The sequence below is a fragment of the Paraburkholderia sp. A1RI-2L genome (assembly GCF_048957375.1).
Taxonomy (GTDB): Bacteria; Pseudomonadota; Gammaproteobacteria; order Burkholderiales; family Burkholderiaceae; genus Paraburkholderia.
Genome location: NZ_JARBTA010000002.1, coordinates 1,426,403 through 1,541,745, shown reverse-complemented (window position 1 = coordinate 1,541,745; position 115,343 = coordinate 1,426,403). Strand labels below are relative to the sequence as shown.

Annotated in this window: 93 protein-coding genes and 9 pseudogenes (2 of these 102 running past the window's edge); 48 read left to right on the top strand and 54 right to left on the bottom strand. The window is 64.0% G+C overall.

What is annotated here, in order from left to right; genetic code table 11:
• Positions 1-210: the start of an NnrU family protein gene (locus tag PWP93_RS21875; protein WP_421045913.1), read on the bottom strand. 369 nt of this gene lie to the left of the window's left edge; the window shows 210 of its 579 coding nt (coding positions 1-210); its start codon is at positions 208-210; its stop codon lies off the left edge, out of view.
• Between PWP93_RS21875 and PWP93_RS21870 the strand changes: the two genes are divergently transcribed.
• Complete coding sequence (locus tag PWP93_RS21870; RefSeq protein ID WP_421046172.1) at positions 170-367, top strand: hypothetical protein; 198 nt, start codon at positions 170-172, stop codon at positions 365-367. The genes PWP93_RS21875 and PWP93_RS21870 overlap by 41 nt on opposite strands.
• 96 nt (positions 368-463) lie before the next feature.
• Here the strand turns inward: PWP93_RS21870 and PWP93_RS21865 are convergent, their stop codons facing one another.
• Both PWP93_RS21865 and uvrA read right to left on the bottom strand, forming a co-directional pair.
• Positions 464-694 (bottom strand): H-NS family nucleoid-associated regulatory protein, encoded by a 231-nt coding sequence (locus PWP93_RS21865; RefSeq protein WP_035533873.1) that lies wholly within the window; start codon positions 692-694, stop codon positions 464-466.
• A 333-nt stretch (positions 695-1,027) separates the two neighbouring features.
• Positions 1,028-6,991 carry an excinuclease ABC subunit UvrA gene (uvrA, locus tag PWP93_RS21860; protein WP_421045912.1) on the bottom strand — a complete coding sequence of 1,988 codons (5,964 nt, stop codon included), beginning with the start codon at positions 6,989-6,991 and terminating at the stop codon, positions 1,028-1,030.
• A 421-nt stretch (positions 6,992-7,412) separates the two neighbouring features.
• On the opposite strand from uvrA, the gene PWP93_RS21855 reads away from it, so the two are divergent.
• Positions 7,413-7,688 (top strand): hypothetical protein, encoded by a 276-nt coding sequence (locus PWP93_RS21855; RefSeq protein WP_421045911.1) that lies wholly within the window; start codon positions 7,413-7,415, stop codon positions 7,686-7,688.
• Positions 7,689-7,711: 23 nt separating this feature from the next.
• Here PWP93_RS21855 and PWP93_RS21850 read toward each other — a convergent pair whose 3' ends face one another.
• The 16 genes and pseudogenes from PWP93_RS21850 to PWP93_RS21775 all read right to left on the bottom strand — a co-directional run bounded on the left by PWP93_RS21850 (position 7,712) and on the right by PWP93_RS21775 (position 24,393).
• Positions 7,712-8,551 (bottom strand): hypothetical protein, encoded by an 840-nt coding sequence (locus PWP93_RS21850; RefSeq protein ID WP_421045910.1) that lies wholly within the window; start codon positions 8,549-8,551, stop codon positions 7,712-7,714.
• Positions 8,552-8,648: 97 nt separating this feature from the next.
• Positions 8,649-9,065 carry a hypothetical protein gene (locus PWP93_RS21845; RefSeq protein WP_421045909.1) on the bottom strand — a complete coding sequence of 139 codons (417 nt, stop codon included), beginning with the start codon at positions 9,063-9,065 and terminating at the stop codon, positions 8,649-8,651.
• Between the two features lie 474 nt (positions 9,066-9,539).
• Positions 9,540-12,932, bottom strand: coding sequence for a host specificity protein J (locus PWP93_RS21840; RefSeq protein ID WP_421045908.1), 3,393 nt, complete (start codon positions 12,930-12,932; stop codon positions 9,540-9,542).
• Positions 12,932-13,495: a tail assembly protein gene (locus PWP93_RS21835; protein WP_421045907.1), complete on the bottom strand. Its 564-nt coding sequence runs from the start codon at positions 13,493-13,495 to the stop codon at positions 12,932-12,934. Before PWP93_RS21835 ends, PWP93_RS21840 begins: the two co-directional genes overlap by 1 nt.
• On the bottom strand, positions 13,492-14,241 hold the full coding sequence (locus PWP93_RS21830; protein ID WP_421045906.1) for a C40 family peptidase: 750 nt from the start codon (positions 14,239-14,241) through the stop codon (positions 13,492-13,494). Before PWP93_RS21830 ends, PWP93_RS21835 begins: the two co-directional genes overlap by 4 nt.
• Positions 14,242-14,583: pseudogene (locus PWP93_RS21825) on the bottom strand (phage minor tail protein L); the annotation flags it as partial.
• Positions 14,584-14,694: 111 nt separating this feature from the next.
• Positions 14,695-15,348: pseudogene (locus PWP93_RS21820) on the bottom strand (phage head spike fiber domain-containing protein); the annotation flags it as partial.
• Positions 15,322-15,654, bottom strand: a pseudogene (locus PWP93_RS21815) (phage minor tail protein L); the annotation flags it as partial. The pseudogenes PWP93_RS21815 and PWP93_RS21820, both read right to left, overlap by 27 nt.
• Positions 15,655-15,839: 185 nt before the next feature.
• A pseudogene (locus PWP93_RS21810) lies at positions 15,840-16,595 on the bottom strand (NADH:flavin oxidoreductase/NADH oxidase); the annotation flags it as partial.
• 317 nt (positions 16,596-16,912) lie between these two features.
• On the bottom strand, positions 16,913-17,596 hold the full coding sequence (locus PWP93_RS21805) for a type 1 glutamine amidotransferase domain-containing protein (protein ID WP_421045905.1): 684 nt from the start codon (positions 17,594-17,596) through the stop codon (positions 16,913-16,915).
• A 206-nt stretch (positions 17,597-17,802) separates the two neighbouring features.
• Positions 17,803-18,405 carry a TetR/AcrR family transcriptional regulator gene (locus tag PWP93_RS21800; RefSeq protein ID WP_421045904.1) on the bottom strand — a complete coding sequence of 201 codons (603 nt, stop codon included), beginning with the start codon at positions 18,403-18,405 and terminating at the stop codon, positions 17,803-17,805.
• A gap of 211 nt (positions 18,406-18,616) precedes the next feature.
• On the bottom strand, positions 18,617-18,946 hold the full coding sequence (gene cyoD / locus PWP93_RS21795) for a cytochrome o ubiquinol oxidase subunit IV (protein WP_421026935.1): 330 nt from the start codon (positions 18,944-18,946) through the stop codon (positions 18,617-18,619).
• Positions 18,947-19,558 carry a cytochrome o ubiquinol oxidase subunit III gene (gene cyoC, locus PWP93_RS21790; RefSeq protein WP_421026934.1) on the bottom strand — a complete coding sequence of 204 codons (612 nt, stop codon included), beginning with the start codon at positions 19,556-19,558 and terminating at the stop codon, positions 18,947-18,949.
• Positions 19,558-21,594, bottom strand: coding sequence for a cytochrome o ubiquinol oxidase subunit I (cyoB, locus tag PWP93_RS21785; RefSeq protein ID WP_421045903.1), 2,037 nt, complete (start codon positions 21,592-21,594; stop codon positions 19,558-19,560). The genes cyoC and cyoB overlap by 1 nt, the downstream gene beginning before the upstream one ends.
• 6 nt (positions 21,595-21,600) lie before the next feature.
• Entirely contained in the window at positions 21,601-22,488 is an 888-nt protein-coding gene (gene cyoA, locus PWP93_RS21780) for a ubiquinol oxidase subunit II (RefSeq protein WP_035533912.1), read from the bottom strand.
• Between the two features lie 357 nt (positions 22,489-22,845).
• The gene (locus tag PWP93_RS21775) at positions 22,846-24,393 is read right to left on the bottom strand and encodes an NADH-quinone oxidoreductase subunit M (protein ID WP_421045902.1); all 1,548 of its coding nucleotides are present in this window, start codon (positions 24,391-24,393) and stop codon (positions 22,846-22,848) included.
• Positions 24,394-25,021: 628 nt separating this feature from the next.
• Here PWP93_RS21775 and PWP93_RS21770 point away from each other — a divergent pair.
• Positions 25,022-25,501 carry a hypothetical protein gene (locus tag PWP93_RS21770; RefSeq protein ID WP_421026931.1) on the top strand — a complete coding sequence of 160 codons (480 nt, stop codon included), beginning with the start codon at positions 25,022-25,024 and terminating at the stop codon, positions 25,499-25,501.
• Between the two features lie 48 nt (positions 25,502-25,549).
• On the opposite strand, the gene PWP93_RS21765 is transcribed toward PWP93_RS21770, so the two are convergent.
• The 5 genes and pseudogenes from PWP93_RS21765 to PWP93_RS21745 form a co-directional block, all read right to left on the bottom strand.
• A complete protein-coding gene (locus tag PWP93_RS21765; protein WP_421045901.1) occupies positions 25,550-26,977 on the bottom strand; it encodes a sugar efflux transporter in 1,428 nt (475 codons plus the stop codon).
• Between the two features lie 552 nt (positions 26,978-27,529).
• Complete coding sequence (locus PWP93_RS21760) at positions 27,530-29,206, bottom strand: acid phosphatase (protein ID WP_421046157.1); 1,677 nt, start codon at positions 29,204-29,206, stop codon at positions 27,530-27,532.
• Between the two features lie 184 nt (positions 29,207-29,390).
• Positions 29,391-30,860, bottom strand: coding sequence for a glycosyltransferase family 2 protein (locus tag PWP93_RS21755; protein WP_421046156.1), 1,470 nt, complete (start codon positions 30,858-30,860; stop codon positions 29,391-29,393).
• 20 nt (positions 30,861-30,880) lie between these two features.
• Positions 30,881-31,456: a cytochrome b gene (locus tag PWP93_RS21750; RefSeq protein ID WP_421046155.1), complete on the bottom strand. Its 576-nt coding sequence runs from the start codon at positions 31,454-31,456 to the stop codon at positions 30,881-30,883.
• Positions 31,457-31,766: 310 nt separating this feature from the next.
• Positions 31,767-33,225: pseudogene (locus PWP93_RS21745) on the bottom strand (catalase).
• Between the two features lie 351 nt (positions 33,226-33,576).
• Here PWP93_RS21745 and phaP point away from each other — a divergent pair.
• Positions 33,577-34,137: a TIGR01841 family phasin gene (gene phaP / locus PWP93_RS21740; RefSeq protein ID WP_421026928.1), complete on the top strand. Its 561-nt coding sequence runs from the start codon at positions 33,577-33,579 to the stop codon at positions 34,135-34,137.
• A 147-nt stretch (positions 34,138-34,284) separates the two neighbouring features.
• On the opposite strand, the gene PWP93_RS21735 is transcribed toward phaP, so the two are convergent.
• Together PWP93_RS21735 and PWP93_RS21730 are read right to left on the bottom strand one after the other, a co-directional pair.
• Positions 34,285-34,974, bottom strand: coding sequence for a FadR/GntR family transcriptional regulator (locus PWP93_RS21735; protein ID WP_421045900.1), 690 nt, complete (start codon positions 34,972-34,974; stop codon positions 34,285-34,287).
• Between the two features lie 132 nt (positions 34,975-35,106).
• Positions 35,107-36,039: an aldose epimerase gene (locus tag PWP93_RS21730; protein ID WP_421046154.1), complete on the bottom strand. Its 933-nt coding sequence runs from the start codon at positions 36,037-36,039 to the stop codon at positions 35,107-35,109.
• Between the two features lie 321 nt (positions 36,040-36,360).
• On the opposite strand from PWP93_RS21730, the gene PWP93_RS21725 reads away from it, so the two are divergent.
• Together PWP93_RS21725 and PWP93_RS21720 are read left to right on the top strand one after the other, a co-directional pair.
• Entirely contained in the window at positions 36,361-37,629 is a 1,269-nt protein-coding gene (locus tag PWP93_RS21725) for an MFS transporter (RefSeq protein ID WP_421046153.1), read from the top strand.
• Between the two features lie 73 nt (positions 37,630-37,702).
• On the top strand, positions 37,703-38,539 hold the full coding sequence (locus PWP93_RS21720; RefSeq protein WP_421045899.1) for an NAD-dependent epimerase/dehydratase family protein: 837 nt from the start codon (positions 37,703-37,705) through the stop codon (positions 38,537-38,539).
• Between the two features lie 4 nt (positions 38,540-38,543).
• Here PWP93_RS21720 and PWP93_RS21715 read toward each other — a convergent pair whose 3' ends face one another.
• From PWP93_RS21715 to PWP93_RS21700, 4 genes are all read right to left on the bottom strand, one after another.
• Positions 38,544-39,338, bottom strand: a complete 795-nt coding sequence (locus tag PWP93_RS21715; protein WP_421045898.1) for a TSUP family transporter — start codon at positions 39,336-39,338, stop codon at positions 38,544-38,546.
• 237 nt (positions 39,339-39,575) lie between these two features.
• Positions 39,576-41,342, bottom strand: coding sequence for an L-arabinonate dehydratase (gene araD / locus PWP93_RS21710; RefSeq protein WP_421045897.1), 1,767 nt, complete (start codon positions 41,340-41,342; stop codon positions 39,576-39,578).
• Positions 41,343-41,567: 225 nt separating this feature from the next.
• Positions 41,568-42,515, bottom strand: coding sequence for a dihydrodipicolinate synthase family protein (locus tag PWP93_RS21705; protein ID WP_421045896.1), 948 nt, complete (start codon positions 42,513-42,515; stop codon positions 41,568-41,570).
• 116 nt (positions 42,516-42,631) lie between these two features.
• Entirely contained in the window at positions 42,632-43,750 is a 1,119-nt protein-coding gene (locus PWP93_RS21700; RefSeq protein WP_421045895.1) for a 4-hydroxyphenylpyruvate dioxygenase family protein, read from the bottom strand.
• Positions 43,751-44,018: 268 nt separating this feature from the next.
• On the opposite strand from PWP93_RS21700, the gene shiA reads away from it, so the two are divergent.
• Positions 44,019-45,338, top strand: a complete 1,320-nt coding sequence (gene shiA / locus PWP93_RS21695) for a shikimate transporter (protein WP_421045894.1) — start codon at positions 44,019-44,021, stop codon at positions 45,336-45,338.
• A gap of 80 nt (positions 45,339-45,418) precedes the next feature.
• Positions 45,419-46,189, top strand: a complete 771-nt coding sequence (locus PWP93_RS21690; RefSeq protein WP_421026920.1) for an IclR family transcriptional regulator domain-containing protein — start codon at positions 45,419-45,421, stop codon at positions 46,187-46,189.
• Positions 46,190-46,210: 21 nt separating this feature from the next.
• Here the strand turns inward: PWP93_RS21690 and PWP93_RS21685 are convergent, their stop codons facing one another.
• On the bottom strand, positions 46,211-47,083 hold the full coding sequence (locus PWP93_RS21685; protein WP_421045893.1) for a LysR substrate-binding domain-containing protein: 873 nt from the start codon (positions 47,081-47,083) through the stop codon (positions 46,211-46,213).
• Between the two features lie 171 nt (positions 47,084-47,254).
• On the opposite strand from PWP93_RS21685, the gene ampC reads away from it, so the two are divergent.
• The 4 genes from ampC to PWP93_RS21665 all read left to right on the top strand — a co-directional run bounded on the left by ampC (position 47,255) and on the right by PWP93_RS21665 (position 52,271).
• Positions 47,255-48,418: a class C beta-lactamase gene (gene ampC / locus PWP93_RS21680; RefSeq protein ID WP_421045892.1), complete on the top strand. Its 1,164-nt coding sequence runs from the start codon at positions 47,255-47,257 to the stop codon at positions 48,416-48,418.
• A 73-nt stretch (positions 48,419-48,491) separates the two neighbouring features.
• A complete protein-coding gene (locus PWP93_RS21675; RefSeq protein ID WP_421045891.1) occupies positions 48,492-48,821 on the top strand; it encodes a DUF2322 family protein in 330 nt (109 codons plus the stop codon).
• Positions 48,822-48,974: 153 nt separating this feature from the next.
• A complete protein-coding gene (alr, locus tag PWP93_RS21670) occupies positions 48,975-50,087 on the top strand; it encodes an alanine racemase (protein ID WP_421045890.1) in 1,113 nt (370 codons plus the stop codon).
• Between the two features lie 216 nt (positions 50,088-50,303).
• Positions 50,304-52,271, top strand: a complete 1,968-nt coding sequence (locus tag PWP93_RS21665; protein WP_421045889.1) for a PhoX family protein — start codon at positions 50,304-50,306, stop codon at positions 52,269-52,271.
• A gap of 56 nt (positions 52,272-52,327) precedes the next feature.
• Here PWP93_RS21665 and PWP93_RS21660 read toward each other — a convergent pair.
• The 3 genes and pseudogenes from PWP93_RS21660 to hutH all read right to left on the bottom strand — a co-directional run.
• Positions 52,328-52,458: pseudogene (locus PWP93_RS21660) on the bottom strand (sulfate ABC transporter substrate-binding protein); the annotation flags it as partial.
• 130 nt (positions 52,459-52,588) lie between these two features.
• Positions 52,589-54,277, bottom strand: coding sequence for a urocanate hydratase (hutU, locus tag PWP93_RS21655; RefSeq protein WP_421045888.1), 1,689 nt, complete (start codon positions 54,275-54,277; stop codon positions 52,589-52,591).
• A 43-nt stretch (positions 54,278-54,320) separates the two neighbouring features.
• A complete protein-coding gene (gene hutH / locus PWP93_RS21650) occupies positions 54,321-55,856 on the bottom strand; it encodes a histidine ammonia-lyase (RefSeq protein ID WP_421045887.1) in 1,536 nt (511 codons plus the stop codon).
• Between the two features lie 247 nt (positions 55,857-56,103).
• Between hutH and PWP93_RS21645 the strand changes: the two genes are divergently transcribed.
• The 4 genes from PWP93_RS21645 (at position 56,104) to PWP93_RS21630 (ending at position 59,156) form a co-directional block, all read left to right on the top strand.
• Entirely contained in the window at positions 56,104-56,862 is a 759-nt protein-coding gene (locus PWP93_RS21645; RefSeq protein ID WP_421045886.1) for an ABC transporter substrate-binding protein, read from the top strand.
• Between the two features lie 95 nt (positions 56,863-56,957).
• A complete protein-coding gene (locus tag PWP93_RS21640; protein ID WP_035534494.1) occupies positions 56,958-57,647 on the top strand; it encodes an ABC transporter permease in 690 nt (229 codons plus the stop codon).
• Positions 57,644-58,357, top strand: a complete 714-nt coding sequence (locus PWP93_RS21635; protein WP_213303636.1) for an ABC transporter permease — start codon at positions 57,644-57,646, stop codon at positions 58,355-58,357. The genes PWP93_RS21640 and PWP93_RS21635 overlap by 4 nt, the downstream gene beginning before the upstream one ends.
• A gap of 31 nt (positions 58,358-58,388) precedes the next feature.
• On the top strand, positions 58,389-59,156 hold the full coding sequence (locus tag PWP93_RS21630) for an ABC transporter ATP-binding protein (RefSeq protein ID WP_421026911.1): 768 nt from the start codon (positions 58,389-58,391) through the stop codon (positions 59,154-59,156).
• A gap of 75 nt (positions 59,157-59,231) precedes the next feature.
• Here PWP93_RS21630 and PWP93_RS21625 read toward each other — a convergent pair whose 3' ends face one another.
• Positions 59,232-59,672: a hypothetical protein gene (locus tag PWP93_RS21625; protein ID WP_421045885.1), complete on the bottom strand. Its 441-nt coding sequence runs from the start codon at positions 59,670-59,672 to the stop codon at positions 59,232-59,234.
• A gap of 363 nt (positions 59,673-60,035) precedes the next feature.
• Here PWP93_RS21625 and PWP93_RS21620 point away from each other — a divergent pair, with 363 nt between their 5' ends.
• The 21 genes and pseudogenes from PWP93_RS21620 to pyk all read left to right on the top strand — a co-directional run bounded on the left by PWP93_RS21620 (position 60,036) and on the right by pyk (position 86,568).
• Positions 60,036-60,332 carry a DUF4148 domain-containing protein gene (locus PWP93_RS21620; protein ID WP_421026909.1) on the top strand — a complete coding sequence of 99 codons (297 nt, stop codon included), beginning with the start codon at positions 60,036-60,038 and terminating at the stop codon, positions 60,330-60,332.
• Positions 60,333-60,356: 24 nt separating this feature from the next.
• Positions 60,357-61,019 carry a response regulator gene (locus tag PWP93_RS21615; RefSeq protein WP_421026908.1) on the top strand — a complete coding sequence of 221 codons (663 nt, stop codon included), beginning with the start codon at positions 60,357-60,359 and terminating at the stop codon, positions 61,017-61,019.
• Positions 61,016-62,341: an ATP-binding protein gene (locus tag PWP93_RS21610; RefSeq protein WP_421045884.1), complete on the top strand. Its 1,326-nt coding sequence runs from the start codon at positions 61,016-61,018 to the stop codon at positions 62,339-62,341. Before PWP93_RS21615 ends, PWP93_RS21610 begins: the two co-directional genes overlap by 4 nt.
• 248 nt (positions 62,342-62,589) lie before the next feature.
• Positions 62,590-62,910, top strand: a complete 321-nt coding sequence (locus PWP93_RS21605; protein ID WP_421045883.1) for a DUF4148 domain-containing protein — start codon at positions 62,590-62,592, stop codon at positions 62,908-62,910.
• Between the two features lie 295 nt (positions 62,911-63,205).
• Positions 63,206-63,895, top strand: a complete 690-nt coding sequence (locus tag PWP93_RS21600; protein ID WP_421045882.1) for a response regulator transcription factor — start codon at positions 63,206-63,208, stop codon at positions 63,893-63,895.
• Entirely contained in the window at positions 63,885-65,165 is a 1,281-nt protein-coding gene (locus tag PWP93_RS21595) for a sensor histidine kinase (protein WP_421046152.1), read from the top strand. The genes PWP93_RS21600 and PWP93_RS21595 overlap by 11 nt, the downstream gene beginning before the upstream one ends.
• Positions 65,166-65,269: 104 nt before the next feature.
• Complete coding sequence (locus PWP93_RS21590; protein WP_421045881.1) at positions 65,270-66,676, top strand: TolC family protein; 1,407 nt, start codon at positions 65,270-65,272, stop codon at positions 66,674-66,676.
• Positions 66,673-67,737, top strand: a complete 1,065-nt coding sequence (locus PWP93_RS21585) for a metal transporter (RefSeq protein WP_421045880.1) — start codon at positions 66,673-66,675, stop codon at positions 67,735-67,737. Before PWP93_RS21590 ends, PWP93_RS21585 begins: the two co-directional genes overlap by 4 nt.
• A gap of 78 nt (positions 67,738-67,815) precedes the next feature.
• Positions 67,816-70,929: an efflux RND transporter permease subunit gene (locus PWP93_RS21580; RefSeq protein WP_421045879.1), complete on the top strand. Its 3,114-nt coding sequence runs from the start codon at positions 67,816-67,818 to the stop codon at positions 70,927-70,929.
• Positions 70,930-71,268: 339 nt separating this feature from the next.
• Positions 71,269-72,507 carry an ROK family transcriptional regulator gene (locus PWP93_RS21575; protein WP_421045878.1) on the top strand — a complete coding sequence of 413 codons (1,239 nt, stop codon included), beginning with the start codon at positions 71,269-71,271 and terminating at the stop codon, positions 72,505-72,507.
• 31 nt (positions 72,508-72,538) lie between these two features.
• The gene (pgi, locus tag PWP93_RS21570; RefSeq protein WP_421045877.1) at positions 72,539-74,179 is read left to right on the top strand and encodes a glucose-6-phosphate isomerase; all 1,641 of its coding nucleotides are present in this window, start codon (positions 72,539-72,541) and stop codon (positions 74,177-74,179) included.
• A gap of 23 nt (positions 74,180-74,202) precedes the next feature.
• Positions 74,203-75,141, top strand: coding sequence for a carbohydrate kinase family protein (locus PWP93_RS21565; RefSeq protein ID WP_421045876.1), 939 nt, complete (start codon positions 74,203-74,205; stop codon positions 75,139-75,141).
• A gap of 14 nt (positions 75,142-75,155) precedes the next feature.
• Complete coding sequence (gene zwf / locus PWP93_RS21560; protein WP_421045875.1) at positions 75,156-76,640, top strand: glucose-6-phosphate dehydrogenase; 1,485 nt, start codon at positions 75,156-75,158, stop codon at positions 76,638-76,640.
• Between the two features lie 270 nt (positions 76,641-76,910).
• Positions 76,911-77,711, top strand: coding sequence for a hypothetical protein (locus tag PWP93_RS21555; RefSeq protein ID WP_421045874.1), 801 nt, complete (start codon positions 76,911-76,913; stop codon positions 77,709-77,711).
• Between the two features lie 32 nt (positions 77,712-77,743).
• Complete coding sequence (locus PWP93_RS21550; RefSeq protein WP_421045873.1) at positions 77,744-78,184, top strand: hypothetical protein; 441 nt, start codon at positions 77,744-77,746, stop codon at positions 78,182-78,184.
• 230 nt (positions 78,185-78,414) lie between these two features.
• Positions 78,415-79,677 (top strand): ROK family transcriptional regulator, encoded by a 1,263-nt coding sequence (locus PWP93_RS21545; RefSeq protein WP_421026895.1) that lies wholly within the window; start codon positions 78,415-78,417, stop codon positions 79,675-79,677.
• Positions 79,664-81,217 (top strand): sugar ABC transporter ATP-binding protein, encoded by a 1,554-nt coding sequence (locus PWP93_RS21540; protein WP_421045872.1) that lies wholly within the window; start codon positions 79,664-79,666, stop codon positions 81,215-81,217. Before PWP93_RS21545 ends, PWP93_RS21540 begins: the two co-directional genes overlap by 14 nt.
• Positions 81,218-81,366: 149 nt before the next feature.
• Positions 81,367-82,323: pseudogene (locus PWP93_RS21535) on the top strand (ABC transporter permease subunit); the annotation flags it as partial.
• Between the two features lie 115 nt (positions 82,324-82,438).
• Positions 82,439-83,392, top strand: coding sequence for an ABC transporter substrate-binding protein (locus PWP93_RS21530; protein WP_421026893.1), 954 nt, complete (start codon positions 82,439-82,441; stop codon positions 83,390-83,392).
• Positions 83,393-83,500: 108 nt separating this feature from the next.
• Positions 83,501-85,138 (top strand): NADP-dependent glyceraldehyde-3-phosphate dehydrogenase, encoded by a 1,638-nt coding sequence (locus PWP93_RS21525; protein WP_421045871.1) that lies wholly within the window; start codon positions 83,501-83,503, stop codon positions 85,136-85,138.
• Between the two features lie 11 nt (positions 85,139-85,149).
• Positions 85,150-86,568 carry a pyruvate kinase gene (gene pyk, locus PWP93_RS21520; RefSeq protein WP_421026891.1) on the top strand — a complete coding sequence of 473 codons (1,419 nt, stop codon included), beginning with the start codon at positions 85,150-85,152 and terminating at the stop codon, positions 86,566-86,568.
• Positions 86,569-86,616: 48 nt separating this feature from the next.
• Here pyk and PWP93_RS21515 read toward each other — a convergent pair.
• The 13 genes and pseudogenes from PWP93_RS21515 to PWP93_RS21455 form a co-directional block, all read right to left on the bottom strand.
• A pseudogene (locus PWP93_RS21515) lies at positions 86,617-86,706 on the bottom strand (IS6 family transposase); the annotation flags it as partial.
• 16 nt (positions 86,707-86,722) lie between these two features.
• Positions 86,723-87,154 (bottom strand): PaaI family thioesterase, encoded by a 432-nt coding sequence (locus tag PWP93_RS21510; RefSeq protein ID WP_421026890.1) that lies wholly within the window; start codon positions 87,152-87,154, stop codon positions 86,723-86,725.
• A 63-nt stretch (positions 87,155-87,217) separates the two neighbouring features.
• Entirely contained in the window at positions 87,218-87,997 is a 780-nt protein-coding gene (locus PWP93_RS21505) for an enoyl-CoA hydratase/isomerase family protein (RefSeq protein WP_421045870.1), read from the bottom strand.
• A gap of 7 nt (positions 87,998-88,004) precedes the next feature.
• Positions 88,005-88,673 (bottom strand): 4-carboxy-4-hydroxy-2-oxoadipate aldolase/oxaloacetate decarboxylase, encoded by a 669-nt coding sequence (locus PWP93_RS21500; protein WP_421045869.1) that lies wholly within the window; start codon positions 88,671-88,673, stop codon positions 88,005-88,007.
• On the bottom strand, positions 88,670-89,329 hold the full coding sequence (locus tag PWP93_RS21495; protein ID WP_421045868.1) for an RraA family protein: 660 nt from the start codon (positions 89,327-89,329) through the stop codon (positions 88,670-88,672). The genes PWP93_RS21500 and PWP93_RS21495 overlap by 4 nt, the downstream gene beginning before the upstream one ends.
• A 46-nt stretch (positions 89,330-89,375) precedes the next feature.
• Positions 89,376-90,029, bottom strand: a complete 654-nt coding sequence (locus tag PWP93_RS21490) for an RraA family protein (RefSeq protein WP_421045867.1) — start codon at positions 90,027-90,029, stop codon at positions 89,376-89,378.
• A gap of 76 nt (positions 90,030-90,105) precedes the next feature.
• On the bottom strand, positions 90,106-91,104 hold the full coding sequence (locus PWP93_RS21485) for a protocatechuate 3,4-dioxygenase (protein ID WP_421045866.1): 999 nt from the start codon (positions 91,102-91,104) through the stop codon (positions 90,106-90,108).
• A 34-nt stretch (positions 91,105-91,138) separates the two neighbouring features.
• Entirely contained in the window at positions 91,139-92,368 is a 1,230-nt protein-coding gene (locus tag PWP93_RS21480) for a CaiB/BaiF CoA transferase family protein (RefSeq protein WP_421045865.1), read from the bottom strand.
• Positions 92,369-92,380: 12 nt separating this feature from the next.
• Positions 92,381-92,830 (bottom strand): Zn-ribbon domain-containing OB-fold protein, encoded by a 450-nt coding sequence (locus PWP93_RS21475; protein WP_421045864.1) that lies wholly within the window; start codon positions 92,828-92,830, stop codon positions 92,381-92,383.
• 2 nt (positions 92,831-92,832) lie between these two features.
• Complete coding sequence (locus PWP93_RS21470) at positions 92,833-93,996, bottom strand: thiolase domain-containing protein (protein ID WP_421045863.1); 1,164 nt, start codon at positions 93,994-93,996, stop codon at positions 92,833-92,835.
• Positions 93,993-95,141, bottom strand: coding sequence for an acyl-CoA dehydrogenase family protein (locus PWP93_RS21465; RefSeq protein WP_421045862.1), 1,149 nt, complete (start codon positions 95,139-95,141; stop codon positions 93,993-93,995). Before PWP93_RS21465 ends, PWP93_RS21470 begins: the two co-directional genes overlap by 4 nt.
• Before the next feature lie 15 nt (positions 95,142-95,156).
• Positions 95,157-96,350, bottom strand: coding sequence for an acyl-CoA dehydrogenase family protein (locus PWP93_RS21460; RefSeq protein WP_421045861.1), 1,194 nt, complete (start codon positions 96,348-96,350; stop codon positions 95,157-95,159).
• A 26-nt stretch (positions 96,351-96,376) separates the two neighbouring features.
• A complete protein-coding gene (locus PWP93_RS21455; RefSeq protein ID WP_421045860.1) occupies positions 96,377-98,527 on the bottom strand; it encodes an acetate--CoA ligase family protein in 2,151 nt (716 codons plus the stop codon).
• Between the two features lie 311 nt (positions 98,528-98,838).
• Between PWP93_RS21455 and PWP93_RS21450 the strand changes: the two genes are divergently transcribed.
• From PWP93_RS21450 to PWP93_RS21420, 7 genes are all read left to right on the top strand, one after another.
• Entirely contained in the window at positions 98,839-99,561 is a 723-nt protein-coding gene (locus PWP93_RS21450; RefSeq protein WP_421045859.1) for a GntR family transcriptional regulator, read from the top strand.
• Between the two features lie 36 nt (positions 99,562-99,597).
• Positions 99,598-99,975: a RidA family protein gene (locus PWP93_RS21445; protein WP_421045858.1), complete on the top strand. Its 378-nt coding sequence runs from the start codon at positions 99,598-99,600 to the stop codon at positions 99,973-99,975.
• A gap of 73 nt (positions 99,976-100,048) precedes the next feature.
• The gene (locus PWP93_RS21440) at positions 100,049-101,050 is read left to right on the top strand and encodes an amidohydrolase family protein (RefSeq protein WP_421045857.1); all 1,002 of its coding nucleotides are present in this window, start codon (positions 100,049-100,051) and stop codon (positions 101,048-101,050) included.
• A gap of 26 nt (positions 101,051-101,076) precedes the next feature.
• Complete coding sequence (locus tag PWP93_RS21435; RefSeq protein WP_421045856.1) at positions 101,077-102,315, top strand: Rieske 2Fe-2S domain-containing protein; 1,239 nt, start codon at positions 101,077-101,079, stop codon at positions 102,313-102,315.
• A gap of 11 nt (positions 102,316-102,326) precedes the next feature.
• The gene (locus tag PWP93_RS21430; protein ID WP_421045855.1) at positions 102,327-103,319 is read left to right on the top strand and encodes a PDR/VanB family oxidoreductase; all 993 of its coding nucleotides are present in this window, start codon (positions 102,327-102,329) and stop codon (positions 103,317-103,319) included.
• A 66-nt stretch (positions 103,320-103,385) separates the two neighbouring features.
• A complete protein-coding gene (locus PWP93_RS21425; protein ID WP_421045854.1) occupies positions 103,386-104,168 on the top strand; it encodes a crotonase/enoyl-CoA hydratase family protein in 783 nt (260 codons plus the stop codon).
• Between the two features lie 7 nt (positions 104,169-104,175).
• Complete coding sequence (locus tag PWP93_RS21420) at positions 104,176-105,501, top strand: 3-hydroxyacyl-CoA dehydrogenase NAD-binding domain-containing protein (protein ID WP_421045853.1); 1,326 nt, start codon at positions 104,176-104,178, stop codon at positions 105,499-105,501.
• A gap of 93 nt (positions 105,502-105,594) precedes the next feature.
• Here PWP93_RS21420 and PWP93_RS21415 read toward each other — a convergent pair whose 3' ends face one another.
• From PWP93_RS21415 to PWP93_RS21390, 6 genes and pseudogenes are all read right to left on the bottom strand, one after another.
• Positions 105,595-106,311 carry a GntR family transcriptional regulator gene (locus PWP93_RS21415; RefSeq protein WP_421026871.1) on the bottom strand — a complete coding sequence of 239 codons (717 nt, stop codon included), beginning with the start codon at positions 106,309-106,311 and terminating at the stop codon, positions 105,595-105,597.
• A 186-nt stretch (positions 106,312-106,497) separates the two neighbouring features.
• Positions 106,498-107,811 (bottom strand): spinster family MFS transporter, encoded by a 1,314-nt coding sequence (locus PWP93_RS21410; RefSeq protein ID WP_421046151.1) that lies wholly within the window; start codon positions 107,809-107,811, stop codon positions 106,498-106,500.
• 295 nt (positions 107,812-108,106) lie between these two features.
• A complete protein-coding gene (locus PWP93_RS21405) occupies positions 108,107-109,249 on the bottom strand; it encodes a porin (protein ID WP_421045852.1) in 1,143 nt (380 codons plus the stop codon).
• Between the two features lie 1,023 nt (positions 109,250-110,272).
• Complete coding sequence (locus PWP93_RS21400) at positions 110,273-110,845, bottom strand: hypothetical protein (RefSeq protein WP_421045851.1); 573 nt, start codon at positions 110,843-110,845, stop codon at positions 110,273-110,275.
• 200 nt (positions 110,846-111,045) lie between these two features.
• Positions 111,046-112,593, bottom strand: a pseudogene (locus PWP93_RS21395) (YadA family autotransporter adhesin); the annotation flags it as partial.
• Between the two features lie 509 nt (positions 112,594-113,102).
• Positions 113,103-113,780, bottom strand: a complete 678-nt coding sequence (locus tag PWP93_RS21390) for a LuxR C-terminal-related transcriptional regulator (RefSeq protein WP_421045850.1) — start codon at positions 113,778-113,780, stop codon at positions 113,103-113,105.
• 323 nt (positions 113,781-114,103) lie between these two features.
• Between PWP93_RS21390 and PWP93_RS21385 the strand changes: the two genes are divergently transcribed.
• The 4 genes from PWP93_RS21385 to PWP93_RS21370 all read left to right on the top strand — a co-directional run.
• The gene (locus tag PWP93_RS21385) at positions 114,104-114,409 is read left to right on the top strand and encodes a hypothetical protein (RefSeq protein ID WP_421045849.1); all 306 of its coding nucleotides are present in this window, start codon (positions 114,104-114,106) and stop codon (positions 114,407-114,409) included.
• Positions 114,410-114,445: 36 nt separating this feature from the next.
• Positions 114,446-114,697: a hypothetical protein gene (locus PWP93_RS21380; RefSeq protein ID WP_421045848.1), complete on the top strand. Its 252-nt coding sequence runs from the start codon at positions 114,446-114,448 to the stop codon at positions 114,695-114,697.
• 135 nt (positions 114,698-114,832) lie between these two features.
• Positions 114,833-115,051, top strand: coding sequence for a hypothetical protein (locus PWP93_RS21375; protein WP_421045847.1), 219 nt, complete (start codon positions 114,833-114,835; stop codon positions 115,049-115,051).
• Between the two features lie 106 nt (positions 115,052-115,157).
• Positions 115,158-115,343, top strand: the 5' portion of a protein-coding gene (locus tag PWP93_RS21370) for an H-NS family nucleoid-associated regulatory protein (RefSeq protein WP_421045846.1). It continues 156 nt past the right edge of the window; the window shows 186 of its 342 coding nt (coding positions 1-186); its start codon is at positions 115,158-115,160; its stop codon lies off the right edge, out of view.

Genomic DNA, 115,343 nt, shown 5'->3' with positions numbered 1-115,343 from the left:
CGGCGGGAGCCAGACCGGCACGGGATAGCGCCGTGCAAGGCCGTAGCCCCGGACGATGAACACGACGCCGAGAATCGACAACAGCCCGAAGCAAGTGCGCCACACAGGCATGCCGAACCGCTCGATCTGCACCTCGCGCCATGGTGCAGCCACGACACGAATCAAATGCATGGCGATGAAAATTGCCAGCCCCAACACCAGCAACGCCATATTCGCCCCCCTGAATGCGGCACTAGCGCAATGGCCGGCATTGTTGCGCAACGTCATGGCGCGGCCAATCGGCAAGAGCAACAACCTGCCGATGAATATGCGCTTAAACGGCTTATGGTCAAACCGGAACGGGCGGATACGAAGCGCCATTGATTAAATGGCAATATCCACCAAAAGGTATTTTTAAAACGATACTGAAATATTGCCAGAACCGGCAAAACCACCAGACAGCCTGCCGCGCAACACCTCGCCACTAGCAGCGGAAATGCTCTATGTCCTGCCCCGCATGCTTGTAACGCAACAACCAGGACGGCATGTCGCCTTCCCCATTCCAGGTATTGCCGTATGCATCACGGTACATCGGCTGCCGTTCACTTTCGGCAATGGATAATTCAAGATCTTCGAGCGTAATGTCGTACTCTTCCATGCGGCGTTTAATCCACAGGATGAGCCGTTCGCGCGCCTCACCGTCGAGGTCGAACATCGGATAATTCCTCTCGCATCGCAAGAACCAGGCGTCGATCGATATCGATTCGTCTGCCCTGAAAAGACGAAGGCTTCGCCAGTTGCCGCGAAGCCCTGCTGCACTGATGAGGTGGCCTGGGTATGAAACCCGCGACCGGTTCGGAGGGGATCTGAGGTCCGCTGCTCCACTCGCCAGAATGTGCCGCTAAAAATGCACGGCGACTTGCTGCAAGCGGAGCCCATCATACCTTGCGCGAGCCGCCCAGATCAAGCAGTTTGACGCCCGCGAGGCCCACGCGGAGCGCTCGCGGGCGTCGAACACGACGCGCCCATGGAGCAGCCACGGAACCACTTACGAAGCGCTGGCCCGCCGATTCGCGGCACGCGCGCCATCGGAGTCGGCATCGTCCGCTCCCTCGTCGCGCACCACCAAGGACGGCAACGACTGCGCGCCGCTCGCCGTGCGCGCGAGCACGGGCCGCAGTGCCGCGCCGGTGTGGCTCGCGGCCACCTTCACGAGCCCCTCCGGATGCGCCGCGCCGACAATCGTGCCGCCACCCACGCCGCCCTCGGGGCCGAGGTCGATGATCCAGTCGGCTTCGGCGATCACGTCGAGGTCGTGCTCGATCACGACCACGCTATGCCCTGCGTCGGCGAGGCGATGCAGCACGCGAATGAGGCGCGCCACGTCCGCCATGTGCAGGCCCACTGTGGGCTCGTCGAGCACGTAGAGCGTATGCGGCGCCTTCTGCCCGCGCCGGGTGACGTCGTCGCGCACTTTGGAAAGCTCCGTGACGAGCTTGATGCGCTGAGCCTCGCCGCCCGAGAGCGTCGGCGACGGCTGACCGAGCGTGAGATAGCCGAGCCCGACGTCCTTCATGAGTTGCAACGGATGTGCAATGTTCGTGATCGCGCCGAAGAACTCCACGGCCTCGTCGATTTCCATCGTCAGCACTTCGCCAATGTTCCGGCCGCGCCACGTCACAGCCAGGGTTTCCGGATTGAAACGCTGGCCATGGCAGACATCGCACGGAACTTTCACATCGGGAAGGAAGCTCATGCCGATCGTGCGCACGCCTTGGCCCTCACACGCCGGGCAGCGGCCGTCGCCGGTATTGAACGAAAACCGTGACGCGCTGTAGCCACGCGCGCGCGCCTCGAGCGTATCGGCAAAGAGTCGGCGAATCGCGTCCCACACGCCGATATAGGTGGCGGGACACGAGCGCGGCGTTTTTCCGATCGGCGTCTGGTCGACTTCGAGCACGCGGTCGATGGTTTCCCATCCGCTAATTGAGTCGCAGCCCTGCCACACATGCGAAACATCGAGCTTCGGCTTCACGCTCGTGCGCGCCAGCACGCTCGAGCGGCGCTCGGCCGCGCCCGGCGCGCTTTCCTTCGCCGCCTTGCGCGCGCGGCGCTCTGCCGGCGACGACAGCACCGACCGCCCCACCGCGTCGAGCAGATTCGAAAGCAGCACGTCGCGCGCGAGCGTCGATTTGCCCGAGCCGCTCACGCCCGTGATCGCGACGAGGCGGCCGAGCGGAATCTGCGCGGTCACATCGCGCAGGTTGTGCAGCTTGCCGCCATGCACCGTGAGCCACTGCGCGGGCACCGCTTCGCGGCCCGCGCGCGCCGGTTTCACCTCGCGGCGCGACTGCAACGGATGCACGATCGGATGCGCAAGATAGCGGCCCGTGATGGAGTCCGCCTGGGCCGCGAGATCGGCGACCTTGCCCTGCGCGACTACGCGTCCGCCGCGCTTGCCTGCGCTCGGCCCGATATCGATGATGTGATCCGCGCGGCGGATCGTGTCTTCGTCATGCTCGACGACGACGAGCGTGTTGCCCTTCTCGCCGAGACTGCGCAGCGCATCGAGCAGAATCTGGTTGTCGCGCGGATGCAAGCCGATCGTCGGTTCGTCGAGCACGTAGCACACGCCCTGCAGATTGCTGCCGAGCTGCGCAGCCAGGCGGATGCGCTGCGCCTCGCCGCCCGAGAGGCTCGGCGCGGCGCGATCGAGGCTCAGGTAGCCGAGCCCGACCTCTTCGAGAAACTGCAAACGGCTGCGGATTTCGCTCACCACGTCGCGCGCGATTTGCGCGTCGCGTCCGTTCAATTCGAGCGATTCGATCCAGCGGCGCGTTTCGGCCACGGTCCACTGTGCGACATCGACGATCGCATGCGCGTCGAAGGTCACCGCGCGCGCCTCGGGATTCAGGCGGGTGCCGTGGCAATCCGGGCACGGCTCGTCGACCATGCCCTCCGGCTCCTGCTCTTCCGATGGCAAAGTCTGCTCGCGGCCGCGATCGTCGGCGGCAAGGACGGTATCGTCATAGACCGCGCGCTGCTCGCGCGTGAGCGTAAGACCGGTGCCCACGCAGGTCGTGCACCAGCCGTGCTTGCTGTTGTACGAGAACATGCGCGGATCGAGCTCGGGATAGCTCGTGCCGCACACGGGGCAGGCACGCCGCGTCGAGAGCACTTTCACCATGCCGATGCGCGCAGTCGAACTGCCGTTGCCAATTGCATGATCGAGCCCGTCGAGCGGCGCCAGCAGATGCATGACACCCTTGCCGGCTTCGAGCGTCGTGTCGAGCAACTGGCGCAATTGCGCCTCGTTTTCGGGCTCGATCACGAGATCGCCGACCGGCAACTCGATCGTGTGCTCGCGGAAGCGGTCGAGCTTCGGCCACGGCGCCACCGGCACGAATTCGCCATCCACGCGCAGATGCGTATTGCCACGCGCCTTGGCCCATTTCGCGAGATCCGTGTACACGCCCTTGCGGTTCACGACGAGCGGTGCGAGCAGTCCCACGTGCTGGCCGCGATGCTCGCGCAGCAGCTGCGCGACGATGGCATCGGTACTTTGCGACGTCACGGGCGTGCCATCGTGCACGCAATGCTGCACGCCGAGCTTCACATACAACAGCCGCAGGAAGTGCCACACCTCGGACGTGGTCGCGACCGTGCTCTTGCGGCCGCCGCGCGAGAGACGCTGCTCGATGGCGACCGTGGGCGGAATGCCGTAGACCGCATCGACCTCCGGCCGCCCGGCGGGCTGCACGATGGAGCGCGCATAGGCGTTCAGCGATTCGAGGTAACGGCGCTGGCCCTCATGGAATAGAATATCGAACGCGAGCGTAGACTTTCCCGAGCCCGACACGCCGGTAATGACGTTGAACCGGCCATGCGGAATGTCGACGTCGAGCGCCTTGAGATTGTGCTCGCGCGCGTTCACGATGCGCACCACGTCTTCGCCCTGAATCTCGCGGCGCGCCTGCGCCGCGCGCAACGCCGTCTGCAGCGCCACGCCTTCTTCTTCGGCAACTAGCGTGCCGACACCGTTGCCGAGCGCGGCTTCATAACGTTCGAGCGCCGCGCCCGTATGCGAGCGCGGGCAAGCGATCACGTCGTCCGGGGTGCCCACGCACACCACCTCGCCGCCCGCGTCGCCCCCTTCGGGGCCGAGGTCGATCAGCCAGTCTGCAGCACGGATCACGTCGAGCTTATGCTCGATCACGAGCAGCGAATGGCCGCTCGCCAGCAGCTTGCCGAACGCACGCATCAGCTTGGCGATGTCGTCGAAATGCAGGCCGGTGGTGGGCTCGTCGAACATGAAAAGGCGCCCGCCCGCTGCGGTCTCCTTGCTCCCCTTGCCGTTCGCCTGCGCCGTTTCCGCGAGATAGCCCGCGAGCTTCAGGCGCTGCGCCTCGCCGCCTGAAAGCGTCGGTACGGGCTGCCCGAGCTTCACGTATTCGAGGCCCACGTCGACGATCGGCTGAATCACCCGCAATACTTCGACGTCCTCACTGAAGCACTGCGCCGCCTCGCTCACGGTGAGATCCAGCACGTCCGCCACCGAAAGCAAGCGGCCGCCGCGCTCGATCTTCACTTCGAGCACTTCAGGGCGGTAGCGGCTACCGTCGCAGTCCGGGCAACGCAGATAAACGTCGCTCAGGAACTGCATTTCGATATGTTCGAAGCCCGAGCCGCCACAGGTCGGGCAACGCCCCTCGCCCGAGTTGAAGCTGAACATGCCCGCCGTGTAGCCGCGCTGCTTCGCGAGCGGCGCCTTGGCGAACAGCTTGCGAATCTCGTCGAACGCGCCCACGTAGCTGGCCGGATTCGAGCGCGCGGTCTTGCCGATCGGCGACTGGTCGACGAACACGGCGTCGCTGATCTGCCCGGCGCCGCTTAGCTGGCGATAGACGCCCGGCGCTTCGGTCGCCTTGCCGAGATGGCGCGCGAGCGCCGGATACAGCACATCCTGCACCAAGGTCGATTTTCCCGAGCCCGATACGCCCGTCACGCACACGAGCCGCTGCAACGGAATGTCCACCGTGACATCGCGCAGGTTGTGCTCGCTCGCGCCTTCGAGCACGAGCCGCGGCGTGTCCGCATCGACGGCTCGGCGTGTCCAGTGCGACGCGTCGGCGACGGCCCGGCGACCGCCCAGATACTCGCCCGTCAAGGTGCCGGACGAGCGGATGTCGTCGGGCGTGCCATCGTAGACGATCGTGCCGCCACGCTCGCCGGGACCCGGCCCCATGTCGATCAGACGGTCGGCGGCCAGCATCACCGAGGGATCGTGCTCGACGACCACTAGCGTGTTGCCGGCGTCGCGCAGGCGCTGCATGGCCTCGACGATGCGGTTCAGATCGCGTGGATGCAGGCCGATGCTCGGCTCATCGAGCACGAACAGCGTTTTCGTAAGCGACGTGCCGAGTGCGGTGGTCAAGTTGATGCGCTGCACCTCGCCGCCCGAAAGCGTGCGGCTCTGGCGGTCGAGCGTGAGATAGCCGAGGCCGACGTCGCACAAATACCTCAGCCGCGTGCGCACTTCAGCAAGCAGCAACTTGAGCGCGTCGTCAAGCAGTGATGAGGATAGCGAAAGACTATCGAAGAAGCGGCGAATGCGCTCGATCGGCAGCAGCATGACATCGTGCAGCGTGAGGCCGGGCAGCGCTTCGAGCTGCGCGCGCGACCACTCCACGCCGTGCGGCATAAAGCGCGCTTCGGGCGCGAGCACTTCGCTGGCGTTCTCGCCGGTGCCGAGGCGCCATTGCAGCGCTTCCGTTTTCAGACGCGCGCCGCCACACGTTTCGCACGGCGTATAGCTGCGGTACTTCGAAAGCAGCACACGAATGTGCATCTTGTACGCCTTCGACTCCAGATACTGGAAGAACCGCTTGACGCCATACCACTGCGATTGCCAACTGCCCTTCCAGTCAGGCGTGCCGTCGAGCACCCAGTCGCGCTGCTCCTGCGTCAGCTCCGACCACGCGGTGTCGCGTGGGATGCCGGCCTTGGCGGCGTAGCGCATCAGGTCGTCCTGGCACTCCTTCCACGCGGGCGTTTGTAGCGGCTTGATCGCGCCGCCGCGCAGCGTCTTGCGCGCGTCGGGAATCACGAGCCCCCAGTCGACGCCGATCACGCGGCCAAAGCCGCGGCACACCTCGCACGCACCGTAAGCCGAGTTGAACGAGAACAGCGCCGGCTGCGGATCCGCATAGCGCAGATCGCTGTCGGGACAATGGAGGCCGGTGGAAAAACGCCAGATCAGCGGCTCGGATTTCGCATCGGAAACGCCGGCGGCGCCGTTGGTTTCCGATACGACATAAATGTTCACGCGTCCAGCGCCGCGCCTGAGCGAAGCCTCGATCGCCTCGATCACGCGGCTCTTTTCGGCGTTCTGCAAGCGGAAGCGGTCGGCCACCACGTCGAGCATCTTGCGCGTGCCGTCGGCGGTCTTCACTTCGCGCTGCGCCTGCACGCGCGTATAGCCGCTCGCGGAAAGCCACTGCGCGACTTCTTCTTCAGTAGTCGTCTCGGGCAGTTCGACCGGAAACGTCACGACGAGGCGCGGGTCGTCTGCCGCCGTGCGTGCGCGCAATTCCGCGTAAATCGTCTCGGGCGTATCGTGGCGCACCGGCTGCGCGGTCACGCGGTCGAAAAGGTTCGCGGCACGCGCGTAGAGCAGCTTCAGGTGGTCATTGAGTTCCGTCATCGTGCCGACCGTGGAGCGCGAACTGCGCACCGGATTGGTCTGGTCGATGGCAATGGCGGGCGGCACACCGTCGACGCGATCGACCTGAGGCCGGTCCATGCGATCAAGAAACTGACGCGCATAGGCACTGAAGGTTTCGACGTAACGGCGCTGCCCCTCCGCGTAAAGGGTGTCGAATACGAGACTCGACTTGCCCGAACCGGACGGTCCGGTCACCACCGTCATTTGGCCGGTGTGCAAATCGAGGTCGAGATTCTTGAGGTTGTGCTGGCGGGCACCGCGGATTCGGATTAGCTTATCGGATGGCAATTTATCGAATTAAATCAATGCGTTAGAGCCGTTTGGCGATACCTGCGCGCGGCCCCGATTTGCACATCCTAGCACTAAAGGAATCAAACACTTACAGGGCCGTTTTGGATTGTGCGCCGAGACTCGAAAGGTCGCGGGCGATAGTAGCACACTGTATATCCGTACAGTGCGAGAGGGATTTTGCGCGCGGCAAAAAGACTGGATAGGTTAATAGCCTATCGGGAGTTCGAATCCCCCTCTCTCCGCCACCCGCACCATAAGGCTTTGCGCCGTATTCGCGGGAAGCGCTGTACCTTAGAATCAGCGTTGTACCTTTGCAGGACACAAAATGGCTCCGTTCAACGGGGCCTTTTTTGTTTCCGGCCGTCGCTCCGAAGCTGCGCCTATACTGTATATCCATACAGTATTTTGGAGCCGATAAATGGAGCCGGAATGGGAATATGAGTGGGAATTCGTCGATGATGGCCGCCGGCGCGACGTCAAGCGCACCGGCTTCCACATGACGGACTATGAGGCGGAGCGGTGGTGGGCATATGGGCGGCCAGGAACCCGGCGCCTCGACGAGACGAAGCGTGACCGGGTAGCCCATGAAGAGAAAATGCGCGGCCAGCGCTGGCGAGGCCTGGAACCGTGGAATCACGGTGGCCTGCCATATGACTCCACTGGGAGACTGAAGAAGCGGCCGCGCGAGGAATAACGGCGCGGTCGCGTGTTGCCCTGTTACTGCGTTGCTGATGCTCCGGAGGCCGGCGCTGCGGCGCCCGTCTCCTTGTAGGCCAACGCAACATCATCAGCGATCGATTGCACTTGCAAATTTTGCAGGTACGCATCCGGCGTTCGGCAATCGGCGCCGTAGTGCGACAGGTCGGTTCCCACATTGGGGGTTGGCTTGCCGCTCGCATCGAAGCCAAATCCAGTTGGAACGCCGCCGGTAAATCGAATGGGCGCACCGTGGCTAAACGCGTCATGGAGCGCCCAGTCTAGGGCGGCCGAAGCCGAGTATTGCGTGTCGCATGTCTGGATTGGGTACACCACAAATACCGCCTTGCCTGCCACCGCAGCCCATTGCGAGAACACCAGAAGGTCGGCGGAAAACTGCTGGGCGGCGGCCTGTTGTGCAGGGTCGCTCGCCGGCGTGACCATATCGTCGAGCTGAAAGTTGACGATGAGCCATTCGCTCGGGTCTTTGAACTGGCTCGGGTCTGGCGACTTCCCGCTGTACTGCGTCGTCACGATCTGGTGCAGCGTCGTGCCGTCCATGACCTGCGGCGCAATGCTTGCCGTCACCCCGCGCGCGGCGAGCGCGTCCGTGAGCGTCTGCACCGTCGCTTGCGTATCCGATGCTGCGCCAGGCGCTTCCGCCGCGACTGCTGCAGAGATCAGGCTGAATTGTGCGCGCGCAACCTTCGCCGGCGCCGACACAATCGGCTTGCCGTACATCGAGATCGTTAGTGCTTTTGCCGCGGGCGTCGGGCTACCGCCATCGCTATTGCCTCCGCCACCGCCGCATGCAGTCAGGCCGACTGCAAAGAGAAAAGCTGCCGCAAGCCATTTTTTCACTCTTGTTCCCCGGTTTGATTTTTTGTTGAAGCGACCCTCTCAAGCCGCTCCAAAAGTTTACACACAATTTACGATTTGCCTACTGTCGTTCTGGGGCCTACTGCGTCACCTGCCCGCTTGGCTCGACGGTCACAGTGCCGGGCGCCGTCGCAAAATCGGCGACCTTGGCGTTCGTCACGCTCGCCTCTTTTGTCATGCCGAACCAGAAGCCGAGCACTTGCGACGACTCGCGCACGAAATACATCATCAGGCCGCCTGCCGTCGCGGCGATCACTGGGTCCTTGAGCGTGCCGTCCGCCACGCCGAGCAGCACGAGGAATACGATTCCGATCGTCGCTGCAACGACGACTATGCTCAGCAGCGGCCGCATCCAGTCCTTCGGCTGCTGTGACGCAAGTCGGCGCGCGCTGTCGCGGTCAGCGGCCTCTGCGGCGTAGATGTCCTTCTCGTAGGCGAGCTGGGCCTGCTGAGTTTGCGCACTGATCTGCGCGAGCTGCGCCTGCTGCTCGAGCACGGCTTTCTGAAACTGCAGCGCGAGGCTCGGGTCGGCCTGAAGTGCGGCGAGCGCGGCATCCGGCGCAGACTGCCCTGTAGCGTTTGCCGCAGTGCGTAGTTCTGCGTCGTGCCGTCGATCTGCACCAGTCCGCTATCGGTCCATGCCTGAAACCCCGCCGTCATTAGCTAGCCCCATAAAACAATATGCCATCCTGAAAAATGTCATAGCTGCTGTTTTTTGCGGCATACGACCACGATAGCGTGCTGCCAGAGATCGAAAAGCGCGGCGTGATTACACCACCGGATAGATACCCCTCCCCTATGGCGACGCTCGGCTGGAAAGACACCCATCCACCCTGAGCAAGCCGATCGTCAACAACACTCCCACTTGCGCCACCGCTAAGGCTCCGCGAGTCAATCACCCTCATCACCCGATACGTCGCATCGAGAACGATGTTTCCGCTCGCATCCCAAATTTGCAGTCCAGCAGCCATTACCAGAGCCCCAAGCGCACGCGCAGCGTGCCATTGTTGTCATAGACGAGCAGCGTCGAATCGTTGAGCGTCAGATACCCGCTTCCACTGTTCGCCCCATTCATCGTCAGCGTGCCGTTCTTGTCGAGCTTCCAGCGTGGCTGCCCGTTCGCGCCCACGGCCGTCGACTGGATGACGTCGCCGATCATGGCGTTTTGAATCCAGCCAGTGCCAATGAACGCCTGCGCGAGAAACACCTGGCCGCCCTGCACGACGAACGGTGACGACACAGCGGAACCGGTGTTGTCGAGGATCGCGAAACGTTGCGCCGCAACGAGCACCTGCGACTCGATCTGGCCGCTGTTGTTGTCGATACCGATGCCGATCCCGGCGACGTAGGTGCGACCGCCCGTCGTGACCTGCGTCTTGATCGTATACGAGGCATTCACGCGGCCGTTGAGGTCGGCATACGACTGCGAGACAGTTTGAACGGCGGCCGTGTTGTCGTTTGCCTGCGCCTGCACGGTCGTGATCTGCGACGCCATGGCGCTATCGGCATCGGTGCGCGCCTTCGTTTCTGTCTGCACTGCGGCGATAAGCGATGCGCCCTGCGAGTTCATCTGGGCAGTAACGGTATCCGTCTTCTGCGCCAGCGCCATGTCCGCCTCAGCGCGCGCCGACTGCTCGGACCATACGCCCGCATAGACGGTTGTCGCGCCCGCGTAACCTCCGGTGTCGCCGGCCATCGGCGGAATGACGACTTGGGCGCTTACCTGGTCGATGCGCGTCGAAAGCGCGCTGTCCCCATCGACGCGCGCCTGCTGCTCGGTGGTGATTGCGGCCGCGTTGTTGGTCACGCCCTGCTGCAGACCGGGAATCGCGTTGATCGGATCCAGCACATCCTGCGCGAGCTGCGTCTTGGTGATCTCCCCGGTGAGGTACGAGAGGATCTCCGTGGCATCGCTACTGCTCTGCCCATTCACGCCCGCGCCAGTCGGATACCACGGCCCGATGTTGCCCGATGTGTCGACGAGCCGCGCCCAGAAGAAGAACGACTGTCCCGCGGCCAGACCCATCAAGTTCGCGCGCGCCTGCGGAAAGGCGTAGTCGGCCAGCTTCACCGCGTCGGCGCGCGACGACGTACGGCTGTACCAGATCTCCGTACGCTGCGTATCGTTCGCCGAACCATCCGCTGGGAACGTCCAGTCGATCTGAATCGCGAACACCTGCGTCGTGGTCGTGAGCGACGTGACCGCCGGCGGCGGGCTGGTTTTGCCAGTGAGCTGCGTCGCGACGCTATATGCCGGGATCGACGTCACGCCCATCGCGTTCTGCGCGCGCACGCGGGCCACGTACGACCCCTGGTAGATGCCTGCCACCTCGGCCTGCAGGCCACCGGTCTGGTTGGCCGACACCCACTCGCCGTTGTCTTTTCTCCACTCCGGCAGATAGTTCACCGCCTTGTCGGCAGCGTCCCATGCGATCACCATGTTCGTCTTCGCGATCCCCTGATCGACGAACGAATACGTCGAGACGCGCACGTTCGCCGGCGGCATCTGCGCCGACGGCGGGATGACGGTAATGGGACGCTGCTGGATTTGCGCGCCGTTGTCGATCGCGGCGTACTTTCCCGGTTCGTGCTGCGCGGCGCTGATCGAGTACGTGATCTGGCCGTTATCATCCACTTCCTCGACGCCAGTCACGCGGAAGAGTTGCGAGACCAGGTCCGCGCTCTCCAGCATCCATACGGCGCCCGGCACCGCATCCACGTCGAATGCTGCCGTCATCGTGAGCGTGTCGCCAGCTACCGACTGCAGCGTGCGCTTCTGCGCAACGCCGTCAGGCATGATCACGGTGAGCGTGTCGCCGGCCGCCGCCGTCGGCGCCTTGTCGAGCACCACCGTTGCGCCCGCCATCGAACGGATGCGGCCACCGATACGCCGCCCAGCCTTGTTCGCGTCAGCGACAGCGATCACCTCCCCAGGCATGCACAGCGTGCCGTCGAGGCCGACCTGAAACGATACCGTGTTCGTCTCATAGCGGCTCGTGAGCAGCGTCCAGAGCCCGAGTCGGTGCGCCTGCGCCTGCGAGGTCGTGCCGAACGCAGTAATCTGCGCCTTGATGACGCCGTAGCGCGCGAGGCCGTCATCGTCAGGAACGTACTCGACCGCCTGCTTGTACTGATTCGCTGGGTCATTCCAGCTCACCTGCGCGACCGTGTAGCGCGTCTTGCGCTCCGAGCCGACGTACGAGAACTGGCCGCCCACCACGTTCGCCTGCGTGTACACGTGGATAGGATCGGACGGCATGTCTGAAGTCGCGATCACATTGCCCGCGCCCCAGTATGCCTGCCCGCGAAAGACGCCCGCGAGGTCTTGCAGCACCTTGAATGCATCGGCCTGCGACTGGATCACGCAGTTACACGTAAAGCGCGGCTCCTGGCCACCCTTGCCGTCCGACACCATGATGTCGCAGTACTGGGCGATCTCATACAGCTGCCACTTGTCGATCGAGGACGCGTCGACAAACTTGCCAGCGCCGTAGCGATCGTTCAGAACGAGGTCATAGAACACCCACGCCGGATTGTTCGTCCATGCCTGCTTGAACGTCCCATCCCACACGCCAGAATACGTGCGCGCGACCGGGTCGTAGTTCGACGGCACACTGATGATGAGGCCCTTTACATCGTACGAGCGGGTCGGCACCGAGCTGAACGAGCGCGCATCGAACGACATGCCAACGAGCGCACTCATCGGATAGCGCAGCTTCCGGTCGATGATCTCGGTTACCGCCTCGATGTTGACGACGTCCTGAATGTAGGTGTTGTGCGCGTTCGGCGTGATGCGGCGCACGCGCACGAGCCAGCCCGTCGTCGCAGCAGGCAACTCGATGCGCGCGCTGCGCTCGTAGAGCGACGTCGTCTTGCCATCGAACGCGCCAGACAGCACCTGCGCATACGAGCCACCATCGACAGCGACGTCGATCGCATACTCGATGCGATAGCCCGTCACGTCGCCCGTGGACGTGTTCGTCTGCTCGAGCGCCGGCACGCCGAAGCGGATGCGCGCCGCGGTGAGTTGCGTGTTCTGGATCTGATGGACCCACGGCGCATCGCTCGTGAGCGCCACGCCCACCGCCGTCTCGTTTTCGACAGCAGGAAAGCCCGACAGAAAGGACTGGTCCTGCGTGCCGACGCGCGTGTCGACGCTGTAATTCTGGAAGTTGCTCGATCCGTCGCCGTTCAGAATCGGCGTACCGTCGAGAAAGACGGACTGCAGGCCGTTCGCCAGGCCAACAATCGGCCCCTCGGAAACGAGGTCGAGCACCTTCGCATAGGCGATCGAGTGCAGGCTATCCGGCGACTCCGACGGCGAGCCGCCGCTGCCGCCGCCCTTGCTCCCTGAAATCCGCATCAGCTTTGATCCTCAGCATAAATCCCGGAACTGATCACCTTCGAGCCGACCAGCATGCGCCCGTAGACGACTGGAACCGGCTCGCCTTGTGCGGCGCTGTTCACTGGTCCATTGAAGTAATACGACGTGCCGTTATTGGCGACGCCGGCCAGGCCGCCCGTCTGCGGGCTGAGCATCTGCACCACGCCGCCTAGTGCCATCGAGGCACCCAGCCCGATCAGCGTCGGCATTTGCGTGAAGATGCCAACCACGACGAGCGCCGCGCCGAGAATCGTCTGGAACAGGCCGCCGCGCTTGCTGCCGAGCAGCACCGGCGCGACGCGGATCTCTTCGGGACCGACCGGGTATTCGAGCTCGTCGCGCACGAGGTTCTGCTTTCCGACGAACACCGCGAACGTCAGCCCCTGCTCGCGAGATCGCGCCATGAACTGCCGAAAGCCCGGCACCACGACGCTGAGCGCGCGCATGGCCTCTGACGTCGACCGCACGGCGAGGCGGTGCACGCGGCCGAAGCGCGCGCCGAGCACGCCATACAGCCGGATCGTGCGCAGTTGATCGTTCATTCGCTTCCCCTGTATCGCAGCGCCGTGCGAAGGCATTGCGCCCACATGCCGCCCCACACAGCCCGGCCCGAGAGACGACCGTGCATGTGGTGAAGGAAGTGGCCATCGCCGAGATAGACGCCAGCGTGATTCGGGACGCCGTTGCGGCTGCGAACCTGCATCAGCAATACGTCGCCCACCCGCAGCTCCGCGCCGAGCCCGACATCCTCGAAGCCCGCGGCGCGGTAGTTGTCGAGGTAGAGCGACGAGTGACCGTCGTCCCACCAGTCATCGCGCCGTTCAAAATCGGGCAGCACGACGCCGCGCTCGAGGCGATACCAGTCGCGCACGATCGCGTAGCAGTCATGCACGCCGTGCACGAACTGCCGCCCAATCAGCGGAGCGATGTAGCCGCTCGGTCCAAACTCGCACCAGTCGTCTACGGCGATCGAGCCATCGGCCTGCACGCCCAGCGAGACGATCACCCAACGCGCGATTCCGCTCTGCTCGCACATCGCCTTGTCAGCTGCACTCGGGCGCGGCGGCGCGCCTGGGTGTGAGTGCACCAGCGCGACTATCTCGCCCATGTCCTCGGCGCGCGCGTAGTCCTCACCAGCAAGCACGAAATGCTCAGTCGGCGTGGCCGCCCAGTTCGCGCACGGCATATAGGTCTCGACGCCTGCAACAGACGTGACAAGGCCCACCGCCTCGCGCGGGTACTCCGCGATCGCGTGCGCGGCGATCGCGGCCTTCGTCGTATCGTTCATTCAGGAAAGGGTGTCGCTGAGAAATCCACCGATTGGAAGCGGATTGTTGACGCCGAAGCGGCACTCGCAGCCGCTTATCTTCATGCTGCACCGGTCAAGCGCCGGGTCGGCCACTGGCTGGTCGTTCGCGTCGAAATAAGCTGCGCCTGTGTAGCCGCAATTCGCATCGCGATACTTCCACTGGCAGATGCTCACGATCTGGCGCGCGGGAAGCTGCTGACCGCCGAAGTCGAGCGGCGAAGCGAGCGTGAACTCGACCTGCAGGCCGGGCTGCTCATTGCTCTTCTGCTCCACGCGCCAGATCTCAGCGGCCATTTCAGCAGTCGGGTCAGCCGTCGGATTGATGGCTGATTGCCCAGAACCCGACCAAGTGAGCGCGGCGCCGACAGCGGGCGCAGTCACAAGCGTCATCATGCCATTCGGCGCCGCACTATAGTCCGTCACCGTCACCGCAGCGGTGGTGGTGGGGATGTAGCTGCCTACCACGGAACCGCCTTCGATTTGCGCGCCCCATAGGTCAATAACAAAACCAAGCCCGGTGTTATTGACTAGATCAAAAAAGATTGTCCCGCCACTCCAAACCAACGGTACGCCCGTTACTCTGGTCCATGTGGATGTCGGCGTGTACCGTTTCTCTCCACCAACCGCGTAGTCTGCGATGTCCGCTCCGAGAGCTCCTGGCGATCCCGAATGCAACCGGCACCAGAATGACCCGGTGTATGTCCCCGCCGGAAGATTGGTGGAGTTAATTAAGCGCACCAGCCGGGAAGTGCCCGTAGCGGTTGTGAAATCGCACCGGACCGCAGTATTGCTTCCATCAGGGGCGTCAATGCCGGCGGTGAACGTGATGCCGCTCGTGGCCGGGTCAATCCACCAAGAAGGGTTGTATGTCGAATGCGCGATGTAATTCGTTCGCGCCGTCGCATACAGCAGCTGGTTGCCTTGCCAGTCGTTGCGGAAGATCGATTGAACGACCGCATTCTGGGTGACTGGCTGCCCCGCCGATCCGACGAGCTGAAACACCTTAGTCGCACCGTCGCCAGTTCCGAAGCGTTGATTCGTCGCCGCCACATCGGTAACGAAGTTCGCGGCATCGAGATACTTCACGAGCGTGCGCCGGCGGCGCACCGTCGCCCCGACCAGATCTGCGAGGTATACGCACAGCGCCGAGATCGTGCCGTTGATGTCGCCCACTGTGAGTGTCGGCGTCGGCTGCTGCGAGTCCGTCGTGCGCTTAAAGCCGCTCGCGCCGATCGGCCACGGCTTGTACTCGTTTCCCTGCCACCATATCGACGTCGACTGGAGGTGGCCATGGAAGCGCAGAATGTCACCTCCGATCGCCACGCAGTCGACCTCGAAAAGCTCGACAAGTCGCCCTGGTTCGAGTTGCTGAATATCGCTACTGATGCTCACAGAATGATCCCCGAGATCGAAGCGCCGTACGCTTGGGTAACCACACCTGGATCGCTTTGCAAGCCGCCGTAAATCTGGATCGCATACGTCCGACCTGGAACAAGGCTACCCACAGCAAACGTCATCGAAATGCACGTGTGATAGCCGACCACTCCGGCGCGCAGCGAAGCTGCAATATTGGTGCTGGCTAGTTCGATCGACTCGGCGAGCGTCTGCTCGTCGCGGCCATCGTATTCGATCACGCCGAAACGCGCAGTCAGCGGCAGATGCTCCGGCCAGACTTTGCGCACCGCGGCCAGCGTTTCCAGAAGGAAACGGCTGCGGTTTTCGAGGTTGCCGCCATAGGCGTCGTTGCGCTGGTTCGAATGTTCGGAAAAGAAACTCTGGCCGAGATAGCCGTGCGCGAAGTGCAGTTCGAGCCATTCGAAGCCGGCGTCGAGCGCACGTTTGGCCGCCGAAACGAAATCCTCGCGCACGCGCGCGATGTCGTCGAGCGTCATTGCACGCGGGACCTTCGGCAGATGCGCGCCGAACTCGATCGGGGACGGCGCGATCGCCTGCCAGCCGCGCGCGTCGCCTTCAGCGATATGGTCGTCGCCTTCCCACGGGCGGTTCGCGCTCGCCTTGCGGCCCGCGTGCGCGATCTGGATGCCCGGCACCGCGCCCGCCGCCTTGATTGCGGCGACCGTCGGCGCAAAGGCCTTGGCCTGCTCATCGTTCCAGATGCCCGCGCAGCCCGGCGTGATGCGGCCTTCCGGAGAAACCGCCGTGGCCTCGACAATCACGAGGCCTGCGCCGCCGCGTGCGATTTGAGCGTAGTGGACGTGATGCCAGTCGTTGATCATGCCGTCGACAGCCATGTACTGGCACATTGGCGGAACGGCAATGCGGTTGCGCAGCGTTGCGCCCTTGAGCTTGAACGGCTCGAACAATGCAGACATCAAATGCTCTCCTGTATTAACCGGAGCCGCCACTTTAGTGGCTCGCTCCGATCACGTAACGGTTACTGATTGACGCAAGCGCGCAATGCGCGCGGGTCGGCTGAGAAATCGGGATTTCCTCGCGTTGCCGAAAGGAAATAGAGACCAGAAGCGGACGACGGCGGTCATGAATTCGCCGCCGTCATCGATTGAGCACCGGCCCGCAACGGGCAAACCGGCGCGCTCACCGGATACAACTCGCGTGCGAAGCATCCGGTGACGAGACTCGAAGCTGGACTCGCCGTGCCTGCAGTTCTTTACAGGCGACCAGCCCGTGCTTACTTGCTGCGCAGCGCCGCAAGCAGCGCGTGGGCAACCGGCTCCGACGAAGCCGGGTTCTGCCCCGTGATGAGCAATCCGTCGGTTTCGACGTGCGGTGCCCAGTCAGCGGCTTTCGTGTACTTGCCACCGTTTTCCTTGAGCACGTCCTCGACAAGGAACGGCACCACATCGGTCAGCTGCACCGCGGCTTCTTCGCTATTCGAAAAGCCGGTGACCGCCTTGCCCGCCACCAGCGGCTGGCCGTCCGCACCCTTCACATGACGCAGCACGCCCGGTGCATGGCACACGGCAGCGACCGGCTTGCCCGCCGCAATTGTCTTCTCGATCAGTGCGACCGAGACCGGATCTTCCGCGAGGTCCCACAGCGGGCCGTGGCCGCCGGGGTAGAACACCGCGTCGAACGCACTCGCGTCGATCTCGACGAGGCGTTTCGTATTGGAAAGCTCGGCACGCGCCGTGGCGTCAGCGTCGAAACGGCGCGTCGCGTCGGTCTGAGCCGTGGGGTCGCTGCTCTTTGGATCGAGCGGCGGCTGGCCGCCCATGGGCGAAGCCAGCGTGATTTGCGCCCCCGCGTCGCGCAACGCGTAGTACGGCGCGACGAGTTCTTCGAGCCAGAAACCGGTCTTCTTGCCCGTGTTGCCGAGGTCTTCGTGCGAAGTCAAAACGATCAGTACTTTCATCAAGATTCCTCTTTTCGGTGATGTCCGTGTGCTTGCGCGATCTGCGCGACCCACATCGAAAACTGCTCCGCACAGCACGCTGGAAACGGACTATTAGACCAGTCGTCTAGTAACAGGCTGCACCAAGTGGCCCATTTGCATGGCGCCCGCTCAAGCGCGCCGCTTCATTGCAATGCTGATGCCCGGAAACGCCGGCTCGCGTTCGATCAATCGCCTGCCGGGAGATTCAACAACTGCCGCGTAGTCGCCATCGCAGCGTCGAGCGGGCTGCGGTCGCGGCGGATCTTCTCCATCAACGTCGCACCCAGCCATAGCTGATACAGGGCCCCCGCCGTTACGGCAGCATCGTTCACGCCCGCAAGCGACCCATCCGCGCGACCTTCTTCGATGCATGCCGCAATGCGTCCGATGATCTCGTCCGTACCGCGGCGCAGGACCGCGCGCATCGGCTCCGAAAGATCACTGACTTCCGCACCCAGCTTCACCGCCAGGCACTTGCCGTCCGGACCGTCCGCGCATTGCATCACGCGCCACGCGTCGAAATAACCAATGAGCCGCGTGGCCGGCGTACCTACCTCGCTCGAGAGTTGCGCCGCGAGGCGTTCCGCGTACTCGGTGAAATACGACGTCAGCAACGCTTCACCGAACGCTTCTTTCGAGCCGAAATAGTGATAGAACGACCCCTTGGGGACGCCCGCAGCCGCGAGAATCTCATTGAGACCCACGGCCGAAAAACCCTTGCCCAGCAAGATGGGCATGGCAGTATCGAGAATGTGTTGCCGCGTTTCGACGGCTGGCGCTGCGTTCATGGGTTGCCATGTTACCGGCGGAATAGACCAGTCGTCTAGTAAACGCGCGTCCGTCGTAGTGTTTTCCACGATCGGAAATTCCAGCGCTCCGCATCGTTTCCGAAACGAAACTCCAGGCTCAAAAACGAAAAACGCCGCCGGGCGCGAGCCCAGGCGGCGTTGTCTTGGCCGTCGCGCCCGGCGCGAGCGCCGGACTTGACGAGACAAGAAATTAACGCGACATCATATTCATGCCGACGTTATGCATGACCCACAGCGTACCGCCGACGATGATCAACACCGTCAGCACCGTGTAGGTGAACGCGGTCACGTTCCAGCGCTGGCTCGACGACGAGTTCATGTGCAGGAAGAACACGAGGTGCACGAGGATCTGCACGACCGCCAGCACGGCAAGGCCGAGCAGCGCGGTTTCGCGCGAGAAGCCGCCATGTAGCACGAGCCAGAACGAAGCGGCCGTGAGCACCACCGCCAGGACGAAACCTGCCAGGTAACCGCCGAGGCTGCCGTGGCTTTCTTCTTCGTGGATGGAATGAGCACTCATTTAGATCACGCTCGCAAGGTAAACAAAGGAGAACACGCAGATCCAGACAATGTCCAGAAAGTGCCAGAAAAGGCTCAGGCACGACAGGCGGCGAATTTCGCGCTCGCCGATTTCCGGCGCCTTCAGGGTCTGCACCATCAGCACGATCATCCAGAGCATGCCAAACGTCACGTGGATACCGTGGGTGGCCACCAGCGTGAAGAACGACGAGAGGAACGCGCTGCGCTGCGGGCCCGCGCCTTCTTCGATCAGGTGCGCGAATTCATGCAGTTCGAAGTACAGGAAGGTCGCGCCCAGCAGGAACGTGACGGCCAGCCAGAACATCACCTGGCCGGTGCGCTTCTTGTACGCGCCGATCATCGCGAAGCCGTACGTGATGGACGACAGCAGCAGCACTGCCGTTTCCAGCGCGACGCCCGGAATGTCGAACAGGTCCTTGCCGGTCGGGCCGCCTGCGAACTGGTGCTGCATCACGGCGAACACTGCGAACAGCGAGCCGAACAGAATGCAGTCCGTCATCAGGTACAGCCAGAAGCCGAACACCGAATGTGACGGCGGGTGATCGTGGTGATCGTGCGCCGCCAGTGCGGCCGCACTTGTATTCGTCGACATCAGTTGGCCTCCAGTGCTGCTTCGTCAACCTTGCCACGGCGCTGCTTGTCTTCGAACGCCTTGACCAGTGCGCGATTACGCGCTTCTTCATCGGCCCGGACCTTGGAGGCCGGGATGTAGTAACCCTCGTTTTTCTGGAAGCTGTAGCCGATTGCCGTCGCGAGAATGCCGACGAAACCAGCGATCATGAGCCACCAGATGTGCCAGATGCCAGCAAAGCCGACCACCAGGCTGAAGAAGCCGATAAAGACGCCTGCGCTCGTGTTCGAGGGCATGTGGATATCGGTGTACTTCGTGTTCGCGACGTCCGGCGTTTCGCGGCCCATTTCCTTCATGTGCGCGAATTCGTCGAGCTCGCTCACGTGCGGGATAACCGGGAAGTTATACGACGGCGGCGGCGACGAGATCGACCATTCCAGCGTACGGCCACTCCACGGATCGCCCGTCAGGTCGCGGTTTTCCGGCAGGTTGCGGTCGCGAACCGAAACGTACAGCTGTGCGAACTGGTGCACGATGCCGATCAGCACGAGCACGGCGCCGAACCAGGCGACGATCATCCACGGATGCCATGCCGGATTGTCGTAGTGGTTCAGACGACGCGTTGCGCCCATGAAACCGAGCACGTACAGCGGCGTGAACGCAACATAGAAGCCCGTGAGCCAGAACCAGAACGCGCGCTTGCCGAGCTTTTCGTTGAGCTTGAAGCCAAATACCTTCGGAAACCAGAAGTTCATGCCGGCGAAGTAGCCAAACGCCACGCCGCCGATGATCACGTTGTGGAAGTGAGCAATCAGGAACAGCGAGTTGTGCAGCACGAAGTCCGCGCCCGGGATCGCCATCATTACGCCGGTCATGCCGCCGATGGTGAAGGTGACCATGAAGCCGAGCGTCCACAGCACGGCCGAGTTGAACTCGAGGCGGCCGCGGTAGATCGTGAACAGCCAGTTGAAGATCTTCACGCCCGTCGGGATCGAGATGATCATCGTGGCGATGCCGAAGAACGCGTTGACGTCCGCGCCCGAACCCATCGTGAAGAAGTGGTGCAGCCACACGAGGAACGCCAGCACCATGATCGCGCAGGTCGCATAGACCATTGCCTTGTAGCCGAACAGCGGCTTCTTCGAGAAGGTCGAAACGACTTCCGAGAAAATGCCGAACGCCGGCAGGATCAGGATGTACACCTCAGGGTGACCCCAGGCCCAGATCAGGTTCAGGTACAGCATGGCGTTGCCGCCGGCATCGTTCGTGAAGAAGTGCATGCCCAAGTAGCGGTCGAGGCCGAGCAGCGCGAGCGCGATGGTCAGGACCGGGAACGAAGCCATAATCAGCACGTTCGTGCACAGCGCCGTCCACGTGAACACCGGCAGCTTCATCATCGTCATGCCGGGGGCACGCATCTTGATGATGGTGACGAAGAAGTTCACGCCGGTCAGCAGCGTGCCGACACCGGAGATCTGGAGCGCCCACAGATAGTAGTCGACACCAACCCCTGGACTGTATGCGAGCTCCGAAAGCGGCGGATACGCGAGCCAGCCGGTCTGCGCGAATTCACCGACGACCAGCGAGATCATCAGCAGGGCCGCGCCAACGGCCGTCATCCAGAACGACAGCGAGTTCAGGAACGGGAACGCCACGTCGCGCGCACCGATCTGCAGCGGCACGACGATGTTCATCAGGCCGACCATGAAGGCCATGGCCATGAAGAAAATCATGATCACGCCGTGCGCCGTGAAGATCTGGTCGTAGTGATGCGGCGGGAGAAAGCCCGGCGCGTTGTACGCGAGCGCGAGCTGGCTACGCATCATGATGGCGTCGGCGAAGCCGCGCACGAGCATGACGAGAGCGACGATGATGTACATCACGCCCAGACGCTTGTGGTCGACGCTCGTCAGCCACTCCGTCCACAAGTATTTCCACTTACCGAAGTAAGTGATGCCACCGAGCAAGAGTGCGCCGATGACCGCCATGCCGAACATCGTGCCGAGAATAATCGGCTCGTGATACGGAACGGCATCCAGTGTAAGTTTTCCGAACATGCCTGGTTACCCCTTGGTCACGCACGACGGGTCACTGAAATTCGTGACGTGGCCGTTGTTGTACTTCGCAATGATGTTGTTGAAGAGCTTCGGGTCGACCGTCGAGAAGTACTCAACCGGAGCCTTTTCGCTCGGCTTGGCGACCGTCGCGTACTGATCCATCGAAAGCGACGTTTGCGACGCCTTGACCTTCTGGACCCATGCGTCGAAGTCTTGCTGGTTCGTTGCGATCGTGCGGAACTTCATGTCCGAGAAGCCCTTGCCGCTGAAGTTCGCCGACAGGCCCGCGTAATCGCCGGCTTCGTCCGCGATCAGGTGCAGGCGCGTCTGCATGCCGGCCATCGCGTAGACCTGGGTGCCCAGTTGCGGGATGAAGAACGAGTTCATCACCGAGTCGGACGTGATGCTGAAGTTCACCGGCGTGCCAACGGGCACAGCCAGCTGGTTCACCGTGGCAATGCCGAGGTCCGGATAGATGAAGAGCCACTTCCAGTCCAGCGCGACCACTTCGACGTTGATCGGCTTGACGTTCGATTCGAGAGGCTTGTACGGGTCGAGCTCATGCGTGGTTTTCCACGTGAGCACGCCGAGGAACAGAATGATCAGCGTCGGCACGGTCCAGACGACGACTTCGATAGCCGTCGAGTGCGACCACTTGGGCGCATAAGTGGCGTTGCGGTTCGACGCGCGGTAACGGTACGCGAACCACAGCGTCAGGATGATCACGGGGATCACCACGATCAGCATGGCCCAGGTGGAGGTCGCGATCAGCGACTTTTCCGCCATCCCCACGCTGCCTTTGGGGTCGAGGACTTCCAAGTTGCATCCGGAAAGACACATGGCCAATCCGGCACTCACGGGAAGCAGTAACCTTTGCAAGGTCGTTCTTTTCATCACGTTTGCCTGAAATTCATTCATTGAATAGTTCCGGACACACCCCTTTGACATGAGACAAGGGAAGCGCGCCCGAATCATACAGCCGCTCTGATCGAAGACAATCAATGAATGCAGAAATGATCTTTGTCAAAACCGAAATCGAGACACTATGTCGCATGTGTTCGCGAGGTTTGTCGCGCCTCGGAAACACACGCACATCGCGCCCTGATACGGCCTTGACACCGATCCGCAGCGGCTTTTTTCGAACATCAAAATTCGAAACCTTCTGGACGCACCTCGCGCGCCGCGCCGCCTCATGGCGGGGCGGCGCGCGAGGTGCGCCGTCATTCCTTGCTGATCACGACCTTTACGTCGTTACGTCGGCGAGTGCTGCGCGGCACGCACGTCGGTGCCCGCACGCACGGCTTCCGCAGGCGCACCGTCGTCAGCGGGCTGCTTCGAGCGGCCTGCCTGGTTCACGAGGTTCGCTGCCGAGAGCTCGATCGCATCGGTCATGGGCTTCGGGTAGAGGCCCACTGCCAGCACCAGCGCTGCGAGCGAAGCGAAGATCAGCGTTTCGCGGCGGCCGAGGTCGGCCAGCTTCGCCACGCGCTTGTTCGCCACAGCGCCGAAGATCACGCGCTTGTACATCCAGAGGGTGTACGCAGCGCTCAGAATGACGGTCGTCGCGGCAATCGCGCCGACCCAGAAGTTCACGCGGATCGCGCCCATGATGACCATGAACTCGCCCACGAAGCCCGAGGTGCCCGGCAGGCCCAGGTTGGCCATGCAGAACAGCATCATGAAAGCGGCGTAGCGCGGCATCACGTTGGCGACGCCGCCATAGGCCGAGATCGTGCGCGTCTTCGTGCGGTCGAACAGCACGCCGACCGAGAGCAGCAACGCGCCCGAGACAAAACCGTACGAGATCATCTGCACGATCGCGCCTTCGGTGCCGATCTGGTTGAAGAGGAACAGGCCCAGCGTGACGAGACCCATGTGAGCCACCGTCGAGTACGCGAGCATCTTGGTCATGTCGGTCTGCGCGAGCGCGAGCAGGCTCGAGTACACCACCGCCACGAGCGAGAGCGTGATGATCGCCGGCGCGAAGAAGTGCGCGGCGTCGGGCGTGATCGGCAGCGTGAAGCGCAGGAAGCCGTAGCCGCCGAGCTTGAGCATGGCCATCAGCACGGTCGCGCCGGTGGGCGCCTCGAGGTGGACGTCGGGCAGCCAGGTGTGGAACGGCCACATCGGCACCTTGACCGCGAAGGCCGCGAAGAAACCGATGAAGATGAGAATCTGCGGAACGAAGCCGAGCGTGAGGCTATGCCACACGGACATGTCGAAGGTGTGCGACTGGCTGTAGAGATACAGCATCGACAGCAGCATCAGCAGCGAGCCCGCGAGCGAGAAGAAGAAGAACTTGACCGCCGCGTAGGTGCGACGAGCGTGGCCCCACGTGCCGATCAGCAGGTACAGCGGAATCAGTGTCGCTTCGAAGAACACGAAGAACAGCATGCCGTCGGTGGCCGCGAAGGTGCCGACCATCAGACCCGAGAGAATCAGGAACGCGCCGAAGTACTGCGCGACGCGCTCCGTGATCGACGCCCACGAGGCGATCACGATCACGAGCGTGGTGAACGCGGTCAGCACGACGAGCCACATCGAAATTCCATCGATCCCGAGACGCCAGGCAACCCCGAACTCGGGCAGCCAGTTGCGAAATTCGACGAACTGCATGCCGGCAGCGTGGTTGTCAAAACCAGTGATCAGCGGCAAGGTCAACAGCAGGCCAACGATGGCGCCGATCAGCGACAGCCAGCGCGCGCGCTGCGGTTGACGATCCGATCCGACGCGCAGGACGGCCACACCGAACAGGATGGGAATCCAGATCGCCAGACTCAGGAATGGAACGGAATGCATTTCAACGGGACCCTAAAAATGCGGAGCGAATAGCTTCCTCGGCGCACGGATTGGTGCGCAAGCAATTTGAAAGATTGACGTGGGGTGAAAATCGGACCAGCCGCGCTGTAACGAATTTGTCAGCTACAAGGCGAAATGCAACACACGTTCAAGGGTTAACGAGGGTAATCGGAATACGGAAGTTTTGCAGCGCAACAACTCGCACCGGATCAAAGCTTGATACAAGTCATTGTTTTTATTCAGATTCATACTAAGACGAAATACAACACATTGCGTCAGACGCATGTTTTTTGATCTGGAAAGTGCCCCTTGAGACTTCCTTGATCAACCCAGGAGCGACATGTCGTCGCTCCGCGCGGCCCGAATAATACCTTACTTGTTTCTTTCGGTTCAATGACTTATGCATAGAACTCAGGGGCGAGAAACCGTGCCTGCCCCGCCCCGCGCGCGTTTGCGCGATGCAAAAAACCTCCCGTTCGTTTCGCGCCGCGCAGTCGGCACGCCAAATAGCCTCAATATGACCATGGTTAATTTATCAAATGAGAATCATTTGCATTTGAGAAGGGTTTGCAGCATCATGACGCCAGAGTCCGTGCTGAAGCACGCCTTCCAGCCGACAGGAGGCTTCATGAACCCGACTACCCTATTCGCGAGAAACGACACACTGATCGACGAAACCTTCGTCCAGCATCCGGACAGCGCCGAGCAAACCGTGCTGCGCGCGGTGCGCACCTGGCTGCGTCCGCACTGCGATGCGCATGGCAAAGCCGAAAACTGGCGCGGCGTGCTAGCCGAGGCCGGGCTCGCCCCTCACGGCATCGACCACTTCGAACACTTGATGGCCACCCTGTGCCGCGCCTCGTGCCGGCCGCTCGACACGCGCTGCCGTTGCGCATCCGAGCTCGCGAAGGACGAAGGCTCGCTGCTGCAGGTCATCGCGCTGCTGCAATCGACCCGCAGCGAGGCCGCCGTGCAACTGCTCAACGACTGGCTGCCGACATCGAGCGTGAGCGGCATGCTCAAGACCGCGCGCTGGTTCGCCATCGCGCTGCTCGATGCTGGCTTGCGGCTGAGCCACCGCGCGCGCCGCGTTACGTACATGCATTGAATGCTTGGGGGCCGCGCAACGAGTGCGCGGTTTTTCGCCAGCGGCAAATCAATCAGGATCGCCAACTACATTGTTGTGTTGCTTCGTACTGCGGGTGCTGCGGGTGCTGCAGGTGCTGCAGGTGCTGCGGGTGCTGATCGTGCGCGCATAACGCCGCGCCGCGTACGCCAGGCGCGGGTACATTTCGCCCGGGACCGCGAACAGCACAAGCGCGCAAAGCGCGAGCACGCCGCAGAACAGAAACGTGCCGCGATACCCGAACGCCTGCACGAGCAGGCCTGTGAGCACGCCGGACAGAATCGAGCCAAGCCGCGATGCGTTGAAGAACAGCGCGGTGGCGCGCCCGGGCGATTCGGGCATCAGGTCCTGCACATAGGTCATGCCGAGACACGAGGTGACGGCCACCACGAATGCGTTGAGGATCTGCATGGGAATCAGCGCGTACACGCCCGGCGCTGCCGACATCGACACGAAATACACCGCGTGCACGACGGCGCAGGCCGCGAGCCAGCGCAACTTGTTCAGCCGCGACGCTTTCGCGCCGAGCGCGAGCATCATCGGAATCTCCATGAACGCGCCGAGCCCGAGCATGATCGAAACGTCGAGGCGCGAGCCCTGCAGGCCATGCACGATATAGAGCGGCAGCACGATCATCGTCGCGTTGGCGGCGAGGCCGATGAGCGTGAGCGCCACCACCGCGCGCATGATGTCGCCTTGCGAAACGTCGGGGGCGCTCGCATGCGCGCGCTGCGTCACGGCCGGCTGCACCTCGGCCTGGGTGAGCGGCTGGCCTTCGTGCGGCGCATTGGCCTCTTGCGCCAACTCCGCGGCCACCTCCTCGGCCGTGGGCCGCGTCATCAGATGCTGGGTCGCGTGCTCGTCCTGGCGCGGCTCGCGCATGCGCCAGACGATCGTGCCGCACACAGCAAAGCTCGCCGCCGCGAACAGGAATAGCCCGTAGAAGCTGGTGGCCGCGAGCACCAGTGCGCCAACCGCCGGCCCGAACACCCAGGCTGCTGACAGAATCGTGCGCAAGGTCGCGCTCGCGAAGGTGCGCTCGGCATCGTCGGCGGCCGGCAGCGCCGCACGGCTGAACGAAAACACGAGCGAGAGCGCGCAGCCGCCCGCGCCGATGAACACCACGCCCACCGCGAGCAGTAAGCGGTAATCGCGCACGACGCACAAGCACAAATAGCCGAGCGTGGCCGCGCACAGCGAAGCGAGCAACAGCGGCCGATGCTTGCCCGAGGCATCGCTCCAGCGCCCGGCCGCCGTGCTGGCGATGACGCCGCTCGCTGCGATCGCGGTCATGAACACGCCGAGCCGCAACGGCGTCATGCCGGCGCGTTCGACGCCGAACAAGGACAGGTACGGTGCGGTGAACGACATCGCCACGCCCAGCATGAGCGTGGCGCCGGCGAGCGGCAGAAAACCGGGAATACGCAGAAGACCGGCAAAGCGCGAGTTCTTGAGCACGGCGCGACGCAGAGTGGGAGGAGAAGCCGCGACACGCAGGCGTCGCGATCATGTCGTAATCAGGCGTATCGAGGGCGATTATCGGGCGCAAGCCGCGCCTCGCGCAAGGCGCTTGCCAGGCGTGTCAGCATCTGGGTGCGCTATCCACAGATTTCGTGCATAGGCCTGTGCGTAACTCAGGGACGAGTGCGGCAAGTGCCTGATGCGTATCGGATTGTGCGTGCCGTTTCCGAATGCAGCAAATTTGCCGCAGAAACGAAAACTAGCGCCCCGCTTGTCCACAGATTTTGTTCACAGCCTTGTGGGCAACCTTGGGACATCGATGCCAAGTCCATGATTTTAAAAAACAAGCCTGCGGGAGCCACGGCGGATGCACAAATTTTGCATGAAAAAGTTGTCCACAGTTTTTCTGGACAAGTCTGTTGATAACCGCCTGGGGATCTCGCCAACTCATTGATCGGACGACAAGTTCATCGATTCAGTCACGGAAGCGGCAACTGCATTTCCAATGAGCAACCCGCCGCTCCCCGCTGCATACGACCACGAATGCCATCACGCCAGATCGAGCGCCGCCGTGAGATCGCCCGGCGGCGTCTGCCCGCGCGCGGCGCACGCGCGCTCGCGCGACGCCACGCCGTCGAGCGGCGCGAGTCCGTGCACGCGGCTGATGAAGCGCAGGATCGAGTTGGTGTCGTAGAAAGTGTGGTCCACGAAGCCCTTCTTCGCGAACGGCGCGACCACGAGCGCCGGGACGCGCGAGCCCGGCCCCCAGCGGTCACCCTGGGGCGGCGCGACTGGATCCCACCAGCCGCCGTTCTCGTCGTGCGTCATCACGATCACGGTATTCGCCCAGTGCTCGCTGCGCTGCAGATGCTCGATCACGGTGGCGATATGGCGGTCGCCCGACGCCACGTCGGCGTAGCCCGCGTGCATGTTCAGGTTGCCCTGCGGCTTGTAGAAGGTGACGGCGGGCAGCCGTCCCGCGTCGATGTCGGCGAGCAGGCGGTTGGTGGCCGGATCGTCGCCGAGGCCCCCATCGCGCAGGTGTCGTGCGCGCGCGGCCGTGCCGGGCGCGTAGTTGGCGAAGTAGTTGAACGGCTGGTGGTGATACTGGAAGTCGGGCTCGGCGCCCGTGTCGCGGTGGTCCAGCGCGTATTGCCAGGCGCCGCTGTACCAGGCCCAGTCGACGCCATTCGCGGAGAGCCGGTCGCCGATCGTCGCGTAGGTTTGCGGCGGCATCACGCGCGGATTGGCGGGATCGGCCCATGCGGGGTTGCCGTCTTCGGCCGGCCGCACGCTGCTCGGTTGATACGGCGGCGCCATGGTGTTGACCGCATAACCGTCGGGCGTGAACAGGCCGTCGCTCACGAATTTCGGCGGCCCGCCCAGCGCCGAAGGCGGGCATGCGGGCGCGAGTTTCAGGCGCGTGCCGAGCGGGTCGTCACCCTCGAGCACGGAGACGAGGTGCTTCGCCGGGCTCGACTGAATGTTGGGATAGTACGGCGCCTGCGCGGAGATCAGATAGATGTGATTGAGCCACGAGCCGCCGAACGCCGCCATGAAAAAGTTATCGCACAGCGTGTATTGCTGCGCGAGTTTCCAGAGCCGCAGTGTTACGGCCGAGTTCTCGTAATAGCCCATCACGAGGCCGCCCGAATCGCCCCACGCGGCGAACTGGTCGTTGCGGCCGGCGTTGATCTGCATTTGGTTCTGGTAGAAGCGATGGATGAGATCGCGCGTCTTGATTCCGTTCGGCAACGGATTGCCGTGCGCGTCGCCGATGCGAAACGGCCGGTTCGCAAGCCCCGTAATGTCCTCCTGGCCGATCATGTAGCGCTTGCCGTCGAGTTCCTGCGCCTGCGGAACCAGTCCGCCCCAGATCTTCGGCAACTGCGCGAGCGGCGTCTTGCCGTCGCGGTCGAGTTGCATGTAGCGCTGCGCAGGCACGCGGGAAAGCGGCGTCTGCACGCCCGGGAAGTCGCCGTAGAGATTGACGAAGCTGCGGTTCTCCGCATAGATCACGACGATGTGGCGCACCTGGTCGCGCAGCGCCGCGTCGAGGCGCGCGTCGCCGGCATTGCGCGGCGCCTCGCCCGCGCTGCGGGCGGACGACTGGCAGCCGCCGAGCGCGAGGCCCACGCCAACCGCTGCGATTCCGCCCAGCACGCGGCGACGGGCGGGATCGTCCGGGCCATGATGGTCCGTGCCGATGTGGTCGGGGCTGCTCATGCCCAGCGCTTGGTCATGGCTTTGCGGGTCGGGTGCCTTCGGGTCGTCTTGCCGCATCGGCTTGCCTCCTGTGTCGTATCGGAAATCACGCGAGCGCGTGCGCTCCGCATGTCACGAGGAGGATACCGTGAGCGGGCCGATATGCGGGCTCCCCAGCACATTCAGCCGCATTCGGCGCAACCGGCTACACCACCGTCCCGCGCCCCCGAGGTACGCCCAGGCCGGTGCGCTGCTGCACGCCCCACTTGCGGCGCCCGAGCAAAAAATACAGCCAGCCGAGCGCGGCGCCCGCGTGGCGCATCAACTGGAACGAGAATGGCTCGAAGATCGCCGCAAGCAGCGCCATGCCGAAACTGGAAGTCGTACGGTCGCCGCTCCAGCGCCGGTATAAATGCACCGAAAACAGATGAAACGCGAGATCGATCACGATCTTCCCGACGATCACCGCGAGCACCGGCAGCACGATCGTGAAGCGCCCATCGACGAGAAATCCGAGCAACAGCGCGAACGCCGTCAGGCCGTAAATGGGCTGCACTGTATCGAACGCCTTCACCGGCAGCATCATGAGACCGAGCTTGCCGTAGCGACGGTTCCCGGTCATATCGCGATACCAGTATTGGGTCTGCAAGAAACCCGCGAACCAGCGGCGGCGCTGCCGCAGGAAGCTCGCAAGCGTGCCGGGTGCGTCGGTGCGGGCGCGCGCGGCGCCAATCACGCGCACGTCCCAGCCGAGGCCTTCACGCGCCGAATAGCGCCGCAGCCGGTGGATCAGTTCGTAATCCTCTACAAGACAATGCGGATCGAACCCGCCCACCGCCATCACCGCGTCGCGCCGGAAGGCCGCGAACGCGCCGGAGACGAGCAGCAGGCTGTCCGCGCGCATCCACGCGAAGCGCGAGATGAAATTGCGAATGTACTCGTAGGTCTGGAACCACTGAAAAAAGCGCCCGCTCGGCGAGTGTCCGCAAACCGGCATGAGCAGCCCCGCCGCTGCCACGAGCACGGGCTCGCGGCCAAACGCGTCGATCATGGCCGCGCAAGCGTCGGGTTCGAGCAGCGTGTCGGCATCGACCGTCATCACCGCGTCGGTCCGGATGACGCCGAGCGCCGCATTGAGCGCGCGCGCCTTGCCGCCGTGCGGCAGCTTCAGCCAGCGCAGAGTCGGATAGTCAGGTGAAGGCGGGCTCAAGCACCCTTCGCCCGGATCGGCCAGCCCATAGCGCTGCGCAAGCCACGCTGCGGTGCCGTCGCTCGAGCCATCGTCGGCAATCACGATCTGTTGCGGTGCGCGAGTCTGCGCGAACAGCGCGTCCAGCGTGATGGGCAGCACTGCCGCCTCATTGTGCGCGGCGACGATCACGCCGAGCGTCGGCTGCGAACCGGGCGCAGCAGCAGCCGTGATCGCCGCCGCGCCGGCTGGACGCAGCAGCACGCGCGCCTGCCATGCCACGAACACGAGCAGCAGCGTGTCGTAAATCACATAGGCCATGCCGGTCGACCACGCAACCACGCCTTGCAGAAAAAATGCGCGCGCAAACAACACGCACCACAGCACCATGACGCCCAGGTGAATCGCGATGCTGGCAAACGGCGTTCGCGGCGGCGCGAGGCGCGGCGACGTGCGAGCGAGCGCCTCCTCTAGCGAGTTGTTCAAGGCAGTCTTCGTTGCGGTGTTCACGGCATCATCCGGCGCAGCACCGAATGGCGATCGATCCATTGATGCTTGAACGCCCCCGCGACATGCAGCGCGAGCACGCCATACAGCGCATAGCTGCACGCCGTGTGCAGCGCGCCGAACTGATCGTGCAGCTGGTTCCTGGTCGCCAAATCGAGATTCATGATGAAGCCGATGCGCGGCCACTCAAACAGGCCGAACAGATACATGGGATGCGACGCGGCGGCCGCCCACGCGGAGTCGTGCAGCCAGCCCGAAATCGGCATTGCGAAGATGAGCACGTAAAGCGCAATGTGCGCGGCATGCGCCGCCGTGCGCTCCCACGTGGGGAACTCGGCGGGCAATGGCGGCGGCCGGTGCGTGAAGCGCCACAGCACGCGCAGGATCGCAAGGCCGAGCACGGTGATGCCGATGGATTTGTGCGTGTCGATGATGAAGCGAATCGACTCGTCGGGAAGCGCGCCGTCGGGCAACAGCGCGGCGGTCAGGCCGAGTGCGACGTTAGCGACGATCAGCAAGGCGATCGACCAGTGCAGCAGCACGGCAACGTGCGTGTACTTTTGCGCGGATGCCATGGCCGCGGGACCGGGTGCGGTGGAAAGGGAAGTTTTCACGTGAGCATGCCGTAACGTTTCAGTCTGGAATAACGCGCCGCGCGGCGGATTTATTCCCTCGCGTGCAATGCGGACCGCGCAGACTGCATGCACCGCACGACGATCCGCGCATTATGCGCCCTCACCTCGCGCTCACGCAGAAGCACCACGGCACGCCTCGTGCCGATGACACGAGGCACGCACAGCCACGCATCGATAAAAAACGGCGCGGTGCACAAGCACCGCGCCGGTTCAAACATTCAACGCAATAACAAGCCAGCTAACAGTGGCCTTACTTGCTGTTGCCCGCCCTGGCTTCGATCGCGCGCCCAACCTCGGCATCGATATTTTTCCAGTACTCGAACACGCGCTCGCGCACCGGGCTGCGCACGCCGTTCATGCTCGCCACCACCTGGTCGACGAGTTGCGCGCGTTGCGCGTCATTGAAAACGTTGCGCACGAGATGACCCGCCTGGCCAAAATCATCGTCTTCGGCATGCAACGTATAGGCGCTGCGCACCATTTCGCCATCGGATTCCCAGCCCGCTTCTACGGAACCGGTCTGGTCGGCCCACGGACGCCCGCCGCTGTTCGGCGCATAGACCGGCGCGCTGCCGCTGTGCTCGTAAGTCATGTTGCCGTCGAACATATAGGTCTGCACCGGCACTTTCGGACGGTTCACCGGCAATTGATGAAAGTTCGTGCCAATGCGCGCGCGATGCGCATCGTTATAGGCAAACGCGCGGCCCAGCAGCATCTTGTCCGGAGACAGCCCGATGCCCGGCACCGTTGCCCGGTGAGAACGGCGCCTGCTCGATCTGCGCGAAGAAGTTCTCCGGGTTGCGATTGAGCGTCATCGTGCCGACCTTGATGAGCGGGTAGTCCTTGTGCGACCACGTCTTGGTGAGATCGAACGGATTGAAGCGATAGGTCCTGGCGTCGGCATAGCGCATGACCTGCACCGAAACCGTCCACGACGGATGCTCGCCGCGCTGGATCGCCTCGAAGAGGTCGCGGCGATGGAAGTCGGCGTCGCGGCCAGACATGGCTTCCGCCTCGGCGTTGGTGAAGAACTGCATGCCCTGGTTCGTATGAAAGTGATACTTGACCCAGAACTTCTCGCCCTGCGCGTTCACCCACATGTACGTATGCGAGCCGTAGCCGTTCATATGGCGCCATGTCCTCGGCAGCCCGCGCTCGCCCATCAAATATGACCTGGTGCGCCGTCTCCGGATTGCTGGTCCAGAAGTCCCATTGCATGTGGCTGTCGCGTAAGCCCGAATCGGGCAGCCGCTTCTGGCTGCGGATGAAGTGAGGGAATTTCATCGGGTCGCGCACAAAGACACCGGCGTATTGTTGCCGACCAGGTCGTAATTGCCTTCGGACGTATAGAACTTCAGCGAAAAACCGCGCACGTCGCGCCAGGTGTCGGGGCTGCCCATCTCGCCGGCCACCGTGGAAAAACGCGCGAGCACTTCCGTGCTGGCACCCTTCTGGAACAAGGCCGCTTTCGTGTACTTCGAGACGTCCTCCGCGATTTCGAGCTCGCCGAACGCGCCGGCGCCCTTCGCATGCGGTTGGCGCTCCGGCACTTTCTCGCGGTTGAAGTGCGCCATCTGCTCGAGAAAATGCACGTCGTGCAACAGAATCGGGCCATCGGGGCCGATGGTCAGCGAATTGCGGTCGCTGACGGCCGGCGCCCCCGTGCTCGTCGTGGATTTGCCGAAAGACTTGCCGCTCGAATCAGCCATTCCACATCTCCTGTGTCGACCAGATGTGGCCAGAGAGCGCCATTGTGCCTTCGGTCACAACAGGCTGCGCGTGGGCAGTTCAGCGCGCGCTTCATGCGTTTCGCATCGGAAATTCCGGGTGCACAACGACGCTTTCGGAACGCCTTCGCTGTGTCTCGATTTTCCGAGGTGAATCAGGTGCTTACGAAATTGATGCGACGCACAAAAATTGCTTGACACGTATTTGTTTTGAGATATCATGGAATCGATTGCTGCATCGCACCAATGCGCGAACCGGTGATCGATCGACAGAAAAGTTTTCTTTTTTTCGTAACGGAACCGACGTAGCGGTCCACCCTCAGGAACGACGACATGACTCTGCCTACCCCCGAACAATTCGCCGCGACCCAGAAAGCCGGTCTTGAAGCCCTCTTCGGCCTCACGAACAAGGCATTCGAAGGCGCAGTCAAGCTCGCCGAACTGAACATCGAGACGGCTCGCGCCGCCATCGTGGAAGGCCAGGAGCACGCCCAGCGCACGCTGTCGGCCAAGGACCCGCAAGGTTTCTTCGCCCTGCAAGCAGGCTTCGCACAACCGGCAGCCGAAAAGGCGCTGGCCTATGGCCGCAACGTCTACGCGATCGTCTCGGCCGCACACACGGAATTCGCGCAAGCCGCGCAAAGCCAGTTCGAGCAGCAGCAGCACGCCGTGCAATCGCTGATCGACAACGCAGCGAAAAACGCACCGGCCGGTTCGGAAACCGCTGTCGCGGCATTCAAGTCGGCGATCACGGCTGCTCAAGGCGCCTACGAGTCGGTGAACAAGGCTGCCAAGCAGGCTGCCGAAATGGCCGAAAGCAACTTCGAAGCGGTCACCAAGGCTGCATCGAAGGCCGCCGCTCAAGCCACGCGTGGCGCGAAGCAATCCGCTTAAGCCACTTAAGCCAGGCCATTAAAGACAACGCCTCTCGGCGTTGCTGACCGGGTGCCCGACGGGTGTCCCGGTCAAACAAAAAGCGGGATTCGCACCAGCGAAGCCCGCTTTTTTCATTCATGGGTCGAACACGGCCCCAAGCGTGGATCAAGAACCGAACATGCGGCTCACCGCGTTCTCGAGGTGCTCGCGCATGGCCCGCGACGCGCGCCCGGAGTCGTGCGCCTGAATGGCTTCGAGCACTTCGAGATGCTCCTGCTGCACGATGCGCTGCCGCTCGATGGACTTCACGAGCGAGAGGTTGCGCGACAGGTTCATGCTGAACACCATCTGCTCCTGGATGCCCGAGAGCGCGGTGATAAAGAACTGATTCTTCGATGCGCGCGCCACGGCCATATGAAACGCGAAGTCGTCCTTCGCGCCAATGCCCGACGTTTCGACGATGGTCTGGAGGTTGTCCCATTCGTGGCGAATCGCGGCGACATCGGCGTCGTCGGCCTTCTGCGCGGCGAGGGCCGCCGCGCCCGCCTCGACCACCACGCGGTACTCGTAGCAGCGCCGGATGTCCGACAACGTTTCGAGTGGCGCGAAGCGGCGCACGTCCGGATCCGGGCGGCGCATGACCGTCGTTCCCGAGCCATGGCGCGTGGCGATGATGCCGTCCGCGCGCAACTGCGCGAGCGCCTCGCGCACGGTCGGACGCGAGGTCGCGAAGCGTTCCGCGAGCATGTGCTCGGTCGGCAGCCGGTCCCCTTCCTTGTATTCGCCTTCGATGATGCGGCTCAGGATGTCGCTGTAAATCCGCGCCGGCATGTTCGGCGCTTTCTGCTCAGCCATGGTGAAGTGCTACGTGCGAAGTTGTCAGGTGTGTTTCGGATTGTAAGTCATACGGCGCGCGCATTGAGCGCACCGGGCCTGCCGCGCGGCTTGCCGCAAACGCGAAACCGTCTGAGTTGCCCAACCCGCCCGTCAATCGAGCGTGCTCACGCTGATGCGCAGCGAAGCCTCTTCTGTCTGCCCCGGCTCCAGCCAGCGCAGCCCAAGGCCGCTGTGGATCGCATCGGGCAGGCCGAGCCAGGGTTCCACACAGTAAAAGTCCGAATCGGGCGCGAGCGTCCACGACGTCACGGCGTACCAGGGTATCGAGCCAGGACGGCGCAAATCGATCTCGACGGCGCGCCGCAGCGCAGGCATTTCGATGCGCACCGGAGACGCCGGCGCGCCTTCGAGGCAATGAAGCCGGTCGACGATTCGCGCGTCGTCGAAGCGATAGCGCTCGGCGCCTGCCTCGGGCGTTGTCGTCGTGCCGTCGGCGAGTTGATGCCGGTAGACGTTGCGCGGCAGCGCGAGCGTCGACGCACTGCGCTGCCCATGCGGCAAGGCGAAATAGAAGTGATGGCCGGCGTAGTACGGCATGCGGTCATCGTGCGTCGCGGTTGCGCCCGCCGCGGCCGTGTTCGTCGTCATCAACTCGACGTCGAGCGTGGTTTCGTCCACGAGCCGATAAACGGCTTCGAAGCGAAAACTGAACGGAAAGCCCGTGCGCGTAGCCGTGCTGTCGGTCAAGGTCAGGCGCACGCCATGGCCCTGCGCGCCCACGTGCGCATCGAACGGCAGATCGCGCGCGAAGCCATGCATCGGCACTTCGCGCACCACGCCCTGCGCGTCGCGCCATAGCCCGATGCGCCCGTCCACGCGATGGCGGGCGATGAAAGGAAACAGCAGCGGGTTGCCGCCGCGCACCAGCGCGGGCTGGCTCCAGTCGGCATCATCGGGCCAGTGAATGATGGGCGCGCCATGCACATGCCACGAGAGCAGCCGCCCGCCGGCTTGCGGCGCAACCCGCAGACACGAGCCGCCGCGCACGATTTCGATGATGTCCTGCCCCTGAAACTGCGCCATTTCGTATCGGAAAAAGAGAAAAATTTCGACGTGGCCTTTTGGTACCGCGTCGGCCTCGCTCGCATTGTTGTAATACAACAAAATCATTGTCAACTCGCCGCCTCGCCTCGATCACGAGCCAAGCCGTCGATCAACTCAGCGCCCCGCAAGCGTGGGTGGCGCAGCGCGCCCAGGGAAATCCCCATCGAGACACGATTTGCTTTACAACTTCACGACAAATAGAATGCTGTCTTACATGCAGATGCCGATCAGCACACCAGGAGACGAGCAGTGCAACGCAAGACTATCAAGGGGCTGCGGTGGTGGATCATCGGCCTCATCATGATCGGCACCGCTTTCAACTATCTCGCGCGCAGTTCGCTTTCCGTCGCGGCGCCCACGCTCACCGAAACGCTGCACATGTCCACGCAACAGTATGCGTACGTGGTCACGGCCTTCCAGGCCTGCTATGCACTCTCTCAGCCCATCGCCGGCTTCGTGCTCGACTCCGTGGGCGTCAAAATCGGCTTTGCGATCTTCGCGTTCGGCTGGGCCATCGCCAACATGCTCCACGGCCTTGCCGCCAGCTGGCCCGCGCTCGCCTTGTTCCGCGGCCTGCTCGGCGCAAGCGAAGCGGCCATCTTCCCGGCCGGCATGAAGGCCATCAGCCAGTGGTTTCCGGCCAGGGAGCGTTCGGTCGCAACGGGCTGGCTCAACACCGGCACGTCGATCGGCGCGATGATCGCTCCGCCTCTCGTGGTCTGGTGCATTCTTAAGTACAACTGGCAATTCGCTTTCGTGGTGACCGGCGGCGCCGCGCTGATCTGGGTCGCGCTGTGGCTCGTGTTGTTCCGCTCGCCGGCCGAACACCCGCGGCTCTCGCAGGACGAGGCCGAGTACATTCGTGCAGGCCAGGACGCCGCGCAACAGCGCATCTCCGGCAAGCGCCCGTCGTGGAAGGAAGTGCTCAAGCAGCGACGCTTCTGGGGCATCGGCATCCCGCGCATGCTCGCGGAGCCGGCATGGCAGACCTTCGGCGCATGGATTCCGCTGTATATGTTCACCGTGCGCCACATGAACCTGAAGGAAATCGCGCTGTTCGCGTGGATGCCGTTCCTCGCCGCCGACCTCGGCTGCCTCGTCGGCGGCTATCTTGCGCCGCTCTTCATCCGCTGGTTCGGCTGCTCGCTGATCACCTCGCGCAAGCTCGTCATCACCACTGGCGCGGTGCTGATGATCGGCCCGGCCTGCGTCGGGCTCGTCGCGAGCCCGTATGCCGCCATCGCGCTCTTCTGCGTCGGCACCTTCGCGCACCAGACCATTTCGGGCGCCCTGTTCACGCTCGCCTCGGATGTCTTCGGCCAGCACGAAGTGGCCACCGCCACGGGCCTCTCGGGCATGCTCGGCTACCTCGGCGCAACGGTGTTCTCGCTTGTCGTCGGCGCAATGGCGAGCACGATCGGCTATAACCCGTTGTTCGTCTGCCTCATGCTGTTCGATGTGATCGGCGCGGTGGTGGCCTGGCGACTGATTTCGAACCAGCACAACGACAACGAACGCGACCAGGCAGTTGGCGCCGCGCTGCAGCCGGCGCACCAGGCGAAAGCCTGAGCGCTTCATCGGCCGGCGCCCGGGGCACGCTCGGGCGCCGGCTTTCGGCGTTCTTATGTGAGGTAACTCCACCGTGAAGAAAGTTGCATTGTCCGGCGCGGCCGGTCAGCTCGGCACCGTCTTGCGCAAGGGCCTGCTCGAACGCGGCGTGAACCTGCGTTCCGCGGCTGGCTCGAAGCCGCTGGAGCCGCTCGTTCCCGGCGAAGATGTCATGCACGGCGATTTGCGCGATCCCGCAGTGGTCGACCGCCTGCTCGAAGGCGTCGACGTGCTGATCCACATGGCCGGCACGAGCGTCGAGCGCCCCCTGCCCGAGATCATCGAGAACAACCTGCGCGGCCTTGTCGAAGTCTACGAAGGGGCGCGCCGCCATGGCACCAGGCGCATCCTGTTCGCGAGCTCGAATCACGCGATCGGCATGTATCCGGTGGAAGACAAGCTCACGCTCGACTGCGCATTTCGCCCCGACGGTTTTTATGGGCTCAGCAAGGCGTGGGGCGAATCGCTCGCGCGGCTCTACTGGGACAAGCACGGCATCGAGACCGTGAACGTGCGCATCGGCAGTTGCCTGCCGAAGCCCACCGAGTTCCGCCATTTGAGCACGTGGTTCGGCCACGACGACCTGTTCCATCTCGTCGATCGCGTGATCAATGTGGAGTCGATCGGCTTTGCGCTCGTGTGGGGCGTGTCGAACAATACGCGCAGCTATTGGGTACAACACGGGATGCAAAGCGGCGAGCGTGACGATGCCGAGCGCCTGGGCTACCAACCGAAGCAAAACGCCGAAGACTACGCCGACGAAATTCTCGCCAGGGAGAATCCGCTCGATGCCGTTGCACAGCGCTATCAGGGCGGAAGTTTCGCGAGCTTCGATTTCACGCCGGTGGAAAAGCGCGGCAAGCAGGCGTGACGCCTCAAATCACGCCTGATTTGATGATCATCTGCACCGCCGCCGCCAGCACGCACAGGAGCACGATGACCCGGAACGCCAGCGGATGCAGCTTGTCGCGCAACGGCCGGATCAGGAACATGCCCGCGATGGACGGCAGGCTTGCCGCAGCCGAGATCGCGAGGTCGGCGCCGCTGGCGTGCGCGCCGCCGCTGAAGGTGGTAACCAGCGTGAGCACCGAAACCACGAGAATGATCGCGATCTGCTTGGTGAACGCACGGCCCGTCGCGCCCGTGGCGATCAGATACATCGCAAGCAGCGGCCCGGGCACCGACGCAATGCTCTCCATGAGCGCCGCGCCGAACCCCAGCGCGAAGCCCACCGGCTTGACGATCGAAGGCGCGAGCTTGAGCCGCGGCGAAGCCAGCATCAACGCAGCGGCCACGATCAGCGTGATGCCCGAAGCGGCCAGCGCGTGGTGCGGCTCGAGCCGAATCAGCACGGCCACGCCCACGATATTGCCGATCACGGTGCCGAGCAGCGGCGCGGCAATGTGCTTGACGGTCTTCCACAGATCCCCGCCTTCGAGCGCCTGCGGAATATTGCCGAGAATGATCGGCATCGAGAGCAGCAGCACGGCCTGCTTCACGGGCAGGTAATGCGTGAGGATCGGCATGGCGACGAGCGGCACGCCAATGCCGGTCACTCCCTTCACCATGCCGCCGAGCACCAGCGCAATGGCAATGCCGCAGAGTTCGAGCACGTCGAGCGCCTGCATGTGCGGGAGCAGGACGCCCCCGGAGAGATGGAAGTCGAACATTGAAGAGGTCGGGTGCGTGGCGAGGCACGCGAGGCGTCCCCGCGCATTCGGCCAGATTTATCTTGAAAAGCGGACTGCATGATAGCGCAGCCGCGCGAAGCGCACCTGGCGCACTAAATTGCACGCTCCCGAAAAAATCGCGGACTGACCGCACGGGCTACGACGCGTCCCATGCCCGCTGTCGATCCCGCTGTCGATCCCGCTGTGAATCCCGCTGTGAATCCCGCTGTGAATCCCTTAGTGAATTTCGGGCTCGCCGCCACCACTATCGCCACCACCGCCGCCGCTCGTACCGGCCACGCCGTCACGTTGCAGGAAATCGAATTCGCACCCCTTGTCCGCCTGCATCACGTGCATCTGGTACATCGCGCCATAGCCGCGCGTGAAGCGCGGCGCGGGCGCGACCCATGCGGCCTTGCGGCGCGCCATTTCCGCGTCGGAGATGAGCACGTTGAGGCGGCGTTCGGGCACGTTCAGCTCGATCAGGTCGCCGTCCTGCACAAGCGCGAGCGGTCCGCCGATAAACGATTCCGGCGCCACGTGCAGCACGCAGGCGCCGTAGCTCGTGCCGCTCATGCGCGCGTCGGAAATGCGCAGCATGTCGCGCACGCCCCTTCTGAGGATCTTCTGCGGAATCGGCAGCTGGCCCCATTCGGGCATCCCCGGCGCGCCCACTGGCCCCGCGTGCTGCAGCACGATCACGCTGTTCTCGTCGCAATCGAGCGCTTCGCTGTCGATGCGCGCGGCCATGTCGTTGTAGTCCTTGAACACGATGGCCTTGCCCGTATGCACGTGCAGGCGCTTTTCGGCCGCGCCCGGCTTGATCACCGCGCCGTCGGGCGCGAGATTGCCGCGCAGAACGGCGAGGCCCGTATCCGGCATCAGCGGCTTCGCGCGGCGATAGATCACCGCTTCGTTATGGATTTGCGCATCGGCGATGTTCTCGCCGAGCGTCTTGCCGTTCACGGTCATCTGCGTGCCGTCGATCAGGTCGCCGAGCTCCTTGAGCATCGCGCAAAGGCCGCCCGCATAATAGAAGTCCTCCATGAGGTACTGGCCGGTCGGGCGGATGTTCGCGAGCACCGGCGTGCGGCGCGCGATCTCGTCGTACTGCGCGAGCGTGAGCTCGACGCCCGCGCGGCGCGCGAGCGCGATCATGTGGACGATGGCGTTGGTCGAGCCCGAGAGCACGAGGCAGGTGGTCACGGCGTTGTCGACCGCCTGGCGCGTGACGATGTCCGAGGGCTTCAGGTCTTCCCACACCATCTCGACGATGCGCATGCCCGTTTTCGCCGCCAGCTGCGCGTGGCGCGAATCGGGCGCGGGCGTCGACGCAAAGCCCGGCAGCGTGAAGCCGAGCGCCTCGGCGGCACTCGTCATGGTGGAGGCCGTGCCCATCGTCATGCAGTGGCCCGGCGAGCGCGCAATGCCGCCTTCAACGCCCTTCCAGTCGTCCTCGGTGATGTTGCCCGCGCGCAGGTCGGCCCAGTACTTCCACGTGTCCGAACCCGAACCGAGCGTCACGCCGTTCCAGTTGCCGTTGAGCATCGGGCCGGCGGGCATGAAGATGGTCGGCAGGTTCATCGAGATCGCGCCCATCAGCAGCGCGGGCGTGGTCTTGTCGCAGCCGCCCATCAGCACCGCGCCATCGGCCGGATACGAGCGCAGCGTCTCTTCGGCCTCCATCGCGAGGAAGTTGCGATAGAGCATCGTGGTGGGCTTCTGGAACGGCTCGGAGAGCGTCTGCACCGGCAGCTCGATGGGAAAACCGCCTGCTTGCCAGATGCCGCGCTTGACCTCTTCCACGCGCTGCTTGAAGTGCGTGTGGCAGGGGTTCATCTCGCTCCACGTATTGAGGATCGCGATGACCGGCTTGCCCGCGTACTCCTCGCGGCTGTAGCCCATCTGCGCCGTGCGCGAGCGATGGCCGAACGAACGCAGGTCGTTCGCGCCATACCAGCGGTGACTGCGCAGTGTTTCGGGGGTCTTTCGCTTGTTGCTCATCTTGCCTTGGCTCCAGGTGTTTCCGCGGATGTTCCAGTCAAACCGTCGGCGCTCGGCTAGCGCCACGCCTTCACGCTCGCTGCGCATCAAAGGATGCCGATCCGCGCCTGAAGTTGTCAAGCAACAGGAGGAAGCGTTGTGAGCCTTTATTGGACGTTTGCCGGAATGCCTGTCATACAGACGCTAGCAGCATCGCTCCAGTGGTGATCTGCGTGTTCGTTCCGCTCATGCATGCGCCGCCTGCGCCGAACCCGCCAGCGACCGCTCGAACGCCAGCAACGCCCGCGCGGCCGCGCCGATGGCGGGCAGCGCCTCGGCCGGCGAATGCGAGAGCAGCGGCAGGATCGCGCCCATGTCGGCGATGCCCGAAAGCGTGACGGCGTCGTGCAGCACGCGAATCAGCGAGATGTCGTCGCGCAGCGTTTCGAGCGGCATGAAAGCTTCATAGAGCCGTTGCGCTTCGTCGGCGCGGCCTTCCTTGGCGGCCTCGAGCAGCGCCGTCACGGCGCGCGCGGCGATGCAGCCCGAGCCCGTGGTCCACGAGGCGAGGCCGAAATCGCGCACATGCACGAGCGCCGGACGCTCGCCCATGCCCGAGACGACCCGCGACGCGCTCACGCTCTGCAGCAGGCGGCGCAAATAAGGATCGTTCGATGGGTCCTCGCGCACGATGGCGTATTTCACCGCAATGAGCGTGCCGCGATCGATGAGGCGCGCCAGCGTGTCCACGTCGACATAGCTCTCGCTCTTGATATAGAGCGTGAGCGGAATGCCGGCTGTGTCGGCGATGCGCATGAGGCCCGCCTCGACGCCCGCGGGCGTGGTGAAGCCGGCAAGCGGCAACACCATGGCGGTCTGGTGCCGTGTCTGCGCGAGGATGCGCGCCTGATCGAGCATCTTGCCGTAGTCGGGGCCGATGGCCGGGATCACGCGCGTGCCGGGCGAGGTCGTCTCCGCCAGCATGTCGAGCAGGTCGCGAAACTCGCTCACGACGACGTGATAAAGATTCGCGTTGCCGCCGTACAGCAGCGTGCGCAGCCTCCCCGCTTCCATGTGGCGAATGAGCTTGCGGTTTTGTTCGACATCGAGCGAGAAATCGGCGCGGCGTGCCAGAGGCGGCACTGCCATCACGGTCGAGGCGAATTCACGCTCGACGATCGGGGACACGTTCATGAGGCCTCGTGCTGGGATGGCTGATCGACACCCGACGGTAGCACTCGCCTCGCTTAGTTGTCAAACAACTTGATTTATTTGTTAGGGTTTGCCTGGAGGGGCGCCTGGCGTCGTGGTCAGGGCTGGCTCGGCTGACTGGCGCGCGAGCGCGCCAGCACGTCGAGATTGCCTTCGCCGAAGCCATGATGGCCGCTGCGCTGCACCACTTCGAAGAAAATTTCGCCGGGGCGGCGCTTCACGAAGGTCTGGAAAAACAGGCGCGGCACGCCGTCCGCGCCAATCTCGCCGTCGATCAGGACATGGCGCTGGCGCAGCGCATCGAGATCGACGCCGTGGCCCGGCAGGCGCGCGTCGACCGAGTCGTAATACGCGGCAGGCGGCTCGACGAACTCCACCCCATTGGCCTTCAACGCGTCGACGCACGGCACGATGTCGTCGGTCGCGAGCGCGATGTGCTGGACGCCCTCGCCCGGATGATCGGGCAGGTAGTCGTGCATGAGCTCGGTGCGGCGCGTGCCCTCTTCGTACACAGGAATACGGATTTCGCCGTCCGGCGACACCATCACGCGCGAGCCCTGCGCCACATGCCAATTCGCGTCGATCTCGTGAATCTCGCGGAAATGCAGCAGATCGCGATAGAAGTCGAGCCATTCGCCGATGCGCCCCGCGCCCACCGTCTGCGTGAGGTGATCGACACGCTGGAGGCCGGTGCCGCCGTGGTCGAGATCGGCCTGTGCGGTCGCGACATCGATGGGCCGAAAGTCGATGTCGAAGATCGAAATATCGCCTACGCCGCCACGCTGGCCGCCGCGGCCGCGCCAGCGGTCCACGAAATAAATATGCGAATCGCCAATGCCCTGGATGGCCGGAATCTTGAGCTCGCCACTGCCGAGGCGCTCGCCTTCGAATGCCCATGCGCCCAGCCGCAAGGCGTGCTCGAAGGCGCGTCGCGCGTTCTCCACGCGCACGCCGATCGCGCAAATGCCCATGCCGTATTCCTCGGCGTAACGCGAAGCAAACGAATCGGGCTCGGCGTTGACGAGGAAATTCATCTGGCCCTGCCGATACAGCGTGACGTTCTTGCTCACGTGGCGCGCGATGGCCTTGAACCCCAGTTGCGCGAGCTGCGCCCCAAGCACCGCGGGCTCAGGCGCTGCGAATTCGACGAACTCCAGACCGGCCATGCCAAGCGGATTGGCCTGATCCTGCGAGGCGGAACGGGGGTTGGACGACATGCGGAAGACTCCTGAAACGGACGAGAAAGGGCAACGCAGATTTTAACCAGATCGTACACTCCACCCAAGCCGAGGGATGCCCGCACCCCTCGCCGGCCTTGGTGCTAACCCGAAAAACGTTCGATAATCGCACGCATCTGGGCGATTATCGCGCATCGTGCGCGCCTGGCGCATTGCCCTGGCGCCTGCGCGGTCCTATGCTCCGTCTCACCGTCGCGGCTCCCCAGGCAAGCGGCTTTGCATGAGACCAGCGTAAGGAGACACCCTCATGACCCCCACCCTCGACACCACGGACGCCGCCGACCCGGCCAACCTCCGCCGCTCGCGCAGCCAGGCGAAGAAGGCTGCGCTCGGCAGCTTCGTCGGCGCGGTCGTCGACTGGTACGACTTTCTGCTTTACGGCATCGTTGCCGCGCTGGTCTTCAACGCGGAATTCTTCCCGAACATCGGCCGCAACATGGGCACGCTCGCGGCCTTCGCCACCTTCGGCGTGGGCTTCCTGTTCCGGCCGCTCGGCGGCGTGGTGTTCGGCCATTACGGCGACCGGCTCGGGCGCAAGCGCATGCTCGTGCTCACCGTCATGATGATGGGCCTCTCCACGGTCGCCATCGGCTTTTTGCCCACCTTCGCCTCGATCGGCTGGTGGGCGCCTGTGCTGCTCGTGCTGTTTCGCGCGATCCAGGGCTTCGCCGTGGGCGGCGAATGGGGCGGCGCGGCGCTCATGGCCGTGGAAAGCGCGCCCGCTGGCAAAAAAGCGTTCTACAGCAGCGGCGTGCAGGTGGGCTACGGCGTGGGCCTCGTGCTCGCGACCGGCATCGTCACGCTACTGAGCCACGCGCTCGGCGACGCCGCGTTCCGTTCGTGGGGCTGGCGCCTGCCCTTCATCTTCAGCGTGGTGCTGGTCCTCGTGGGCCTGTGGGTGCGCTCGAGCATGGACGAGTCGCACGAGTTCGTCGAGAAGGTCGAGCACGGCCATCGCAAGCTCAAGATGCCGGTGCTCGAAGCGCTCACGCGTCATCCGAAAGCGTTTCTTTATATCGTCGCGCTGCGCCTCGCCGAACTCTTCACGATGTATATCGTGACCGCTTTCGCGCTCAGCTATTCGACCGCCAACCTCGGCCTTTCGCGCGATCTGTTTCTCGGTATCGGCCTGTTCGTCGGCGCGCTCTCGTGCGTGACCATTCCCTGCTTCGCGTGGCTCGCCGACCGTCTCGGCCTGCGCCACATCTATCTGATCGGCGCGGTGATCGGCCTTGCGAGCGCCGTGCCGTTCTTTCTCGCACTCGAAGCGCGCTCGACGGTGTGGATCGTGATCTTCTCGGTGGCGCTCGCCAATCTCGCTCACGACATGGTGGTGAGCGTGCAGCAGCCGCTCTTCACCGAATTGTTCGGCGCCGAGTACCGCTATAGCGGCGCGGGCGTGGGCTATCAATTCGCCAGCGTGGTGGGCGGAGGCTTCACGCCGTTCATCGCCGTGGCGCTGGTGAGCTTCGGCGGCGGCACGTGGCATCTGGTGGCCGCCTACCTCGCCATCGGCTGCCTGATCTCGCTGATCGTGGCCGCGAGCATGAAGCCCGCGAAAGCGTAAGCCGCGACGCGCCCATTCCAGCGCTCGCAATCAACACAGAACAAGGCCGGGCACATGCCCGGCCTTTGCGCGATCCGCTCATGAAAACCACGTCCCTTGCCAAACGCGACTGGATCGCCGGACTCGAAAAAGGCCTCGCCATTCTCGAAGCCTTCGACAATCAGCACGCGCGCATGACCGCGACGCAAGCCGCCGAACGCACCGGGCTCTCGCGCACCGCCGCGCGGCGCTATTTGCTGACGCTCGAATCGCTGGGCTATGTCCATACCGACGGGCGGCTCTTCGGGCTGACGCCGCGCGTGCTGCGCGTGGGCTGGTCGTATTTCGATTCGGCGCGCTTGCCCCGCACCGTGCAGCCGTACTTGCAGCAGCTGAGCGCGACGCTCAACGAATCGGCCTATGTGAGCGTGCTCGACGACTGGGATCTCGTGGTGATTGCACGCAACGGCGTCTCGCGCGTGATGACCACGGGCTTCGTGCTCGGCGCGCGCGTGCCCGCGCCGCTGATCTCGCCCGGCGTGGTGCTGCTTGCTCACCTCGAGGATCAGCAGGCGGTATCGGCCTGGCTCGATACGGTCGAACTCGTGCCGTTCACGCCGCATACGATCACGAGCGCCGCGCGCTTGCGCGAGAAAATCGTGCGCGCACGCGCCGACGGCTATGCGCTCATCGAGCAGCAATTGCAGGTGGGCGTGCGCGGCGTGGCCGTGCCGTTGCGCAACCGCAGCGGCGACGTGGTGGCCGCACTCAGCACCAACATGTCGATAGGCAATGAAAACGCTGAAGCCGCGCTCAAACGCGTGCTCCCGCATCTGCAGGAAACGGCGCTGGCGATGTTGAACGTCTTATGAGCGGTGCAGGCGGGCAACGCCTCACCCGCCCGCCCCCGCCTCCTGCACGACCCAGTCGTGAAACAGCTGCATCGCCGCCGACATCGCGCGCGAGCGCAGCCAGGTGAGCCAATAGCTGCCGGTCGGCACCTCGACATCGAACGGCCGCACCAGCAGTCCCGCCTGCAACTCGCGCGCGAACATGCGCGCGGGCGCGAGCGCCACGCCCGCGCCCTGCATGGCCGCCTCGGCCATCAGCCGCGACGAATCGAAGATCGGCCCGCTCACCGTCCACGGCTCGAGCCCGGCGGCCACGAACCAGCGCAGCCATTCGTCGGTGCGATAGGAGCGCAACAGCGTCTCTTTCGCGAGATCGGCGGGCGCGGCAAGCCGCCGGGCGATCTCGGGCGCGCACAGCACGGCAAGCGGCGCGTCGAGCAAGCGCGTGTTCTCGGTGGCGGGCCACATGCCGTCGCCGAAGCGGATCGCGAAATCGAGCCCTTCGCCCGCGAGATCGACGAGATTGTTGTTGGTGAGCAGGCGCAGTTCCACGAACGGATGCGCCTCGCGAAACAACTTGAGCCGCGGCATCAGCCAGCCAATCGCGAAGGTGCCCACCACGCCCACCGTCAAGACCTCGTGGAGGCGCCCACCCTCGAACTGCTTGAGCACGGCCTCGATGCGGCCAAACGCGTCGCTGAGCACGGGCAGGAGCGCGCGCGCCTCGTCGGTCATGCCGAGCCCGCGCGGCAGCCGCCTGAAGAGCGGCACGCCGAGCCACTCTTCGAGCGTGCGCACCTGCTGGCTGACCGCCGCCTGCGTGACCTTCAATTCGAGGCCCGCACGTGTGAAGCTCAAGTGGCGCGCCGACGCCTCGAAGGCTCTGAGCGCATGCAGCGGTAAATTGGGGCGCATGAGCGACCTATTAGATTGGCTTTTGTCAGAGCCAAATTATCGTCGCTTGTCGCGAGCCCGGCAACGCACCACAATCCCCGGCGCGTATCGTGCTTTTTCGCGAACATACCTCTGGTTTCGTGCTGTTTCGCGTGCTCGCGCGCTTCACGAAGCCCTTTCGAAAACCTGGTCATGGCCCATCGCATGAAAACCAAGCTAAAACTCTTTCTGATGACGCTCGCGTGCGCGGCAGCCACCGCCAGCGCCGCCCAACCCGATGTGAAAGCCGCCGTGGATGGCGCCATCGCCCCGCTGCGGGCGCAATACGGCATTCCGGGCGTGGCTGTGGGCATTACCATGGGCGGCAAGCATGCGTTCTACAACTACGGCGTCGCATCGAAGGCCAAGGGCGCGCCGGCGCTCGACAGCGAGACGCTGTTCGAACTCGGCTCGCTCACCAAGACGTTCACCGCCACGCTGGCCTGCCATGCGCAAACGAGCGGCAAGCTCTCGTTCGACGCGCCCGCGAGCCAGTACGTCAGCGCATTGCGCGGCAGCCCGTTCGACCGCGTGAGCGTGCTCAACCTCGGCACGCATACCTCGGGCCTGCCACTGTTCGTGCCGGACAACATCACGAACGACGCGCAAATGACGGCCTGGCTGCGCGACTGGCAACCGCCAGGTCCGATCGGCTCGCAGCGCGTGTATTCGAATCTCGGCATCGGCCTGCTGGGGCGCGCGGCCTCTCAAGGCCTGGGCAGGCCGTTTCGCGACGCCGTGCAGAACGATCTCTTGCCCGCCTTCGGCATGACGCACACGTGGCTCGACGTGCCCGCCTCCAGCATGCCGCGCTATGCGCAGGGCTACGACAAGCACGACGCGCCTGTGCGACTGAATCCCGGCGTATTCGCCGACGAAGCCTATGGCCTGCGCTCGACCACGGGCGACCTCGTGCGCTATCTCGACGCCAACATGGGTCTCGCGCCGCTCGACGCGCCGTGGCAACGCGCGATCGCCTGTACGCATACGGGCTATTACACGGCGGGCGTGTTCACGCAGGACGTGGTGTGGGAGCAGTATCCGTGGCCGGTCCCCCTGCCGACGCTCCAGCGCGGCAACAGCCCCGATGCGCTCTACAAGGGCTTGCCTGCGCACGCGCTCACGCCGCCGATGCCGCCGCAATCCCAGGCGCTCCTGAATAAAACCGGCTCGACCAACGGCTTTTCGACCTACGTGGCGTTCATACCGGCGCAGCAAATCGGTGTCGTGATCCTCGCCAACAAGTCGTATCCGAACGAGGCGCGCGTGAAGGCGGCCTACGCGATCCTCGGAGCGATTGCGAATGCGAAGCGCTGAACATCGATCGGCTAACGCATCGGCTAAGATACGGACCCCACGCAATCCATCGAACTCAAACGGAGTGTTTCCAGTGATCCAACCCGGCACCACATTCAAGGACAATCTCGCGCAACTGCCCGCCATCGAGGGCATCGAGCGCATCGATCTCGTGAACGGCCAGGGCGCGGTGGTGGCCAGCATCGAGAACAAGCCGGGCAAGCAAGGCTCGCTCGCGGTCTACCACTATCTGCAGCAGGCCTTCGGCGCGCTCGACGCCAAGGCGGCCGAGCATGGCCTCGCCGTGTTCGCCGAGCACACGGCCGACGCGCGCAACCGTCCCGGCGCGCACCCGAACGTCGACCGCCTGCTCCAAATCGTGGCGGGCGGCGAGCCGCTGCGCATCGACGTGATCGCCGCCTGATCCCGACGGCCTGGTGCGAGTGGCGCGAGTGGCGCGCCAGCAGTGGATAAACCCAAATTCCCAGAAAAATACATTAAAAATAACTGGGTAAAAATCAATACGATTGCGGAAACCACTAGCTAACGCCACTCACCCTCGCCATCAGGATCGCTCATGCCGCGCCCGATTTCCGTTCGCATCCATCCCCAAGCCGTTCGTCACAATCTGCAGACCGCGCAGCAAAGCGCCTCCGGCGCGCGCGTCTGGGCCGTCGTCAAGGCCAACGCCTATGGTCATGGCATCGAGCGCATCTATCCGGCGCTGGCTGGCGCGGACGGCATCGCGCTGCTCGACCTCGACGAGGCCGTGCGCGTGCGCGAGCTCGGCTGGACCAAGCCCATCCTGCTGCTCGAAGGCATTTTCGATAGCGCCGATGTCGCCACCGCCGTCGCGCATCGCCTGACCGTAGCCGTGCATTGCGACGAGCAGCTCGCGCTGCTCGCGGCAGCGCGCACGCCGCAGCCGATTGACATCCAGTTGAAGATGAACTCGGGCATGAACCGCCTCGGCTACCGGCCCGACGTTTTCCGCGCGGCCTGGGAGCGCGCGCGCGCCACGTCCACCATCGGCAAGATCGCGCTCATGACGCACTTCGCGAACGCCGACGACAGCGCCATCGACTGGCAGCTCGACCGCTTCGATGCCGCCACCGAAGGCATTCCCGGCGAGCGCTCGCTGTCGAACTCGGCGGCGGTGCTCTGGCATCCGCGCGCGCATCGCGACTGGGTGCGGCCCGGCACGATCCTCTACGGCGCGTCGCCCACGGGCGTGGCGCGGCATGTCGAGGGCGTCGGGCTGGGCGCGGCCATGACGCTCGCGAGCAAGATCATCGGCGTGCAAATGTTGGCGCCGCGCGAAACGGTCGGCTATGGCTGTGCTTACGAGGCCGAGCGGCCCATGCGCATCGGCGTGGTCGCGTGCGGCTATGCCGACGGCTATCCGCGCCACGCCCCTACTGGCACGCCCATCGTCGTCGATGGCGTGCGCACACACGTGGTCGGGCGCGTGTCGATGGACATGCTGACCGCCGACCTCACGCCTTGCCCGAACGCGGGCATCGGCTCGCAGGTGGAGCTGTGGGGCGAGAACGTGAAAGTCGATGAGGTAGCCGAAGCATCGGGCACGATCGGCTATGAACTGATGTGCGCCGTCGCGCGGCGCGTGCCGGTGCAGGTCGACACGCTCACATCCGCACAGCGCGAAGCTGCCGAGAGCGTGACGGCCTGAGGACGCAAACGGAAGACAGCACGATCAGCACAAGAGCTCCACAAGACCCGCGTCGTAATCGACGGCATGCAACGGCTCCCCATTTCCCCATTTCCCCATTTCCCCATTTCCCCATTTCCTGGAGCATTCAAACGAATGCCCACAATTTCATTTCATTTAACTTTCATATTCAAACATTAGTCTTACGGGATTCAAACAACCCCAATTGAATCCCTCATGCCCGCGTTGCCCAACACTTCTCGCCGCCAGCTCCTGAAGTTTCTCGCCGGCGCCCCCATGCTTCCGCTTTCGGGCATCGCGCTGCCCGCCTTGCTGACGGGGTGTGGCGGCGGCAACGACAGCCCGGCGGCAACGCCGACTGCCGCCGCCGCTGCCTTCGCCTCCGCGATGTTTTCGGGAATGGCCGCGCCCACGCTCGACGATGCAGCCGCCATGGCCACCACGACGGTCGGCTCGACCCTCTCGGTGGCCTTCTCCGATGGCTCATCGAGCAATTTCAAACTCGCGTACAAGCCTTTCTTCGTGACCGGTGACCAGGTGCCGGACGGCAACGGCGGCACGATCCTCGCAGGCGGCCACTACGACATCGACAATCAGCCGATCATCGATCGCTCAGTGGCGGGCAAGGAGCGCCAGTTCTATTCGGACTGCCCGGACGGCAGCTCGCTGCTCACGCTGAAGAACGCCAGCGTGCCCGGCGTGAAAGGCAACGCCGTGTTCGCGGTCGTGCAATTCGAGTACACGACGCGCGACCAGGCGAGCGCATCGCAATACGGCCAGTTGCCCTCTCCGATCGCGGTGCTGACGTTAGACCAGGACCCGGCCACGGGCGCGCTGAAGCTCGTCAAGTACCACAACGTCGACACCTCGAAGGCGCATGGCCTCTGGATCACGTGCGGCGCGAGCCTCTCGCCGTGGAATACGCACCTCTCCAGCGAGGAATACGAGCCGGACGCGACGAAGGCAGCCACCGACGCGCAATTCATGGCGTTCAGCAAGAATACCTTCGGCGACGCAACGAAAGCGAACCCGTATCACTACGGCCACCTGCCCGAGATCACCGTCAACGCGGACGGCACGGGCACGGTGAAGAAGCATTACTGCCTCGGCCGCATCTCGCACGAACTGATTCAGGTGATGCCGGACCAGCGCACGGTGATGATGGGTGACGACGCAACCAACGGCGGCCTGTTCATGTTCGTGGCCGACAAAGCCGCCGATCTTTCGGCGGGGACTTTGTACGTCGCGAAGTGGACGCAGACCTCGTCGGCCGGCGCGGGGTCCGCGACGCTGACGTGGATCCGCATCGGCCACGCGACGAGCGACGAAATCGAAACGCTGGCGAACACGCTGAAGGCATCGGACATCATGGACGTCGCGATTGCCGACCCCGCGGATGCGACCTTCACGAAGATTCATTTCGGCGGCAAGTTCAACTGGATCCGCATGAAGCCGGGCATGGAGAAGGCCGCTGCGTTTCTCGAAACGCATCGCTATGCCGCGCTGCTCGGCGCCAGCATGGCATTCACGAAACTCGAAGGCACGACTGTCAACGCGAAAGACAAGATCGTCTACAGCGCGATGTCACGAATCGAAACGTCGATGGTCAAGGGCAACGCAGTCTCGCGCGACGTCGCGCTCGACAAGAAGATATCCGCGGGCGCGGTCTATGCGCTGAACCTGAGGGGCGGCCAGCGCGACGCGGCGGGTTCGGCTATCGACAGCGAATGGGTGCCGGTCGACATGAGCGCGCCGGATGCCCTGGTTGGCGAGGACCTGGCAGCCGCCGACGCGCTCGGGAATCTCGCGAACGCCGACAAGATCGCAAATCCGGATAATCTCAAGTTCTCCGAAAAACTTCGCACGTTGTTTATCGGCGAAGACTCGGGAATGCACGTGAATAATTTTCTGTGGGCTTTCAACGTGGACACCAAGTCGCTGGCGCGCGTGCTGTCCTGCCCGGCTGGCGCTGAGTCCACGGGTTTGCATGCAGTCGACGAGATCAATGGCTGGACGTACATCATGAGCAACTTCCAGCATGCGGGCGACTGGGAATCGCCCTTGCACGACAAGGTAAAGACGGCGCTCGATCCGCTTGTGCGCGCGAATTACAAGGACCGGTTTGGCGCGAGTGTTGGGTATTTGACGGCTCAGCCTGCGGGTATTGCGCTTACGAAGCGATGAGTGGAAAGGCGCTTCGCAATCACGCGAAGCGCCTTTTTGCATGACCGAAACCCGCGTTACCTCCGGTCAGCGACAATCTGATCGAAGGTCCCGCCGTCGGCGAAATGCGCGGCCTGCGCTTTCGCCACTCGCCGAATACCTGGTCGACCGTGAAGGTCTTGATCGGCTTGAACTCGTTTGCTTGCTTCGTTTGCGATTCGAGGTAAGGCGGGGAGTTGATCGTCAATGCAACGAAAAAAGCGCCGTGCGGCCAATCAGACCGCACAGCGCTTTCCCATTCCGCACGCACCGCCCCGCCAGCGGTGCGTGCAACCCCCTTACTTGCCCAGCATCGGCAGCTTGAGCCCGGCTTCGCGCGCCGTCTGCTGCGCAAGCTCGTAGCCCGCATCCGCGTGACGCATCACGCCCGTCGCCGGATCGTTCAGCAGCACGCGGCCCAGACGCTCGTGCGCCGCCTGCGTGCCGTCCGCCACGATCACCACGCCCGAGTGCTGCGAGAAGCCCATGCCCACCCCGCCGCCATGGTGCAGCGACACCCACGACGCGCCACCCGCCGTATTCAGCAACGCGTTCAGCAGCGGCCAGTCGCTCACCGCATCCGAGCCGTCCTTCATCGATTCCGTCTCGCGGTTCGGGCTTGCCACCGAACCCGTGTCCAGGTGGTCGCGGCCAATCACGATCGGCGCCTTCAGCTCGCCGTTCTTCACCATCTCGTTGAACGCCTGGCCCAGACGATAGCGGTCCTTCACGCCCACCCAGCAGATCCGCGCCGGCAGACCCTGGAACGCGATGCGCTCGCGCGCCATGTCCAGCCAGTTGTGCAGGTGCGGATCGTCCGGAATCAGCTCCTTGACCTTCGCGTCCGTCTTGTAGATGTCCTCAGGATCGCCCGAAAGCGCCACCCAGCGGAACGGGCCCTTGCCCTCGCAGAACAGCGGGCGGATGTACGCCGGCACGAAGCCCGGGAAGTCGAACGCGTTCTCCACGCCCATTTCCAGCGCCATCTGGCGGATGTTGTTGCCGTAATCGAGCGTCGCCGCGCCGCGCTCCTGCAGCGTCAGCATCGCCTTCACCTGGTGCGCCATCGACTGCTTGGCCGCCTTTACGATGCTTTCCGGCGCCACCTTCTGCGCCTCGCGCCACCGCTCGACGCTCCAGCCCTGCGGCAGGTAGCCGTTGATCGGGTCGTGCGCGCTCGTCTGGTCCGTCACGCAGTCCGGCGTGATGCCGCGCGCCACGCACTCGGCGAACACGTCGGCGGCGTTGCCCAGCAGGCCCACCGACACCGGCTTGCCCGTCTTCTTCGCTTCCTCGACGATGGCCAGCGCCTCGTCGAGCGTCCTGGCCTTGCGGTCCACGTAGCGCGTCTTCAGGCGGAAGTCGATGCGCGTCTCGTCGCATTCGACCGCGATCATCGAGAAGCCCGCCATCGTCGCGGCCAGCGGCTGCGCGCCGCCCATGCCGCCCAGGCCGCCCGTGAGGATCCAGCGGCCCGACGGGTCGCCCTTGAAGTGCTGGTTCGCCACCGAGAAGAACGTCTCGTAGGTGCCCTGCACGATGCCCTGCGAGCCGATGTAGATCCAGCTGCCCGCCGTCATCTGGCCGTACATCATGAGGCCCTTGCGGTCGAGTTCGTGGAAGTGCTCCCACGTGGCCCAGTGCGGCACGAGGTTCGAGTTCGCGAGCAGCACGCGCGGCGCGTCGGCATGCGTGCGGAACACGCCCACCGGCTTGCCCGACTGGATCAGCAGCGTTTCGTCTTCGTTCAGGTCCTTCAGCGACGCCAGGATCTGGTCATAGCATTCCCAGTTGCGCGCGGCGCGGCCAATGCCGCCGTACACCACCAGCGCGTGCGGGTGCTCGGCCACTTCCGCGTCCAGATTATTCTGGATCATGCGGTACGCGGCTTCGGCCAGCCAGGTCTTGCACACCTTCTCGCTGCCGCGCGGTGCGCGGATCGTGCGGCTCGGGTCGAGGCGGGGATCGGTGAAGTTCGGATGGTTCATAAGGATCTCGAAATATTTGTCTACGTTATTCAGTCATTTCGGCTTATTGCTCGGACTCGAACGCGAACGGGCTGTGCGCGGCGATGGCGCCGTTCTGCACGAGTTCCGCCATGGCCGCGATATCGGGTGCGAAGTAGCGGTCCAGGTCGTAATGCGGCACTTCCTTGCGCACCGCAGCCATCACCTTCTGCAGCGCCGGGCTGGTCGCGTGCGGCGCGCGCAGGTCCACGCCCTGGGCCGCGGCCAGCAGCTCGATCGCGAGAATGTTGGCCGTGTTGCCGGCGATGTCGGCGAGCTTGCGCGCGGCGAAGGTCGCCATCGACACGTGGTCCTCCTGGTTCGCCGAAGTCGGCAGCGAATCCACCGAGGCCGGATGCGCGAGCGTCTTGTTCTCCGAAGCCAATGCCGCCGCCGTCACGTGCGCGATCATGAACCCCGAGTTCACGCCGCCGTCCTTCACGAGGAACGGCGGCAGGCCCGAGAGCGTCGCGTCGATCAGCAGCGCGATGCGGCGCTCGGCGAGCGCGCCGATTTCGGCGGCGGCCAGCGCGAGATTGTCGGCTGCGAACGCCACCGGCTCCGCGTGGAAGTTGCCGCCCGAGATGACTTCCTTGGTGTCCGGGAAGATCAGCGGGTTGTCCGAGACCGCATTGGCTTCGATCAGCAGCACTTGCGCGGCGTGGCGCATCTGGTCGAGGCACGCGCCCATGACTTGCGGCTGGCAGCGCAGCGAGTACGGGTCCTGGACCTTGCTGCAATCGCGGTGCGAAAGATTGATCGCCGAGCCGTCGAGCAGCGTGCGATAGGCCGAGGCCGCTTCGATCTGGCCGCGATGGCCACGCAGTTCGTGAATGCGCGCGTCGAACGGCTTGACCGAGCCGGCGGCCGCGTCCACGCACAGCGCGCCCGAGACCAGCGCGGTGCGGTACAGGTCTTCGATGGCGAACAGGTTGTAGATCGCCAGCGCCGTGGAGGCTTGCGTGCCGTTCAGCAGCGCGAGGCCTTCCTTCGCTTGCAGCGCGATCGGCTTGAGGCCGGCGGCGGCCAGACCCGCTTCGGCGCTGGCGCGCTTGCCGCGGATGAACACTTCGCCCACGCCCAGCAGCACCGCCGACATATGCGAGAGCGGCGCGAGGTCGCCCGACGCGCCCACCGAGCCCTTCACCGGAATGAGCGGCAGCACGTCGGCGTTGAACAGCGTGATGAGCATTTCCATCACTTCGCGGCGGATGCCCGAGTGACCGCGCCCCAGGCTCGACAGTTTCAGCGCAATCATGAGGCGCACGACCGGCAGCGACATCGGCTCGCCCACGCCCACCGCGTGCGAGAGCACCAGATTGCGCTGCAGCAGTTCGAGCTGATCGGTCGGAATATGCGTGCTGGCGAGGCGGCCGAAGCCCGTGTTGATGCCGTAGGCGGGTTCACCCTTGGCCGTGATCTCGGCAACGGTGCGCGCGCTCGCGTCGATCGCCGCGAAGCTTGCGGGGTCGAGCTGGAGCTGGACGCTACTGCTGTTCGCTGCGCGCGCGATCTGGCGCAGTTGCGGGAGGGTCAGATGGCCAGGGGTCAGTGTAATCATCGCAGTCAACAAGTTGTATGGACAAGATGACGCCAGATTACACAAAACGACTTGTCTATACAAGTTAAAAGCGGTGCGTGTATACCCTCATCAACTGCTTCCTGACGCCAGAATTACTGGGCCTTTCGTTTACAGCATAAGCACTTGGGCCAGGTAATAACACCGATTGCCGGCCCCCCACTGCAATCGGTAATTTGTATAGACAACTCACTGCATTGCTCTGCAGAAATTTCCGTCCGGAGACGTCATGAAGAAACTTGCCCTGTGTATCGCGCTCGCTCTAGCGGCTGGCGGCGCTTACGCGAAAGATTGGTCCACCATCCGCTTCGGCACCGACGCCAGCTACGCGCCGTTCGAATCGAAGGCACCCGATGGCAAGCTCGTCGGCTTCGACATCGACCTCGGCAACGAGATCTGCAAGCGCTTGAACGCGAAGTGCGTGTGGGTCGAGCAGGATTTCGACGGCATGATCCCGGGCCTGAAGGCCAAGAAGTTCGACGGTGCGCTTTCCGCGCTCACGGTCACGCCGCAACGCGAGCAGCAGATCGCGTTCTCGGAGAAGCTCTACAACACGCCCACGCGCCTCGTCGCGAAGCAGGGTTCGACGCTGCAGCCGACCGTCGAGTCGCTCAAAGGCAAGACGGTGGGCGTCGAGCAGGGTTCGACCCAGGAAACCTACGCCAGGCAGAACTGGGCGACCAAGGGCGTGAATGTCATTACGTACCAGAACCAGGACCAGGTTTATCTGGACCTGAAGTCGGGCCGTCTGGATGCTGCGCTGCAGGATGAAGTGCAGGCCGATCTCGGCTTCCTGAAGACGCCGCGCGGCGCTGGCTTCGCATTCGCGGGGCCGGAGATCCCCACGGGCGCCGCCGCCATCGGCCTGCGCAAGGACGACGCCGACCTCAAGGCAAAGATCGACAAGACGATCGCCGACATGATCAAGGACGGCACCTACAAGAAGATCCAGTCGAAGTACTTCGACTTCGACGTGTACGGCGGCTAAGCCCAATCGCTTCATTTGCATCGACACGGGGCCGTGCCGCTGCCGCGCAGCGCGCGGCACGCGTCAAGCGCCCCGTCATTGAAGGACGTCCACTCATGCTCTTCCAAGGCTTCGGCCCTCTCCTCCTCGCCGGCACGTGGGAAACCATCAAGCTCTCGCTGCTGTCGCTCGCCGCGGCATTCGTGCTGGGCCTCATCGGCGCCGCCGCGAAGCTCTCGCCCAACCGCGTGCTCGCACGCATCGGCACGACATATACGACGCTGATCCGCGCAGTGCCCGATCTCGTGCTCATGCTGCTGTTGTTCTACAGCATCCAGATCTGGCTGAACCACCTGACCGACGCGATGGGCATGGACCAGATCGACATCGACCCGTTCGTGGCCGGCGTCATCACGCTCGGCTTCATCTACGGCGCGTACTTCACCGAGACGTTCCGGGGCGCGTTTCTTGCCGTGCCGCGCGGCCAGATCGAAGCGGGCTTCGCATACGGCATGAGCTCCACGCGCGTATTCACGCGCATTCTGTTTCCGCAGATGATGCGTTTCGCGTTGCCGGGCATCGGCAATAACTGGCAGGTGCTCGTGAAGGCGACTGCGCTGGTCTCGATCATCGGTCTCGCCGATGTGGTGAAAGCCTCGCAGGACGCAGGCAAAGCCACCCAGGAATTCTTTTTCTTCACGCTGGCAACCGGCGCGATCTATCTCGCCATCACCACTGTTTCCAACCTGGCATTGCACCGCCTCGAAAAGCGTTACTCGACCGGTGTGCGGAGGGCCGCGCTGTGATCGAACTGCTTCAGCAATACTGGCCGAACTATCTGTATAGCGACGGCTTCAACTACAGCGGCCTCGTGATCACGCTCTGGCTGCTGGTCATCTCGATTGTGTTGGGCTTCGGATTGGCCGTGCCGCTCGCGATTGCACGCGCTTCGCGCAATCCGTGGATTTCGCGGCCGGTGTGGCTGTACACCTACGTGTTTCGCGGCACACCGCTCTATGTCCAGCTGCTGCTTTGCTACACCGGCATCTATAGCCTGAACTACGTGCATACGCATGCCCTCCTCGGCGAATTCTTCCGGAGCGCGATGAATTGCACGCTGCTTGCCTTCACGCTCAACGAATGCGCCTACGCCACCGAAATCTTTGCCGGCTCGATCCGCGAGACCCCGGCTGGCGAGATCGAAGCGGGCCTCGCCTACGGCATGTCGAAGTTCAAGCTCTACACGCGCATCATCCTGCCCTCGGCATTGCGCCGTGCGCTGCCCGCATACAGCAATGAAGTGATCCTGATGCTGCACGCCACGACGCTCGCGTTCACCGCAACCGTGCCCGACATCCTGAAAGTGGCGCGCGACGCGAACTCCGCCACCTACATGACTTTCGAGGCATACGGAATTGCCGCCGTGCTTTACGCAACGATCGTCTTCGCCCTGATCTGGGCCTTCCGCCGCATGGAAACCCGGATGCTGGCCTATCTGAAACCGCAAGGGCATTGAACGCGTTCCGCGCGTTGATGGAGAATTGAACATGTACAAGCTGATTGTCGACGACCTGCACAAGAAGTTCGGCGAAAACGAAGTTTTGAAAGGCGTATCGCTCAAGGCCAAACCCGGTGACGTGATCAGCCTGATCGGCTCGAGCGGCTCGGGCAAGAGCACCTTCCTGCGTTGCATTAACTTCCTCGAATCGCCGTGCTCCGGCCGCATTACGGTCAACGGCGAGGAAATTCGCACGAGCGCCGACCGCAGCGGGTCGCTGCGCGTGAGCGATCCGAAGCAGTTGCGGGCAATGCGCACGCGCCTTTCGATGGTGTTCCAGCATTTCAACCTGTGGGCGCATATGACCGTGCTCGAGAACATCATCGAGGCGCCCGTGAGCGTGCTGGGCCTGAGCCGCGCCGAAGCCGAGGAACGCGCGCGCAAGTATCTGGCCAAGGTGGGCCTTGCGAATGGCGTCGAGCACAAGTATCCGTCGCATCTCTCGGGCGGCCAGCAGCAGCGCGTGGCGATCGCCCGCGCGCTGGCGATGGAGCCCGAGGTGATGCTGTTCGACGAGCCCACCTCCGCGCTCGACCCCGAGCTCGTGGGCGAGGTGCTGCGCGTGATGCAGGCGCTCGCCGAGGAAGGCCGCACGATGATCGTCGTCACGCACGAAATGGGGTTCGCGCGCAACGTATCGAATCACGTGGTGTTCCTGCACAAGGGCAAGATCGAAGAGCAAGGCGACCCGAAGGAGGTGCTCAATGCGCCGCGCAGCGAACGGTTGCAGCAGTTCCTTGCGGGGCGGTTGAAATAAGCGTCGATATCGAGGGCAGCCTTCGCTGCCCCCCGGACGCACGCGAGCGTCGTCAGGTCACGGTCCTGGCCAACATCACTTCGCCGCGTTCACGACCAGCGTGGCCCGCATGGCATCCCGGTAGTGCCCGGGCTCGTTACAGAAGGCGATATAACGGCCGGGCTTGAGTACGAACCGTGCCGTGACAGTCTCCCGGGGATTGAGATCCTCCACGCCTTGCAGATTGCCCAGGCGCTCTTCCTTTACCTGCTGGGTTTTCTGATCATAAGGCAGCGCGGTGCCAGCGCCGGACCATGGCAAGACCATGAATTCGTGCTTTAACGTGGGGGACTCGTTCGTGATCGCAAACTCGACTGGGCCGGCCGGGATTGTCGATGGCGACAGAGTCAATGACATCCCTTTGCTGCCCCCATCGGAAAGATGTACCGTCACGGTGGACGGCTCAGCGGGCAAAGCGACCGTCGAGACCGCGAGAAAACCTGCGGCCACCGCCACCTGTAATGCGTTTCTCTTCATGACTCCCCTCCGTGCGATAGCAATCATTCATGTGACCGCCCGCTGATGGGACATAAGCCCCTTGCTATGCGAACGGTGCATAGCCTCAACGGGTACTTGACTCCAATGTAGTACCCGCAGTCTTAGGTTTAACTTAAGACCGCACGCGCGATCGAACTGACCCTCTTCCGCATCCCGCACTCGTGCGTACCCATCGCCCGTTTCATGACGGGGCACGTTGACTGCAAAGCCCATCGGCATTCACGAACATGCTTTCACGACAAGCATCGTGTTAACCGTGTCTTAAGTCTGGCGTTTCAAACTGAAAGCGCTGGAACACAAAACGCCAGCAGATCCCGATAGGCTAATTACGGAGGTACCGTCATGAACACCCTCATCAAGGCGCTCGCCCTTTCGCTTGCCGTGGCCATGCCGGCAATATCGTTTGCACAGGCATCGAACGATCCAATGACCCGCGCGCAGGTCGAAGGACAACTCATCCAGCTCGAACATGCCGGCTACAAGCCGAGCAGAACGCAGTATCCTGCCGACATTCAGGCAGCCGAATCCCGCGTGGCAGCGCAATCGAATATGGGTTACGGCGGCACGGCAACCGGCACGTCGGAGTCGGGTCATACCATCTCGCATCACGCGTGGAATAGCGAGTACGACCACCACTAACGACAGGCGCAACGGAACGCGCGTATGCGAATACTTCTGGTAGAAGACGATGAACTGATCGGCAGCGGGTTGCAACAAGGGCTGCAGGGCGAGGGGTTCGCCGTGGACTGGGCCCGGGATGGCAACGCCGCCGCCCTCGCTTTGCGCACGACGTCGTATGGGCTCGTCCTGCTCGACCTCGGCCTGCCAAAGCAGGATGGGCTGACTTTGCTCGCCCGGCTGCGCGAGCGAGACGACGACACTTCCGTCATCATCGTCACGGCCCGCGATGCCGTTCCGGATCGGGTGGCGGGACTCGACGGCGGCGCCGACGACTATATCGTCAAGCCATTTGCCCTCGATGAGTTGCTCGCGCGCATGCGCGTCGTGCATCGCCGGCAGGCCGGTCACGCGCGCACGATGCTGCAGGCGGGTCCGCTACGGCTCGATCCGGTCCAGCATCGGGTCTGGCTGCATGACGAAGAAATACCGCTCACCACGCGCGAGTTCGCGCTGCTTCACGAACTGATGCACAAGCCGGACACGATCGTTTCCCGGGAACAGCTCGAAGAGCGTATCTACGGCTGGAATGAGGAAGTCGAGAGCAACACCATCCAGGTGCATATCCACAACTTGCGGCGCAAGCTGGGCACAAAGGCGATTCGCAATGTTCGTGGCGTGGGCTACCAGATCGGAGAGATTGTTTGAAATCGCTGCGCCGCCGTCTGCTGATCTGGTTACTGCCCGCCACGTTGCTCACCGGGCTGCTTGCCAGCGCCGCGACCTACTGGGGCGCGCTCTCGGAACTGAACGAGGTGCTCAACGACCAGCTCAAGGGCATCACACAGCACGTCGTGGTCGAACCCGATGGTCATCTGGCGCTCCGGGGCATGCAGGGCGCAAACGAAGACCGCCTCTCGGGCGAACAGTCACACGCCGTGCTGCTTCAGGTCTGGCGCGGCACGTTGCCCGTGTTCAGCACCGACCGCGACTCGTCATTGCCGCCGCCGCAGGCCGTCGGTTTCTCGGACATCGAAGTCAACGGACAGCTATGGCATACGTATGTCGAGCGCGACGGCGAACTGCTCATCCGTATCGCCCAGGCGCAACGCGCGCACTGGGAAGCGGTGGCGGAGATTGCCGCGGCCCTTTTCTGGCCCGTGCTATCGCTGGTGCCAGTGCTTGCCTTATTTGTCTGGTTCGGCATCGGCTACGGTTTGAGGCCGCTGCGGCAGGTTGCGGCCAAGCTGAAACGGCGCGGCGTGGACAACATGCAGGAGATCGACACGACGGCCATGCCTGCGGAAGTCAAGCCGCTAGTCGATGCGATCAACGATCTGCTGTCGCGACTGGATCATGCGTTCACCGCCCAGCGTCAGTTCATCGCCGACGCAGCGCACGAGCTGCGCACGCCGATCATGGGGCTCGGCCTGCAGGCTGAGCTGCTGCAAAAGGCGCCGGGCCCGCGTGAACGCGAAGCGATCACGGGGCAGATCCGCACCGGCACCGCACGCCTCGCTCATCTCGCCGAGCAGTTGCTGACACTCGCGAAACTGGGCCCCGAGTCGCCGGCCCCGGTCTTCGTCGAGGTGGATCTGAGCGCGCTCGCACGGGCCGTGGTCGGCGACAGAATACGGCACGCAGAAGCCAGCGAGATCGATTTAGGCCTGGTTGCTGCGGACGTCGTCACCACAAGGGGCAATGCCGATGGCCTTCGCATCCTGCTCAACAACCTCGTCGACAATGCCATCCGTTACGCCGGAGCCCATGCGCGCGTTGACGTCATTGTCGGCCGCGAAAACGGCTGCGCCGTACTCGAAGTCCGCGATACCGGCCCAGGTATTCCCGAAGAAGACCGCACGCGCGTATGGGAGCGCTTTTACCGCGGCGAGGCACACAACGCGTCGGGCAGCGGGCTGGGGCTGTCGATCGTCAGGCGCATCGCCGAACAGCATCACGCCCGCATCTCGCTTGGCAACGGCGAAGACAATCGCGGCTTGGCGGTAACCTTACGTTTTCCTCACGACTGATCCACGGCATGGGCGCCGGCTGCCAGCAGCAATGCAAGCATCACAACAGGAATAAATTTCAGTTTCACATATGCTCATTTTTGCAGAACTAAGAATGTGGAAACGGGCTGCGAAAATGATGCGCGAGTGCAGTCGAGTACCGTTTATCAATGCTCAGCCCCGCAATGGCCGTTAACGCTGGCATAAGTATCCTGTCCTAAGATGGAATTCATATTCTCTTGGTACGACCAGAAGGTCGGGAGGCTTATATGAACGCGACAATCTCTAGAATCGCCATTATCGGCATTCTGCTCACCCCTTTGGCTTCGTTTGCTCAAACGACTACTTCATTGACTCGTGCGCAGGTACACGCCCAGCTGGTACAGGTCGAAAAGGCCGGATACAACCCGGCACGGCGCGACAATAACTACCCAGCGGATATTCAAGCAGCCGGGGTCAGAGGCGCCACTCAAGAATCGGCAGGCACACTGTCTACATCGGGCATGGGCAGCAGCACCGCAGGCAGCTCGCAAGCCGGCGAATCCCAGAGTGCCCACCACGACAGAGCGAAGCTGTTCGAACACCACTAACGGCCGTGCCAACGCGTGCCGCCCGCGCGGTACACGAAACCGGAACGTCTGACTCGCCCCGTACGGGTCAGACGCGGCCGCCGTTGAATGGAACGCTGGCCTGTACGGCGCCCTCCTGTGGCCGGTGGCTTCAGGATTTGCGAAGACTGAACGCGGCGCGGATAACGGATGCTTGCGCAACTAATCCGGCATTAAGGTCATTGAGGCATTCCATAGTTATGGAAAAATCCAGCCTCGGTATTTTCTGCGGTAGCATCAGCTTTCCTGTCCAGCCCGAGCGTGACAACGGACGTCCATGAAAGTGCTCATTATCGAAGACGATTCCGCAATCGCCACGAACCTGTACGACTATCTGGAGGGGACCGGCTATGAGGTCGATGTAGCGTCCAATGGCAACGCGGGGCTGCAGATGGCGCTCGCCAACTCGTGGGACGCCATCCTGCTTGACCTGTCGCTGCCGGGCCTCGACGGACTCACGCTCTGTCGCAGGCTGCGCGAAGATGCGGGCCGCGATACACCGGTGCTGATGCTGACCGCAAGAGACGCGCTGGACGACAAGCTCGAGGGCTTCGTGCACGGCGCCGATGATTACCTCGTCAAGCCGTTTTCCCTGAAGGAAGTGGGTGCGCGTCTTGGCGCCCTGATCAAACGCTATCGCGGACAAGTGGCCACCATGGATCTGCGGTTCGCGGACGTGCGGCTGAGTCTGTCTTCGATGGCCGTCGAGCGCGCCGGACGCCCGGTCAAGCTTCCCCCCAAATGTCTTCAGCTGCTGCGTATCCTGATGCAGTCGCCCCACCGCACGTTCACCCGTGCGGAACTCGAATCCGAAGTCTGGGGCGAGGCACTGCCCGATAGCGATACGCTGCGCACCCACGTTTATACGCTGCGCCGGGCACTCTGCGGCCCTGACGAAACGGACATTATCGAAACGCTCCATGGCGTCGGCTATCGGCTGGTGGCGACCGGTCATGATGCGAAATAGCCTGCGCTTCAAGGTTGCCCTTTTCTTTTCGGTGCTGACCATCGCGCTGCTGCTCGCCCAGGCGCTCGGCGTGAGAACACTGGCCGAAGCACAGGAAGAGAGACTGATCACCGCGCTGATTCGTGACGACATGGCGAGCGTGCTCAAGAGCTACGAAGCCAACCCCTCCTTGTTGCCACCATTCGATGTCCGAATGAACGGCTATGTCTCGCATGCGGACCACCGCGCGATTTCCCTGCCTGCAACAGTCAGGGACCTGCCGGCCGGCACGCACGAAATCATCATCGACGCACAGGAGATCCACGTCACGATCGTGCCGCTGGGTACTGCGCGCCTGTATCGGGTTTACGACTTCAGCCTCTACGAAAAACATTTCAAGGAGGCCATCAATGCCCTGATGGCGGGTACAGGGGTGTTCGCGCTCCTGACAATCTGGCTGTCGTTCGGACTGTCGGGCCTGCTGGTGCGGCAGGTGGCGGGTCTCGCACGGCAGGTAAAAAGCCTCCGCCTCGGCGAAGCCGCGCCGATCCAGCCCGGCAAATACGACGAGACCGAACTCGTCGGACTCGTGGAAGCCTTTAACGACTACCATCGCCGGATGGCCGACATGATCGAACGCGAGAAGGAGTTCACGGGCAATGTCAGCCACGAACTGCGCACGCCGCTCACGACGATCAAGACCAGTTGCGAACTGCTCGAACACGATGCAGCGATTAGCGGCAAGTCCCGCGCGCGGCTTTATCAAATCGAGCGCGCAGCCGACAACATGCGCGAACTCGTGAACGCACTGCTGATGCTCGCGAGAGAAGATTCTGCCCGCGACGTCGAACCAGTGGCGATCGCGAACATGATCGAAACCGCGCTGACGCCTTTCGCTGGCCCGCTCGCGCACAACGGACTCGATACGGCGATTGACGTGGACCGTGACCTTTGTGTAATGGCAAACCGCTCAGCGCTGGCCATCGTGCTGTCCAATCTCATCGACAATGCCGTCCGGCATACGGGGTGCGGACATCTCCGGTTTCGCTACGCAAACGACCGGCTGCATATCGAAGACACCGGGCCGGGCATTCCCGCGGAGGCGCTTCCCCATGTCTTTGACCGCTTCTACCAGGCAGGATCACCTCGAACCCCGACACCTGGCGTCGGCATCGGCCTCGCGATCGTCAAGAAGATCTCCGAACGCTACGGATGGTCCATCGAGATCGGCAGCGAGCCCGGCAAGGGGACTTGCGTGTCGTTGTACCTGCCGGTAGCAAACCGGACCTGAGCCGGCCCATCAGCCCTTCTTGACGAAAACTTCACAACGGGTGGCGTAGCATCCGCCGCGAAAGCTGCCCGGGTGGGCAGCACCGTGTCCGATGGAATGCCCGCATGCGCCGCGCGTTATTGATTGCCTTCATGGCTTCCGCCGCGATGGCCGGTTGTACGACCTACCATCCCCAGCCGATCGCCCCGGAGCAACTGGCCCAACAGTTTGAACAACGCTCGCTGGTGAGCGAGGATCTGCATGCATACGTTGTGCGCGAAACTGGCCACGATGCCGCTCCGTGGCCACCCGCGGTCTGGAACCGCGAGATGCTCACCCTGGCGGCGTTCTACTACAGCCCCGCCCTCGACCTCGCCCGTGCGCAATGGAGCACGGCCAAAGCCGGCATCGATGTCGCCGGCTCGATTCCCAATCCGGTCCTGCAACTGCCGTTTCAGTACAACACGCCTAACCCGGGGCCAGGCGCGCCCTTCACCTGGGGACCTTCGCTCGACATTCCGATCGAGACCGCGCACAAGCGCGGCTATCGCGTCGATCAGGCGACCCACCTGTCGGAAGCCGCGCGGCTGAACATCGTCGACGCAGCGTGGAAGGTTCGCGCACAGGTCCGGGACGCCATGCTCGCCCTCTATGCGGCGCGCAGGCGCACGGCCTTCCTGTCCGCCAAGGCCGATGCCGAGCGACAAATCGCGCAGATGAGCCGCCACCGCCTCGCCGCCGGCCAGTACTCACGGCCGGACGTCGACTCAGCAGTGCTCGCCGACACCCAGGCGCTGAGCGACCTGGCCGCCGCGCGCAGCGCCGAACAGGACGCGCTCGCGCAACTGGCGGCTGCCATCGGCGTGCCGGCCAGCGCACTCGACGGCGTCACGCTCGACCTGTCGGCCTTCGAAACGGTGCCGCCCGCACCGCCGGCCGCCGATGCGCAGCGCGCGGCGATCTTCCACCGCGCCGATCTGCGCGCCTCGCTGGCCGACTACGCCGCGGCCGAATCGGCGCTTCAGCTCGAGGTCGCGAAACAGTATCCGGATATCCACCTCGGCTCCGGCTACACCTACGACACGGGCACGAACAAGATCGGCTTCGGGCTGGCCGGCATCACGTTGCCGATCTTCGACCAGAACCAGGGGGGCATCAAAGAAGCCGAGGCCAGGCGCAAGGAAGCGGCAATCCGTACGGGGGCGTTGCAGGACCTCATCCTCGGCGCTCTCGCGCACGCGCTGGCGCGCTACCGTTCAGGCATCGAAGCGCTGCACCGGTCCGACGCGCATCTGGCGACTGCGCGCCGACAACTCGACAGCCAGGCAGCGGCTTTCGCCAGCGGCAATGCGGACCGGCTGACCTTCACACAAGCGAAAGCCGACTATCAGGCGAGCGAGACCGCCCGGCTAGATGCCGAAATCGCGGTCCAGCAGGCCGCTGGCGCACTCGAAGACGCGATGCAGCAGCCGCTCGCTCCCATCGGCCATGAAGCCGTGAGCCATCCCCTCAGCGAAGAGACACCGCGATGAAACTCCGACTGTTCCTGCTGTATGTCATTTCGCTGGCCCTCGCTGGCGGCGCAGGCTGGTACATCATCAACCAGTCGTTCGACGACTCCGGCACGTCGACGGCCGACGCCGCACAAACGGCTCCGCCCGCCGTGCAAACGGTCAACGGCGAAACGGTCGTGCTCGTGAGCCCCGAGGCGCAACGCGCCAGTCACATCGAAGTCGCGCCACTGAGCACTGTCACGAGCCAGTCCACCATCGGCGTCGACGCGAGCGTCCTCGATCTCCAACCGCTCTTCGATCTGCGCAACCGCCTCGCCAGCGCGCGCGCGGACGTGGACACGTTCACCGCGCAGGCGGCCAGCTCGCGTGCCCAGTACGATCGCAGCCGCGCCCTGTTCGCCGACGACCGCAATATTTCGCAGAAGAGCCTGCAGGATGCGCAATCGGCAATGCAGGCCGATGCAGCGAAACTGCAATCGGCCCAGGCGACGCTGGGCGGCCTTGGCGGCACGATGCGGCAGCAGTTCGGCAACGTGCTTGCGAACGCCGCAGCCGCACCGGCCTCGATGCTGTTTCATCGGCTCCAGTCGGGGCAGGCGGTCGTGCTGCGCGTCACCTTACCCGCGCGCTTTGGCGCGACGCCGCCCGAGCGTATCGCCGTCGATACGGGTGACGGCCGCGCGGTGCCGGCCCAAAAGCTTTCCGCTTCGCCGCTCGCCGATCCCGCCGTGCAGGGGAGCCCCTGGCTTTATATCGCCGATGCCGCGCTGCCAGCCAATCTGCGCACAAGCGCGCGCGTGCCGACCTCGAGCGAGGCCGTCTCCGGGCTGCTGATTCCGGAGCAGGCGGTGGTGTGGTACGGCGGGCAAACATGGGCATATGTGCGCACCGCGCCCGAGCGCTTTACGCGGCGCTACGTGAACGCCAGCAACGAGGGCGAGCACGGCTTCATGGTGACGTCGGGCTTTCGCGCCGGCGACCAGATCGTGACTCAGGGTGCGCAACTGCTGCTCTCCGAAGAACTGAAGCCTCAGGGCATCGCCACCGCGTGCAAGGATCCGCCCGAGTGCGACGACTGACCCCGCGATTGCGCCACGACTCAAGACTCACGACTCACGCGTGCATGCCTCGTACCGAACCCCATAACGCCACGCCCCATGCTTGACGCGATCATCCGCTTTTCGCTGCGCTTTCGTGGCGTCGTTTTCTCGCTGGCCGTCATGGCTGCCGGCTACGGGCTCTTTACGCTGACGCGCGCAAAGCTCGACGTCTTTCCCGAATTCGCGCCGCCGATGAGCATCGTGCAGACGGCCGCGCCCGGCATGACCAGCGAGCAGGTCGAGACCCTCGTCACACAGCCGGTTGAAAATGCGCTCGGCGGCATGACCGGCCTCCAATCGATTCGCTCGCGGTCCATGCAGGGGCTTTCCTCGGTCACGCTCGTCTTCGAAGACCATGCGAATGTGATGCAGGTCCGCCAGCTCGTCACCGAGCGCATCGGCGCGCTCGCGGGCGCGCTGCCGGCGGGTGTCGCGGCGCCCCAACTCCTGCCGCTCACCACCACGACGAGCGTCGTGCGCACCATCGGCCTCACGTCGAAGACACGCTCGCTGGCGGATCTCTACGACATCGCCCAGTGGACCGTCAAGCCGCAATTGCTCGGCACACGAGGTGTGGCCGACGTCATAGTGTTCGGCGGGAAGACGCGCCAGATGCAGATCCAGGTCGACCCCGCGAGGCTGATGCAGCATGGCCTGTCGACGCAGGACGTGATTGCCGCGGCGCGCCAGGCCACCGGCGTGCGCGGTGCGGGGTTCATCGAAAACAGCAACCAGCGCATCGCCATCAATGCCGATGGCCAGATCGCCACACCGCAAAAGCTCGCCAGCGTCGTGCTGCGGTCCAGCAACGGCGCGGCGGTTCGCCTCGGCGACGTCGCCAACGTGACCTGGGGAAACGCGCCTGCCGTTGGCGCTGCATCGATCATGGGCAAGCCCGGCGTCATGGTGGTGATGGAAAGCCAGTACGGCACCAACACGATGGCCGTGACTCGCGACATCGAAAAGACGCTCGCGGGACTCGAGCCCGCGCTCGCGCGGCAAGGCGTGAACGTGAACACCAATGTGTTTCGGCCTGCCAACTTCATTGAGGCCGCGGTGGGCCACCTGCGCACGGCGCTCATCGTCGGCGCCATGCTGGTCATCGCCGTGCTGTTCCTGTTCCTGCTCAATGTGCGCACCGCGGTGATCTCCTCGGTCGCGATTCCGCTGGCGCTGCTGATCGCGATCATCGTGCTCACTGCGTTCGGCGTCAGCCTGAACACGATGACGTTGGGCGGGCTCGCGATCGCGCTGGGCGAAGTGGTGGACGACGCCATCATCGACGTGGAAAACATCTACCGGCGCCTGCGCGAGAACCGCACGCTGCGCGAGCCGCTTCCGGCGTTTCGCGTCGTGCTGCGCGCTTCGCTCGAAGTCCGCAGCGCCGTGGTCTTCGCCACCTTCATCGTGATGCTGATCTTCCTGCCCGTGTTCACGCTCACGGGTATAGGCGGGCGGCTCTTTGCGCCGCTCGGCATCGCCTACATTCTGGCCGTGCTCGCATCGCTCGGCGTCGCCCTGACGCTCACCCCGGCGATGGCGCTCGCGCTGCTGGCGACGGGTCCCTTGCCCGAGCGGGAGCCGCGCCTGATCGGCCGCCTCAAGACACGTTACGTCGCACTGCTGATGAAGGTCGAGCGCCACGTGAAAGGGATCATGGCGGTCGTCGCGGTGATGTGCGCGGCCGCGCTCGCATCGCTGCCCTTCATGAGCGGGAGTTTTATTCCGCAACTGCGCGAAGGGCACTACACCGTTCACATGGGGCTAGCGCCCGGCACGTCGCTTGCCGAATCGATGCGCATCGGCACGCAGGTCTCGAAGGCGCTGATGCAGGTGCCGGGCGTGCGCCTCGTGGCGCAGCGCGCGGGCCGCGCGACCGGCGTGGTCGACCCGACCGGCGTGCAACTGTCCGAGTTCGAGGTGGACCTCGAGCCGATGAGTGCATCGGGCCAAAGCTGGGCGCTCTACCGGATTCGCCAGGCGCTGGCGCGCTTTCCGGGGCTCTCCACCTCGATCAACACGTTCCTCGAGGAACGCATCGATGAAACCATTTCGGGCACGACGTCGCCCGTGGTCGTGAATGTGTTCGGCAACAATCTCGATGTCATCGACCGTACGGCGCAGCAGATCGCACAGTTGATCGGCACGATCCACGGCGTCGCCAGCGTGCGCGTGGACTCGCCGCCCGGCATTCCCGAACTGGACGTGAGACTGAACCCCGACGCCCTGAGCCGCTCGGGCTTGCGTCCTGTCGAGGTGCTCGATGCGATCCAGGCCGCATACGCCGGCGTGACTGCATCGCAGATCCACGAGGGCAACCGCACCTATGACGTTGCGGTCGTGCTGGACCCGGCGCAGCGCCGGACCGTCGGTGACATCGGCAAGCTCATGGTGCGCAATGCCGACGGCTTTGCGGTGCCGCTCGCCTCGCTCGCGACGATCCGCCAGGTCGCCGGCCGATATCAGATCACCCATGACGGTGGCGAGCGTGTACAGGCGGTATCGGTCAATCTCGGCAACCGGCAGGTCACCGACTTCGTGAAGCAAGCGCAGGCGCGCGTGAACCGCGAGATCAGGATGCCGCCGGGCACCTATGCCGTTTTCAGCGGCGAGAGCGAAGCGCGCGCGCAATCGCAGCGCGACCTGCTCGCGTATGCCGCAATTGCGCTGGTGGGCATCGCACTGCTGCTGTTCCTGGCCATGAAGAACCGGCGCGCCGTGATGCTGGTTCTCGCCAACCTTCCTTTCGCGCTCGTGGGCGGTGTCCTGAGCGTGGTGCTGAGCGGCGCGAGTCTGTCGCTCGGCAGCATGGTGGGCTTCGTCACACTGCTTGGCATATCGCTGCGCAATTCGATCATGCTGATCAGCCACTACGAACACCTGGTGCATGTCGACCGCCTGGCCTGGAACATGGACACCGCCGTGCGCGGCGCAACAGAGCGGTTGGTGCCGATCCTCATGACCGCGCTGGTGACCGCGCTCGCGCTGCTGCCGCTCGCCGTGACGAGCGGTGCGCCGGGCAACGAAATCGAAGGGCCGATGGCGATCGTCATTCTGGGCGGCCTGATCACGTCGACTGCGTTGAACCTCATCGTGCTGCCGGCGCTGGCATTACGTTACGGGCGCTTCGCGCGCGAGGAAAGCTCCGAAGCCGGGCCGGCGAGCGCGTGACCCGGCAACATCGATGGCACGTATCTGCCCCCCGCACGGTGCCGTAAATGACCCCGTGATCACCGTCATCCGCTGACGCAAGAGAAGGCGCGCTCTTCTCCCGCAGATCGCCAAGCCATTCGAACGCCGTCCAACCTCGGCGCGAAAAGCCCCCGTCCCAATTGCTCGTTTTTGATTGCAGCGACAGCCGCCGGCACCGCTGCAACGCCTGAGCATCGTCAACCCTGTGATTCCAGACCGGGATTTCCCTGGGCTGACAGACGCGCGATCGCGCGTTTAAATAAATCAACTTGAATTAATTAATCGCTGCACAGACGGCTCACCCGCTGGAGGAGATTCGTGAAAGGTCCGCATACTGGCCCAGGCAGCCACTCGGCAAAGGTGCGCCGGTGCAACGAGCGCCGGCTGCTTCACGCATTGCGTCGTACCGGACAAGCCTCGAAAGCGGATCTTGCGCGGCTCACAAACCTCACCACGACGGCCGTGGATAGCTATATCGCGCCGCTTGCCAGGGCTGGACTGATCGAGTTCCCCGACCGGCATGTCGACGGTCGGCGCGACCAGCTGGCGTTGCGCGTACGCCTCGCGTCCCGCGGCGCCTTCGGCATCGGTGCACGCCTCGATCGCACCCGCATTGAGACGGTGCTGGTGGATTTCGCCGGCCAGTTGCTGGGTCGTCGGGTTCACGACGCAGCGCTGCCGCATCCAGCCGATGTCCTCGAGGTCGTCCAGGACGACATTCACCACCTGCTGCAAGTGCTTACCGCGGAAGAACGCGCACGGCTCGCCGGCGTGGGTGTCGCGCAGCCGCATAACGCCGGAAGCCGGCAACGCGAGTCGTGCCTGCCGTCGGAAACGTTTCTCGTATGGGATGAAACCCGCTTTGCGGGTGAACTCGAGCGGGCGCTGTCGCTGCCCGTCTGTAGCGAATACGATGGAACGGCCGCCGCGATCGCCGAATTGTTTTACGGCTGCGGACGCCATCGTGACGATTTCCTCTATCTGTTTCTCGGGCCTGCGGTCGGAGGCGGCATCGCCGTCGACGGTGATTGCCTGCGCGGCGCAAGCGCTCACGCGGGCGATTCCCGTGCGATGCCCATCTCGCCTGACCGGCTAGCGTCGGCATCGCGGCCCATGGGCCGATGGGACGTCCTGCTTTCGCGCGCCTCGCTCGACGCGCTGTCGCGACACCTGCGTGCCAGCGGTGAAGCGGTCGAGCATCGCGCGGGCCTTGAAGATTGCATTGTGCGCTGCCAGCCGACGGTCGACGAATGGCTCGACGATTGCGTCGATGCACTCGCCCCTGCCCTGCGCGCGATGGTGTGCGTGCTCGACGTGCCGGCAATCGTGGTCGACGCCGATGTCGACGCCGGTCTCATCGACAAGCTGATACGGCGCTTGCGCGTCGCGCTGTCCGCCGACGCGCCCCAGGCGCGCGGGGCACCGAGACTCCTGCACGGCACATTTGGCGCGCATGCGGGCGCGCTCGGCGCAGCCACGTTGCCGATGTTGTTCAACTTTCTTCCGCGTGCCGAGATGCTTCCGGAGCCGACGGAATCGCTCGATTCAATGTATTAATCTTTTCATGACGCTCAGGATACCGTAAGAAATGTCCAACCTTTCCGAATCCAGACTGACCGTATCGAAACTCACCCAGTCACCTGCATGGCGTGCGCTTGCCGCACATCGTGCAAGCTTCGTGCACGGTTCGATCGGTGAACTATTCGCCAACGATCCGGATCGCGCCGTCCATTTCTCGCTGGAAGCGGCCGGCCTGTATGTCGATTACTCGAAGAATCTGGTCACCGCCGAGACGCTCGAACTCCTGTGTGCGCTCGCGCGCGAGACGGGTGTGGAAGAACGGCGTCGGGCGATGTTTGCGGGCGAGCGGATCAACGTCACCGAAAACCGGCCGGTCCTGCACGTTGCGCTACGCGAACGCAGCGCCACGCCAATCGTGGTCGACGGCAAGGACGTGGTCTCTCAAGTCTCGGCAGTACTGGACAAAATGCGCCGCTTCACCGATGCCGTCCGCGAGGGCATGTGGCGCGGCTATTCCGGCCGCGCGATTACCGATGTGGTGAACATTGGCATTGGCGGCTCGGACCTGGGACCGCGCATGGTCTGCGAAGCCCTCAAACCGTATGCGCACGAAGCGTTGACGATACACTTCGTCTCCAACGTCGACGGCGCGGACATCGCCGAGGTATTGCGCAGCGCCGATCCGGAAACGACGCTCTTCATCGTGGCGTCGAAGACTTTTACCACTCGGGAGACACTCGTCAATGCCCGCACCGCGCGCGCATGGCTGCTCGCGAGCGGCGCGCCCGAAACGGCCGTCGCGCAGCACTTCGTGGCCGTTTCCACGCATACCGAAGCCGTCGCCGCGTTTGGCATCGATACGGACAACATGTTCGAGTTCTGGGACTGGGTGGGTGGCCGTTACTCGCTCTGGTCCGCGATCGGGCTACCCATTGCGCTCGCGATCGGCATGGAGGCCTTCGAGGCCATGCTCGGCGGCGCTCACGCGATGGACCGGCATTTCGTCGAGGCGCCGCTCGCGCAGAACTTGCCGGTCCTGCTAGCATTGATTGGCGTCTGGCACATCAACTTCTTCGGCGCCACGAGCCACCTGATTGCACCGTACGACCGCTACCTGCACCGTCTGCCGGCGTACCTGCAGCAGCTCGACATGGAGAGCAACGGCAAGTCCGTCACCCTGTCGGGCGAGCGCGTCGACTATGCGACCGGGCCCGTCATCTGGGGAGAGCCCGGCACCAACGGCCAGCACGCGTTCTTCCAGTTGCTGCACCAGGGGACCGCTTTGATTCCAGCGGACTTCATCGCCTGCATGCAGCCGCATCATGCGCTCGACGCCCACCACGAAATCCTGCTCGCCAATTGCTTCGCACAATCCGAAGCACTGATGAACGGCGCGCCGGCAGCGAGCGAGCCGCATCGCAACTTCGATGGCAACCGCCCGACCAACACGATTTGCCTGGACAAGCTCGATCCGGCTTCGCTCGGCGCCCTGCTCGCGCTGTACGAGCACAAGGTGTTCGTGCAAGGCGCCATCTGGAACATCAATTCATTCGATCAATGGGGCGTGGAGCTCGGCAAACGGCTGGCTGCGACGATCGAGGGCGAAGTCGCCCAGGCGGATGTCGCGCTGGCTCATGACAGTTCCACCAGCGCTCTGATCGACCGCTTCAGACAGCGGCGCAAGCCGCGCTCCGCATCGACACTTTAATTTGACTAACCGGGTCAATTCGAATGACGACGAATCTCCCCAAACTGGTCGTGTTCGGCGAAGCACTGACCGACTTTATCCGCGCAGACGACCAGCGCTGGAGCAGCGCGGCCGGTGGATCGTGCTGGAACGTTGCCCGTGTGGGCGCGCGCCTTGGCGTGTCCACGGGCTTCGCCGGCACCGTGAGCCGCGACACCTTCGGCGACGAGTTGATGCAGCAAAGCCAGCGGGCAGGACTCGACATGCGCTTCATCCGTCAGGTCGAGCGTGCGCCGTTTCTCGCCATGGTCGTTTCGAAGCATCCGCCGCAGTATTTTTTTGTCGGCGAGAACAGTGCCGATCTCGCGTTCGACGCGCAGTCGTTGCCCCCGGGTTGGCTCGACGCGGCCCAGATCGTTCACTTCGGCTCGCTCAGCCTGGTCCGGCAGCCGCTGGCCGCGCACCTTCTGGAGATTGCGCAGGCGGCGCATGCGGCCGGCAAGCAGATTTCATTCGATCCGAACTACCGCGATCTGATGGCCGGCCCCGCCTACCGGAGCACACTGCGCCGCATGGCCGGGCTCGCCAGCTACATCAAGGTTTCCGACGAGGATCTACGGGGCTTGTTCCCCGAACTGGACGAAGCCCGCGCGCTCGCCCAACTGCGCGCGTGGGCCCCGGCAGCGGCAATCCTCCTGACGCGCGGCGCCGAGGGCATGCAATTGTTCACGGCGCAGGAAGTGTTGTTTCAGCCGGCATTCTCGACCCAGGTGGTCGACACCGTCGGCTGCGGCGATGCCTGCTTTGGCGGATGGCTGGCGAGTCTGCTCACGCGGCCCGATGCGCCGCTGGCCGCTCATCTGGCGTTTTCCGCCGCGTGTGCCGCGGCCACGTGCGCCCGGCAAGGCGCCTACGCGCCGCAACTGTCCGACGTGGCTGCGCTAACCGATTGCGCGAGCCTTTGTCCCGACCTCCAACACTGAACGCACTGAACGCCATGACCAAACGCCCTAGCCGCGGCGGCCCGGATTATCCGCCATTCGCCTTCGTCCTGTTCGGTGGAACAGGCGATCTGGCGATGCGCAAGATCTTGCCCGCCCTGTTCGCAGCGCACCGCGACGGCTTGCTCGCGCCCGACGGCCGCATTGTCGCCGTCGCGCAAACAGCGCTCGATACGAGTGGCTATCTGCGCTGGGTTCGCGAGCATGTGAAGCCCCATATCGCGGGCGACGCCATCGAAGATTCAGTATGGCGAAGCTTTCTCGAGCGCATCGCCTACGTCATGCTCGACGCCGGCCAGCCAGATTCGTACGCCATGCTGCGCGAAACACTCGATACCGCACGCGGGCGGCGCATTTTCTATCTGGCGACCGGGCCTGCGCTGTTCGTGCCGATCTGCCGCGCACTGGCATCGGCCGGCCTCACCGAAGGCTCGCGCATCGTGCTGGAAAAGCCGCTCGGATACGATCTGGATTCGTCCAATGCGATCAATGATGCAGTCGGCGAAATCTTCGACGAAGACCAGATCTACCGGATCGACCACTATCTGGGCAAGGAAGCCGTCCAGAACCTGCTCGCACTGCGTTTTGGCAATTCGTTGTTCGAACCATTGTGGCGACGCGAATGGGTCGAGAGCATCCAGATCACGGTAGCCGAGCAACTGGGCGTCGAAAGTCGCGGCAATTTTTACGATCAAACCGGCGCGTTGCGCGACATGGTGCAGAACCACCTGCTGCAACTGCTTGCCATCATCGCGATGGAACCGCCGCGGTCCATGGATGCGGACGCGGTACGCGACGAAAAGCTGCGTGTGCTGCGCGCACTCAAACCGGTGCTCGGCGACGAGATCCGGCAGAACGTGGTCCGCGGCCAATATCACGCAGGCGCGATCAAGAACACGTCCGTCTGCGCTTATCACGCGGAGGCGGGTGTCAGCCAGGGCAGCACGACCGAGACGTTCGTCGCGTTGAAAGCCGAAGTGGAAAACTGGCGCTGGGCGGGTGTGCCGTTTTTTCTGCGCACCGGCAAACGACTTGCCGGCCGCATCGCTGAAATCGTCGTCAATTTCCGGCCGGTGCCACACTCGGCGCTGGGCCCGACGGCCTTGCGTCCGGGTTCGAACCGGCTGACGATCCGTTTGCAGCCTGACGAATCGATTCGCCTCAGCGCGCTCGCCAAGCAACCGGGCATGGGCATGACCTTGCAAGGCGTGCACCTCGATCTCGCCTTCGATCAATTCTTCCAGCAAGACCGGATGGAGGCTTATCAGCGCTTGCTGCTCGATGTGATCGGCGGACGGCTTGCCCTCTTCGTGCGGCGCGACGAACAGGAAGCCGCATGGCGCTGGGTCGCCCCGATCATCGAAGACTGGGCCGTTCAGGCAAGCCAGCCGAAACCCTATGCTTCCGGCACCTGGGGACCGGCCGCGGCCAGCGCGCTGCTCGCGCGCCACAACACATGCTGGCCGGAAGAAGAAAACTGACCAGGCACGACCCTCTCCCCCCTTTCTCTCAAAACCACGAGCATGGATAACATCTGGCATCTCGAATGGCCTCACGGCTCCCTCAACGTTCACTCAAGAGGCGGCATGCTCGGCGGCGTTTCCCTACGCAATGGCAGCAGGCGGGTCGCACCGTTTTACGAAGCCCCGTGGCTCGACGATGAAACACACGGGCAGACGGGACTACTCGGTCAGCTCAGAAGCGAATTTCCCTGCGTTCCGTTTGGGGTGCCCTGGTCTGCCGAGACGGTCGTGGAAAACTGGCGAAAGAGCCTCGCCGCTTCAGTCGATGAACGCGATGGTCCGCTGGATGCGAGTGACGACCTGCTGCACGGTTATGCCTGCGTGGGTGAATGGACCCTCGTGCGCCAGACGAAGCACTCGATCGAGATTGCGCTCGAATATCCACCCGAATCATCGATTGCCCGCGTCGTGCGCGTGGTCCGTGCCGACCCTGATAGCCCCGCAATCGACTTCTCCGTGAAGATCGAGGCGCGCCGCAGCACGCGACGCCCGCTTGGACTGCATCCCAACCTGGCTTTGCCGTCGATGGCCGGAGCCATGCAAATCCATACGGGCGCGTTTCGCTTTGGCGTTGTGCATCCGGGCGGCCCCGAGCCCGGCGTATCGCGTGCCGCCCCAGGCGCGGTTTTCGAGCGGCTCGATCATGTACCGCTACGCGCCGGCGAAGCGGCGGCATTCGACCGCCTCCCCTTTGCGCACGATACGGAAGAGATCATTCAGCTCTGCGGTGTCGATGGGTCGGTCACGCTGACGAATGAGGAATCCCAGGTGACTTGCCGGCTCACGTGGGACGCCTCCGTGCTGCCGTCGCTGCTGCTGTGGATCAGCAATCGCGGCCGCACCTACAGCCCCTGGAACGGCCGCAACCTGTGCCTCGGCGTCGAGCCCGTGGCGAGCGCATTCGAGCTTGGCTGCCGCCCTTCGCTGGCGCAAAACCCGATCAATGCCAGAGGGATTCCCACTGCGGTCGCGCTCGAGCCTGGCCGGCCGGTCGAAATGGCTTATCGATTCGAGATCGTGACGCCATAAATTGGCGTGCGACAAGAGCCGCTCAGGAAACGATGCAAAATCCAAAGTTATCTCAGAAGGCCATGCTGCTCCCCTTGCCCACGGCATACGTCAGGGACGCGTCGCTCGCAGCCCATCTGGCTTTCGCGCTGTGCCGCACGGGTCGGGGAAATCGGCATCAGCTTTTCCAACTGATCCGCATGACCTATCTTTCGTACCTGCTATGGCATGACGGATACGGGAATGCGGCATACGAATTGTATTGCGATGCCGAAGGTGCGTTAGAGGCTGCCGCCGAGCACGCCTATGCAACCGATGAGTGGAGTCTGGGCGATGACGCAACGCGATTAACCCAGGACATCGTCCGAATTTACGATGAGCAAATAAATTCGGTTTCCCGTCGACAGTACCTGCAATGCACCTCGAAACTCGATCGTTTACTCCGCATCGAGATACCGGACAAGATACGCAAAAGTCAGGCTCACGCTGCCTAACGCATGTTTTGGCATAACTGCCGCATCGTCGCGCCGGATACGGTTTGACGGGGATCGGCGCGGGCCGTCGTCAGCGTTCAATTGGCACGCCCAGCCCGACGGGTGAGCACCCCATCACCGGGATTTCCCCAGGCTGACACAGGCCGCGTTCCGTCATTAAATAAATCAACTTGATTTATTTAGTCGCCAACCCTGTCACACCCTTTGCTGGCGCAACCGGAGAAAAACACGTGAGAAGTCCGCATGTCGGCCAGGGCAGCAACTCGGCCAATGTCCGCCGCTTCAACGAGCGACTGCTGCTGCAGGCGCTGCGGCGCGCCGGCGAGGCCTCGAAGGCCGATCTCGCCCGCCTCGCCAATCTCACCAGCACCGCCGTGGGCAGCATCATCACCTCGCTTGCGGAAAACGGCCTCATCGAGATGAGCGGACGGCGCCTCGACGGCGGACGCGGCCAGCCCGCCTCGCTCCTGCGGCTCGCGCCGCGCGGCGCGTTCGCCATCGGCGTGCGGCTCGACCGGACCAATATCGAAACCGTGCTGGTCGACTTCGCGGGCCAGATGATCGGCCGGCGCTCGCACGACATGCTGCTCCCCCAGCCTTCGGTGGCGCAGGACATCGTCCAGCAGGACATCCGCGAACTATCCGCCCTGCTGGATAAATCCGAGCGCAGCCGGCTCGCGGGCATTGGCGTCGCGCAGCCGTACAACCTTGGCAGCTGGCTGAGCGAGCTGGGTCTGCCCGCCGAGGCGTTCCGCGTGTGGAGCGACGTCGATTTCGCGGGCGAGCTGGGCCGCGCGCTCGGGCTGCCCGTGTTCAGCGAAAACGACGGCAACGCCGCCGCCATCGCCGAAATCTTCTACGGCTGCGGCCGTCAGCGCGACGACTTCCTTTATCTGTTCCTCGGCCCGGCCATTGGCGGCGGCATCGCCATCAACGGCGACTGCGTGCGCGGCCTCTCCGGCAACGCGGGCGACTTCGCCGTGATGCCCGTGCCGCCGGGCGCCCTGCCCTCGGCGCACAAGCCCGCCGGCAAGTGGGACATCCTGCTCTCGCGCGCCTCGCTCATCGCGCTGCGCCGCCATCTGCAATATCACGGCGAGACGGTGGACAACCGCGCCGATATCGAGGCGTGCATCGCACGCGGCCATCCGGCCGTCGGGGAATGGCTCGACGACTGCATCGATGCACTCGCGCCCGCGCTGCGCGCCGCGCTGTGCGTGCTCGACGTGCCGGCCGTGGTGCTCGACGCCGACGTGGACGCGGGCCTCATCGATACGCTCATGCAGCGCCTGCGCGTGGCCGTGGCGGCCACCGCGCCCGAGGCGCGCGGCACGCCCGCGCTGGTGCGCGGCACCTTCGGCCCCGACGCCGGCGCGCTGGGCGCCGCCACGCTGCCCATGTTCTTCAACTTTTCGCCGCGTGCGGGCATCCTGATGGGCGCCGGCGCACAAGCCAACGTACAAGCGCAGGAGGAGAGCCATGTCGCGCTCTGAACAGACGCCCCCGCTGCTGGAAATGCGGGGTATCAGCAAGACGTTTCCCGGCGTGCGCGCGCTCGACAACGTGCGCCTCTCGGTGTGGCCCGGCGAGGTGCATTCGCTGATGGGCGAGAACGGCGCGGGCAAATCCACGCTCATGAAGATTCTCTCGGGCGCGTATCAGGCCGACGCCGGCGGCGAGATCGTGCTCGACGGCAAGACGGTCGTGATCGACGGGCCGCTCGCCGCGCGCGAGCTGGGCGTGGCCGTGATCTACCAGGAGCTGAGCCTCGCGCCGAACCTTTCGGTTGCCGAAAACATTCACGCGGGCCGCGAGCTGCGCCGCGGCGGCCGCCGCTTCGGCATGGTCGATCGGGCCGCCATGGAGCGCGGCTGCGAAGACGTGCTCAAGCGTCTCGGCGCCAGCTTCGGCCCCGCGGCGCTGGTGGGCTCGCTCTCCATCGCCGAACGCCAGCTGGTGGAAATCGCGCGCGCCGTGCATGGCGACGCGCGCATCATCGTGATGGACGAGCCCACCACGCCGCTCTCCTCGCGCGAAACCGAGCGTCTGTTCAAGCTGATCCGCCAGTTGCGCGAGGAAGGGCTCGCGATCATCTACATCAGCCACCGCATGGCCGAGATCTACGAGCTCTCCGACCGCGTGTCGGTGCTGCGCGACGGCAGCTACGTGGGCACGCTGATGCGCGACGCGCTCAACGCGGAAAGCCTCGTGGGCATGATGGTGGGCCGCGATATTTCGGGGTTCTACAAAAAGGAGCACGCGCCCTACGATCCCGGCAAGGCAGTGCTCACGGTGCGCGACGTGGCCGACCACAACCGCGTGCGCGGCTGCAGTCTCGACCTGCATGCGGGCGAAGTGCTCGGCATTGCCGGCCTCGTGGGCGCGGGCCGCACCGAGCTCGCACGCCTGATCTTCGGCGCGGAGCCGCGCGTGCGTGGCGAGATCGCCATCGACGGGCGCACGCTCCACGTGCATGGCCCGCGCGATGCGATTGAGGCGGGCCTCGTCTATCTGACCGAGGACCGCAAGCATCAGGGCCTCTTTCTCGACATGAGCGTGCGCGACAACATCAACGTGGCCGTGGCCGGGCGCGATGCGCGCTTCGGCGTGCTCGACCTCGCGCGCGGCGCGTCGCGCGCGAAGGACTCGATCCGCTCGCTCTCGATTCGCGTGCCCAGCCCGCGCGTGAACGTGGGCGCGCTCTCGGGCGGCAACCAGCAGAAGGTGCTGCTCTCGCGCCTGCTGGAAACCAGACCGCGCGTGCTGATCCTCGACGAGCCGACGCGCGGCGTGGACATCGGCGCGAAGTCGGAGATCTACCGCATCATCAACGACCTCGCCAAAACCGGCGTGGGCATCATCGTGATTTCGAGCGAACTGCCCGAGATCATCGGCGTGGCCGACCGCGTGCTCGTCATGCGCGAAGGCGAATTCGCCGGAGAGCTGGGCGGCTACACCGGCAAGCCCATCACCCAGGAAGCCATCATCGAACTCGCCACCGGCTCGCAGGACGCGCTGGACGAGGCCGCCTGATACAGACGAACCCGTCCGACGCACCCGTCCGACGCACCAGTCGAAGAGATATTGAGGAGCACGACATCATGAAGAACATCCTTCCCCGCCACGGCGTTGCAGCGTCGCCCGCCCAACCGGCCCAGGCCGCGCGCGGGGGCGCTGCGCCCAACGGCCATCGCGCCCGCATGAAATCCCTCATGCGCACGGCAGGCATGCTGCCCGTGCTCGTGCTGCTATGCATCGGCTTCGGCTTCCTGACCGATGGCTTCGTCACGTTCCAGAATCTCTCGATCGTCGCGCAGCAGGCGTCGATCAACATCGTGCTCGCCGCCGGCATGACCTTCGTGATTCTCACGGGCGGCATCGACCTCTCGGTGGGCTCGATACTGGCCGCCTCGGCGGTCACGGCCATGCTGTGCTCGACCGTGCCGGGCTGGGGCTGGCTGGGCATTCCCGCCGCGCTCGGCGTGGGGCTCGGCTTTGGCATCGTCAACGGCGCGCTGATCTCGCTGCTGCGCCTGCCGCCGTTCATCGTCACGCTCGGCTCGCTCACGGCCGTGCGCGGCATCGCCCGCCTCATCGGCCACGACACCACCGTCTTCAATCCGCAACTCTCATTCGCCTTCATCGGCAACGGCACGGTGTTCGGCGTGCCCTGGCTCGTGATCATCGCGCTGGTGGTGGTGGCCGTGTCGTGGTTCGTGCTGCGCCGCACGGTGCTTGGCCTGCACATCTACTCGGTGGGCGGCAACCCCGAAGCGGCGCGCCTCTCGGGCATCAAGGTGTGGGGCATCGAGATGTTCGTCTATGCGGTCTCGGGCCTGCTCGCGGGCCTGGGCGCGGTGATGTCGGCCGCGCGCCTCTATGCCGCGAACGGCCTGCAGCTCGGCCAGTCGTACGAACTCGACGCCATCGCGGCGGTGATCCTGGGCGGCACGAGCTTCGTGGGCGGCGTGGGCTCGATCGTCGGCACGCTGATCGGCGCGCTCATCATCGCGGTGCTCTCGAACGGCCTCGTGCTGCTGGGCGTCTCGGACATCTGGCAATACATCATCAAGGGCCTCGTGATCGTCGGCGCCGTGGCGCTCGACCGTTACCGCCAGCGCGGCTCGGCGCGCACCTGAAACGCTTGACCGGCCTTGAACCGGCTTTGAACCGGCTTTGAAAGCGGGGGCAGGCGGTCCTCCTGCCCCCGCCCTGCATGACACACACCAACCGGACCCCTCTGGAGACATCGTTATGTTCAAGAAAAAGGCTGCTTTCGCTGTTCGCGCCGCTGCCGCACTCGCGCTCGGTTTCGCGCTGCAGGGCGCGCATGCCGCCGACAAGCAACTGAAGTCGATCGGCATCACCGTGGGCTCGCTTGGCAATCCTTACTTCGTCACGATCGTGCAGGGTGCCGAAGCCAAGGCCAGGCAGCTCAATCCGAATGCGAAAGTCACCGCCGTGTCCGCCGACTATGACCTGAACAAGCAGTTCACGCAGATCGACAACTTCATCTCGGCGCACGTCGACATGATCCTGCTGAACGCCTCCGATCCGAAGGCGATCGAGCCGGCCGTGAAGAAGGCGCGCGCCGCGGGCATCGTGGTGGTGGCCGTGGACGTGGCTGCCGCGGGCGCCGACGCCACCGTGCAGACCGACAACGTGAAGGCCGGCCAGATCTCGTGTGAATATCTGGCGAAGAAGATCAACGGCAAGGGCAACGTGATCATCGAGAACGGCCCGCAGGTCTCGGCCGTGATCGACCGCGTGAACGGCTGCAAGCAGGTGCTCGCGAAGTCGCCGGGCATCAAGATCCTCTCCGACGACCAGGACGGCAAGGGCTCGCGCGAAGGCGGCATGAACACCATGCAGGGCTATCTCACGCGCTTCCCGCAAGTGGCCGGCGTGTTCACCATCAACGATCCGCAGGCCGTGGGCAGCGATCTGGCCGCCAAGCAGCTCAATCGCAGCAACATCGTGATCACCTCGGTGGACGGCGCGCCCGATATCGAAACGGCGCTCAAGACCAGCACGCTGGTGCAGGCCTCGGCAAGCCAGGATCCGTGGAAGATGGCGCAGACGGCCGTGCAGGTGGGCTACGACATCATGAACGGCAAGAAGCCCGCCAATCCGCTGATCCAGATGACGCCGCAGCTCATCACGCGCGATAACATCGGCAGCTACAAGGGCTGGTCGTCGCCGCATTGAGTGGCTTTATTCGGCGTTGCCCCTGTCATGATTCAGGGGCAAGCTCGATTGTCATGTGAAGTACTACTTAACTTGTCAGCCAATGTCCCCACTGCCTTCGGAGCGCCCATGACGACCGATCACCATCCGCGACTCGCCCGGTATTTCCCCACCGTCGACGAAATTCCATCAGAACATCGGCTTGCCGCTCCCGTTCATCAGCGCGGTTTCCTGATTGGCGGGCAGATCCTGACATGGGATGGCCCCTGTAAAACTGTACGCTCGCCGGTTTGCATACGCGATGCGGCGACCCGCGATGTCAGCCAGGTCGAGATCGGTAGTTACCCGTTGATGGGCGAGGCACAGAGCGACGCCGCCCTGGATGCCGCTGTCGCCGCGTACGACAATGGCCGGGGTCAATGGCCGACGATGACGGTCGCCGGCCGCATCGCCTGCATGCAGGCGTTCGTGAAAGGCATGGTCGAGCGCCGCCAGCAGATCGTCAACCTGCTCATGTGGGAGATCGGCAAGAGCCTCATCGACTCGCGCAAGGAGTTCGATCGCACCATCGAATACATCCAGGCCACGATCGAGACGCTGAAGGGCGTGGAAAATGACCATTCGCGATTCATGGTCGTCGAGGGAACCATTGGCCAGGTTCGGCGCACGCCGCTAGGTGTCGTTCTGTGCATGGGGCCGTACAACTATCCGCTCAACGAGACGTTCTGCACCCTGATCCCCGCGTTGCTCATGGGCAATACCGTGGTTCTCAAGCCGCCGCAATACGGCACGCTGCTGTTCGAGCCGCTGCTCGAAGTCTTTCGCGACGCGTTTCCGCCCGGTGTGGTCAACACCATCTACGCACCGGGCCAGTTGGTGGTGCCGCGCATGCTGGCCTCGGGCAAGATCAACGTGCTGGCATTGATTGGCTCGAGCCGCGTGGCGGACCATTTGAAGAAGCAGCACCCCAAGTCGCACCGTTTGCGCGCAGTGCTGGGCCTCGACGCGAAAAACGCGGCCATCGTGCTGCCCGACGCCGACCTCGATCTCGCCGTCAAGGAATGTCTGCTCGGCGCCCTGTCGTTCAACGGACAGCGCTGCACAGCCCTCAAAATGCTGATCGTGCACAGCAGCGTCGTCGATGCGTTTCTCGAGCGCTTCACCGCCGAACTCGCGCGGCTCAAGATGGGCATGCCCTGGGAAGCCGGCGTGCATATCACGCCCTTGCCGGGGCCGCACCGCACGGCCTACATGACGGAGGCGATCGAAGACGCCGTGGCAAAAGGCGCGCGCGTCGTCAACGAGGGCGGCGGTGAATTCTGCAGCACGCTGTTCGACCCCGCTGTCGTCTACCCCGTGCGCGAAGGCATGAAGCTGTACCGGGAGGAACAGTTCGGTCCTGTGGTGCCGGTGATGAGCTTCGACTCGGTGGACCAGGCCCTCGACTACGTGATCACCTCGGATCACGGTCAGCAGGTGAGCATTTTCGGCACCGACACCGCGCAGATCGGTGCGCTGGTGGATCCGCTCGTCAACCAGGTCTGCCGCGTGAATATCAACTGCCAGTGCCAGCGCGGGCCGGACGTGTTCCCGTTCGCCGGGCGCAAGGATTCGGCCGAAGGCACGCTTTCGGTCAGCGACGCGCTGCGTGCGTTCTCAATCCGCTCGATGATCGCGGCCAAACTGACCGAGTCGAACAAGACACTCCTCAACACCATTGTTCGTGAGCATCAATCGAAGTTCATCAACACCGACTTCATCTTTTAAGCGGAGCGAACATGACGCGTCGAAAACGTAATGCCAAGATCGTCGCCACACTGGGACCATCGAGTTCCGACCTGAGCACCGTGCGCGCCCTGTTCGATGCCGGCGCCGACGTGTTCCGGCTCAACTTCAGCCATGGCACGCATGCGCAACATCAGGAGCGCATGGAGATCATCCGCCGTGTCGAGCGCGATACGGGGCGGCCCATCGCTGTGCTGCTCGATCTGCAGGGCCCGAAGCTGCGCATCGGCACGCTCGCCGATGGTCCGGTCACGCTTCAAGCCGGAGCGGCGTTTCGCGTCGATCTGGACCCCACCCCGGGCGACGCCACGCGTGCGCCGCTGCTCCATCCGGAAATCTTCGCGGCACTCGAAACCGGCACGGAACTGCTGGTCGACGACGGCAAGGTGCGCCTGAAGGTACTGCGCTTCGGACCGGACTTCGCCGACACGCAGGTCATCACCGGCGGCACGATATCGGATCGCAAGGGTGTGAACGTGCCCTCGGTGCTGCTGCCCATTCCGGCCATGACACCCAAGGATCGCGCCGACCTCGAGTTCGGCCTGACACTGGGCGTCGATTGGGTCGCGCTGTCGTTTGTGCAAAGAGCCGAGGACGTGCACGAGGTCAAGGCGATCGTCCAGGGGCGCGCAGCCGTGCTGGCCAAACTGGAGAAGCCGGCCGCGATCGACTCGCTCGACGCGATCGTCGATGCGGCGGATGCGATCATGGTCGCGCGCGGCGACCTGGGGGTCGAACTGCCGGCCGAACAAGTGCCGAGGATCCAGAAGCAGATCGTCAGAGCCTGCCGGGCCGCCGGCAAGCCGGTCGTCGTTGCGACCCAGATGCTCGAATCGATGATCGCCGCGCCGGTTCCGACTCGGGCTGAAGCCTCGGACGTGGCCAACGCCGTGTACGACGGCGCGGACGCCGTGATGCTGTCGGCCGAGTCCGCCTCCGGCAAATACCCGCGCGAGGCGGTGGCGATGATGGACCGCATCATCGCCGAGGTGGAATCCGATCCGGACTATCGCAGCGCGATCGACGCATCTCACACCGCGCCGCAGGCCGCTGTCGCTGACGCGATCTGCCTGGCCCTCCAGCAGACCGCGAAGCTGCTGCCGGTGGCGGCGATAGCCACCTACACGCGATCGGGTTACACCAGCCTGCGCGCAGCCCGGGAGCGGCCGGCGGTGCCGGTGCTGAGCATCACTCCGGAACTCGCCACCGCGCGCCGTATGGCGCTCGTCTGGGGCGTGCATCCCGTGAACGCCGACGAAAGCATCAGCGACGTGCCTGACATGGTGGACAAAGCCTGCGCGATCGCTCGACGCGAAGCCTTCGCACAGGCGGGCAGTTTCGTCGTCATCGCCTCCGGGATGCCTTTTGGTGTGGTCGGCACGACCAACTTCCTCCATATAGCCAAGGTCTGAGCGCCATGCCCGGGATGTCAATGCAATCCATGCATCGACATCCCGGGCAAATTCGCGCCACGCGACGAACCGGGCCGCGAGGTGTTGGCGATAAAGGCAAGCGAGAAGCCAATGTCGTTTCAGTGCGAAGTGCTGCCCGGCTTGCGGCGCGCAGTTACCTTGATTCGTCGTGCTGCACGATCGCGCACACCGCCGATGCCGTCGCCACGAGCTTGTCGTCCTGCCACAGCTCGCCGGACACGTTGCACACGCCGCGCCCCCGGCGAACGAGCGTCGAGCGTCCAAGCAGCTTGCCCACCTTGGCCGGCCGCAAGAACGACGTATTCAGACTCAGGGTGGCGCACTGCTCACCCTCACTGAGGGTCGACACAACGAGCAACGCAGTCACGTCGTCAAGCATCGCGGACAGAATGCCACCCTGTATGTGACCGGCCGGATTCAGGAACGCCGGCGCGCCGACATACTCGGACTCGAGCGCCCTATCGCTCAGCGAGGCAACCCTGCCGCCAAGCGCTTGCGTCACAGGTGGCGGCGCCCCCTCCGGGCCGAAGAGCCGTTCGTGAACCCGGTTGTGATCGATTTCCATTGATTGCCTCTCTCCATCTCGAAGCGCCTGTGCAGCCGCTGTCGCGCTTCATCGAATCCGGCTCTATGCGCCGCGGAACACGGGCTTGCGCTTTTCTTTCCACGCGAGCGCACCTTCGCGCAAGTCATGCGACGCATCCGACTGGGAAACGTCGCGCCGAAACTCGCTTTCGTCGAACGTACCGCTGGCGATGCGGTTCAGATGTTTCTTCATGCCGAGCAGCGCAAGCGGCGCCATGCCGGCCAGCTCGCCGCTCAGGCGCTCCACTTCCTGATGCAGCGCCTCCGGCGCCACGACCGTGTCGAGGAAGCCACACGCCAGCATCTGCGCCGCGTCGAACGTAGCGGCCGTGAGCAGCAGCTTCTTCGCCACATTCAACCCGAGCCGCGACACATATCGCTGCAAGCCGCCGCGATAGAACAGCAAGCCAAGCCGCGCGGCCGGCACGAACATCTGGGTCGTCTCCACGCCGATGCGAAAATCGCAGGCTAGCGCGAGATCAGTCGCGCCACCGTAGACGCCCCCGTTGATCGCCGCGATCGTCACCGGACGTGCACGCTCCAGCTCGTTTGCGAGTTCCTCGAAGCTCGCGCCCGCATTGCCGTCGGCCACGCTGCCGATGTTGAAGCCTGCGCAAAAGTGCCGCCCTTGCGCGCACAGTCGCAGCACGAGCACCTCGCGTCGCGCGTTGACGTCGCGAATGAAGCCCCCCAAGGTCTCCAGATCTTCCAGTTCGAGCCGGTTCGCCATATCCGAACGGCGTAGCGTGATGGTCGCGATCGCGCCGGCGACGTCGAGTGACGGCGCCAGGCCGGGCGAATGTGCGGCAGGTTTCGAGGTCATCGTCGGCTCAGTGAAAGTCGTAGATCTGCATGGTGGTCTCGCCCGCTTCGATGCGCTTGCAGATAGCAGCCTCGTCCGCTTCGCGCTTTACAGCCTTCTCCACCACGTCCGAGGCGCGCGCGCGCGGAATCGCAACCACGCCATCGCGGTCGCCGACGATCAGATCGCCCGCGCTGATCGTGACGTTGCCGATCATCACCGGTTCGTTGATCCAGCCGATCGCGCCATAGTCCTTGCCCGTGCCCCGGATCGACAGGCCCCGGGCGAACACCGGAAAGCCGATCTCCTCGAGCAGGTCGGCATCGCGCACGCCGCCGTCGATCACGAGGCCGGCCAGTCCACGCTCCCTGGCGGCCGTCGTCATGACCTCGCCCCAATAGCCGTGCTCGTAGACGCCATTGGTGTACACCACGAGCACGTCGCCCGGCTGCGCGAGCACGAGCGCACGATGCAGCCAGAGGTTGTCGCCGCCCGGCGAATGCACCGTGATGGCGGTGCCGCAAATCCTGAACCGGGGCGCGATGGGCTTGATGGACCATGGCAACGCGCCGATCTTGCCGCCCGCCTCGTGCAGCGTTGCCGCGGGCAGCCTGCGCGCGGCTTCGACGACGCTCGCCTCCACGCGCTCGAACGTCGTGCGTACCGTGGTGGCCGGATTGTGTTCTTTCATCGTCATTGCTCCCGCGTCTGCAACTGGTGGTACTTGAACTGCCTGCGCGCTTCATCCAGACGCATCCCGCCGCGGCACGCTTCGCGAATCGCTTCCTCGGCACGATGAATGGTTTCGGCCACGTCGAGCACCGCGTCTTCGTGCTCCTTCGGGATCGCGATGACACCGTCGGCATCGCCGCGCAGAATATCGCCGGGTTGCACGCGCGCGTCGCCGATATTGACGGGCACGTTCGTCGCCTCCACCTGCACGCGATCCTTGCCGGTGCGCATCCAGTGATCGCGGCTGAAGACCGGATAGCCAAGCTTCAGGCACAGCGCAACGTCGCGGCACACGCCGTTGATCACGGTGCCGGCGATGCCGCGGCGGTGCGCGATCTCTGTCATGATGTCGCCCCACACCGTGGCATCCTCACGGCCGTTGTTGTCGAGCACGATCATGCTGCCGACCGGCACGTCGTCGATGAAGTCGCCGACGGTGCCCGGCGGGTTCGCGGCCGGGCCGTACTTGATCGTGAACGCACGGCCCGCGGTGCGGAATACGGTACTTCTGGGCTTGATCTTGTAACACTGGCCGGCGATACCGAGCTTGTCGAGTGCGTCGGAGAGCGTCGCGGTATCGAGCTTCGCTGCACGCTCGACATTCTTGTCCTGGTTCGTCATGGTTCGGATTCCTGCGTGTTTGCTGAATATGTCTGGAGGCTAGCGCTTACTTGAGCATATGCTCGTAGCTGCCGCCCATCACCTGACCGACCGGCATGCCAGCCAGAATCGCCTTGGCCATTGCGGCTTCCTTGTTGACGATCATTTCGGCGGTCTCGAGCACGGCTTCGATGTCGGCGGCGCGAATGAAGATCACCGCGCTGTTGTCGGCCACCACGTAGTCGCCCGCGTTCACCGTCACATCGCCGATCTGCACCGGCACATTGGTGCCCTTCTCGACCACGCGCGCACGCGCGGTCCGGGCCGTGGTCGCGCGGCTGAACACCGGCAGCTCGTAGCCGATGGCCTCATCGATATCGCGCACCGGGCCGTCGGCCACCACGCCCGCCACGCCGCGCACCCTGGCGGCGAGCGACAGCAGGCCGCCCCAGCAACCCGCTTCCACGCCGCTCTTCTGCTCGACGACGATCACGCTCTCGGCATCGGCCTGCTCCACCGCGGTGCAGCCGAGGTGCACGGGCGGTCCCGGGGGCGCTTCGCCCGTGCCGAGCTTGACCGTGATCGCGCGGCCCGCGATGCGGCCCGAGCCGGCGCGTTGCGGCAGACCGCTCACCACGCCGTTCAGCTTGAGTTTGTCGAGTGCGTCCGACACGGCGCAGCAATCGAGCCGGCGCAGGCGCTGTATGTTTTGGTCAGCCATGATGTGTTGTGCTTTCCTGATAGAAACGTGAAGTGTCATGCATGCGTCCCGCCCCACGCGGAAGGGACTACCGCATTCAGTCGAGTGTGCGCCAGGCCGCGAACGCGAGGCCCGTGCCGGTCAGGGCCGCCGTGCGGTAGCCGGGCACATAGCGGACCCATTCGAGATCGAGCGACTTGAGCGCCTCGACGCCGATGATCCAGTTGCGGATTTCCGAGCTGCCGGCCTGCAGCTGCTTCGGATCGAGCCCGGCCAGCCAGTCGCTGTCCTTGCGGCGGATCGCGTCGATGATGCCGTTGTCGAGCTCCTCGTCCACCACGAAGTGCGAGAGGCCTCCCGACGCGAGCACGCCCACGCGCAGATCTTCCGGATAGGACTCGATGAGCTCGCGCAGCGCGCGGCCGAGCTGGATGCAACGGCGCGGCGTGGGCTGGTTCGGCGGATCAAAGGTGTTGACGATGACCGGAATCACCGGCAGGTCGATATCCTGCAGGTAGCGCCGATGAATGAACGAGAACGCGTGGCCCTCGTACTGGTCGCGCTCGAGACCGTCCATTGCCGCAATGTCGAAATCGCGGTTGCACAGTTCGCGGATCAGCCACCGGGCCATGTCGGCCTTGACCGGATAGTGCAGGTCGGCATCCGGCTCCTGGCGCATCGTGCGTGCCTTCGCGTACCAGCTTTCGTTCGGGCTCGACACGCGCTTTGCGTTGCGGATCGTCTCGCCATAGTAGATCGCGAAGGCCGGATTGTTGGTGGTGCGAAAGAGCTCCGCCTGGTCATCGCCGACCACGAGCAGCACGTCGAGCTTCGCCGCGCGGATACGCTCGCGCAATTCGTCCATGGCCGCTTCGGCCTGATCGTAACGCTCGCCCATCTTCCCGGCCGTCACCATCGCCTCGGCATCCGGCGGCGCGATCTTGAGCAGCGCTTCATAGGTCGTGGGGTTGCCGAGTCGATCGAAGTAATGCGGATTCTTCGGATCGACCTGCTTGAAACCGTGCTGCCAGTCCTCGCGCTGGCAAACCAGCATGATGCTGTGCGATGAACCGAATCCGGCGACCAGTCGTGCCATTTCGTCTCTCTCCCATGCCTTCCATTAAGGTGCGTCAGACCACGAAGGCCGAGCGCCACTGCTCAATCTGCTGTTTCGTGTAACCCAGTTCGTTCAGAATCGCCTGCGTATGCTCCCCTTGCTCAGGGGCCAGGCGCGGTGTCTCGGCGCGCGGGTATCGTGAAAGACGGAACGGCGTGCCAACGAACGAAACTTCGCCCCTGCCCGGCACGTTGGCGGGCCAGGCGATGCCAAGATGCTTGACCTGAGGATCGTCGAATACTTCGTTAACCTTGTAGATCGGGCCGCACGGCACGCCGACCTTGATCAGCAACTCGGTCCACTCGCGCGTGGTGCGCGTGAGGAACACCTCGCCCACCGCCTTGTTGACCGCATCGCGGTTTTCTACGCGCGCCGGGTCCGATTCGTAGCCGGGCTGGCCAATGAGGTGCTGCAGGCCGAGCGCCTCGCACAGGCGCGCAAACATCGAATTGCCGATTGCGGCCAGGTTCAGGTAGCCATCCTTCGTCGGGAACACGCCGGTCGGCACCGTGAGCGGATGCTCGTTGCCGACCTGCTCCGGCACCTTCCGGTCCACCAGCCATTGCGCGGCCTGGAAGTCGAGCATCGCGATCTGTGCCTCGAGCAGCGAGGTCTGCACCCATTGGCCTTCGCCCGACGCTTCGCGCTCCAGCAGCGCGACCAGGATCGCCTGGGCGCAGAAGTGCCCCGCGCACAGGTCGGCAAGCGGAATGCCAACGCGCATCGGGCCTTCGCCCGGCTTGCCGGTCAGGCTCATGAGGCCGCCCATGCCCTGCGCGATCGAGTCGAAACCCGGCCACTTCGCATACGGGCCATCCTGGCCGAAGCCCGAGATGCTCGCGTACACGATGCGCGGATTGACGGCGCGCAGCGCTTCATAGCCAATGCCGAGGCGCTCCTTGACGTCCGGGCGGAAGTTCTCGATAAACACGTCGGCACGCTTGACGAGCTCTTGCAGGATCGCGAGACCGGCTGGGTCCTTCATGTTCAGCGTCAGGCTTTCCTTGTTGCGATGCAGGTTCTCGTAGTCGGCGCGATTGTGGTCACGCCCGCCGATCATGTCGTCACCGCCTGGCGCCCCAGGCGGGATCTCCAGCTTGATCACGCGCGCGCCCATATCCGCGAACACGCGCATGGCCGCAGGGCCCGCGCGCACGCGCGAGGCATCGAGGATCGTGAAGCGCGACAGCGGCCCCTTCTTCGCATCGTGCCAGCCATGCTGTTGCTTGAAATCCGCGGACATGCTCAATCTCCTTCAAATCGGCGCGAACATCGGCACCGGATAAGCGCCCTCGCTGGGCTTGAACACCACCTTGACGCGCTGGCCGATCGACACTGCGGCCGGGTCGCAATCGACGAGGTTGGTCAACATCGTCACGCCCTCGTCGAGGCTCACGAAGGCCAGCGTGTAACGCGCCTCGTCCTTGCCCATCGTGCTGAACGAATAGACCGTGCCCAGGCCCTTCGTATCGAGCCATTCCGTATTCGCGCTCATACAGTGCGGGCAGATGTCGCGCGGGTAGTAGTGCGTCTCGCCGCAGTCCTCGCAGCGCTTCACGAGCAGACGCCCGTCTTTGGCCGCCTCCCAGAACGGCATTGCCTCGGGCAGCACGCGCGGCGCGGGAATGCGGCGCGGGCCGATTGTCTTCGTAGCCGGTTTGGCGTCCGGAGCGCTTGCACCAGCCATCGCTTGATTCGTGCTCATGGTTACTCCCGTTCCAGGATCAGCGTGCCCGCGGTATGACGCGACGCGAGCGCGCCGCCGATCCCATTCGCAAGCGCGATATCGCAGTTCTTCACCTGCACGGCGGGATGCGCCTCGCCGCGCAGCTGGCGCACGGCTTCGATCACCTTGGTGACGCCGCCGCGGTTGGCCGGATGGTTGTTGCACAATCCACCGCCATCGGTGTTGAACGGCAGCTTGCCAACGCCGGAGATCAGGTTGCCATCCATCACGAACCTGCCGCCCTCGCCCTTCTTGCAGAAGCCGAGATCTTCGAGCTGCATCAGCACCGTGATCGTGAAGCTGTCGTACAACGACGCATACCGGATGTCCTGGGGCGTGAGGTCAGCCTCGGCGAACGCAGCCGCACCCGACCATTCCGCCGCCGACCATGTGAGGTCGATCTTGCCGCCTGCCGCATGCTTGGGTGCTTCACCCGTACCACGCACCTTGACGAGCGGGCGCTTGAGCTGCTTCGCGATTTCCGGGCGCGCGACGATCAGCGCGCCGCCGCCATCGCTCATCACGCAGCAGTCGAGGCGGTGCAGCGGATCGGCGACCATCGGCGAATTGACGACATCCTCGACTGTCACGACATTGCGCAGCATCGCGTTCGGGTTGTGCTGCGCGTGGTGCGACGCCGCCACCTTGATCCACGCGAGCTGCTCGCTCGTGGTGCCGAACTCGTACATGTGCCGTTTCGCCACCATGCCGTACAGGTTCTGCGTGGCAGGGCCGAAGGGCAGCTCGAACTGCACTTCGGGCGCGTCGGGATCCGGAGCCTTCAGCGACAGCGCGGCGCCCGCGGCACGCGGACGGCCCGCGAGCGTGATCAGCGCCACGTTGCAGCGGCCGGCCTTGATCGCTTCAGCGGCGTGCGCGACGTGCAGGATCGGCGCGGACCCGCCGCACTCGGTCGAATCGACATGGCGCAGCTCGAGGCCCAGATATTCGGCGACCGTCGTGGTGCCGAGGCCCGGTGCGTCACCGGCGCAGAAGTAGCCGTCGATGTCGTCCTTCGTCAGGCCCGCATCCTCGAGCGCGCCCTTCGCGACGTCGGCGTGCAGACGCAGCACCGAAAGATCGTCGGCCTTGCGCGTCGGATGCTCGTAGGCACCGACGATATAGGCTGCTCCGTTCAAGCTCATTCAGCTTTCTCCTGTGCGAGACGCTGCGCCGTGAAGCGCTGCAGATGCCAGGTCGCGTCGCCGTAGGTCATGTTGATCGCGAACATGCGCTTCGCGTAGTGGCCGACGCGGCACTCTTCGGTCATGCCCATGCCGCCGTGCAGCTGGATGCCCCATTCGCCAGCCGTGCGGCACGCATCGCCGACGTACGCCTTCGCAGCCGACACGAAGCGGCGGCGGCGTTCGGGATCGTTCTCGTCCACGGCCATCGCGGCGGCGCAGGCCATCGACCTGCTCTGTTCGAGCGAGATCAGCATGTCGGCCACGCGGTGCTGCAGCGACTGGAATTTCGCGAGTGGCGCGCCGAACTGCGTACGAGTCATCAGGTGTTCGGCCGTGTGTTCGAGCAATGCCTCGAGCGCGCCGACCGATTCCGCCACCAGCGCAGCGTTCGCGCGGTCGAGTGCGGCGTCGATAAGGTCGTGGGCCGCGCCGGCGGCGCCGATCAGATCGGCCTTGCTCACGACCACGTTGTCGAATGTGACGTGAGCGGCTTCGCGCGCATCGATCGTCTCGAAGTTGCGCAGGCTGACGCCCGCGGCTTTCGCATCCACGAGGAAGAGCGACAGGCCTTGCCTGTCGCCTCGATGGCCCGAGGTACGCGCCGCCACCACGAAGGCATCGGCGATCGCGGCGTCGAACACGATGATCTTGGTGCCCGTGATTTTCCAGCCGTCACCGGTTTCGGCGGCAGGCACGGCCAGCCGCGTGATGTCGTAACGCGCGTCGGCTTCGCTGACGGCGAGCGCCAGCACCTTTTCGCCGGTTGCCGCGGCTTCGAGCCACCTCGCCTTCTGCTCCTCGCTGCCGGCCGAACCGATCAGCGCCGCGGCCGGCAGGCCGCTCGCGAGCCAGCCCGCACCGCCCAGCGCACGGCCGAGCTGCTGCGCGACCAGCATGGTTTCCACCGCGCCATAGCCGCCGCCGCCATGACCGGAATCGATCACGAGGCCGGTAATGCCCATCTCGGCAAGACCCTGGCGGCGCTTTGCGGCGAGTTCCTTGTCCTCGGCGTTGCCACGCTGGTGTGCGGGATATTCGCCTTCGCAGAAGCGGCGCACGGCATCCTGCAGCGTAACGTGATCTTCAGTCAGAGAAAAATCCATGTCCTTTTTTCCGCCTCAAGCATTGAAGAACGCGCGGCTGATCAGATTGCGCTGCACTTCGTTTGTGCCGCCGTAGATCGACACCTTGCGCGCGTCGAAATAGTTCGCCGCTACCGCGATCAGTTCGTCCGGGCTCGGACCTTCGTAGCCGGCCGCATCGAGCATGGCCTGCTCGTCGAACGGCACGCTGAACGGGCCGGCGATTTCAGTCAGGAGTGCATAGATGCCCTGGCGCAGCTCGGTCCCGCGCACCTTGAGCATCGGTGCCTCGACCGACGGCACGCGGCTCGCCTGGTTCGCGCTCAGCATGCGCAGGCCAGTGAATTCGAGGGCCATCAGTTCGATCTCGAAGCGGCTGATTCGCGCCTGCAGGAGCGGATCGTTTTCGAGGCCCTGCTGCTTTGCGAGGTGCCGGGCGCGCGCGAGTTGCTGCTTGCACGAACCGATACCGGCGATGCCGGTACGCTCATGGCCGAGCAGGTACTTCCCGTAGGTCCAGCCCTTGTTCAGTTCACCGACGAGGTTTTCCTTCGGCACGCGCACGTTGTCGAGGTAGACCTCGTTGAGGTCCGCGCCGCCTTCGAGCATCCTGATCGGGCGGACTTCCACCCCCGGCGCATGCATGTCGATCAGCAGGAACGAAATGCCTTCCTGAGGCTTTGCGGCCGGATCGGTGCGCACGAGTGCGAACATCATGTCGCACCAGTGAGCATAGGAGGTCCAGACCTTGTGGCCGTTCACGACGAAATGCTCGCCTTCATCGTCCGTGGCAAGCACTGCCGTCGTGCGCACTGCGGCGAGGTCCGAGCCTGCGCCCGGCTCCGAGAATCCTTGCGCCCACCAGGTTTCGCTGCGCAGGATCTTCGGGATGTACCTCGCTTTTTGCTCAGGTGTGCCAAAGGCATTCAGCACGGGGCCAAGCATGTTGATGCCGCTCGCCACGATGCGCGGCGCGCCGCCGAGCAACGTTTCCTCATCGAAGATGTAGCGCTGCACGTGCGTCCAGCCCGGACCGCCATCTTCCTTCTTCCATGATGGCGCGATCCAGCCCTTCTCGTAGAGTTTTGTGTACCACTCGACGTAATCTTCACGCTCGATACGCAGGCCGAGTTCGGCCTTGCGCTTCAGGCGCGGCGACAGGTTCTGCTTCACGAATTCGCGCACTTCGGCGCGAAATGCCTGATCCTCGGCAGAGAATTCCAGCTTCATTCGATATGTCTCCTCTGACCCGGGGCTCAGTGATGGGCTGGGCCCTGGGCGCCGCAGATCACAAGGGCGTCGAGCGCCAGAACGCGGTCCGGATAGGCGACCAGCGGGTTGACGTCGATTTCCGTGATTTCGGGGTTGGCACGCATCTGGTCGGCGATCGCCGCCACGGCCTTCGCCACCGCCTTCGTGTCCACGCCTGCCGCGCCGCGCACGCCGTCGAGCACCGCCGCGGCCTTGAGTCGACCCAGTTCGACGACGATGTCCTGTTCTGCCATGTCGGCGGGCACGAGGCGCACGTCCTTCAGGACTTCGATGAAGATGCCGCCAAGACCGACCAGCACGACCGGCCCCCAGTCGGCGTCACGCCTGGCACCTACCACGAGTTCCAGTCCGCGCGGGCCCATCGCCTCGACCAGCGTGCCGTCGAGCACCAGTTCAGGACGGTGCGACTTCACGCTCGCGTGCAGTTTGTCCCAGCCGGTGCGCAACGCCGTTGCGTCGGCGAGGCCGACCACCACGCCACCCACGTCGCTCTTGTGCGGCAGTTCGCTCGCCTGGGCCTTGAGCACCACCGGGTAGCCGATTTCGTCAGCTATCCTGAGTGCTTCGTCGAACGACCTCGCGAGGCCGCCCTTCGGCACCGGCAGGCCTGCCGAAGCGAGCCAGCCCTTGCCCTGGTATTCAGCGAAGATGCCGTTCGGCGGCACGGCGCCCGGCAGCGGGATGGCCTTCGGCGCATCGATGCGGGCACGTGCGGCGCGCGTCAGCGATTCGCCGTACGCGGCCACGCGGGCGCAGGCACGCAGGGCGCGGTCCGGCGAACGGAAGAACGGCACGCCGCTCGCGGCAATCGCTTCCGTGAAGAAGTCTTCGAGTTTGTTGTTGTCGCCCATCACCGCGAGCACCGCGGGCTTGGTTGCGCGCGCAAGCGCTGGCACGAGGTGGTCGGCCTTGTCGCGCTGTGCGATCGACGGGCCGCCCATGATCGAGAGCACCAGCGAGCCGATGTTCGGATCGGCCAGCACCGCGTCGATCAGCTCGCCGATCAGTCCCGGGTTGCGCACGCCGATCGTCGTGTAGTCGAGCGGATTGTCGGCCACGGCGTAGTCGGGCAGCAGCCCGGTCAGCTTCTGGAGGGTCGTGTCGGTCAGGCGCGGCAGCGTCAGGCCGATATCCTCGGCGAAATCGAGCGTGATGTTCTTGACCGCGCCGGAAGCCGTCATGACGGCCGTGCCGGCCGCCGGCGGCACCGGGAAGCGCGCGAGGATCGTCGTGGTGTCGAACAGCTCGTCGAGCGAATCGACCACCACCACGCCTTCACGCGCCAGCAGCACGCTCGCGCTCGCATGGTCGCCGGCCAGTGCGCCGGTGTGCGACTGCGCGGCCTCGCGGGCACGCGCGCTCTTGCCCGGCATCAGCATCACGATCGGCTTGCCGGCGGCGCGCGCTTCGCGTGCCAGTTGCAGGAACGTCTGCGGTCGGCGGATCTGTTCAGCGTAGACCGCTATTGCGCTCGTTTGCGGATCGGCGATGAACCACGCCAGATAGTCTTCGATACCGAGGCTTGCCTCGTTACCGGTGGAGACCGTTGCCGTCATCGGCTGGCCACGGCCCATAAAGGCGTCGCGCAGGTTCGCGGCCATCGCACCGCTTTGCGCCACCACGCCCACGCCGCGGCGGCCGCCGCCCGGGTACGGTGCCACGGCTTCGAAGGTCACTGGCACACCGGCCTCGAAGTTCGTGAAACCCATGCAATTCGGGCCGATCAACGCGACGCCGCCTTCCGCGGCGACGCGTGCGAGTTCCTCCTGCTTCGCGCGACCTTCGTCTCCGGCCTCGGCATAGCCCGAAGCGAAGATCACGGCGGCGCCGGCCTTCAGCCTGCCGAGCGTGCGCACCGTATCGAGCACGCCGGACTCCGGAATGCACAGGACCGCCAGATCGATGCCTTGAGGCAGCGCCTCGACACTGTCCACGCAGGCACGGCCGTTGATTTCCTGGCTGCTGCGCGACACGAGGTGGATATCGCCCGCGTAACCGAAACGCTCGAGGTTCTGCAGCACGAAGTTACCGAAAGCACGCGGGTCGGCGGATGCCCCGACGACCGCAATCGACTTCGGCTTGAGCACACGCTCGACAGGCTGCACGCCGGCTACATCTAAAAGGCTTTTGCTCATCTGATCTGACCTGTGATGTTGACTGAACCCGGCTCTGGCATACCAGAACCGCTGTAGTTTTACGGATTCTGGCATACACTGACGCCAGTTTCAACACACCAGACACGTAAAACAACCCCTGGTATTTCCCCTATAACCCGCCTCAAAAGCCCTGATAAACTCTCGTATCTCATTGAATAATAGACATTTTCAGTTTATTCCCAGCCCGCGGAGAGGCACAGTTCGAGCGTCAATGCAAACCCTTAATTGAATGCCATGAAACGCTTGTGGTATATTTTTATCACCCGAAACACCTGTGCAGCCACTTCTCAATGAAACTTGCAGCAGACCCCACTCTCGAGCGCAGCGAAACGCCCGCGCGCAGTAGTGCCAGTCGCGCGAGCGATATTCGCGCCACCCTGGAGGCCGCTATCGAGCTGGGTGAACTCGCCCCGGGCGCACCGATCGACGAGCGTGCGCTGGCCGCCCGCTTCAATGTGTCTCGCACGCCGGTACGCGAGGCGCTTCAGCATCTGGTCGCGCGCGAGCTGGTGGTGATTTCGCCGCGTCAGGGCATCACGGTGGCACGTCTGTCGATTGCCAAGATGCGCGCCATGCTGGAATACATCGGCGAACTCGAGGCACTGTGTGCCCGTTTCGCAGCGCGCCGCGCCAGCGACGAGCTGCGCGAACAGCTGGACCAGATGCTGGTGGTTTGCCAGCAGGCCGCCGTGGCGGGGGATGCGTCCCAGTATGCGCTAGCCAATACGCAGTTTCACGAGCTGATTTACGAAGGCAGTCGCAACCAGTACCTGGCCGCTCAGATCCGCACCGCTCGCCGCCGTTCGGCACGTTATCGCGTGGCAGACCTGCGCAACCGCAGCCAGATCACGCGTTCGCTGCAGGAGCACTTCGAAATCGCGCGCGCCATCCAGGACGGCCACGAAGCCCAGGCAGCCGAAGCCATGATGAAGCACGTCCCGGCCGGCACCACCGGTTTCTCCGAATTCCTCGCGGCCGTGCCGCGCCACTTCTTCGATCCCGGCGAAGACTGACACGCCGTGCCATCTCAACGAATCCACGGAGGAGACATGCCCCAATCCATCGACGTTCCAGGCCTCGCGCACAAGGTACCGATTCCGGTCGGTTCGCGAATCGGCAACGTACTGTGCTCGTCGGCGATCGCCGGCAAAGATCCCGCCACCGGCAAGCTCGCCGAGACCCCGGCAGAACAGGTGCGTCTCGCGTTCGAGAACGTCAGGCGCTTCCTCGCGGCAGGCGGGGCCGCGCTGGAGCACGTGGTGAAACTCGCTGTCTACGTCAAGGACGACTCGGTGCGCGAATACATCGACGCGCAGTGGCTTGCCTTGTGGCCCGATGCCGCGCATCGCCCGGCACGCCATGTGACCGTGTACGACCTGCAGCACGGCATGGTCATCCAGCTCGAAACCCTTGCGGTGATCGCGTAAGCGCCGCAAACCCTTTTGGCTCACCGCCGAACTTGACACTCCGAACCGAACTGAACCGAACTGAGGCTCAACCATGATCATCGATTCCCACGCCCACGTCGTCATGCCACCGCAAAGCTTCCGCTACATGGCGGAGCTGGTCGGCGGCCGCGCGAACCCGTCGGCCAACCCGAACATCCCGGACGAGGCGGTGCGCCAGCAGGCCGAGGAACTCGTGCGCAGCATGGATGCAGTCGGCACCGACGTGCAGTTCATCTCGCCGCGCCCGTACCTGCAGATGCACTCCATCAAGCCGTCGCGCGTGACTCAACTTTGGACGCGTCACTGCAACGACCTGATCAAGCGCTTCGTCGACATGTTCCCGGACCGCTTCCGTGGCGTGGCCGGCCTGCCGCAGTTCATGAACGAGTCGCCGGCCGAGCACTGCGTCGCCGAACTAAAGCGCTGCGTCAACGAACTCGGCTTCGTGGGCACCCTGCTGAACCCGGACCCGACCGAAGGCGAAGGCCCGGCCCCGGCTGGCCTTGGCGACCCGTTCTGGTACCCGCTGTATGACGCGATGACCGAACTCGACGTGCCCGCGCTGATCCACTCGGCCGGCAGTTGCAACCCGCGCGAGTCGTACACGCTGAAGTTCATCAACGAAGAGAACATCGCCGTCATTTCGCTGCTCGAATCGAAAGTATTCGAGAAGTATCCGAGCCTGAAGATCGTGGTCGCGCACGGCGGCGGCGCCATCCCCTACCAGATGGGCCGCTTCCGTGCGTGGGCGGCACGCCGCAACAGCCCCGTGTCGTTCGACGATCAGTTGAAGAAGCTCTACTTCGACACCTGCAACTACTCGAAGGATTCGATCGAACTGCTGCTCAAGGTCGCCGGCACGGACAACGTCATGTTCGGCACCGAGAAGCCGGGCACCGGCAGCGCGCGGGATCCGGTCCTGGGCCGCGACTACGACGATATGAAACCGGTGATCGAGAGCATCGAATGGCTGACCGAAGCGCAGCGCAAGAACATCTTCGAATGCAACTGCACGCGCGTGTACACACGTGCGTTCCGTAACTACAAGTCCTGACGCGCGCAACGCGAGGAGTACTCATCATGGCAATGAGCCGCGAAGACAACGAACTGCTCACGCGCGTCGAGAACGGCGCGCCGATGGGCGAGATGATCCGCCAGCATTACTGGATTCCCGCCGTGCCCTCGGCCACGCTGGAAGCAGACGGCGCGCCGGTGCTGGTGCGCCTGCTCGGCAGCAGCTACGTGGCGTTCCGCGCCACCGACGGCCATGTCGGCGTCATCGACGAACTGTGCCCGCACCGCCGCACTTCGCTGATGATGGCGCGCAACGAAAACAACGGCCTGCGCTGCATCTTCCACGGCTGGAAAGTCGATGCATCGGGGGCCGTGGTCGAGGCGCCGAACCAGGTCGGCGACCAGGAGCAGTTCTGCAAGCGCGTGAAGACGAGCCAGTATCGCGTCATGGAACGCGGCGGCGTGGTCTGGGTGTGGCTCGGCAAGGGCGAAACCCTGCCGCCGTTTCCGGAACTGCCGTTCATGGACCTCGCGCCCGAACACCGCTCGGTGACGAGCGTCGAAGTGCCGACGAACTGGGTGCAGGCGGTCGAGGCCTCGATGGATTCGTCGCACGTCGGCGTGCTGCACGAGTCGACCACGCAGATTACCGCGGGCGGCGGCAACGAACGCATGATCATGACGAAAGCGCTCGCGCCGCGCTTCGAATTCGAGGATCGCCCGTACGGCTATCGCTACGCGGCCCTGCGCGACATGCCGGACGAGAAGGTCTATGCGCGCGTGAACAACTTCGTGATGCCCTGGTACGGCATCATCTGCCCGCCCGACGCGAAGGGCCCGACGACGGTGTTCTTCTCGACGCCGGTCGATGACGTCACGCACCGCGCGTGGTTCATCCAGTACAACCCGCACCGTCCGCTCGGCATGACCATCATGTCGGCCACGCCGGACGTCTGGAACTTCCCGCCGCTGCCGCCGGGCCCGCGCGAGCAAGCGTTCGGCCAGAACCGCGACCTGATGAAACGCGGTCACGCGACCGGCTTTTATCAGCACCTCGGCACGGAAGACTTCGCGATGTTCCTCGGCCAGGGCCCGATCTACGACCGCACCCAGGAGCAACTTTGCTCGGCCGACGGTGCCGTGCTGCGCGTGCGTGCGCTGCTGCTGAAGGCCGTGCGCGAGTTCATGGCCGGCAAGACGCCGACGCTAGCCGACAGCCCGCAACTCGATTACTCGAAGGCCGTCTCGATCGGCGGCGTGCTGCAGGCAGGCGACGACTGGCGCACCCTGACCGATACACAGTAAGAGCCATTGCCATGACCACCATGCTCGCACCTACTCTCAAACTGCGTATCGCGTCGGTTGACGCGCCCACCTCGCTGATCAAGTCCTTCACGCTCGAGGCCGAGGACGGCTCGTTGCTGCCGGGCTTCGAGCCGGGCGCGCATATCCAGGTTGAGATTCCGGCCGCTGACAGCGGCGTCGCGCAGTGGCGTTCGTATTCGCTGATCAACACGGATCCGCAGCAAGATACGCGCTCTGGCGTGCACGCCTACCGTCTCGGCATCCGGCGCGAGGACGAGGGTCGCGGCGGCTCGCGCTTCATGCACACGCTGCGGACCGGCACCACGCTCACTGTGCGCTCACCCGTCAACCACTTCCCGCTCGCCGCGCCGCCTTCGGTCATCCTGATTGCCGGCGGCATCGGCATCACGCCGATGGCGGCCATGGCAGCGGAACTGAGCGCGCAGAACCGCGACTACACGCTGCATTTTTCGGGGCGCACGCGCGACGCGCTGCCGTTCGTCGACGAACTGCGCGCCTTCGCGGGCAAGCGCCTCGTAGTGCATGCCGATGATGAGGGCACCACGCGCCTGTCGATCGACACGCTACTCGATGGCGCGCAAGTCAATCAGCCGATCTACGTGTGCGGGCCGGCCCGCATGATCGACGCGGTACTCGCCGCTGCACGCCATCGCGGCTGGCACGAGTGCGACCTCCATTACGAACTTTTTAGCGAAGCCGCACCGCAGGAGGGCGACACCGCCTTCGAGGTCGAGCTGAAGTCCTCCGGCAAGGTACTGAGCGTGCCGGCCGACAAATCGGTACTCGACACATTGCTCGATAACGGCGTCGATGTCATGTACGACTGCCGCGCCGGTTATTGCGGCCTGTGCTCCACCCAGGTCTGCAGCGGCGAGGTCGACCATCGCGACACCTACCTGTCGGACACCGACAAGCGCGCCGGCAAGCTCATGCAGGTCTGCGTTTCGCGCTGCAACAGCAAACGCCTCGTGCTCGACCTGTGACTGCATTTTCAGCCCATCAATAAGCATGACTGAACATTATCGGACTTATATCCAACGGAGCGCCGTATGAGCGAAACTCTGGTTACCTATGAACTCGACGGCGCAGTGGCGTTGATCGGCCTGAATCGTCCCGACAAGCGCAATGCGATCAACGAAGACGTGATTGCGCAGTTGCGCGACACTGTCAACCGCGCCGGCGACGAAGCCATGTGCGGTGTCATCTACGGCCATGGCGGCAACTTCTCGGCCGGACTCGACCTGCGCGAGGCCCTGTCGCGAGCCACCGGGCAGGCCGCGCCACCGAAAAAGCGCCGCCGTCACTCGTGGCACGAAGTGTTCGATCTCATCGCGCGCGGCCCGATTCCATTCGTTGCAGCGCTGCACGGGGCCGTCGTCGGCGGCGGTCTTGAGCTGGCGACCGCCGCTCATGTACGCGTCGGCGACAAGACCTGCTTCTTCGGCCTGCCCGAGGGCCAGCGCGGCATCTTCGTGGGCGGCGGCGGCACGGTTCGCATCCAGCGCGTTGTCGGCTACACCCTGATGGCCGACATGATGCTCACGGGCCGCCTGCTGAACGCCGAGGAAGGCCAGCGCGAGCACATCATCACCTACCTGACACCGGAAGGCGGCGCACTCGAGAAGGCAAAGGAACTCGCGGCGAAGATCGCGCAGAACGTGCCCGATACCAACTGGCGCATCACGAACCTGCTGCCGCGTGTCAACGATCTCTCGCACGAGGACGGCCTGTTCCTCGAGTACATGAGTTCGAACATGATGCGTTCGCCCGAAACCGCCGCCCGTCTGCAGAATTTCGTGGACGGTAACGCCAAACTCGTCAAACCGGAGTAAAGCCTGCATGAGTACCCCCGCAGAACTCACGCCGCAGGAAGCCGCGGCACTGGCCCATGTGAAAGCCGCCGAACAAGCCGCTGCGCAGATCCCCGTTCCCGCCGGCGTCAAGCCGCGCGACGTCAGCCGCGCCGCCGTGATCGGCGCCGGCACGATGGGCGGCGGCATCGCCATGGCACTCGTCGCCGCCGGCATTCCGGTCACGCTGATCGACGCCAACGACGATGGCCTCACGCGCGGTCTTGCGCGCATTCGCGACAACTACGACGGCAGCATCAAGCGCGGCAAGCTGGACGTTGCCACGCGCGACGAGCGCCTCGGGCTCATCACGGGCTCGACCTCGATTGCCGACGTCAAGGGCGCCGACATCATCATCGAAGCCGTGTTCGAGGATCTCGGCCTCAAGCAAGGCATCTTCCGCGAGCTCGACCTGCACGCGAGGCCCGGCGCAATCCTTGCAACCAATACGTCGGGCCTCGACATCAACGATATCGCGGCTGTCACGAAGCGCCCGCAAGACGTGGTCGGCGCGCACTTCTTCAGCCCTGCGCAGGTGATGCGCCTGCTCGAAGTCGTGCGTGCGGACCGGACCTCCGACGACGCCGTGGCCACACTCATGGAACTGGGCCGCCGCATGGGCAAGGTGTCAGTCTATGCGCGCGTCTATCCGGGCTTCATCGGCAACGCGCTGTTCCGCAATTACAACCGCGAAGCGCATTTTCTCGTCGAAGACGGCGCACTGCCGCACGAGGTCGATGCCGCGCTCAAGGATTTCGGCTACGCAATGGGCGTCTTCGCGGTGCACGACATGGCCGGTAACGACGTCGGTTATCAGACGCGCAAGGCGCAGATGGCCACGCGTGCAAACGACCGCCGCTGGAACGATCTCATCATGAAGCTCGTCGAGATGGGGCGCCTCGGGCAGAAGAGCGGCAAGGGCTGGTATCGCTATGAAGCGGGCGAGCGCACGCCGCATCGCGATCCGGAAGTCGAGCAATATATCGTCGAGGAATCGGCGCGCATGGGGATCGCGCGTCGCCCGATCTCACCGGACGAGATCATCAAGCGCTGCATGTACGGCATGATCAACGAAGGCGCAAAGCTGCTCGAGCAAGGCATCGCGCTGCGCGCGAGCGATATCGACATCGTGTACGTGACCGGCTACGGGTTCCCCGCCAAGCGAGGCGGACCGATGTACTACGCCGACCAGATCGGCCTCGCCAATATCTATCAGGACGTTTTGCGTCTGTACGAAGAGTACGGTTACTGGTGGAAGCCGGCGCCGCTGCTCGAGAAGCTCGCGTCCAGCAACGGCAGATTTGCCGATCTTTGACCCCGCGGTAAAGGGTGCGCCGGGCAGCCGGCGTCACCCATCTGCTAAAGCCCTCCCCCTTTGCGAGGGCTTTGTCGTCCTGGGGCCGGCCGCTCACTCGTCTTCGAAGACAGGTTCCGTCGATGAAACCGCGTCATCGCGGCCCGAAGCGGGCGCGCCTGCGAAGTATTCGGGCGGCAGCGTGGCGAGGAACTCCGAAAAGCCCGAGTCGCCGCCCGGGGAATGTTCAGCCATGGCCGCCCCGGCGGCGGCTTCGTCGCCCGACAGCAACGCTTGCGCCAGCTTCTGGTGATCGGCAATTGCCTTCTCGCGCCGGCTTGGCGCCAGAAACGGCTTGGGCCTGTAACGTGAAATCAACCGGCGGATCGAGCGAATCTGATCAGCCAGGTAATCGTTATGGCAAGCATTGCAGATGACTTCGTGGAATGCCGAGTTGGCACGCGCGAAACCTCTCGCATCATTTTCCTGCAATGCGGCCACGCCCTGGTCAACGGCCTTTTGCAGTGCTGCTCGCTGCGCGTCATTCATGCGCCGCGCTGCCAGGCGCGCCGACACGATCTCCAGCTCGCTGAGCAGCTCGAGCACGTCACGCAGCTGCGGCACCGACATTTTGTTCACGAATACACCCTGCCGCGGCACGATCTGCACGTACTGCTGGGCGGCGAGCTGCTGCAGCGCCTCGCGGATCGGCGTGCGCGACACATTGAAGCGCGCCGCCAGCGCCCGCTCGTCAAGCGTCGCGCCCGGGACCAGTTCACCGCGCTCGATTTCCGCTTCGAGAAGCGCCTTGATTTCGGCCGATCGGCTCAATTTCGGGACCTGATTCATCGAATGAGAATCACAAACATGAGAATGTTGAACGAGATAATGCGCACGCGAGCGTGCACTCCTATGATACTCCATTGGTATACCAGATGTTGAGTGCCATCCGATCGAACATGCAAAACGGCGTCGTGCCTGGACACGACGCCGTCGGGCAATGCTCGCCGAGAAAGCTTAGCTGTTCTTCAGATGGCGCTGCGCGCAGAAGTAATGCACCGCCGACCAGAGCAGCACCACGGTCACCGCCAGCATGGCATAGCGCACACCATTAGCCGAGGCGTCGTGACAGGCCATCGCGAGCGGACCCTGCAACGTGGCCGCGGCACCATGCGCGCCCTTCGGCACAGTGCACACCTCATGGAAATTGCCCTGCGTGAACAGGTGCGAAGCAACGCGGTCGCTCAGGAAGCCGACCACCGGCGTACCCAGGCCCTGTCCAATCAGGTTCATCAGCAGGAAGACAATTGCCGACGCGGTAGCGCGCATGCGCGGCTCGACGATGCTTTGCACCACGGCAAAGGTCGGACCGTTCCACAGGTTGAGCGCGATCGTACCGACGAATAGCAGAGCGACGCTCACCTGCCACTGGTTCGAGATAAACGCCAGCGCCAGCGCCGGGAAACCCAGCGCGGTACCAATCGCCGGGATCCGCGCATACCAGCGGCGGTCCTTGGCGCTGGCCCAGTCCGCGGACACGCCGCCGAGGGTATTGCCGATGATCCCGCCCACGCCGAGCACCAGACCGAAAATCAGGCCGGCCTGAGCAAAGCTCATGTCGTAGGCGCGGATGAAATACATCGGGATGAACAGGTTGATGCCGTACTGCGCAAACGCACCGATCACCGTACCCAGCAGCATCTGCACGAAGGCGCGGCTGGAGATCAGCAGCTTGAACACCTGACTCATCGGTGGAGCACTGGCACTCGTATCGGCAGCAACACCATCAGCGCCGCCGCGTTTCGGCTCGCGCAGCGTGAGCCACGCCAGCAGACCCAGCACGAGACCCGGCAGCCCCACCACATAGAACACCGGACGCCAGCCGAGATGCTGCACCAGCCAGCCGCCGCCAAGCGCGCCGGCCAGCACGCCAATGGGCGGGCCCAGCGCATAGATCGCGAGCGCGCTTGCCCGGCGGCGCGGTCCAAACTGGTCCGCGATCAGCGAATGCGAGGTCGGTGTGCTGCCCGCTTCGCCGATCCCCACACCGAGGCGGTACAACATCAGCTGCCAGAAGGCGCCTGCCGTGCCGCAGAGCGCAGTCATCGCCGACCAGGCGATGATCGAGATCGAGATCAGTACGACACGGTTGAATTTGTCAGCCAGACGCGCAATTGGCAGGCCGAGCACCGAATAAAAAATGGAGAAAGCCAGGCCGCCGAGCAGGCCGACCTGGAGATCGCTGAGGCTCATCTCGGTCTTCACGGCCTGCCCAACGACCGCCACGATGATGCGATCAACGAAGCTCGACGCATAGATCAGCACCAGCACCAGCAAAAACCAGCTGCGATACCAGCCGCTGCCCGACCTCGCACTCACTTCCTGGGCAGTAAGTTCTCTCATCTAAATGTCTCCATAAGCTCCGGCAATCCCGCTGGCCCTGCCAGCTTGACGGTTGTCGCTGAGCTATTTGTATACCACGGAAACCTATGTGGAATTATAGGTCGATTTTCATGCATAAATCTCAGCCACGCAATAACCAGGCAGAGGCGGACGCGTCAAGGTTCCCACCTGGCCACGCGTGCTCGCATGCACCGGCCCGCGTGCACCGGCGCGCCGCGAAACGTTAGAAGAGGTGGCGGATGCCGACCTGCACAGCCAGCTGGTTGGCCGTGGTGGAAGCGTTGTTGCCAAACAGCGCGCCGCCAGGGCCCGGCACCGAGTACGGGGTCGACACGAGGAAGTTGTCCGCGTGCTTCTGCCCCGCGAACGCGTGCTGCAGGACGCCAAACACGTACACGTCGGTGCGCTTCGAGAGTCGATAGTCCACGCCTGCCGTGTAGAGGTCGTACTTGCCGAGCTTGTGCTGGTCCACGTAGGTGAAGCCACCGCCCACCGTAAGCGCCGGCCCGAACCTGTAGGTCGTCCCCAGTTCGTAGGCGCCCACGGTCACCACGCCGCGCGGGCTTTGCGAAGCATTCGTGTAGGTGTACACGCCATTGATCGACCACGCATTGGTCAGGCTATACATGCCGCCCGCCGCGATCGTATAGATCGATTGCGCGTCGAGCGCGACCTGCGCCATCGTGCCCACGCCGCGCGCCGCGTTGCCACCCTGCGTCTTCGTGAAGGTGAGCGCCCCCGAGTAAGGCGCGTTGAAGTTGCCGGTCGGGCTGTACTTCACGCCAGCGCTGATCACGCGCGGGTTGCCCGTCGGCGTACCGCCGAAGGCGCCAGGAATGTTACTGAAGCCGTACATCACGCCCGCGGTGACGCCGTGCCAGGTCGGCGTTTCGTAGCGCACCATGTTGCTCACCGGCTCGCCCGCGAGACGGTCGATGTCGTACGCACCGTGGAACGCGTAGGACGGCGCAAACTGGGCGACGTTGGTGTAGTAAGAGGCGTAATCGTAGATGAAATCGTAGTCGTAGCCGGCGATCAGCGTGCCGAACGTCGAGCTCTGCAGCCCCACGAAAGCGCGTCGCCCGAACAGCGCGCCGCCGTGGCTCGCGGTACCCGTGTTCAGCGAAAAGCCGTTCTCCAGGGTGAAGATCGTCTTCAGACCACCGCCGAGATCCTCAACCCCGTGCAGGCCCCAGCGTGACGCCTGGTTGATGCCGTCATCGAGCTTCACGAACGAATGGCCACCCGCGTTGTTCACATAGGTGAGGCCATCGCTGATGATCCCGTATAGCGTCACACTGCTCTGCGCGTGCGCGCCTCCCGCCACTGCGGCCGCTATCGCGCCCGCCAATACCTTCTTCTTCACTTGACGATCTCCGTGTATTGCGGGCTTTGGCGCCCGCTTTTATTGCCGGTCTATTTCCTTCGGCTGCCGACAGCTACGAACGACTTGCTGCAAGCGCGGTGACGCGAGGCACGGAAGTCATGCGCGGCCGGCCACACCGCACCACGCCTACAGCCAGCAACGCGTAGCGAATTCCGTATGCCGGGGCGTCATGGCACGCCGCTGTGAACGCTCCCCGCGGCGCGAGTGCCGCGCAAACCAACTTGAACTGTCCCTCCGTCCCGAAGCGCGAGGCAGGTCGATCGATCTGGAATCCTGCCTTTCTGAGGCCAGCAAAGCCCCGGTCCTCGAAACTCACTAGCGGGAACACGCGGGCGAATTCCGTGGCTCGCATATACGGCGCGACAATGCCGTGCACCACGGCGAAGGTCCGACTGTCCAGCATGTTCAGCGTGACCGCGGCGATGAAAATCCGCGTGACGGTAAAGGCCGAGTAGCCAATAGAGCTTCAGATTGACCTTCGTTGCTTGATCCGCGACGGCAATGACGACCCGGTCGACGAACCGGGCTGCGAGATTCTGCGCTGTCAGCTCTTTCATTTGTGGTGTCTCCGAGGCGGGCTCCAGGTAGCTTACGATTCGCTTTTTGTATGCCACAGATCGTTTGTGGGATTTTTTACGGATTCTGAAGCATAAATTTTCGAGGCGCAAGACTATCTCGCGTCGAAGGCATACTCGTTTTCACCAGGAGAACTTGTCTTTTCAATGCATCGGCTAGAGCCAGGGGCGGCAAACAGCAATTCGTTGTTCGCGCAACCAACATGGTGCGTGGGCCGAGTCGCTTATCTGGCCCTACTTCACTCGGCTCTGTCGCGGTTGATGAGAAGCCTGCTGTGATGCCCGTTTTCGAATGTCTGCATTACGCGCTGGATGTGAACCTGATACGTGCGTGATGGTCTGTGCGTCAAACAGATCCGGCGACCCGGCTTTACACGGACCGCCGGAATCCCGCCGTGAGGGAGCAGGTCATCGGCGGGATAAAGCGTCAACCCCTAGCCTGGCTGACCGCGTAAGTCGAAACGAAGACCAGACGCACCGTGTCGCCGGGGCGCACATGCCCAAGATCCACGTCCTTCGCGACTTCAACCGTCACCGGTTGGTAAGCGCCGCGAATCCGCAGCGTCCGGTCCTTGAGGTTGACCGCCTGCACCGTCGCGTCAACCTCGATCTGATGGGCGACCTCATAGCCCGATGCCTGAGGCAGGAAGACGCCGGTGTCGACACGCTTACGAATACCGTTGACAGGTTCGTCGAGCTTTTGCACGTCGACCGCCACAGCGTCCTTGTAATGAACGTCGATCATGTCGCCCGGGGTCACGGCTGCTGTACCCGCCTTCGCCGAAGCCAGGAGTGGCATCTGCACCAGGTTGCCCATCGGTCCGCGAACAGTCATCGTGTTCGATGCGTGATCCACGGCGACGGCCTGACTGCGAATCGGAATAGCGGGAGACTGGGCGACGACCTGCTGAGTCGCTGTGGCCAGCGCATCCTGTGCGCAAGCCGATACGGCAACGGACGCGCCAAGCAGCAATGCGGCGGCAATGGTGGAAATTTTCATTTTGAACTCCTTGATAAATGGACTGGATTCAGCGCTGGCGAAGGGTCAGCCCGGCGTGGGCCGGCCAACACGCGCGTTAGTTCGCTGCAGGGGTCTCGCAAGTGAATGTAATTTCGCGCCGGTCTGCTTCGGGCTTCGAATCCCCGGTGGCCGGCTGGATCGACGCCAGTTCGTGCACGGCCTTGTCGCCGCAGACTTTCTCAGTACGAGGCGCCAATGCCCACCGTCGTACCTCCAGAACTCAACCCGGCGCCAACCCGCAACTTGATGTTCTGCGTGACGCGTGCAGTCGCTCCTAGCGCCGTTGCCTGGTAGCCCCTATAGGTTGCAGCGCCAACACCTACCGCGATCGTCTTGCCGAGATCGACATCGGGGATCATGGAAAGCGCAGTGGCCGCCGCAACTCCTGAATAGGCGTTACGTCCGACGTCGTTGATCGCCGTGCGCAGTCCGCCGACCTGCTGGTCCGTGTACCGCTGGGACTGGGCAGAGGATGCCTTCAACTGGTTCACGTTCACGGCATCGGTACCTTCCGTTCCGGCAGCGACATTGGCCACCTGCCGCTCGCCCCCGGCGCTGCCGACCGATACCGTGTTCGAACGGTCCGCGACCGAACCCGTGCCAAGCGCAACCGAGTTGCTCGCACTCGCCGCCGAGTTCGAGCCCAACGCCACTGCACCCGAGCCGCTCGCGATTGCCGCGCCGCCCGCGGCAACGGAATTCGCACCGATTGCCTGCGAATCCGCTTGCGACGAGTTCGCATGGAAATACTTGATGCCGCCACCGTTGTCGATGTTGTTGATCGTGCCGTTGATCGCGTAGAGCTGGGAGCCGTTCACCGCATCGGTGCTGGTCTCGCTCACGTCGCCCTCCGCCACGTTCGAGATCTTCCTGCTTGCGGCGTCGATGCCACGCTTCGTGATGCTCGGGCCGCCGCTGATGGTGACGCCATTGCTATCGATGACCGTATCCCCAGTCGTCACGGAGTCGAAATCCGGATTGGCGGACACGTCGATCTTCAGGCTCTTCGTGTCTGGGTCATAGCTAGCGGTCGTGTTGCTTCCGTCGACCACATTGAGTGTTTCGTTCGGACCAATCTTGCCGGGCGAACCGTGACTTGCGCTAATGTTCCAGCCCGCGTTCGCCACGTCGCTCACAGCATCGAGCTGAGACTTGTTCACGGCGTCATCGCTGTTCGTGCCGTCCGCAACGCCGGAGATCCTGCCGCTGCCGTCCCTGTTGACTGTGATATTGCCGAACTTCGGCGAATCGGCCATCTGCAGCTGCATATCGCCGTTCCCGTCGGTCACGGTTGTCAGATTGCCGCCTGAATACGCGCCCGCGGTCGTCGCGGTGCCGGCGATGCTCATGGTTTCGCCGAGCTTGCGCGACGCCGGCTCGCCAGCATTTCCAGCGAACATGAGTGGCTTAGAGACCGCATCGTTGAGTAAATCGAGTGCCTGATTGGTCGCATAGAGCTGCGAACCGTTCACGGCGTCGGTGCTGGTCTCGCTCAAGCGCCCTGCTGCAACGTTCGTGACCGTGCGTTCGTTGCCCGCTCCGCCTACACTCACCGAGCTCTGCGGATTGCTGCCGGCGAAGGTGTACGCATTGCCTGCGATGGTTGCGCCTGGCGTTGCGGCGGCAGCAGCCGTAGTCGAACCCGAGCCTAGCGCCACGCTCTGGTCGTTGCTCGCAACTGCACCTGCGCCGAGCGCCATCGCCGATGTCGCGCTTGCGCTTGCGCTTGCACCGGTACCCACCGCTATCGAATCCGTGCTGGATGCGACAGTCGCTGTGCTGTCGCTGTCACCGCCGCCAATGGCCAGCGACCGCGTGCCGGACGTGCCGCTCAAGGTGGCCGCACTGCCGATCCGCATGCTGCCAGCCGGGGTGCCCGTCTGGCCGCCGCCGAGACCCGGGTTTCCACCATTGACGAAAAGTTCGCCGCCCAGCGAGAGGGACGTACTCAAAGCATCCTGCCCGCCTTTGGGGTCGCTGTAAAAAAGTGCACGGTTATTTGTGAAGCTTTGTCGCGCGAAAGGCAGGCTGAATTCGAGGTTATGTTGAAAAGTCTGCTATTTGCGCCGAAGCTTACTGTGCGGCCGCTACCTTCTGTTTGAATTCTGTCGTTGTCAGCGAGCCGCGCATGAGTTCGACAAACCTGCGGCAAAGGTTACACGCCACAAGCCGCCCTTCGGTATCGCGAACACGAAGCGGGAGCGGCGTGCCATCCAGCAGATTTTGCAGGACAGCGTCATCCCGTTCGGAAACGCCATTGAGTTGCGGGCCGCCTACGGCAGCGGCCGCATTTTCGCCCACCAGGCCCAAAACGTTGAGCGATTTGAGCCAGATCGATTACAGAACGCACGCCAAGCTTTGCGATCAGGCGGCTGCGATGCGCGCTCACCGTCTTGCGGCTCAGCGCAAGCTCGTTGGCAATCTCTCCATTGCTCATGCCGCGTGCGAGGTAGGCCATGACTGTCTTCTCGCGCTCCGTTAGCACGGCAAGAGGGTCAGCCGCATCGTTCGGTTTGCGTCTCGTACCAGCCAGGCCGTCGCGGCGCGGAAAATATCGATGACCGCTCAGAATCGCGGCCACAGCCCGGCGCAGTTCCTCAACGTTCTCGTGGCGACGGACAAAGCCGTCAACGCCGGCGTCAAAGGCCCCCTGAACCAACAGCTGTGCTTCTTCGTCGCCGTAGAGCAGCGTCCTCGCTCTCGGGCCGGACGCTTCCAGGCGACGCACGAAATCGGGCGCGTTGAACATGGGCAAATCGGCGGAAACGACGATCAGAGCGGGGTACCGCTGGAGCGAGAGTGCTTCGCGCGCGGTATCGGCTTCTCCGACGACTTCGTGACCTGTCGCCCGAACGATGTCAGCAAGCGCGTTGAGTTCGACCGGCCGACCACTCGAGACAATGATCCTTGCCATTTTCCTTCCTCCGTGGACCTTGCGCGTACCGGGGGAGCGTGAGCGCCCGCGTACAGGTCGGGCGCACTGAAAGCCATCGGAAAAGATCTTAGCGGAACCCTCGAAATGGCGAATCGCACTGGCCAGGAAAGGCCTCGGTCGCCTGAGTACGTCAAGCAGCTCTGGACACAACGAGGACAATCGATTCTTGTCGCTTTGAAGGGCAAAACCGATAACTCGCTGTTACGAATCTCGCATCGCCGTTTCACCTGTGTCCAGGTCCGCCACCTACACTCCGAACCGTGCTCACCAACAGGGCACGCAACTGAGCAGGAGTAGCGGAAATGAACAAGGCGATTCTCGGGATGGTATTGGGCGCAGCCGCATTGGCGGCGTCGACGGCGGCAAGCGCGCACGTGGATGTTGCATTGGGGCTTGGCGTTCCGGGCATAGCCTACGCTCCAGCTCAACCGGTATATGTTGCGCCTCCGCCTGTTGCTTATGCACCCGCTCCGGTTGCGATGGCGTATCGCGACGATGATGGCTGGCGCGCACGCGAGTGGCGGGAACATGAATGGCGGGAACACGAACGCCGCGAGCACGAATGGCGCGGGCGCGAGTGGCACGAACGTGTCCGCTGGGGCTATTAAATCGACTCAACGTGTCATGCCACGCAGGTGTCAATCATGAAACTGAATCACCAGGTTAGTACGTTCGTTGCGGCTGCCGCCTTGGGACTGGCGCTTGCCGGTACCGCCAATGCCGCCGGCTGCCTGAAGGGCGCAGTCGTCGGCGGTGTAGCCGGTCACTACGCGGGCCACCATGCGGTCGTTGGAGCCGTCGGTGGCTGCATTGTCGGGCATCACGTCGCCAGGAAAAATGCGGAGGAACGTGCAGCCCAACGTCAGGCAATCCGTGAGCAGAAGCTGGCCACGTGATAACTGGCAGCGCCCTTTCTCCGCCCTCGCCCACCCTGCATGAATCATCCGGCGCGTCACCGTGGGACCCGGTGTAAATTACCTCTTCGCATAGAATGAACTCATCTGAGCAACATGTGAGGCGGTCGTTCTGCAATGGAACAAGAGAAGTACAAGGGTTGCCTGTTGTGGGGGCACGTCATCGCGCAACAGGAAGAACTCCTGGAGCCGGAACGGTATGCCGCAAGCGGCACCATCACCCGGGACAACAAGCTGATTGAAGCGTCAGGCGTACTCGGCTTGTTCGATACAGAGCAGGAAGCCCAGGAGGTTGGCCTTGCCTGGGCCCGCGCGTGGGTCGACGCCCATCTGTAATGAGGGTTACCCATGGCTAAGGCGCTGGAAGACGATGTGTTATTCTGACTGCATGCGGCTTGCATTTATCTTCTTACGGTATGCATGCCGAGCGGAGCATATCTGGATGGACGAAAGAAAACGTGAAAGCATCGTCGCCTACCTGCGGCGACGGATGGCAGAATTTGGGATCAAAGCGGATGACATTGCCGCTTCCATTGCGGCAGACCAGGAGCGGCAGCGAGCTGCGCGATACCGCGATGCATTTGGCCACACATGGGACGGCAAAGGCTCAGCACCTCAATGGGTTGTG

Bases quoted from the DNA above. Each gene is read 5' to 3' on its own strand.
- PWP93_RS21715 (WP_421045898.1), bottom strand. From the start codon at position 39,338: ATGTTCGACTTCCATCTCTCCGGGGGCGTCCTGCTCCCGCACATGCAG.
- PWP93_RS21565 (WP_421045876.1), top strand. From the start codon at position 74,203: ATGACGACGAATCTCCCCAAACTGGTCGTGTTCGGCGAAGCACTGACC.
- PWP93_RS21865 (WP_035533873.1), bottom strand. From the start codon at position 694: ATGTTCGACCTCGACGGTGAGGCGCGCGAACGGCTCATCCTGTGGATT.
- PWP93_RS21685 (WP_421045893.1), bottom strand. From the start codon at position 47,083: ATGCGCCCCAATTTACCGCTGCATGCGCTCAGAGCCTTCGAGGCGTCG.
- PWP93_RS21770 (WP_421026931.1), top strand. From the start codon at position 25,022: ATGAACCCGACTACCCTATTCGCGAGAAACGACACACTGATCGACGAA.
- PWP93_RS21760 (WP_421046157.1), bottom strand. From the start codon at position 29,206: ATGAGCAGCCCCGACCACATCGGCACGGACCATCATGGCCCGGACGAT.
- PWP93_RS21590 (WP_421045881.1), top strand. From the start codon at position 65,270: ATGCGCCGCGCGTTATTGATTGCCTTCATGGCTTCCGCCGCGATGGCC.
- PWP93_RS21425 (WP_421045854.1), top strand. From the start codon at position 103,386: ATGAGCGAAACTCTGGTTACCTATGAACTCGACGGCGCAGTGGCGTTG.
- PWP93_RS21690 (WP_421026920.1), top strand. From the start codon at position 45,419: ATGAAAACCACGTCCCTTGCCAAACGCGACTGGATCGCCGGACTCGAA.
- PWP93_RS21705 (WP_421045896.1), bottom strand. From the start codon at position 42,515: ATGAACGTGTCCCCGATCGTCGAGCGTGAATTCGCCTCGACCGTGATG.
- PWP93_RS21725 (WP_421046153.1), top strand. From the start codon at position 36,361: ATGATCGGCACCGCTTTCAACTATCTCGCGCGCAGTTCGCTTTCCGTC.
- PWP93_RS21750 (WP_421046155.1), bottom strand. From the start codon at position 31,456: ATGGCATCCGCGCAAAAGTACACGCACGTTGCCGTGCTGCTGCACTGG.
- PWP93_RS21550 (WP_421045873.1), top strand. From the start codon at position 77,744: ATGCAAAATCCAAAGTTATCTCAGAAGGCCATGCTGCTCCCCTTGCCC.
- PWP93_RS21440 (WP_421045857.1), top strand. From the start codon at position 100,049: ATGATCATCGATTCCCACGCCCACGTCGTCATGCCACCGCAAAGCTTC.
- PWP93_RS21605 (WP_421045883.1), top strand. From the start codon at position 62,590: ATGAACGCGACAATCTCTAGAATCGCCATTATCGGCATTCTGCTCACC.
- PWP93_RS21735 (WP_421045900.1), bottom strand. From the start codon at position 34,974: ATGGCTGAGCAGAAAGCGCCGAACATGCCGGCGCGGATTTACAGCGAC.
- PWP93_RS21800 (WP_421045904.1), bottom strand. From the start codon at position 18,405: ATGAACGCAGCGCCAGCCGTCGAAACGCGGCAACACATTCTCGATACT.
- cyoB (WP_421045903.1), bottom strand. From the start codon at position 21,594: ATGTTCGGAAAACTTACACTGGATGCCGTTCCGTATCACGAGCCGATT.
- PWP93_RS21615 (WP_421026908.1), top strand. From the start codon at position 60,357: ATGCGAATACTTCTGGTAGAAGACGATGAACTGATCGGCAGCGGGTTG.
- PWP93_RS21840 (WP_421045908.1), bottom strand. From the start codon at position 12,932: ATGCGGATTTCAGGGAGCAAGGGCGGCGGCAGCGGCGGCTCGCCGTCG.
- pgi (WP_421045877.1), top strand. From the start codon at position 72,539: ATGTCCAACCTTTCCGAATCCAGACTGACCGTATCGAAACTCACCCAG.
- PWP93_RS21455 (WP_421045860.1), bottom strand. From the start codon at position 98,527: ATGAGCAAAAGCCTTTTAGATGTAGCCGGCGTGCAGCCTGTCGAGCGT.
- PWP93_RS21390 (WP_421045850.1), bottom strand. From the start codon at position 113,780: ATGGCAAGGATCATTGTCTCGAGTGGTCGGCCGGTCGAACTCAACGCG.
- PWP93_RS21375 (WP_421045847.1), top strand. From the start codon at position 114,833: ATGGAACAAGAGAAGTACAAGGGTTGCCTGTTGTGGGGGCACGTCATC.
- PWP93_RS21510 (WP_421026890.1), bottom strand. From the start codon at position 87,154: ATGGAAATCGATCACAACCGGGTTCACGAACGGCTCTTCGGCCCGGAG.
- PWP93_RS21600 (WP_421045882.1), top strand. From the start codon at position 63,206: ATGAAAGTGCTCATTATCGAAGACGATTCCGCAATCGCCACGAACCTG.
- hutU (WP_421045888.1), bottom strand. From the start codon at position 54,277: ATGAACCATCCGAACTTCACCGATCCCCGCCTCGACCCGAGCCGCACG.
- PWP93_RS21700 (WP_421045895.1), bottom strand. From the start codon at position 43,750: ATGTCGTCCAACCCCCGTTCCGCCTCGCAGGATCAGGCCAATCCGCTT.
- PWP93_RS21495 (WP_421045868.1), bottom strand. From the start codon at position 89,329: ATGACGAACCAGGACAAGAATGTCGAGCGTGCAGCGAAGCTCGATACC.
- PWP93_RS21640 (WP_035534494.1), top strand. From the start codon at position 56,958: ATGCTCTTCCAAGGCTTCGGCCCTCTCCTCCTCGCCGGCACGTGGGAA.
- PWP93_RS21625 (WP_421045885.1), bottom strand. From the start codon at position 59,672: ATGAAGAGAAACGCATTACAGGTGGCGGTGGCCGCAGGTTTTCTCGCG.
- PWP93_RS21580 (WP_421045879.1), top strand. From the start codon at position 67,816: ATGCTTGACGCGATCATCCGCTTTTCGCTGCGCTTTCGTGGCGTCGTT.
- pyk (WP_421026891.1), top strand. From the start codon at position 85,150: ATGACGCGTCGAAAACGTAATGCCAAGATCGTCGCCACACTGGGACCA.
- hutH (WP_421045887.1), bottom strand. From the start codon at position 55,856: ATGATTACACTGACCCCTGGCCATCTGACCCTCCCGCAACTGCGCCAG.
- PWP93_RS21435 (WP_421045856.1), top strand. From the start codon at position 101,077: ATGGCAATGAGCCGCGAAGACAACGAACTGCTCACGCGCGTCGAGAAC.
- PWP93_RS21505 (WP_421045870.1), bottom strand. From the start codon at position 87,997: ATGACCTCGAAACCTGCCGCACATTCGCCCGGCCTGGCGCCGTCACTC.
- PWP93_RS21585 (WP_421045880.1), top strand. From the start codon at position 66,673: ATGAAACTCCGACTGTTCCTGCTGTATGTCATTTCGCTGGCCCTCGCT.
- PWP93_RS21490 (WP_421045867.1), bottom strand. From the start codon at position 90,029: ATGGCTGACCAAAACATACAGCGCCTGCGCCGGCTCGATTGCTGCGCC.
- PWP93_RS21775 (WP_421045902.1), bottom strand. From the start codon at position 24,393: ATGCATTCCGTTCCATTCCTGAGTCTGGCGATCTGGATTCCCATCCTG.
- phaP (WP_421026928.1), top strand. From the start codon at position 33,577: ATGACTCTGCCTACCCCCGAACAATTCGCCGCGACCCAGAAAGCCGGT.
- PWP93_RS21475 (WP_421045864.1), bottom strand. From the start codon at position 92,830: ATGAGCACGAATCAAGCGATGGCTGGTGCAAGCGCTCCGGACGCCAAA.
- PWP93_RS21450 (WP_421045859.1), top strand. From the start codon at position 98,839: ATGAAACTTGCAGCAGACCCCACTCTCGAGCGCAGCGAAACGCCCGCG.
- PWP93_RS21830 (WP_421045906.1), bottom strand. From the start codon at position 14,241: ATGAACGATACGACGAAGGCCGCGATCGCCGCGCACGCGATCGCGGAG.
- PWP93_RS21805 (WP_421045905.1), bottom strand. From the start codon at position 17,596: ATGAAAGTACTGATCGTTTTGACTTCGCACGAAGACCTCGGCAACACG.
- PWP93_RS21400 (WP_421045851.1), bottom strand. From the start codon at position 110,845: ATGAAAATTTCCACCATTGCCGCCGCATTGCTGCTTGGCGCGTCCGTT.
- PWP93_RS21645 (WP_421045886.1), top strand. From the start codon at position 56,104: ATGAAGAAACTTGCCCTGTGTATCGCGCTCGCTCTAGCGGCTGGCGGC.
- PWP93_RS21465 (WP_421045862.1), bottom strand. From the start codon at position 95,141: ATGGATTTTTCTCTGACTGAAGATCACGTTACGCTGCAGGATGCCGTG.
- araD (WP_421045897.1), bottom strand. From the start codon at position 41,342: ATGAGCAACAAGCGAAAGACCCCCGAAACACTGCGCAGTCACCGCTGG.
- PWP93_RS21500 (WP_421045869.1), bottom strand. From the start codon at position 88,673: ATGACGATGAAAGAACACAATCCGGCCACCACGGTACGCACGACGTTC.
- PWP93_RS21835 (WP_421045907.1), bottom strand. From the start codon at position 13,495: ATGAACGATCAACTGCGCACGATCCGGCTGTATGGCGTGCTCGGCGCG.
- PWP93_RS21385 (WP_421045849.1), top strand. From the start codon at position 114,104: ATGAACAAGGCGATTCTCGGGATGGTATTGGGCGCAGCCGCATTGGCG.
- zwf (WP_421045875.1), top strand. From the start codon at position 75,156: ATGACCAAACGCCCTAGCCGCGGCGGCCCGGATTATCCGCCATTCGCC.
- alr (WP_421045890.1), top strand. From the start codon at position 48,975: ATGCCGCGCCCGATTTCCGTTCGCATCCATCCCCAAGCCGTTCGTCAC.
- PWP93_RS21665 (WP_421045889.1), top strand. From the start codon at position 50,304: ATGCCCGCGTTGCCCAACACTTCTCGCCGCCAGCTCCTGAAGTTTCTC.
- ampC (WP_421045892.1), top strand. From the start codon at position 47,255: ATGGCCCATCGCATGAAAACCAAGCTAAAACTCTTTCTGATGACGCTC.
- shiA (WP_421045894.1), top strand. From the start codon at position 44,019: ATGACCCCCACCCTCGACACCACGGACGCCGCCGACCCGGCCAACCTC.
- PWP93_RS21530 (WP_421026893.1), top strand. From the start codon at position 82,439: ATGTTCAAGAAAAAGGCTGCTTTCGCTGTTCGCGCCGCTGCCGCACTC.
- PWP93_RS21380 (WP_421045848.1), top strand. From the start codon at position 114,446: ATGAAACTGAATCACCAGGTTAGTACGTTCGTTGCGGCTGCCGCCTTG.
- cyoD (WP_421026935.1), bottom strand. From the start codon at position 18,946: ATGAGTGCTCATTCCATCCACGAAGAAGAAAGCCACGGCAGCCTCGGC.
- cyoC (WP_421026934.1), bottom strand. From the start codon at position 19,558: ATGTCGACGAATACAAGTGCGGCCGCACTGGCGGCGCACGATCACCAC.
- cyoA (WP_035533912.1), bottom strand. From the start codon at position 22,488: ATGAAAAGAACGACCTTGCAAAGGTTACTGCTTCCCGTGAGTGCCGGA.
- PWP93_RS21620 (WP_421026909.1), top strand. From the start codon at position 60,036: ATGAACACCCTCATCAAGGCGCTCGCCCTTTCGCTTGCCGTGGCCATG.
- PWP93_RS21525 (WP_421045871.1), top strand. From the start codon at position 83,501: ATGACGACCGATCACCATCCGCGACTCGCCCGGTATTTCCCCACCGTC.
- PWP93_RS21420 (WP_421045853.1), top strand. From the start codon at position 104,176: ATGAGTACCCCCGCAGAACTCACGCCGCAGGAAGCCGCGGCACTGGCC.
- PWP93_RS21595 (WP_421046152.1), top strand. From the start codon at position 63,885: ATGCGAAATAGCCTGCGCTTCAAGGTTGCCCTTTTCTTTTCGGTGCTG.
- PWP93_RS21430 (WP_421045855.1), top strand. From the start codon at position 102,327: ATGACCACCATGCTCGCACCTACTCTCAAACTGCGTATCGCGTCGGTT.
- PWP93_RS21630 (WP_421026911.1), top strand. From the start codon at position 58,389: ATGTACAAGCTGATTGTCGACGACCTGCACAAGAAGTTCGGCGAAAAC.
- PWP93_RS21870 (WP_421046172.1), top strand. From the start codon at position 170: ATGGCGATGAAAATTGCCAGCCCCAACACCAGCAACGCCATATTCGCC.
- PWP93_RS21460 (WP_421045861.1), bottom strand. From the start codon at position 96,350: ATGAAGCTGGAATTCTCTGCCGAGGATCAGGCATTTCGCGCCGAAGTG.
- PWP93_RS21480 (WP_421045865.1), bottom strand. From the start codon at position 92,368: ATGTCCGCGGATTTCAAGCAACAGCATGGCTGGCACGATGCGAAGAAG.
- PWP93_RS21485 (WP_421045866.1), bottom strand. From the start codon at position 91,104: ATGGCACGACTGGTCGCCGGATTCGGTTCATCGCACAGCATCATGCTG.
- PWP93_RS21445 (WP_421045858.1), top strand. From the start codon at position 99,598: ATGCCCCAATCCATCGACGTTCCAGGCCTCGCGCACAAGGTACCGATT.
- PWP93_RS21540 (WP_421045872.1), top strand. From the start codon at position 79,664: ATGTCGCGCTCTGAACAGACGCCCCCGCTGCTGGAAATGCGGGGTATC.
- PWP93_RS21730 (WP_421046154.1), bottom strand. From the start codon at position 36,039: ATGGCGCAGTTTCAGGGGCAGGACATCATCGAAATCGTGCGCGGCGGC.
- PWP93_RS21855 (WP_421045911.1), top strand. From the start codon at position 7,413: ATGGAGCCGGAATGGGAATATGAGTGGGAATTCGTCGATGATGGCCGC.
- PWP93_RS21470 (WP_421045863.1), bottom strand. From the start codon at position 93,996: ATGAGCTTGAACGGAGCAGCCTATATCGTCGGTGCCTACGAGCATCCG.